The organism is Bradyrhizobium sp. SZCCHNR1093, assembly GCF_032381175.1.
Classification (GTDB): domain Bacteria; phylum Pseudomonadota; class Alphaproteobacteria; order Rhizobiales; family Xanthobacteraceae; genus Bradyrhizobium.
In genome coordinates, this window is the sequence record NZ_JAUHJJ010000011.1 from 113,877 (window position 1) to 199,719 (window position 85,843).

At 66.4% G+C, this 85,843-nt stretch carries 87 protein-coding genes (1 of these 87 running past the window's edge); 41 read left to right on the top strand and 46 right to left on the bottom strand.

Annotation, left to right across the window (positions count from 1 at the left end; translation table 11 throughout):
• Both QX070_RS27425 and QX070_RS27430 read right to left on the bottom strand, forming a co-directional pair.
• Positions 1 to 879, bottom strand: the 5' portion of a protein-coding gene (locus tag QX070_RS27425) for a nitronate monooxygenase family protein (protein WP_315740277.1). 198 nt of this gene lie to the left of the window's left edge; only the first 879 of its 1,077 coding nucleotides appear in the window; the start codon lies at positions 877 to 879; the stop codon falls past the left edge of the window.
• Between the two features lie 9 nt (positions 880 to 888).
• On the bottom strand, positions 889 to 1,875 hold the full coding sequence (locus QX070_RS27430) for a nitronate monooxygenase (RefSeq protein WP_315740278.1): 987 nt from the start codon (positions 1,873 to 1,875) through the stop codon (positions 889 to 891).
• A 103-nt stretch (positions 1,876 to 1,978) separates the two neighbouring features.
• Here QX070_RS27430 and QX070_RS27435 point away from each other — a divergent pair, with 103 nt between their 5' ends.
• Both QX070_RS27435 and QX070_RS27440 read left to right on the top strand, forming a co-directional pair.
• On the top strand, positions 1,979 to 2,869 hold the full coding sequence (locus QX070_RS27435) for a LysR family transcriptional regulator (protein WP_315740279.1): 891 nt from the start codon (positions 1,979 to 1,981) through the stop codon (positions 2,867 to 2,869).
• Positions 2,870 to 3,097: 228 nt separating this feature from the next.
• Positions 3,098 to 4,045: a cyclase family protein gene (locus QX070_RS27440; protein WP_315740280.1), complete on the top strand. Its 948-nt coding sequence runs from the start codon at positions 3,098 to 3,100 to the stop codon at positions 4,043 to 4,045.
• A 174-nt stretch (positions 4,046 to 4,219) separates the two neighbouring features.
• Here the strand turns inward: QX070_RS27440 and QX070_RS27445 are convergent, their stop codons facing one another.
• Positions 4,220 to 4,819 carry a TetR/AcrR family transcriptional regulator gene (locus QX070_RS27445; RefSeq protein ID WP_315740281.1) on the bottom strand — a complete coding sequence of 200 codons (600 nt, stop codon included), beginning with the start codon at positions 4,817 to 4,819 and terminating at the stop codon, positions 4,220 to 4,222.
• Between the two features lie 49 nt (positions 4,820 to 4,868).
• Between QX070_RS27445 and QX070_RS27450 the strand changes: the two genes are divergently transcribed.
• From QX070_RS27450 to QX070_RS27460, 3 genes are all read left to right on the top strand, one after another.
• Positions 4,869 to 5,711 (top strand): oxidoreductase, encoded by an 843-nt coding sequence (locus QX070_RS27450; RefSeq protein WP_315740282.1) that lies wholly within the window; start codon positions 4,869 to 4,871, stop codon positions 5,709 to 5,711.
• A gap of 147 nt (positions 5,712 to 5,858) precedes the next feature.
• Positions 5,859 to 6,344 carry a Holliday junction resolvase RuvX gene (ruvX, locus tag QX070_RS27455; protein ID WP_315740283.1) on the top strand — a complete coding sequence of 162 codons (486 nt, stop codon included), beginning with the start codon at positions 5,859 to 5,861 and terminating at the stop codon, positions 6,342 to 6,344.
• 4 nt (positions 6,345 to 6,348) lie between these two features.
• On the top strand, positions 6,349 to 7,272 hold the full coding sequence (locus tag QX070_RS27460; RefSeq protein WP_315740284.1) for an AEC family transporter: 924 nt from the start codon (positions 6,349 to 6,351) through the stop codon (positions 7,270 to 7,272).
• A 10-nt stretch (positions 7,273 to 7,282) separates the two neighbouring features.
• Here QX070_RS27460 and QX070_RS27465 read toward each other — a convergent pair whose 3' ends face one another.
• From QX070_RS27465 to QX070_RS27475, 3 genes are read right to left on the bottom strand one after another with little or no spacing between them, the layout of a single operon-like run.
• Positions 7,283 to 8,089: a CPBP family intramembrane glutamic endopeptidase gene (locus QX070_RS27465; protein ID WP_315740285.1), complete on the bottom strand. Its 807-nt coding sequence runs from the start codon at positions 8,087 to 8,089 to the stop codon at positions 7,283 to 7,285.
• The gene (locus tag QX070_RS27470) at positions 8,086 to 9,729 is read right to left on the bottom strand and encodes an acyl-CoA dehydrogenase family protein (protein WP_315740286.1); all 1,644 of its coding nucleotides are present in this window, start codon (positions 9,727 to 9,729) and stop codon (positions 8,086 to 8,088) included. The genes QX070_RS27465 and QX070_RS27470 overlap by 4 nt, the downstream gene beginning before the upstream one ends.
• Positions 9,730 to 9,752: 23 nt before the next feature.
• Entirely contained in the window at positions 9,753 to 10,478 is a 726-nt protein-coding gene (locus tag QX070_RS27475) for a M15 family metallopeptidase (protein ID WP_315740359.1), read from the bottom strand.
• 151 nt (positions 10,479 to 10,629) lie between these two features.
• Here QX070_RS27475 and QX070_RS27480 point away from each other — a divergent pair, with 151 nt between their 5' ends.
• From QX070_RS27480 to dprA, 5 genes are all read left to right on the top strand, one after another.
• Positions 10,630 to 11,583, top strand: coding sequence for an aspartate carbamoyltransferase catalytic subunit (locus tag QX070_RS27480; protein WP_315740287.1), 954 nt, complete (start codon positions 10,630 to 10,632; stop codon positions 11,581 to 11,583).
• 23 nt (positions 11,584 to 11,606) lie between these two features.
• Positions 11,607 to 12,908, top strand: coding sequence for a dihydroorotase (locus tag QX070_RS27485; RefSeq protein WP_315740288.1), 1,302 nt, complete (start codon positions 11,607 to 11,609; stop codon positions 12,906 to 12,908).
• A 30-nt stretch (positions 12,909 to 12,938) separates the two neighbouring features.
• Positions 12,939 to 13,535, top strand: coding sequence for a glycerol-3-phosphate 1-O-acyltransferase PlsY (gene plsY / locus QX070_RS27490; protein ID WP_315740289.1), 597 nt, complete (start codon positions 12,939 to 12,941; stop codon positions 13,533 to 13,535).
• 136 nt (positions 13,536 to 13,671) lie between these two features.
• Complete coding sequence (locus tag QX070_RS27495; protein WP_315740290.1) at positions 13,672 to 15,072, top strand: patatin-like phospholipase family protein; 1,401 nt, start codon at positions 13,672 to 13,674, stop codon at positions 15,070 to 15,072.
• 62 nt (positions 15,073 to 15,134) lie between these two features.
• Complete coding sequence (gene dprA, locus QX070_RS27500; protein WP_315740291.1) at positions 15,135 to 16,253, top strand: DNA-processing protein DprA; 1,119 nt, start codon at positions 15,135 to 15,137, stop codon at positions 16,251 to 16,253.
• 3 nt (positions 16,254 to 16,256) lie between these two features.
• Here dprA and QX070_RS27505 read toward each other — a convergent pair whose 3' ends face one another.
• Positions 16,257 to 16,655, bottom strand: coding sequence for a helix-turn-helix domain-containing protein (locus QX070_RS27505; RefSeq protein ID WP_315740292.1), 399 nt, complete (start codon positions 16,653 to 16,655; stop codon positions 16,257 to 16,259).
• 97 nt (positions 16,656 to 16,752) lie between these two features.
• Here QX070_RS27505 and QX070_RS27510 point away from each other — a divergent pair, with 97 nt between their 5' ends.
• Positions 16,753 to 17,364: an FMN-dependent NADH-azoreductase gene (locus QX070_RS27510; RefSeq protein WP_315740293.1), complete on the top strand. Its 612-nt coding sequence runs from the start codon at positions 16,753 to 16,755 to the stop codon at positions 17,362 to 17,364.
• 75 nt (positions 17,365 to 17,439) lie between these two features.
• Here the strand turns inward: QX070_RS27510 and QX070_RS27515 are convergent, their stop codons facing one another.
• On the bottom strand, positions 17,440 to 18,213 hold the full coding sequence (locus QX070_RS27515; RefSeq protein ID WP_315740294.1) for a glucose 1-dehydrogenase: 774 nt from the start codon (positions 18,211 to 18,213) through the stop codon (positions 17,440 to 17,442).
• 145 nt (positions 18,214 to 18,358) lie between these two features.
• Between QX070_RS27515 and QX070_RS27520 the strand changes: the two genes are divergently transcribed.
• A complete protein-coding gene (locus QX070_RS27520; RefSeq protein WP_315740295.1) occupies positions 18,359 to 18,802 on the top strand; it encodes a helix-turn-helix domain-containing protein in 444 nt (147 codons plus the stop codon).
• 13 nt (positions 18,803 to 18,815) lie between these two features.
• Here the strand turns inward: QX070_RS27520 and QX070_RS27525 are convergent, their stop codons facing one another.
• Complete coding sequence (locus tag QX070_RS27525; protein ID WP_315740362.1) at positions 18,816 to 19,025, bottom strand: hypothetical protein; 210 nt, start codon at positions 19,023 to 19,025, stop codon at positions 18,816 to 18,818.
• Between the two features lie 225 nt (positions 19,026 to 19,250).
• Here QX070_RS27525 and topA point away from each other — a divergent pair, with 225 nt between their 5' ends.
• From topA to QX070_RS27545, 4 genes are read left to right on the top strand one after another with little or no spacing between them, the layout of a single operon-like run.
• Positions 19,251 to 22,004, top strand: coding sequence for a type I DNA topoisomerase (topA, locus tag QX070_RS27530; RefSeq protein WP_315740296.1), 2,754 nt, complete (start codon positions 19,251 to 19,253; stop codon positions 22,002 to 22,004).
• Between the two features lie 4 nt (positions 22,005 to 22,008).
• Positions 22,009 to 24,384 carry a ribonuclease R gene (rnr, locus tag QX070_RS27535; protein ID WP_315740297.1) on the top strand — a complete coding sequence of 792 codons (2,376 nt, stop codon included), beginning with the start codon at positions 22,009 to 22,011 and terminating at the stop codon, positions 24,382 to 24,384.
• A complete protein-coding gene (locus tag QX070_RS27540) occupies positions 24,381 to 24,824 on the top strand; it encodes a DUF983 domain-containing protein (protein ID WP_315740298.1) in 444 nt (147 codons plus the stop codon). Before rnr ends, QX070_RS27540 begins: the two co-directional genes overlap by 4 nt.
• A gap of 41 nt (positions 24,825 to 24,865) precedes the next feature.
• On the top strand, positions 24,866 to 25,624 hold the full coding sequence (locus QX070_RS27545; protein WP_315740299.1) for an NUDIX domain-containing protein: 759 nt from the start codon (positions 24,866 to 24,868) through the stop codon (positions 25,622 to 25,624).
• Positions 25,625 to 25,646: 22 nt separating this feature from the next.
• On the opposite strand, the gene QX070_RS27550 is transcribed toward QX070_RS27545, so the two are convergent.
• Positions 25,647 to 26,036: a RidA family protein gene (locus tag QX070_RS27550; protein ID WP_315740300.1), complete on the bottom strand. Its 390-nt coding sequence runs from the start codon at positions 26,034 to 26,036 to the stop codon at positions 25,647 to 25,649.
• Positions 26,037 to 26,426: 390 nt separating this feature from the next.
• On the opposite strand from QX070_RS27550, the gene QX070_RS27555 reads away from it, so the two are divergent.
• The 3 genes from QX070_RS27555 (at position 26,427) to QX070_RS27565 (ending at position 29,623) form a co-directional block, all read left to right on the top strand.
• Complete coding sequence (locus QX070_RS27555) at positions 26,427 to 27,752, top strand: LLM class flavin-dependent oxidoreductase (protein ID WP_315740301.1); 1,326 nt, start codon at positions 26,427 to 26,429, stop codon at positions 27,750 to 27,752.
• Between the two features lie 120 nt (positions 27,753 to 27,872).
• Positions 27,873 to 28,040: a 50S ribosomal protein L33 gene (gene rpmG, locus QX070_RS27560; RefSeq protein WP_015666342.1), complete on the top strand. Its 168-nt coding sequence runs from the start codon at positions 27,873 to 27,875 to the stop codon at positions 28,038 to 28,040.
• Positions 28,041 to 28,270: 230 nt separating this feature from the next.
• Positions 28,271 to 29,623: a globin-coupled sensor protein gene (locus QX070_RS27565; protein ID WP_315740302.1), complete on the top strand. Its 1,353-nt coding sequence runs from the start codon at positions 28,271 to 28,273 to the stop codon at positions 29,621 to 29,623.
• 110 nt (positions 29,624 to 29,733) lie between these two features.
• Here QX070_RS27565 and QX070_RS27570 read toward each other — a convergent pair whose 3' ends face one another.
• From QX070_RS27570 to QX070_RS27595, 6 genes are all read right to left on the bottom strand, one after another.
• On the bottom strand, positions 29,734 to 29,958 hold the full coding sequence (locus QX070_RS27570; RefSeq protein ID WP_315740303.1) for a hypothetical protein: 225 nt from the start codon (positions 29,956 to 29,958) through the stop codon (positions 29,734 to 29,736).
• 102 nt (positions 29,959 to 30,060) lie between these two features.
• Positions 30,061 to 30,759: an aspartate/glutamate racemase family protein gene (locus tag QX070_RS27575; protein ID WP_315740304.1), complete on the bottom strand. Its 699-nt coding sequence runs from the start codon at positions 30,757 to 30,759 to the stop codon at positions 30,061 to 30,063.
• A gap of 264 nt (positions 30,760 to 31,023) precedes the next feature.
• On the bottom strand, positions 31,024 to 31,431 hold the full coding sequence (locus QX070_RS27580) for a DUF1127 domain-containing protein (RefSeq protein ID WP_315740305.1): 408 nt from the start codon (positions 31,429 to 31,431) through the stop codon (positions 31,024 to 31,026).
• Between the two features lie 477 nt (positions 31,432 to 31,908).
• Positions 31,909 to 32,079: a hypothetical protein gene (locus QX070_RS27585; RefSeq protein ID WP_315740306.1), complete on the bottom strand. Its 171-nt coding sequence runs from the start codon at positions 32,077 to 32,079 to the stop codon at positions 31,909 to 31,911.
• A 988-nt stretch (positions 32,080 to 33,067) separates the two neighbouring features.
• A complete protein-coding gene (locus tag QX070_RS27590) occupies positions 33,068 to 34,489 on the bottom strand; it encodes a PleD family two-component system response regulator (protein WP_315740307.1) in 1,422 nt (473 codons plus the stop codon).
• Positions 34,490 to 34,501: 12 nt separating this feature from the next.
• Positions 34,502 to 34,867, bottom strand: coding sequence for a response regulator (locus tag QX070_RS27595; RefSeq protein WP_008964019.1), 366 nt, complete (start codon positions 34,865 to 34,867; stop codon positions 34,502 to 34,504).
• Positions 34,868 to 35,084: 217 nt separating this feature from the next.
• Between QX070_RS27595 and QX070_RS27600 the strand changes: the two genes are divergently transcribed.
• Together QX070_RS27600 and QX070_RS27605 are read left to right on the top strand one after the other, a co-directional pair.
• On the top strand, positions 35,085 to 35,384 hold the full coding sequence (locus QX070_RS27600) for a DUF3572 domain-containing protein (RefSeq protein WP_315740308.1): 300 nt from the start codon (positions 35,085 to 35,087) through the stop codon (positions 35,382 to 35,384).
• Complete coding sequence (locus tag QX070_RS27605) at positions 35,381 to 36,688, top strand: DNA polymerase IV (RefSeq protein WP_315740309.1); 1,308 nt, start codon at positions 35,381 to 35,383, stop codon at positions 36,686 to 36,688. Before QX070_RS27600 ends, QX070_RS27605 begins: the two co-directional genes overlap by 4 nt.
• Before the next feature lie 8 nt (positions 36,689 to 36,696).
• Here QX070_RS27605 and QX070_RS27610 read toward each other — a convergent pair whose 3' ends face one another.
• Positions 36,697 to 37,554 (bottom strand): cell envelope integrity EipB family protein, encoded by an 858-nt coding sequence (locus tag QX070_RS27610; protein ID WP_315740310.1) that lies wholly within the window; start codon positions 37,552 to 37,554, stop codon positions 36,697 to 36,699.
• A 205-nt stretch (positions 37,555 to 37,759) separates the two neighbouring features.
• Between QX070_RS27610 and QX070_RS27615 the strand changes: the two genes are divergently transcribed.
• The 4 genes from QX070_RS27615 (at position 37,760) to QX070_RS27630 (ending at position 40,865) form a co-directional block, all read left to right on the top strand.
• The gene (locus tag QX070_RS27615; protein ID WP_315740311.1) at positions 37,760 to 38,227 is read left to right on the top strand and encodes a RidA family protein; all 468 of its coding nucleotides are present in this window, start codon (positions 37,760 to 37,762) and stop codon (positions 38,225 to 38,227) included.
• Positions 38,228 to 38,302: 75 nt separating this feature from the next.
• Entirely contained in the window at positions 38,303 to 39,055 is a 753-nt protein-coding gene (locus tag QX070_RS27620) for a glycerophosphodiester phosphodiesterase (protein ID WP_315740312.1), read from the top strand.
• 115 nt (positions 39,056 to 39,170) lie between these two features.
• Complete coding sequence (locus tag QX070_RS27625; protein WP_315740313.1) at positions 39,171 to 40,379, top strand: GNAT family N-acetyltransferase; 1,209 nt, start codon at positions 39,171 to 39,173, stop codon at positions 40,377 to 40,379.
• 60 nt (positions 40,380 to 40,439) lie between these two features.
• On the top strand, positions 40,440 to 40,865 hold the full coding sequence (locus QX070_RS27630; protein ID WP_315740314.1) for an HIT family protein: 426 nt from the start codon (positions 40,440 to 40,442) through the stop codon (positions 40,863 to 40,865).
• Here the strand turns inward: QX070_RS27630 and nadC are convergent, their stop codons facing one another.
• The 8 genes from nadC to QX070_RS27670 form a co-directional block, all read right to left on the bottom strand.
• Positions 40,866 to 41,714 carry a carboxylating nicotinate-nucleotide diphosphorylase gene (gene nadC, locus QX070_RS27635; RefSeq protein WP_315740315.1) on the bottom strand — a complete coding sequence of 283 codons (849 nt, stop codon included), beginning with the start codon at positions 41,712 to 41,714 and terminating at the stop codon, positions 40,866 to 40,868.
• Positions 41,711 to 43,264, bottom strand: a complete 1,554-nt coding sequence (locus tag QX070_RS27640) for an L-aspartate oxidase (protein WP_315740316.1) — start codon at positions 43,262 to 43,264, stop codon at positions 41,711 to 41,713. The genes nadC and QX070_RS27640 overlap by 4 nt, the downstream gene beginning before the upstream one ends.
• Positions 43,261 to 44,247 (bottom strand): quinolinate synthase NadA, encoded by a 987-nt coding sequence (gene nadA, locus QX070_RS27645; protein WP_315740317.1) that lies wholly within the window; start codon positions 44,245 to 44,247, stop codon positions 43,261 to 43,263. Before nadA ends, QX070_RS27640 begins: the two co-directional genes overlap by 4 nt.
• 68 nt (positions 44,248 to 44,315) lie before the next feature.
• Entirely contained in the window at positions 44,316 to 45,275 is a 960-nt protein-coding gene (locus tag QX070_RS27650) for an NrtR DNA-binding winged helix domain-containing protein (RefSeq protein ID WP_315740318.1), read from the bottom strand.
• 15 nt (positions 45,276 to 45,290) lie between these two features.
• Positions 45,291 to 45,773 carry a tRNA (N6-threonylcarbamoyladenosine(37)-N6)-methyltransferase TrmO gene (gene tsaA / locus QX070_RS27655; protein WP_315740319.1) on the bottom strand — a complete coding sequence of 161 codons (483 nt, stop codon included), beginning with the start codon at positions 45,771 to 45,773 and terminating at the stop codon, positions 45,291 to 45,293.
• A 78-nt stretch (positions 45,774 to 45,851) separates the two neighbouring features.
• The gene (locus tag QX070_RS27660; RefSeq protein WP_315740320.1) at positions 45,852 to 46,196 is read right to left on the bottom strand and encodes an AzlD domain-containing protein; all 345 of its coding nucleotides are present in this window, start codon (positions 46,194 to 46,196) and stop codon (positions 45,852 to 45,854) included.
• Positions 46,193 to 46,939, bottom strand: a complete 747-nt coding sequence (locus tag QX070_RS27665; protein WP_315740321.1) for an AzlC family ABC transporter permease — start codon at positions 46,937 to 46,939, stop codon at positions 46,193 to 46,195. Before QX070_RS27665 ends, QX070_RS27660 begins: the two co-directional genes overlap by 4 nt.
• Positions 46,940 to 47,060: 121 nt before the next feature.
• Entirely contained in the window at positions 47,061 to 48,080 is a 1,020-nt protein-coding gene (locus QX070_RS27670; protein ID WP_409998903.1) for a transglycosylase SLT domain-containing protein, read from the bottom strand.
• A gap of 142 nt (positions 48,081 to 48,222) precedes the next feature.
• On the opposite strand from QX070_RS27670, the gene QX070_RS27675 reads away from it, so the two are divergent.
• Together QX070_RS27675 and QX070_RS27680 are read left to right on the top strand one after the other, a co-directional pair.
• Positions 48,223 to 49,158, top strand: coding sequence for a glycine reductase (locus QX070_RS27675; protein WP_315740323.1), 936 nt, complete (start codon positions 48,223 to 48,225; stop codon positions 49,156 to 49,158).
• A gap of 114 nt (positions 49,159 to 49,272) precedes the next feature.
• A complete protein-coding gene (locus QX070_RS27680) occupies positions 49,273 to 49,734 on the top strand; it encodes a PEGA domain-containing protein (protein ID WP_315740324.1) in 462 nt (153 codons plus the stop codon).
• Positions 49,735 to 49,749: 15 nt separating this feature from the next.
• On the opposite strand, the gene QX070_RS27685 is transcribed toward QX070_RS27680, so the two are convergent.
• The gene (locus tag QX070_RS27685; RefSeq protein WP_315740325.1) at positions 49,750 to 50,766 is read right to left on the bottom strand and encodes a carbon-nitrogen hydrolase family protein; all 1,017 of its coding nucleotides are present in this window, start codon (positions 50,764 to 50,766) and stop codon (positions 49,750 to 49,752) included.
• 194 nt (positions 50,767 to 50,960) lie between these two features.
• Here QX070_RS27685 and QX070_RS27690 point away from each other — a divergent pair, with 194 nt between their 5' ends.
• Entirely contained in the window at positions 50,961 to 51,917 is a 957-nt protein-coding gene (locus QX070_RS27690) for a helix-turn-helix domain-containing protein (protein WP_315740326.1), read from the top strand.
• Positions 51,918 to 51,994: 77 nt separating this feature from the next.
• On the opposite strand, the gene QX070_RS27695 is transcribed toward QX070_RS27690, so the two are convergent.
• Positions 51,995 to 52,879 carry a LysR family transcriptional regulator gene (locus tag QX070_RS27695; protein ID WP_315740360.1) on the bottom strand — a complete coding sequence of 295 codons (885 nt, stop codon included), beginning with the start codon at positions 52,877 to 52,879 and terminating at the stop codon, positions 51,995 to 51,997.
• Between the two features lie 94 nt (positions 52,880 to 52,973).
• Between QX070_RS27695 and bla the strand changes: the two genes are divergently transcribed.
• The 5 genes from bla (at position 52,974) to QX070_RS27720 (ending at position 56,838) form a co-directional block, all read left to right on the top strand.
• Positions 52,974 to 53,873, top strand: coding sequence for a class A beta-lactamase (bla, locus tag QX070_RS27700; RefSeq protein WP_409998906.1), 900 nt, complete (start codon positions 52,974 to 52,976; stop codon positions 53,871 to 53,873).
• A gap of 141 nt (positions 53,874 to 54,014) precedes the next feature.
• Entirely contained in the window at positions 54,015 to 54,176 is a 162-nt protein-coding gene (locus QX070_RS27705; protein ID WP_315718376.1) for a hypothetical protein, read from the top strand.
• Positions 54,177 to 54,217: 41 nt separating this feature from the next.
• Positions 54,218 to 54,544 (top strand): cytochrome c, encoded by a 327-nt coding sequence (locus QX070_RS27710; protein ID WP_315740328.1) that lies wholly within the window; start codon positions 54,218 to 54,220, stop codon positions 54,542 to 54,544.
• Positions 54,545 to 54,640: 96 nt separating this feature from the next.
• Positions 54,641 to 56,068 (top strand): MFS transporter, encoded by a 1,428-nt coding sequence (locus QX070_RS27715; RefSeq protein WP_315740329.1) that lies wholly within the window; start codon positions 54,641 to 54,643, stop codon positions 56,066 to 56,068.
• 8 nt (positions 56,069 to 56,076) lie between these two features.
• Positions 56,077 to 56,838 (top strand): sulfite exporter TauE/SafE family protein, encoded by a 762-nt coding sequence (locus QX070_RS27720; RefSeq protein ID WP_315740330.1) that lies wholly within the window; start codon positions 56,077 to 56,079, stop codon positions 56,836 to 56,838.
• 86 nt (positions 56,839 to 56,924) lie between these two features.
• Here QX070_RS27720 and clpA read toward each other — a convergent pair whose 3' ends face one another.
• Both clpA and clpS read right to left on the bottom strand, forming a co-directional pair.
• Entirely contained in the window at positions 56,925 to 59,312 is a 2,388-nt protein-coding gene (gene clpA / locus QX070_RS27725) for an ATP-dependent Clp protease ATP-binding subunit ClpA (RefSeq protein WP_315740331.1), read from the bottom strand.
• Positions 59,313 to 59,729: 417 nt separating this feature from the next.
• Positions 59,730 to 60,062 (bottom strand): ATP-dependent Clp protease adapter ClpS, encoded by a 333-nt coding sequence (gene clpS, locus QX070_RS27730; protein WP_006611275.1) that lies wholly within the window; start codon positions 60,060 to 60,062, stop codon positions 59,730 to 59,732.
• Between the two features lie 503 nt (positions 60,063 to 60,565).
• Between clpS and QX070_RS27735 the strand changes: the two genes are divergently transcribed.
• Complete coding sequence (locus QX070_RS27735; protein ID WP_315740332.1) at positions 60,566 to 62,341, top strand: pilus assembly protein; 1,776 nt, start codon at positions 60,566 to 60,568, stop codon at positions 62,339 to 62,341.
• A gap of 92 nt (positions 62,342 to 62,433) precedes the next feature.
• Here QX070_RS27735 and QX070_RS27740 read toward each other — a convergent pair whose 3' ends face one another.
• Positions 62,434 to 62,775, bottom strand: coding sequence for a phasin family protein (locus QX070_RS27740; protein WP_315718372.1), 342 nt, complete (start codon positions 62,773 to 62,775; stop codon positions 62,434 to 62,436).
• A 429-nt stretch (positions 62,776 to 63,204) separates the two neighbouring features.
• Here QX070_RS27740 and QX070_RS27745 point away from each other — a divergent pair, with 429 nt between their 5' ends.
• Entirely contained in the window at positions 63,205 to 64,953 is a 1,749-nt protein-coding gene (locus QX070_RS27745) for a D-alanyl-D-alanine carboxypeptidase (RefSeq protein ID WP_315740333.1), read from the top strand.
• Between the two features lie 236 nt (positions 64,954 to 65,189).
• On the opposite strand, the gene QX070_RS27750 is transcribed toward QX070_RS27745, so the two are convergent.
• The 4 genes from QX070_RS27750 to QX070_RS27765 form a co-directional block, all read right to left on the bottom strand.
• A complete protein-coding gene (locus QX070_RS27750) occupies positions 65,190 to 65,906 on the bottom strand; it encodes a DnaJ domain-containing protein (RefSeq protein ID WP_315740361.1) in 717 nt (238 codons plus the stop codon).
• Positions 65,907 to 66,016: 110 nt separating this feature from the next.
• On the bottom strand, positions 66,017 to 66,775 hold the full coding sequence (locus tag QX070_RS27755; RefSeq protein WP_409998060.1) for a VWA domain-containing protein: 759 nt from the start codon (positions 66,773 to 66,775) through the stop codon (positions 66,017 to 66,019).
• 153 nt (positions 66,776 to 66,928) lie between these two features.
• Positions 66,929 to 67,816, bottom strand: a complete 888-nt coding sequence (locus tag QX070_RS27760) for an alpha/beta fold hydrolase (RefSeq protein WP_315740335.1) — start codon at positions 67,814 to 67,816, stop codon at positions 66,929 to 66,931.
• 404 nt (positions 67,817 to 68,220) lie between these two features.
• On the bottom strand, positions 68,221 to 69,144 hold the full coding sequence (locus tag QX070_RS27765) for a division plane positioning ATPase MipZ (RefSeq protein WP_315740336.1): 924 nt from the start codon (positions 69,142 to 69,144) through the stop codon (positions 68,221 to 68,223).
• A 262-nt stretch (positions 69,145 to 69,406) separates the two neighbouring features.
• On the opposite strand from QX070_RS27765, the gene panC reads away from it, so the two are divergent.
• Positions 69,407 to 70,258, top strand: a complete 852-nt coding sequence (panC, locus tag QX070_RS27770) for a pantoate--beta-alanine ligase (RefSeq protein ID WP_315740337.1) — start codon at positions 69,407 to 69,409, stop codon at positions 70,256 to 70,258.
• Between the two features lie 168 nt (positions 70,259 to 70,426).
• On the opposite strand, the gene QX070_RS27775 is transcribed toward panC, so the two are convergent.
• The 8 genes from QX070_RS27775 to mgtE form a co-directional block, all read right to left on the bottom strand.
• Positions 70,427 to 70,867, bottom strand: a complete 441-nt coding sequence (locus QX070_RS27775; RefSeq protein ID WP_315740338.1) for a DUF1489 domain-containing protein — start codon at positions 70,865 to 70,867, stop codon at positions 70,427 to 70,429.
• Between the two features lie 23 nt (positions 70,868 to 70,890).
• Entirely contained in the window at positions 70,891 to 71,886 is a 996-nt protein-coding gene (locus QX070_RS27780; protein WP_315740339.1) for a hypothetical protein, read from the bottom strand.
• Positions 71,887 to 72,184: 298 nt separating this feature from the next.
• Entirely contained in the window at positions 72,185 to 72,376 is a 192-nt protein-coding gene (locus QX070_RS27785; RefSeq protein ID WP_315740340.1) for a hypothetical protein, read from the bottom strand.
• Positions 72,377 to 72,615: 239 nt separating this feature from the next.
• The gene (locus QX070_RS27790) at positions 72,616 to 73,275 is read right to left on the bottom strand and encodes a glutathione S-transferase family protein (RefSeq protein WP_315740341.1); all 660 of its coding nucleotides are present in this window, start codon (positions 73,273 to 73,275) and stop codon (positions 72,616 to 72,618) included.
• A 143-nt stretch (positions 73,276 to 73,418) separates the two neighbouring features.
• A complete protein-coding gene (locus QX070_RS27795) occupies positions 73,419 to 74,291 on the bottom strand; it encodes a hypothetical protein (protein ID WP_315740342.1) in 873 nt (290 codons plus the stop codon).
• A 161-nt stretch (positions 74,292 to 74,452) separates the two neighbouring features.
• Complete coding sequence (locus QX070_RS27800; RefSeq protein WP_315740343.1) at positions 74,453 to 75,271, bottom strand: aldo/keto reductase; 819 nt, start codon at positions 75,269 to 75,271, stop codon at positions 74,453 to 74,455.
• A gap of 76 nt (positions 75,272 to 75,347) precedes the next feature.
• Positions 75,348 to 75,623: a helix-turn-helix domain-containing protein gene (locus QX070_RS27805; RefSeq protein WP_315740344.1), complete on the bottom strand. Its 276-nt coding sequence runs from the start codon at positions 75,621 to 75,623 to the stop codon at positions 75,348 to 75,350.
• A gap of 81 nt (positions 75,624 to 75,704) precedes the next feature.
• The gene (gene mgtE / locus QX070_RS27810) at positions 75,705 to 77,123 is read right to left on the bottom strand and encodes a magnesium transporter (protein ID WP_315740345.1); all 1,419 of its coding nucleotides are present in this window, start codon (positions 77,121 to 77,123) and stop codon (positions 75,705 to 75,707) included.
• A 110-nt stretch (positions 77,124 to 77,233) separates the two neighbouring features.
• Between mgtE and QX070_RS27815 the strand changes: the two genes are divergently transcribed.
• Together QX070_RS27815 and QX070_RS27820 are read left to right on the top strand one after the other, a co-directional pair.
• Complete coding sequence (locus QX070_RS27815) at positions 77,234 to 78,070, top strand: polysaccharide deacetylase family protein (RefSeq protein WP_315740346.1); 837 nt, start codon at positions 77,234 to 77,236, stop codon at positions 78,068 to 78,070.
• Positions 78,071 to 78,310: 240 nt separating this feature from the next.
• Positions 78,311 to 79,504: a polysaccharide deacetylase family protein gene (locus QX070_RS27820; RefSeq protein ID WP_315740347.1), complete on the top strand. Its 1,194-nt coding sequence runs from the start codon at positions 78,311 to 78,313 to the stop codon at positions 79,502 to 79,504.
• 116 nt (positions 79,505 to 79,620) lie between these two features.
• On the opposite strand, the gene QX070_RS27825 is transcribed toward QX070_RS27820, so the two are convergent.
• From QX070_RS27825 to QX070_RS27840, 4 genes are all read right to left on the bottom strand, one after another.
• Positions 79,621 to 79,995: a hypothetical protein gene (locus QX070_RS27825; RefSeq protein ID WP_315740348.1), complete on the bottom strand. Its 375-nt coding sequence runs from the start codon at positions 79,993 to 79,995 to the stop codon at positions 79,621 to 79,623.
• A 223-nt stretch (positions 79,996 to 80,218) separates the two neighbouring features.
• Positions 80,219 to 81,457, bottom strand: coding sequence for an FAD-binding oxidoreductase (locus tag QX070_RS27830; protein ID WP_315740349.1), 1,239 nt, complete (start codon positions 81,455 to 81,457; stop codon positions 80,219 to 80,221).
• A gap of 16 nt (positions 81,458 to 81,473) precedes the next feature.
• Positions 81,474 to 81,824 carry a RidA family protein gene (locus tag QX070_RS27835; protein WP_315740350.1) on the bottom strand — a complete coding sequence of 117 codons (351 nt, stop codon included), beginning with the start codon at positions 81,822 to 81,824 and terminating at the stop codon, positions 81,474 to 81,476.
• A gap of 40 nt (positions 81,825 to 81,864) precedes the next feature.
• Positions 81,865 to 83,361, bottom strand: a complete 1,497-nt coding sequence (locus QX070_RS27840; RefSeq protein WP_315740351.1) for an amidase — start codon at positions 83,359 to 83,361, stop codon at positions 81,865 to 81,867.
• A gap of 205 nt (positions 83,362 to 83,566) precedes the next feature.
• Here QX070_RS27840 and QX070_RS27845 point away from each other — a divergent pair, with 205 nt between their 5' ends.
• From QX070_RS27845 to QX070_RS27855, 3 genes are all read left to right on the top strand, one after another.
• Positions 83,567 to 84,232 carry an XRE family transcriptional regulator gene (locus tag QX070_RS27845; protein ID WP_315740352.1) on the top strand — a complete coding sequence of 222 codons (666 nt, stop codon included), beginning with the start codon at positions 83,567 to 83,569 and terminating at the stop codon, positions 84,230 to 84,232.
• Between the two features lie 86 nt (positions 84,233 to 84,318).
• Positions 84,319 to 84,675, top strand: coding sequence for a hypothetical protein (locus QX070_RS27850; protein ID WP_315740353.1), 357 nt, complete (start codon positions 84,319 to 84,321; stop codon positions 84,673 to 84,675).
• A 60-nt stretch (positions 84,676 to 84,735) separates the two neighbouring features.
• Positions 84,736 to 85,257 carry a DNA-binding protein gene (locus QX070_RS27855; RefSeq protein WP_315740354.1) on the top strand — a complete coding sequence of 174 codons (522 nt, stop codon included), beginning with the start codon at positions 84,736 to 84,738 and terminating at the stop codon, positions 85,255 to 85,257.
• The last annotated feature ends 586 nt before the right edge of the window (positions 85,258 to 85,843 follow it).

The following is an 85,843-nucleotide window of genomic DNA, read 5'->3' on the forward strand; positions in this document are numbered from 1 at the left end:
CGAGATCGGCCCGACCTCGCGCATCACCCGGTTGGCGACGCCGCGGGCGAGCCGACCGGTCATCACGTTGGTGATGACGGTCGATTCGTCGCTGGCGGCGGCCAGCACCGCGCGCGCCGGCACGCTGACCTTGGATTCGGGACTGCGCAGAAAAGCGCTGCCGATCTGCACGCCGGAGGCGCCGAGTGCGAACGCAGCGGCAATGCCGCGCGCATCGGCGATGCCGCCGGCCGCGATCACCGGCAGCTTCACGGCGTCCACGATCTGCGGCACGAGAGCAAACGTGCCGACCTGCTCGGCGAGCTTGTCTGTCAAGAACATGCCGCGATGGCCGCCCGCCTCGGCACCTTGCGCGATGATGATGTCGGCGCCGTTCCGCTCCAGCCAGACCGCCTCGCGCACGACGGTCGCCGACGCCAGCACGACCGCGCCGGTCGCCTTCACGCGCGCGAGCAGCCCGGGCTCAGGCAGGCCGAAATGGAAGCTGACGATCTCCGGCTTCAGCTCCTCGACGGCAAGGCACATCGCTTCATCGAACGGCGCGCGATTGGCCGCCTGGACCTCCGCATCGGGATCGATGCCGTACTCGCGGTAGTAGGAGGCCAGCCGCCGCCTCCAGCCGGCCTCGCTGATCGCATCGGCCTCGACCGCGGTGTGGCAGAAGAAATTCACATTGATCGGCGCGGCAATGCGCTGGCGGAAGATGTTGACCTGCTCGCGCATCTTGTCGGCAGAGATCATCGCACACGCCAGCGACCCCAACCCGCCGCCTTCGGCCACAGCGATCGCAAGCTCAGCGTCGGCCACGCCCGCCATCGGGGCGAGCACGATCGGATGGTCGGTCTTGACGAGATCAGCGAAACGGCGATCGGGCCACATGGTCTGCTCCTATTGCTCGGCTGAGACGGCGGATGAATTGCGCCGTCCCTGAAGAATGTGCTCGGCCTCGCTGACGATGCGCGCGACGATCTCGCCGGCCGGTGGGATATCATGGATCAGACCGACCGCCTCGCCGGCGATGACCGCTGCAATGTCGAAATTGCCGTTGGCGCGTGCCTTCATATAGTCGGCCGAGACGGTCTCGACCTGCTGCAGCAGATCGACCTCGCGTCCCATCCAGCGGCGCGCATGATCGTTGACCAGGCAGCGGCCGGTGAACGGCGCTGGCCAGACATTGTTGCGCGACAGATCAAAGATGATGCCGCGCACGGTCTCGCCGGATTTTGCCGCGCAGATCCGCCGCTTGGCCTCGTCGGCGCCGGCAGCCTCCCGGCTGGCATAAAAGCGCGTGCCGAGCAGCACGCCCTCCGCCCCCAGCATCAGCATCGCCGCAAGGCCGCGGCCATCGGCGAGACCGCCCGCAGCCACCACAGGCAAGCGGCCGGCCGCGAGGTCGACGATCGCCGGCACGAGATCGAGCGTGGTCCGCGACGCGCCATGACCACCCGCCTCGGTTCCTTGCGCGATCAGGATGTCAGCCCCGGCCGCAATCGCCTGCTCCGCCATCACCTCACTCTGCACCTGGCAGATCAGCAGCGCACCGGCACACTTGATATCAGGCGCAAAGCGCGCGGGATCGCCGAACGACAGCATGATCGCCGCAGGCCGCGCGGCGAGCGCGATGTCGAGCAGATCGGGCTGCTTGGCCAGCGACCAGGTGATGAAGCCGATGCCGAACGGCGCGCGCAGGCCTTCGAGCTCCGCAATTTCATGCGCGAGCCACGTCCGATTGCCGTAGCCGCCGCCCAGAATGCCAAAGCCGCCGGCGCCGCTGACCGAGCGCACCAGCCGCGCATCGGCAATCCCATCCATCGGCGCCAGCAGGATCGGATGGCTGATGCCGAGCCCTTCTGTCAGCGCCGTCCGTAGCGGCATCACAGTCTCCTCATCTCTGGACGCGAGTTTAGGCGCGGCTAACATTCTCTCAAAATGAATACTTGAGAACTCAGCCATCGCAGATTCAAAACGGAGATTGGCCGTGGAGCTGAGCGACCTCCAGACTTTCGCGGCTGTTGCGCGCACCGGCGGTATCACGCGCGCGGCGGAAGCCCTCAACACGGTGCAGTCCAACGTGACCCAGCGGATCAAGGCGCTGGAGGCCGAGGTCGGCACCGCATTGTTCGAGCGGCACAGCCGCGGCATGACCCTGACCAATGCCGGACTGCGCCTGCTGCCTTATGCCGACCGGATCGCGGCGCTGTCGCGCGAAGCGCTGCTCGCGGCGCGCGACGACGGCGATCCCAAGGGACCGCTGATGATCGGCTCGATGGAAACGACCGCCGCCGTGCGGCTGCCGACGCTGCTCGCGGATTTTCATCGACGCTTCCCGGCGGTCGCCCTCGGCCTGCGCACGGCGCCAACTGCCGAGCTGGTGGCCGCAGTGCTCGACGGGACGCTCGAGGGTGCCTTCGTGGCCGGCCCGATCGACCATCCCGATCTCTCGGGCATCATCGCCTTCGAGGAAGAGCTGGTGCTGGTGACGGCCCGGCGCTTCGAAAGCCTGCCGGCACTGCGTGCGGCGACAACGGCGTCCGGTCCGACGGCGCTGGTGTTCAGGGCCGGCTGCACCTACCGGCAGCGGCTGGAGCAGGTCTTCAACGATTTCGGCTGGCCCGCGGCAGCGCGCATCGAGCTCGGCACGCTCGACGGCATGATCGGCTGCGTCACCGCCGGCATGGGCGTCGCGCTGTTGCCACGCGCCGTATTGACGCGCAACGAGATGATCGGCAGCGTCAGCCTGCACACGCTCGATGCAGTTCATGCAAAGGTCGAAACACTGTTCATCCATCGCCGCGCGGCGCATCGCAGCAGCGCGCTCTCGGCCTTCATGGCCGGCCTCGCCGGCCGGGATCACGACATCGCGGCTTGAGCGGATTCACCCGGAGATTGTACTGAACGTTGCCGGCGAGCGTCACATTCCATTGCGCGAAATGACGTTCTCGACCATGAAACGCGGCCATTTCGACCGATGCGACTTTCGGGCGCTGTGCAGCGCACGCGCGCGAAAATAATTTTGTCGCGCCATCCTCTACTACGTTAGGATGTGGCGCTGGCCAGCGCGAAACACAACAAACGTCAACATGTCGGAGGAAATGCGATGCGCAACGCGTTCGTGTTGTGCTGCTCGATTGCCATGATGGGTGCGATCGGGACGGCCAATGCCCAGGACAAGACCCCGGATTGGACGAAATCGAAATGGGGCCCACAGGACGAGATCGGCGCGGCCAACTACATCACGCCGGAGCTCGTGGTCAAAGCCGCCTCGCTGGTGAAGACCGGCAAGACCTACCCACTCGGCATGATCGTCGATTCCAAGACGCCGGCCTATCCGCCGCGTTCGTTCAAGATCACCGTGGTGCAGCCGGGCCAGGCCGGAATTCCCGGCCTCGGCCCGAACAAGGCGACCTACAATGACGACATCGTCGAAGGCTGGGTCGGCGTCGGCAGCCAGATCGACGGGCTCGGCCATCTCGGCATCGAGCACGTCTACTACAACGGCAACAAGCTGCTCGACTTCGCCGATCCGACCGGCCTGAAGAAGCTCGGCATCGAGAAGGTGCCGCCATTGGTGGCGCGCGGCGTGCTGCTCGACATGGCCGCCTATTACAACACCGACGTGGTCAAGGAAGGCACGGCGTTCAACGTCAAGGAGATCGAGGAAGCTGCCAAGAAGCAGGGCGTCGAGATCCGCCAGGGCGATATCGTGATCTTCCACACCGGCTGGCTTGGTTTGATCGGCAAGGACGATAAGCGTTACGGCGCCGGCGAACCCGGTCTCGGCGTCGAAGGCGCCAAATACCTGACATCGAAGGGTGTGGTCGCAGTCGGCGCCGACAACTGGGCGGTGGAGGCGATCCCGTTCGAGTCGTCGAACCTGTTCGAGGTGCACCAGATCCTGCTCGCCATGAACGGGACCTACATCCTGGAGAACATGGACACGGCGGAACTGGCCAAGGACAAGGGCTACGAGTTCCTGTTCGTGCTCGGCCAGCCACGCTGGCGCGGCGGCGTCCAGGGCATGATCAACCCGATCGCGATCCGTTAAGCTCCGCCGATCTCCTCGTGAGGGCATCCCGGGAGCGCCGCGTCCTCACGAGGAGTCGGGAATCGTCCTGCGAAAGCAAGCCTTGGACAAGGAGCCCGCCGCAGGCGCGCCTGAAGCTGGCCGACAGAGACCTGGGATCGGTGGATCAGTCGATCAAGCCGCCCCTATCGGACGTCAATGGACGTAGGCGAGCAACAAGGCGCTCGCCATGTCTCGCGCACGCGGGGCGAGCGCCGCATCCGACAATTCGCCCGCAGTCCAGAAGGACAACACGCCGCGGAAACTGAAGGCGAGTTGCTCTGGAAGGCAGCGCAGGGCTTGTTCTCGCCGGCCGGCCCTCAGTCCCTCTCCCTTCCCCAAGGCCAGTGCCCAGAAGGCAGTGGATCGGGACAGCGTCTGACCGGGCGAAGCCTGGGCGGCACCCAGCCATCCCATCACGGTCCGGTTCACGTCTGGATTCTCCAACATCACTGCCACCGCCGTATCAATAGCCAATAGCACGCGGGTATTCGCATCTCTCGATGGTGGCGCGGCGGCGTACCGCACCTCCATGGTGTCGATCCGACGTATGGAGAGAGCCTGCATGATCGCGGCCTTGTTGCCGAACTGATTGAACGGCGTCGCGAAGCTGACCCCCGCCTCAGCGGCAAGGTCCCGCATCGAGAAATCGGCCCTGCCCTGACGAAGAAGCCGCTCTGCGGCATCGAGGACGTGCCGACGAAGCGGCTCGCCTCTCATGCCACTGGATGAATGTTCGGTCTTGCCACGTGCCATGCAGTATCTATATCATGATATAGATAACCTTGTCATGCGGAGTTGTACGATGGCGGCTGCCGATTCGAAGATTTTCCTCATCACTGGCGTCAGCTCGGGCTTGGGCCGAGCGTTCGCAAAGGGCGCGCTTGCCGCCGGCCATCGGGTGATCGGGACCGTGCGAAGGGTCGGCGATGCCGAGGCTTTTGCCGCGCTTGCAGCGGGCAAGGCTCATCCTCTCGTGATCGACGTTACGGATTTCGATGCAATCCCGGCTGCTGTGGCAGAGGCCGAGAAGCAGATTGGCGCGATCGACGTACTGGTGAACAATGCCGGCTACGGTCACGAGGGCACGCTGGAGGAGTCCTCGCTCGACGATCTGCAGCGGCAGTTCGCCGCCAACGTGTTCGGCCCTGTCGCGATGATGAAGGCCGTGTTGCCGGGGATGCGCGCGAGGCGGCGCGGCCATATCGTCAATGTGACCTCCATGGGCGGCTTCATCACCATGCCCGGGATCAGCTTCTATTGCGGCAGCAAGTTCGCGCTGGAGGGCATCTCGGAGGCGCTCGGCAAGGAAGTGGCCGCCTTCGGCATCCGCGTCATTGCGCTCGCGCCCGGTCAGTTTCGGACCGATTGGGCGGGACGGTCCATGGATCGCACGCCACGCAGCATTTCCGACTACGACGCCGTCATGGATCCGATTCGCGCCGCCCGATTGGCCAAGAGCGGAAACCAACCCGGCGATCCCGCGAAGGCCGCACAGGCATTGCTTGCCCTCGTGGAAGCCGAAAAACCGCCTGTACGGCTGTTCCTCGGTGAGGACGCGCTGGCCCTGGTCGAGCAGAAGATCGAGGGCATGAAAGCCGAAGTGAGTGCCTGGAACAAGCTCTCGCGCTCCACCAGCTTCGCTTGATGATCCGAAGCCGGCGCATCCGGGAAAGACTGCAACGCTCGACATCTGGGCCGGTCGACTCGCGTGCGCGAGCTTCATCGGGGCGGCGAAGCGATGCACGCCCTCACCTGCTGGCTCGCCACGCGCCTGCGTGTTAAGCGCATTGCCATGCCCGCCCCCATTCTCCCCCTTGTCGAAGCCGCCGGCCGCTGGCCCGAGCGCGGCGCGCTCGTCGGCCTCGATCTCGGCACCAAGACCATCGGCGTCGCCGTGTCCGATCCCGATCGCCGGCTCGCCACCGGCGTCGAGACGATCCAGCGCAAGGCCTTCAAGGCCGATGCCATCAGGCTGCTTGCCATTTGCGCCGAGCGCAAGGTGGTCGGCTTCGTGCTCGGCCTTCCCATCAACATGGATGGCAGCGAGGGGCCGCGGGCGCAATCGACCCGGGCGTTCGCGCGCAATCTCGCCGGCCTTACCGACTTGCCGATCGGCCTGTGGGACGAGCGGCTGTCGACGGCGGCGGTCGAGCGCGAGTTGATCGGCATGGATGTCAGCCGCGCCAAACGCGCCGAGGTGATCGATACGCATGCGGCGATCTTCATCCTGCAGGGCGCGCTCGACCGGCTGACGACGCTGCGCCGCTCGGGTCAGTAGTCGCATGGGCCCCGTCATCGCGGCGCTGGCGCCGGTGTTCCTGCTGATCGTGGTCGGCTTTGGCCTGCGGCGCAGTCTGATGCGGCTCGATACCCAGTGGCACGGGCTGGAGCGATTGACCTACTACGTGCTGTTCCCCGTCCTGCTGCTGCAGAGCCTCGTCAAGGCGGATCTCAGCAAGGTGCCGGTGGCCGGCATCGGCGGTGCGCTGTTCCTGGCGATGCTGGCGATGTCCGCGCTCTGCCTCGCCCTGCGGCCGCTGCTCGCGCGCGCCGGCGTCGACGGACCGGCCTTCACCTCGATCTTCCAGGGCGCGACGCGCTGGCAGACCTACGTCGCGCTCAGCGTATCGGGCAGCCTGTTCGGCCCCACCGGCCTTGCGGTGGCGTCGGTCGCGATGATCGCGATCATCCCGATGGTCAACGTGTTCAGCGTCGCGGTGCTCGCCCATTATGCCTCGCCGAACCGCCGCCCGCTCCGCGAGATTCTCGCCACCATCGTGCGCAATCCGCTGATCTGGGCCTGCGTCCTCGGCCTCGCGCTCAACGTCGCGCGGGTGCCACTGCCTAAACTCTGGCATGATGCCGCCGACGCGCTCGGCCAGGCGTCGCTGCCGATCGGCCTCCTGGTGACCGGCGCCGGCCTGCACTTCGAAGGCTTGCGTCGCGCCGGCCCGGCCGCCGCGCTCGGCGTCGTGCTCAAGCTGGTCTTGATGCCCCTCCTCGCGATCGGGCTCGCCGGATGGTTCGGCGTCACCGGCCCGAGCCTCGTGGTGGTCGCGATCTGCGCGGCGGTGCCGACCTCGCCGAGCGCCTATGTGCTGGCCAAGCAGATGGGCGGCGACGCGCCGCTGCTGGCGCAGATCATCTCACTGCAGACCGTGCTGGCGGCGCTGACCATGCCGCTCGCGATCGCCTGGGCCGGCTGAACACCGCCGCTCAGGAGTGGCCGCTGGCGAGCCACATGGTCTGCACGGTGGCGGCGAGGTTGTTGAGGCCATGCAGCACGACGGTCAGCCAGGTCGAATGGCTGACCGAGCGCAGATAGCCGAACCACAGGCCGAGCGCGAGCACCTCGAGGAAGAAGTACCAGTCGTACTGCAGATGCATCGCGGTCCAGACCAGCGACGACAGGACGATCGCGCCCGGCACCCGCAGAAACGAATCCGACCAGCCGCGATAGAGGAAGCCGCGCGCGAACAATTCCTCGGACAGCGGCGCCGCGACGCAGAAGGCGAGCACCATCAGCCAGACCGTGCCGTCGCCCTTGGCCGTCTTCAGGACGTCCAACATGAAGCCCGGCGAGACCTCGCGCCCCGTCGCCCGTGACATCAGGTCCCAGGCGACGACGATCACCACCATGCCCACGATGCCGATGCCGACATACTTCCACGACGTCCAGCGCAGGCCGAGATATTCGGCGAAGGGCGTGCGGGTATGACGGACGGCGAAAGAGACCGCCAGCAGCACGGCCGGCAGGCCCATGATCACCGACAGCGACAAGGTCAGCCCGCGGCTGGCGATGTGAACCAGCGCAGCGGCGTCGGTCGGCCCGTCCCGCATCAGCAGAAAATAGCCGACCACCGCAGCCTGGCCGGCGAACAGCGCGATGAAGATCACGAAGCCCCACAGCGCGGTCCACCAGAAGCCGAGCGTGCGCGGCTGGTGTTTCGCAGGCGCGACCTGTTGCGGTGGATTGGCCGGATCGAGCGAGTCCGCGACGGCGGCTTCAGGAGAATCGGTCAAGGCAGGGCGCGCTCCAGCAAGGCACGGATATCGGCGGGATCGAGATCGACCGCGCCATACATGCTCGGATGCACGGCGGCGAGCCGCGTGGCGGCGAACAGTTCGGCATGGCGAGGCATGACCACGTTGAGCGCGGCGCAGGCGGCGAGCAGCGCCAGCTTCTCGACCGCAAGCCGGGCAACGCGCTCGGAATCCGGCCGGCGGAAGCCGGTCTCGATGAAAGCGAGCGCCTCCGCCGCGCCGGGAAGCCCGCTGGTCTCTGCCTTCAGTTGCATCAGCACGTGCGCGGCCGCCTCCGCCTCGCGCGTCAGCGCCCGCAGCACGTCGAGGCACATCACGTTGCCCGAGCCCTCCCAGATCGCATTGACCGGCGACTCCCGGAAATGGCGCGCGAGAATGCCGTCCTCGACATAGCCGTTGCCGCCGAGGCATTCCATCGCCTCATACAGGAACGGCGGCGCGCTCTTGCACACCCAGTATTTGATCGCGGGCGTCAGCAGCCGCATGTAGGCGGCCTCCGTCGCATCATCATGCGCGCGATCGAACGCACGGCACAGCCGCATCACCAGCGCCACCGTCGCCTCGACATGGACGGCCATGTCGGCGAGCACCGCCTGCATCAGCGGCTGGTCGGCGAGATGCTTCTGGAACACGCTGCGGTGGCGCGCGTGATGCAGCGCGTGCGCGAGCCCCGAGCGCATCAGGCCGGCCGACGAGATCGCGCAATCCTGCCGCGTCAATTGCACCATCTGGATGATGGTGCTGATGCCCCTGCCCTCGTCGCCGACCCGCTCCGCATAGGCGCCGACGAACTCCACCTCCGACGAGGCATTGGAGCGGTTGCCGAGCTTGTCCTTCAAGCGTTGAAACTGGATCGCGTTCACCGAGCCATCCGGCTTGAAGCGCGGCATGAAGAAGCAGGTCAGGCCGGCATCGGCCTGCGCCAGCACCAGGAAGGCGTCGCACATCGGCGCCGACATGAACCATTTGTGCCCCGTGATGCGATAGCCATCGGCCGTGCGCTCAGCGCGCGTCATGTTGGCGCGCACGTCGGTCCCGCCCTGCTTCTCGGTCATGCCCATGCCGAGCGTCATGCCGCGCTTTTGCCACCACGGCGCAAACGCCGGATCGTAGTCATCGGTCGCGATGACCGGCATCGCTCTTGCCAGCAGATCAGGTTGGGCGGCCAGCGCCGCCACCGAGGCCCGCGTCATGGTGATCGGACAGAGGTGGCCGCTCTCGACCTGCGAGGCGATGTAGAACTTCGCGGCGCGCACCACCTCCGAGCAGCCGCCGACGGGCCGGCCTTCTGCCGTCCATGTCGAATTGTGCAGGCCGGCCGCGGCCGAGCGCGACATCATCGCATGGTAGGCCGGATGAAATTCGACGACGTCTCGCCGAAAGCCCTTGGCGTCGAAGCTGCGCAGCTTCGGCGTGTTCTCGTTGGCGAGCCGGCCCTGCTCGGCCATCTCGGCCGAGCCCCACAGCGCACCGAACGCAGACAGCTCCTGCTCGGCGCCAGCACCGCCATTGGTCTTCACCGCGTCGACCAGCGGCTGGTCTGCCGTGAACAGGTTGACGTCCTCGAATGGCGGCGACTGGTTGAAGACCTCATGGGTCGCGAAGGAAGACTGCGTCATGGCCGTGCCCTGCTACAGATCGATCATCGGCGCGGCCGAATGGGAAAAACATAAGTGGTCGCGCCAGCGCCCGGCAGCGAAAAGTGCCACCACTCCTTGGCATAGTTCACAAAACCTTGCCGCGCCATGGCCGAGAGCAGCTCATTGCGCCAGCGCCGCTGCTCGGGCGCCAATCCTTGCGCGGCGGTATGCGCCTTGGGATCTAGACAGTCGTAGCCGGTTCCCATGTCGACGCTGCCCTCGGGCGCGCGTAGCGCTGCGGGCGCGGTGCAGTCCGGATAGTCCTTGGCCGGATCGAACACCGCAGAATTGTCCGCAGCCAGCTCGACCAGCGTGAGATCGAGCGCGGCACCGGTCGAATGGCTCGAACGCACGGCGATATAGCCGAGACGGAACAGGTCCTGCTTGGCAATGCGCGGAGTGTAACGGCGACCGGCCGTGGTCTCGACGCCGTCCTGCGACCAAGCCAGCATCTCCGCCACGGCACGCACCGGCCGGTAGCAGTCGAGCATCTTCAGCGACAGGCCGCGCGGCCGCAGCTCGGCTTGGATGGCCTGCAGCCGCCGCGCCACGTCACGCGTCACGACGCATTCGGCCGCCTCGTAGCCCGGCAAAGGGCGGCCGACGAAATTGTTGCTGCCGGCATAACGGATGTCCTGGAGGATCGTCGGGTCGATGTCGCGGAGATAGACGAAATCGAACGGCAACGCGGCCGCACAGGCCGGCACGATCGCTGCCAGCAGGATCAGGGCATATCGGAGCGGACCTCGTCTGGCGATGGCTCGCCAGCCGCCGGTTTGGAGCGCCCTGAGAGGCTCGAAAGACGGAACGGGGGATAACTCGGAACCCCGGCTTTCGGCCTTGCCCCCTGCGGAAACCGCGCCTATAGCTCTGGCTTTAATGGCAACCTCTCCGAAATCGACTTTCGTCCTCGGGCACCGGCATTTGCTGGGAATCGAGGGCCTTTCCGCCCACGACATCACCGGTCTCCTCGATCTGTCCGAGGAGTATGTCGAACTGAATCGTCAGGTCGACAAGAAGCGCACCGTGCTGCGCGGCCGGACCCAGGTCAACCTGTTCTTCGAGGCGTCGACGCGGACGCAGTCCTCGTTCGAGATCGCGGGCAAGCGGCTCGGCGCCGACGTCATGAACATGTCGGTGTCGTCCTCGTCCATGCGCAAGGGCGAGACCCTGATGGACACCGCGGTCACGCTCAACGCGATGCATCCGGACATCCTGGTGGTCCGTCACCACGCCTCCGGCGCGGTCGAGCTGCTCGCGCGCAAGGTTGACGGCTCCGTGATCAATGCAGGTGACGGCGCGCATGAGCATCCGACCCAGGCGCTGCTCGACGCGCTCACGATCCGCCGCAACAAGGGCCGCATCGAGGGGCTGGTGATCGCGATCTGCGGCGACGTGCTGCATTCGCGCGTCGCGCGCTCCAACATCCTGCTGCTGAATACGATGGGCGCCCGCGTCCGCATCGTCGCGCCCTCCACGCTGCTGCCGCCCGGCATCGAGCGGATGGGCGTCGAGGTCGCGCGCGACATGCGCGAGGGCCTCAACGGCGCCGACATCGTGATGATGCTGCGCCTGCAGCGCGAGCGCATGAACGGCTCGTTCGTGCCGTCGTCGTCGGAATATTTCCAGTATTTCGGGCTCGATCAGAAGAAGCTCGCTTACGCCAAGCCAGACGCGCTGGTCATGCATCCGGGACCGATGAACCGCGGCGTCGAGATCGAGTCCATCGTTGCCGATGGCGCACAATCGCTGATCCGGGAACAGGTCGAAATGGGGGTTGCTGTGCGCATGGCCGTGCTCGAAGCACTGGCCCGCAACCTGCCCAACGCGTGATACAGAAGTCGGGACAAAACGCCATGCTGACCGACCGCCGTCCGATCCTGCTCGCCAATGCGCGCGTGATCGATCCCTCCCGCGACTTCGACGGCCCCGGCGACGTGCTGATCGCCGACGGCGTCATCCGCGACCTCAAGCGCGGCATCGGCGCGGCCGGCGTGCCCGAGGGCACCGACGTCATCAACTGCGCCGGCAAGATCGTCGCCCCCGGCCTGATCGACATGTGCGCCTTCGTCGGCGAGCCGGGTCTGGGCCATCGCGAGACCTTCGCCAGCGCCAGCCAGGCCGCCGCGACCGGCGGCATCACCACCATCATCTGCCAGCCCGGCACCGAGCCGGTCATCGACAACTCGGCGACCGTCGACTTCGTGCTGCGCCGCGCGCGCGACACCGCCATCGTCAACATCCAGCCGATGGCGGCATTGACCAAGGGCCTGCGCGGCGAGGAGATGACCGAGATCGGGCTGCTGCGCGCTGCCGGCGCGGTCGCCTTCTCCAATGGCCATACCAGCGTGATGAACGCGCAGGTGATGCGCCGCACGCTGACCTACGCGCGGGATTTCGACGCCCTGATCGTGCACCACACCGAGGATCCCAATCTCGTCGGCGAAGGCGTCATGAACGAAGGCGAGTTCGCCTCGCGGCTCGGCCTCTACGGCATTCCGCCCGCAGCGGAAGCCGTCGTGCTCGAACGCGACATGCGCCTGGTGGCGCTCAGCAAGGGACGCTATCACGCGGCCGCGCTGAGCTCGATCGACTCGCTCGACATCCTCAGGCGCGCCCGCGAGGCAGGCCTCACGGTGAGCGCGTCGGTCTCGATCAACCACGTCACCCTGAACGAGAACGACATCGGCCCCTACCGCACCTTCCTGAAACTGACGCCGCCGCTGCGCACCGAGGTCGACCGCCGCGCGCTGGTCGAGGCGCTGGCCTCGGGCCTGATCGACGTCATCATGTCGGACCACACGCCGCAGGACGTCGAGGTCAAGCGGCTGCCGTTCGCGGAAGCCGCGAGCGGCGCGGTCGGCCTTGAGACCATGCTGCCGGCGGCGCTGCGGCTCGTACACAATGGCGAGCTGAGCTGGACGACCCTGATCCGCGCGATGTCGACCCGGCCCGCCGAGCTGCTCGGCCTGCCCGGCGGCACCCTGCGAGCGGGCGCGCCGGCCGACATCATCGTGATCGATCCCGACGTGCCCTGGATCCTCGATCCGGCCGACCTCAAATCGCTGTGCAAGAACACGCCGTTCGACGAAGCCCGCTTCACCGGTCGCGTGGTCCGCACCATCGTCGGCGGCCGCACCGTGTTCGAACATGTCTGACGCAAGGCCAAGCTCGGAAGGAGTGGTGTGATGGGTTCCGAAGCCTTCCTGCCCCTCGCTCTCATCATCGGCTATCTCCTGGGGTCCATCCCGTTCGGCCTGATCCTGACCAAGCTGGCCGGCACGCAGGATCTGCGCAGCATCGGCTCCGGCAATATCGGCGCCACCAACGTGCTGCGCACCGGACGCAAGGGGCTCGCGGCAGCAACCCTGCTCGGCGACGCGCTGAAGGGCACGGCCGCGGTCATCATCTCCGGCTATCTCGGCGGCCCGAATGCCGCGATGATCGCGGGCCTCGGCGCCTTCCTCGGCCACTTGTTCCCGGTGTGGCTGAAGTTCCACGGCGGCAAGGGCGTGGCGGTCTACATCGGTATTCTGATTGGCCTGTTCTGGCCCGGCGCCATCTTCTTCTGCCTGGTGTGGCTCACCACCGCGTTCGCGCTCCGCTACTCATCGCTCGCGGCACTCGTCGCCAGCGTGCTGACGCCGATCGTGCTGTGGGCTTTCGGTCACACCGCGCTGGCCGCCTTGTTCACCTTGCTCACACTGTTGCTCGTTTACATGCATCGCGAAAACATCAAGCGATTGCAGTCGGGCACCGAGAGCAAGATCGGGACGAAGAAGTAATCACTCCGGACAAATACGGAAAACCTGTGTTACGCCCTGATTTCACAGCGGCTGCACAGCAACACCGGCGATTCATCAGCTAATAAGTTAACGCGGGACTCTGGCGTGAATCATGATTGCCTGTCATGATTCCTGCATGTGGTTACGCAAGACCAATTCCAGCGGTTCGTCGGCCACGCACGATGACCGTACTGATCAGGCTCCGGCGCAGCAGAAGGCGGCCCCGGCCCGATCGAACGCCAGCCTGCTGCTCTCGGCCGCCGAGATCTGGTCGACCGGCATCACGGCCGCTACAGACCCGGCGCCCACGCCTGAGGCGATCGCGCCCGCTGCGCCGGTCATGCCGAACGTGGCACCATCCACCGAAGCATCCGAACCGCACCCTGCGCCGGAACGAGCCGATGTCGCGCCGGCCGTTACCGAGATGATCATGACGGCCACGAGCGCGCCCGTGATCAGCGACACCAAAGCTGCAGAGACGCCCGAGCGAACGCTTGCGGAGACGATCGCAACGGTCACGCTGCCGCCACCACCCCGGACGTGGCCGCCGCGCAAGCTGTCGCTGGCCCTGCAGGGCGGCGGAACGTTCTCGGCCTTCACCTGGGGCGTGCTGGATCGTCTGCTCGAGGAACCCGGTTGCGATTTCGACACCATAAGTGGCGCCAGCGCCGGCGCGGTCAACGCCTCGCTGCTCGCGAGCGGGCTCGCCAAGGGCGGCCGCGACGAAGCCCGCAACCGGCTCGCTTTGTTCTGGACCCGGCTGATGGAGGAGGCGTCGTTCCGATCGCTGTTGGTGATCGGCGCGTACTCGCCGGCGAGCAGCTCGGTGTCGTTCGGCGCGGGGCTGCGCGGCGGACGCGCCGACCCGCTCGATCTCGACCCGCTCCGCGACATCCTCCTCGAGACGATCGACTTCGACGCCGTGCAGGGCCCGGCCGCGCCCCGCCTGCTGATCGCGGCGACCCGGGCCCGTGACGGCCTGCCGCAGATCTTCCGCAATGCCGGCATCACGCCGGATGCACTGCTTGCCTCCACCTGTCCCGCGCAACTGCACGCCGCTGTCGACATCGAGGGCGAGGCGTATTGGGACGGCGGCTACGTCACCAATCCGCCGCTGATCCAGATCGCGCATGAGTCCAGCGCCGCCGACCTGCTGGTCGTTCAGGTCACGCCCGCGCGCGACGGCAATGTCCCGATGACCTCGGCCGCGATCGATCGCCGTCTCGACCAGATCGCCGGCAATGCGGTCCTGAACGCCGAGCTCGCCGCGCTCGAATGGGCGCGCAGCGACGGCCTGCATCCGCCGCGCGTTCATCGGCTTGCCGCCGAGGACGAGATCGAGGCCCTGGCTCAGCGCGATGCGACCGATCTCGGCAGCAGCTTCATCGAGCTGCTGTACCAGCGCGGACGCGACGCCGCCGAGCGCTGGCTGCGCGAGGCTCCGGTCGGCACCACGCCGGCCATCCAGGGCGATCAGCCGGCGCTGTCGTCTCCGATATCCGCGTCCGAGGATGTGCGCGACGTCGCGCCGGCGTAGCGCGCCCTCTTCCCTGCGTCCTCGGGTTGCTCCATTCTAGTCCCCGGTAAAGGGGGCTTTGCGTGGATGCCATCAACACGACGATCGAGCTGAGCGACACCGAGCGGCGCGACCGGCTGCGCCTGATCCGGTCCGACAATGTCGGCCCGCGCACCTTCCGCTCGCTGCTCGACCATTTCGGCACCGCGCGCGTAGCGCTCGACCGGCTGCCCGGTCTGGCACGCCGCGGCGGCGCGGCCGGAGCCGGCCGGATCTGCACGGTCGGCGAAGCCGAGGCCGAACTCGAAACCTGCAAACGGCAAGGCGTCGAACTGCGGGCGCCGAACGAGGACGGCTATCCGCCCCGCCTCGCCACCTGCGAGGATGCGCCTCCGCTGCTCGCAGTGCGCGGCGCCCGCGAGACGTTGATGCGCCCGATGATCGCCATCGTCGGCTCGCGCAACGCTTCCGCCGCCGGACTCAAATTCGCCGGCCAGATCACCCATGAGCTCGGTCAGGCCGGCTTCGTCATCATCTCCGGCCTCGCCCGTGGCATCGATCAGGCCGCCCATCGCGCGAGCCTCGGCAGCGGCACGGTCGCGGTGCTCGCCGGCGGCCACGACCGGATCTATCCGCCGGAGCACGTCGACCTGCTCGGCGCCATCATCAGTGGCAGCGGCGCCGCAATCTCCGAGATGCCGCTCGGCCACGAGCCGCGCGCCCGCGACTTTCCCCGCCGCAACCGGCTGATCTCCGGCGCCTCGCTCGGCGTCGTCGTCGTCGAGGCCGCGCATCGCTCGGGCTCGCTGATCACGGCGCGCATGGCCGGCGAACAGGGCCGCGAGGTCTTCGCCGTCCCGGGCTCGCCGCTCGATCCCCGCTGCGCGGGCACCAACGATCTCATCAAGCAGGGCGCCGCGCTCGTCACCGAAGCCACCGACATCATCCAGGCCGTCGGCCCGATCATGGAGCGGCCGCTGCCCTTTTCGCTGCGCGAGCCGGACGAGGAGTTGTTCGCCCCCGATCCCGAAAGCCACGACCGCGCGCAGATCACAGCCCTGCTCGGCCCGACGCCCGTCTCGATCGACGACCTGATCCGGATCAGCGGTCTGTCACCCGCCGTGCTGCGCATGGTGCTGCTCGAGCTCGAGCTGGCCGGCCGCCTGGAGCGCCACGGCGGCGGGATGGTGTCGCTCACCTAGCGCTCAGTCGGCATCCTTGCGTGCGTCGAAGTGCGTGCGTGCCCGCTCGATCTGCTCCTGGTGCTGGATGGCCCAGTGCCCGAGCGCCTGCACGGGCTGCGACAGGCCGCGGCCGAGATCGGTCAATTCATAGTCGACCCGCGGCGGGATGGTCGGAAACACCGTGCGCGTCACCAGCCCGTCGCGTTCGAGGCCGCGCAGGGTCAGGGTCAGCATGCGCTGGGAAATGCCGCCCACGAGGCGCTTGAGCTCGTTGAAGCGCTTCGGCCCGTCCTGCAGCATCATGATGACGAACACGCTCCATTTGTCGCCGACGCGCGCCAGGATCGAGGCGACGCCCCGGCAATCATTGTGCTCCGGCTCCGCCGGCAGGTCAGGATCAGGGCTGTTCGCAGGTGTCATGGCTGTGCCCGAGTTTCAAAAATGTGCGTTCTTGTGGAGTTACAGCACAGTCACTCATAGTGCGCCAGTTACAAACCAATACCAAGGTGACTGACCGATGACCCAACTCCTTCATGTCGACTCCAGCGTGCTCGGCCCCCACTCCGTCAGCCGTCAGGTGTCCGCCGCAATCGTCGCGCGGCTCCGCCAGCTGACGCCGGACCTCGAGGTCACCTATCGGGATGTCGCCGCAGAACCGCTGTTGCATCTGTCTGGCGCGCATGTCGCGACCATGCGCGGAGGAGCGGCAGCGGATCCAGCCATCGAGGCGGACATCACGTCCGGTCAGGCTGTCCTGGACGAATTTCTCCGCGCCGATACCGTCGTGATCGGGGCTCCGATGTACAATTTCTCCATCCCGAGCCAGCTCAAGGCATGGATCGACCGCATCGCGGTCGCGGGCAAGACCTTCAAATATGGCCCGAACGGCCCGGAAGGGCTCGCCGGCGACAAGCGCGTGATCATCGCAATCTCGCGCGGCGGCCGTTATGGCGCGGATACGCCGATGGCCGCCTTCGAACATCTGGAGACCTATTTGCGCGGGGTCTTCAGCTTCATCGGCGTCAAGGATCTCACATTCATCGCGGCCGATGGTGTCCAGATCGGGCCGGAGCAGCGCGAGCAGGCGCTCGCGACGGCGCTTCAGACGGCCGGCGATCTCGCTGCCTGATCGAGACGGTGGCTGCCGCCGGCAGCCACCGTCTCTCACCGTGACGAGGCCTCGCCACAGGCTGCTCTCTGGCGCCTATCCCCGATAGATCGGCGCACCGGCCGGTGAGCTCGTGGCGCCGCCATCGACGAACAGCTCCTGCCCCTGGATGTGCGCGGCATCGTCCGACGCCAGGAACAGCACGGTGCTGGCGATATTCTCCGGCTCGCCGATATGGCCGAGCGGCGTGGTCGCCGCGATCCTTGCCTCGAACGTCTTCTCAGCCTCGGGCGTCGCGACCGCGGCGCCCCAGATCGGCGTCCGGATCGCGCCCGGCGCAACCACGTTGACGCGGATGCCGCGCGGCGACAGCTCCGACGCCAGCACCCGGGCCATCGCGCGCACCCCAGCCTTGCTCGCAGCGTAGGCCGAATAGCCGGGATTGCCCAGCACCGAGATCACGGAGCCATTGAGGATGATCGAGGCGCCGTCCTTGAGATGAGGCAGCGCCGCCTGAACGGTGAAGAACACGCCCGTCAGATTGGTGCGGATCACCTGCTCGAACACCTCGGGCCTGGTTGCTCCGGCCGGGGTCGCGCCGGGGATGCCGGCATTGGCGAACAGGATGTCGAGCTTGCCGAAGCGCTCTGCGGCGCGGGCGGCCGCGGCCTCGGTCGCGGCGATGTCGGTGGCATCGGCCACCAGCGCCAGCGCGTTCGGCCCGAGCTCGCGCGCCGCAGCCTCCAGCCGCCCGGCATCTCGCCCAGTGATCGCTATCCTGGCGCCTTCCGCGACGAAGCGCCGGGCGGTCGCAAGCCCGATGCCGCTACTGCCGCCGGTAATCAGTGCCGTCTTGTTTGCAAGCCTCACGCCCGCCTCCATATGGTTGCATAATTAAACCAATAGACGACATAGGCCGGTCGGTTTTATAATGCAACCACACAAGGGCGTGACCTGACGCGGGCGCGCCGGGGTACCAGCCGCGCCCCGCGGGTGACAGGACAAGGATGACGTGATGGTCAAGCGCACCAGTCTGGAAGGCGACGCCTGCCCGATCGCGCGGTCGCTGGATGCGATCGGCGACTGGTGGTCGCTGCTGATCATCCGCGATGCCTTTCTCGGCGTGCGCCGCTTCAGCGCATTTCAGCGCAGCCTCGGCATGGCGAAGAACATCCTTACGGTGCGACTGCGGGCGCTGGTCGATCGTGGCATCCTGACCACCGAGCCGGCCGCGGATGGCAGCTCCTATCGCGACTACGTGCTGACGCCGAAAGGCCGCGGCCTGTTTCCGATCCTGGTCGCACTGCGACAGTGGAGCGAGGAATTCGACGAGCACCCGGACGAGATCGCCACCGCGCTCGTCGACCGCGCGAACCGCAGGCCGGTTCGCAAGCTGCTGCTGACTGCGGAGGACGGCCGGACGCTGGCGCCGGAGGAAACCGCTCTCGCCCCGCGCTGAGCGCGGCCGGCCGTCAGCAGAGCCTGTGGCGGCTGCGCAGCCTGAGATGCTCCTCGGCCTCCAGGTTCGCCATGCGCAGCAGGTAGTCGAGCATGTCGAGGTGATGGCGCTGCGCCAGATGCGACAGGCTGGCCGTCACCTCGGCGATCAGCGCCGCCGCGGCGTCGGGATCCTCCACCGTCACCTCGACGTCCGGGTCGCTTTTGTCCACTGCCTTGGCCAACAACCGTCACCCAGCATAAGGAATTTGACGAAAAACAACCTCAAAAGAGCACGATTCTCATCGTGCTCCGTACAACCTGATAGGTACTTCGCCGGTCGAACGCAATCGCCTTTCAACATCCCTCGATTTGACAGGAACCCCCTCACCACCCATGTTCGGGTCAACGCAGCCGGCGCGAATCCCGCGAAGCCAGCTTCAATCCTTCCACTAAGCCATTGGAAATACATGAATATCGTCATCGTGGAGTCGCCTGCCAAGGCCAAGACGATCAATAAGTATCTGGGCTCATCCTACGAGGTTCTGGCCTCTTTCGGTCATGTCCGCGACCTTCCGGCCAAGAACGGTTCCGTCGATCCGGACGAGAATTTCCGCATGATCTGGGAGATCGATCCCAAGGCGGCCGGCCGACTCAACGATATCGCCAAATCGCTGAAGGGCGCTGACCGGCTGATTCTCGCCACCGACCCTGATCGCGAGGGCGAAGCGATTTCCTGGCATGTGCTGGAGGTGTTGAAGGAGAAGCGTGCGCTCAAGGATCAGAAGATCGAGCGCGTCGTCTTCAACGCCATCACCAAGCAGGCCGTCTCGGAGGCGATGAAGCATCCGCGCCAGATCGACGGCGCGCTGGTCGACGCCTACATGGCGCGCCGCGCACTCGATTACCTCGTGGGCTTCACTCTCTCTCCCGTGCTGTGGCGCAAGCTGCCGGGCGCCCGCTCGGCCGGGCGCGTGCAGTCGGTCGCGCTGCGCCTCGTCTGCGATCGCGAGCTCGAGATCGAGAAGTTCGTCCCGCGCGAATACTGGTCGCTGATCGCGACCTTGGCGACGCCGCGCGGTGACACCTTCGAGGCGCGCCTCGTCGGCGCCGACGGCAAGAAGATCCAGCGGCTCGACATCGGCACCGGCGCCGAAGCCGAGGATTTCAAGACCGCGCTCAACGCGGCGAGCTACACGGTCGCGACCGTCGACGCCAAGCCCGCGCGGCGCAACCCTCAGGCCCCCTTCACCACCTCGACGCTGCAGCAGGAGGCGAGCCGCAAGCTCGGCTTCGCGCCGGCGCACACGATGCGCATCGCGCAGCGTCTCTATGAAGGCATCGACATCGGCGGCGAGACCACCGGTCTCATCACCTATATGCGAACCGACGGCGTGCAGATCGACGGTTCGGCGATCACCCAGGCCCGCAAGGTGATCGGCGAGATCTACGGCAACAAATATGTGCCGGAGAGCCCGCGCCAGTACCAGGCCAAGGCCAAGAACGCCCAGGAAGCGCATGAAGCGATCCGCCCGACCGACCTGTCGCGCAAGCCGGCCGATCTACGCAAGCGGCTCGATGACGACCAGGCCAAGCTCTATGAGCTGATCTGGACCCGTACGATCGCGAGCCAGATGGAATCCGCCGAGCTGGAGCGCACCACCGTCGACATCATCGCCAAGGCGGGCGCCCGCACCCTGGAGCTGCGCGCGACGGGCCAGGTCATCAAGTTCGACGGCTTCCTCGCCCTCTATCAGGAAGGCCGCGACGACGAGGAGGACGAGGACGGCCGCCGCCTGCCGCAGATGAGCCCAGGCGAGCCGCTGAAGCGGCAGAATCTCGCGGTCACCCAGCATTTCACCGAGCCGCCGCCGCGCTTCTCCGAAGCCTCGCTGGTCAAGCGCATGGAAGAGCTCGGCATCGGCCGACCCTCGACCTATGCCTCGATCCTGCAGGTGCTGAAGGACCGCGGCTATGTGAAGCTCGAGAAGAAGCGGCTGCACGGCGAGGACAAGGGCCGCGTCGTCGTCGCGTTCCTGGAGAACTTCTTCCGCCGCTACGTCGAGTATGATTTCACGGCGGATCTCGAGGAGCAGCTCGACCGCATCTCCAACAACGAGATCGCCTGGCAGCAGGTCCTGAAGGATTTCTGGACCGGCTTCATCGGCGCCGTCGACGACATCAAGGACCTGCGCGTGGCGCAGGTGCTCGACGCGCTCGACGAGATGCTCGGGCCCCACATCTATCCGCCGCGCGACGACGGTGGCGATGTCCGGCAGTGCCCGACCTGCGGCACCGGACGGCTCAACCTCAAGGCCGGCAAGTTCGGCGCCTTCGTCGGCTGCTCGAACTATCCGGAATGCCGCTACACCCGCCCGCTCGCCGCCGACAGCGAGGCGACGGCCGATCGCGTGCTCGGCCAGGATCCGGACACCGGCCTAGACGTCGTCGTCAAGGCCGGCCGCTTCGGCCCCTACATCCAGCTCGGCGAGCAGAAGGATTACGCCGAGGGCGAGAAGCCGAAGCGCGCGGGCATCCCGAAAGGGACGTCGCCCGCAAGCCTCGAGCTCGACTATGCGCTGAAGCTGCTGTCGCTGCCACGTGAGGTGGGCATCCATCCGGAGACGGGTCTGCCGATCATCGCCAATCTCGGCCGCTTCGGGCCGTTCGTGAAGCACGACAAGACCTATGCGAGCTTGGAGGCGGGCGACGAGGTGTTCGACATCGGCCTCAACCGCGCCGTCACGCTGATCGCCGAGAAGATCGCCAAGGGACCGAGCAAGCGGTTCGGCGCCGATCCCGGCAAGGCGCTCGGCGACCATCCGTCGCTCGGCCCCGTCGCCGTCAAGGCCGGTCGCTACGGCGCCTATGTCACCGCAGGCGGCGTCAACGCCACCATCCCCGGCGACAAGGAGAAGGACACGATCACGCTCGCGGAGGCGATTGCGCTGCTCGACGAGCGCGCCGCCAAGGGCGGCGGCAAGAAGGCCAAGGGCAAGGCTGCGAAGCCGGCCAAGGCTGCCGGCAAGGCCAAGCCGAAGACCGGCGGTGACGACGACACGCCGAAGCCGGCGAAAAAGGCCGTGGCGAAGAAGGCGGCCGCCAAACCGAAATCAGACTCCACCAGCAAGGCGCGTGCGCCCGTCGCCAAGGCCGCCAAGACCTCGGCCAAGCCTGCGACCAAGGCGACGCCCAAGAAAAGCGCCGGCAAGGCCCGCGGATGAGAAAATGACCCAAAAGCGCGACATCGGCTTCCCTTCGCGGGAGGCCATCGTCGCCTTCATCCGCGCCAATCCGGGCAAGGTTGGCACCAAGGACATCGCCCGCGCATTCGGCCTGAAGAACGCCGATCGCGTCGCGCTCAAGCAGTTGCTGCGCGAGCTCGTCGCCGACGGCACGGTGAAGAAGAGCGGCCGCAAGAAGGTCGTCGAGACCGCGACACTGCCGGCCACGCTGGTCGCCGACATCACCGGGCGCGACAGCGACGGCGAATTGATCGCCAAGCCGGCCGAATGGGACGAGGCCGAACAGTCCGAGCCGCCGCGCATCCGCATCCACACGCCGCGTCATGCCGGGCCGGGCTCGGCCGCCGGCGTCGGTGACCGCGCGCTGCTGCGGGTCGAGCCGATCAAGGATGCCGAAGGCGTGGCCTATCGCGGCCGCGTACTCAAGGTGCTCGATCAGGCGCGGCCGCGCGTGCTCGGCATTTTCCGCAGCAATCCCGGCGGCGGCGGCCGCCTCATTCCGGTCGACAAGAAGCAGGCCGGCCGCGAGCTCTCCATCGCGCCCGCCGACACCAAGGACGCCAAGGACGGCGATCTCATCAGCGTCGACCTTCTGCGTGGCCGTGGCTATGGCCTGCCCGCAGGACGCGTGAAGGAGCGCTACGGCTCGGTCGCCACCGAGAAGGCGATCAGCCTGATCGCGATCCATGCCCACGAGATCCCGATGGACTTCTCGGCCGCGGCGGTGGCCGAAGCCGAAGCCGCGCTGCCCGCGACCTTGAAGGGCCGGGAGGACTGGCGCGAGCTGCCGCTGGTCACGATCGATCCGCCCGATGCCAAGGACCACGACGACGCCGTTCATGCCGCGCCCGACCCCGATCCGAACAATGTCGGCGGCTTCATTGTCCACGTCGCCATCGCCGACGTTGCCTACTACGTGCGGCCGGGCTCGGCGCTCGATCGCGACGCGCTGATCCGCGGCAACTCGGTCTACTTCCCCGACCGCGTGGTGCCCATGCTGCCGGAGCGCATCTCCAACAATCTGTGCTCGCTGGTGCCGGGCGAGGCGCGCGGCGCGCTCGCCGTGCGCATGGTGATCGGCGCCGACGGCCGCAAGCGGTCGCACTCGTTCCACCGCGTGCTGATGCGCTCGGCCGCGAAGCTTTCCTATGCGCAGGCGCAGGCCGCGATCGATGGCAAGCCGGACGACGTCACCGGTCCCCTGCTCGAGCCGATCCTCACGCCGCTTTATGCGGCCTATGAGGTCGCCAAGCGCGGCCGCGACGCGCGCGATCCGCTCGACCTCGACATCCCCGAGCGCAAGATCCTGCTCAAGACCGACGGCACCGTCGATCGCGTCGTCGTGCCGGAGCGCCTCGACGCCCACAGGCTGATCGAGGAGTTCATGATCTCGGCCAACGTCGCCGCGGCCGAACTGCTGGAGAAGAAGGCGCTGCCCCTGATCTACCGCGTGCATGACGAGCCGACGGTGGAGAAGATCCATGCGCTGCAGGAGTTCCTGAAGACCCTCGACGTGCCCTTCGCCAAGAGCGGCGCGCTCAGGCCGTCGCTGTTTAACCGCGTGCTGACCCTGGTCGCCGGCCAGGACTACGAGCATCTCGTCAACGAGGTCGTGCTGCGCTCGCAGGCGCAGGCGGAATATTCGACCGACAATTACGGGCATTTCGGGCTGAACCTGCGCCGCTACGCCCACTTCACCTCGCCCATTCGCCGCTATGCCGACCTCGTCGTGCATCGCGGCCTGCTGCGCGCGCTGGGCCTCGGCGACGGCGCCCTGCCCGACAGCGAGACGCCGGATCATCTCGCCGAGGTCGCGGCGCAGATCTCGGTCACCGAGCGGCGCGCGATGAAGGCCGAGCGCGAGACCGCCGACCGGCTGATCGCCCATCACTTGGCCGACCGCATCGGCGCTACCTTCCAGGGCCGCATCTCCGGCGTCACCCGCGCGGGCCTGTTCATCAAGCTCGACGAGACCGGCGCCGACGGCCTGGTTCCGATCAGGACCCTCGGCACGGAATATTTCGACTATGACGAGACGCGGCACGCGCTGATCGGCCAGCGCAGCGGTGCCATGCACCGGCTGGGTGACGTCGTCGACGTGCGTCTGGTAGAAGCTCAGCCGGTGGCCGGCGCGCTGCGCTTCGAGCTCCTGACCCAGGCGGATGTCCTCGTTTCGCGGCATGGCCGCCGCGACCGGTCGAAGAGCAAGACGACCGTCAAGGCGAAGAGCAAGGCGACCAAGCGGGCCAAATCCGAGGCTCGTCCGAAGCACGAAGAAAAAAGCCGCAAGAAAAGCCAAAAGGCAGGGGCAAAACGCAAGCCCGGCACATCGAAGAAAGGCAGATCATGGACGCCATGAGTTCAACGCCCCACGCAATGCCGCAAACCTGGACACGTGACACCGGCCTCGCCGAGAAGCGCGACGTCTGGACCGCGATGAAGCGCGGCCTGCGCTGCCGCTGCCCGCGCTGCGGTGAGGGCAAGCTGTTCCGCGCCTTCCTGAAAGTCGCCGACAACTGCGACCGCTGCGGCCAGGATTTTTCCGGCCATCGCGCCGACGATCTTCCCGCCTATCTCGTGATCGTCATCGTCGGCCACATCATCGTGCCGCTGGTGCTCTCGATCGAGACCAACTACGCGCCGCCAGTGGCGCTGCAACTCGCGATCTATCTGCCGGTGACCTTGGTCGCCGCGCTCGCCTTGATTCAGCCGGTCAAGGGCGCCGTCGTCGGGCTGCAATGGGCCTTCCGCATGCACGGCTTCGACGACAATCCGGTGGAGGGCATTCCACCGGTGTGAGCATTCGACCGATCGACGAGCAAGAAAAAGGCGGGGAGGACATGAGCGAGACGGCACAGGCGACCGGCGCGCCGGCGGGCAAGCCCGCCGAGAAGGAAGCGGACCACCATCCCTACACCAAGCCAAGGGATGCGGCGACGCTGATCCTGGTCGATCGCAGCAGCGCTGTGCCGAAGGTGCTGGTCGGCAAGCGCCACGACAAGGTCGTGTTCATGCCGGGCAAGTTCGTCTTCCCCGGCGGCCGCGTCGACAAGACGGATCACCGCATCCCGGTCGCAGCGCCCATGCCGGCCGAGCTCGAAGCCAATCTGTTCAAGGGCAAGCCACAGACGACGGCGTCGCGCGCGAAGTCGCTGGCCGTCGCCGCGATCCGCGAGGCCTGCGAGGAAACCGGTCTCTGCCTGGGACGCAGGGTCGACGGCCCCGCACTGAAGCTTGAAGGTCCTTGGGCGCCATTCGCGCAGGCCGGCCTCCTGCCCGATCCCTCCGGCCTGTTCCTGATCGCCCGCGCCATCACCCCGCCCGGCCGCATCAAACGCTTCGACACCCGCTTCTTCACCGCCGATGCCTCCGCCATCACCCACCGCGTCGACGGCGTGATCCACGCCGATGCCGAGCTGGTCGAGCTGGTCTGGGTCGAGCTCGGCTCCAAGCCGCTCGCCGACCTGCACCCGATGACCAGGAACGTTCTCCACGAGCTCGACCGCCGCCTCGCCACCGGCCCGCTCCGCCACGACGCGCCGGTGCCGTTCTTCCATTTCTACGGCGGCAAGATGCAGAAGGACGTGCTGGGCGGTTGAGGCAATCCCCGGTATAGCGCCGCTACGATGCTCGGTCGTGAATGATCGCGGTCACCTCGATCTCGACGCGCGCCGTCGCAGGCGTGAGGCCTGCGACCTTCACGAGCGTGCTTGCAGGCCGAATCGTCCCGAAGGCTTCGCTATGCGCAAGGGCCACCGCATCGGTATCCGCCATGTCGGTCAAGTACACGACCGTACGCACCACGTGACGGAGCTCCGCTCCCGCCTTCTGCAGCGCTTCGGCGATAAGGCCGATTACGCTTTGCGCCTGCGCGTAGACGTCGCGATCCAAATCAGGACCGCGCGCAGTCGTTCCGGAGACGAAGATTTGCTCGCCAACGCGGACCGCGCGCGCATAGCCATAGACGTCCTCGAACGGATAGCCTGAGGAGATGTTCAGCCGGTCTGACACGCCGATGGCTCCCTTGTGAATGAGTGCGAAAGGCACTGTTGCCGTTCGTCCCTGCCAGAGGAGCAGGATACTCGGTGGATGCTGGTCGCGGCGAGTGGGCGGTCCACCCCCACAACAAAGTGTCGTCCCAGCGAACGCCGGGACCCATACCGCGGAATCTTTCGATCGGCCCGGATGGTCGAGACTGTGCCTCACATTCCCTTCACGGAGTATGGATCCCGGCGTTCGCCGGGATGACACCGTTGTTTGGATCGCTTGCTCGGCACGTCATTGGAATGAGCGTGCTACGTCCGCCACCAAAAACGAAATCGTGTTCTGCCGCCGATTGCTGACACGCATGGGCCGAGTTCCTATCTGCCCAAGACAGCAACCATCCGCGGACGACCCTTCATGGCCCCACGTCAACTCAAGCTCGGCGCTTTCATGCGCCCGGTCTCCATCCACACCGGCGCGTGGCGCTATCCCGGCGCCTGGCCGGACGCCAATTTCAACTTCGCGCATCTGAAGCAGCTGATCCGGAAATTGGAGGCCGGCAAGTTCGACGCCTTCTTCATGGCCGACCACCTGGCCGTGCTGAACATGCCGATCAATGCTCTGAAGCGCAGCCACACCGTGACCTCGTTCGAGCCGTTCACGCTGCTCTCGGCGCTGTCGGCGGTCACCGAGCACATCGGGCTGATCGCGACGGGATCCACCACCTTCGACGAGCCCTATCACGTCGCCCGCCGCTTCGCCTCGCTCGATCACATCTCCGGCGGCCGCGCCGGATGGAATATCGTCACGACGTCGAATCCGGACGCCGCGCTGAATTTCGGCCTCGACGATCACATGGAGCACGCCGAGCGCTACAAGCGCGCCCGCGAGTTCTACGACGTCGTCACCGGCCTCTGGGACTCGTTCGCCGACGATGCCTTCGTGCGCGACGTCGAGCAGGGTCTGTTCTTCGATCCCGACAAGATGCATGTGCTCGATCACAAGGGCAAATATCTGAAAGTCCGCGGCCCGCTGAACATCGCCCGTCCCGTGCAGGGCTGGCCCGTCATCGTGCAGGCGGGCGCCTCGGAGGATGGCAAGCAGCTCGCGGCCGAGACGGCGGAGGCCGTGTTCACCGGCGGCGGCAGCCTCGCCGACGGGCAAAAGCTCTATGCCGACATCAAGGGCCGCATGGAAAAGGTCGGCCGGGATCCGGAGCATCTGAAGATCCTGCCCGGCGCCTTCGTCGTGGTCGGCGACAGCGTCGACGAGGCCAGGGAGAAGCGCGCTCTGCTCGACAGCAAGGTGCATTACGACAGCGCCATCGCCTCGCTCTCGGTCATCCTCGGCACCGACGCCTCCGGCTTCGATCCCGACGGCCCGCTGCCTGATATCCCCGAGACCAACGCCTCCAAGAGCGGCCGCCAGCGCCTGGTCGATGTCGCCGCGCGCGACAAGCTCACGGTGCGGCAACTGGCGCAGCGGGTCGGCGGCTATGGCGGTCTGTCCTTCGTCGGCACCGCGAGGACGATCGCCGACCAGATGCAGGAGTGGCTGGAAAGCCGTGGGTCGGACGGTTTCAACATCATGTTCCCGTTCCTGCCGGCCGGGCTCGACGACTTCGTCGACAAGGTGATTCCCGAGCTGCAGCGCCGCGGGATCTTCCGGACGGCGTATGAGGGGCCGACCTTGCGGGACAATCTCGGCCTGCCCAGACCGAAAAACCGCTTCTTCGCGGCCTAGGGCCCCCAGAATCTGGCCCTCAAACCTTGACTTTGGGGGCTGGCTGGGTAGGTTGCCGGCCAACGGCGCCCCCTCTTTGGCCGGTGCCCACCCCCGATCCCGATTCCAGAGGTTCAAGACATGGCCAAAGCGGTCACCATCAAGGTCAAGCTCGTGTCGACGGCCGACACCGGCTTCTATTACGTTGCCAAGAAGAACTCGCGCACCATGACCGACAAGATGGTCAAGAAGAAGTATGACCCGGTTGCGCGCAAGCACGTCGAATTCCGCGAAGCCAAGATCAAGTAAGATCGCGGTCTGCTGCGACTTCAACGGGGCCGTTTCGGCCCCGTTTTTTATTGCGCGCGCCGCAGCCACTGGATGCGGCCGGGGCCGTCCCGCATCGGATCGGTCCCCTCGCCGCGGTCGAATCCGGCTCCCGACTTAAGGAGCCATCAACCAAACCCGTGCGATTTTGGCTGGCGACGCACCTGCGAGTTCCGCAGCGTCCCCCTCCTTATCTTACCGGTAGACCAGCGATGACCGATCTCCAGACTCTGCAATCCCGTCTCGATTTTATCGGCATCGACAATTCGACCCGAGAGGCGCTGCGGGAGCTGCGGCCGATGATCGGCAAGGTGCTGCCTGGGCTGCTGGAGCAGTTCTACGCCCATGTCGGCAAGTACCCGCATCTCGCCAAGATGTTTTCCACCCCGGCCGCCATGGGGCACGCCAAGCAGGCCCAGCACGATCATTGGATGTCGCTGGCGACCGCGAAGTTCGACGATGCCTATGTGAAGTCGGTGACCCGGATCGGGATGGCCCACAACCGAATGGGGCTGGAGCCGCGCTGGTACATCGCCGGCTATTCGCTGATCGTCACCGGGCTGCAGAAGGCGATCGAGACGGAGATCGCGGACCGCTGGTTCGGGGGCCAGTCGGCGCGCGAGAAGAAGGCCGCACTGCAGGCTGCGATCACCAAGGCGGCGATGATCGACATGGATCTCGCCATCTCGGTCTATCTCGATGCGGCCAAGACGGAGCAGCACGTCGCGATGCAGCGCATGGCCGATGAGTTCGAAGCCACCGTCGGCCAGATCATCAACAAGGTTCATGCCGACGCCCGCACGCTCGAGGTCTCGGCCAACACGCTGACCAAGACCGCCGAGCAGACCCAGCAGCTGTCGTCCAGCGCCGCGTCCGCCTCGGGCCAGGTCTCGACCAACGTGCAATCGGTCGCCTCGGCCGCGGAGGAAATGACCTCCTCGGTCCATGAGATCGGCCGCCAGGTCAGGGAATCGACCACCATCGCCAAGGAGGCCGTGCGCCAGATCGAGCAGACCGATGTCGGCATCAGCGAGCTGTCGCGCACCGCCGAGCGTATCGGCGACGTGCTGAAGCTGATCACCTCGATTGCCGCCCAGACCAACCTGCTGGCGCTGAACGCGACCATCGAGGCGGCGCGCGCCGGCGACGCCGGCCGCGGCTTCGCGGTGGTTGCCTCCGAGGTCAAGGCGCTGGCGTCGCAGACCGCCAAGGCCACCGAGGAGATCGGTCAGCAGATCGAAGGCATCCAGAACGCGACGCAGTCCTCGGTCGCCTCGATCAAGCAGATCGGCGGCACCATCCAGCAGATCTCGGAGATCGCCGCCGGCATCGCCGCCGCCGTCGAGCAGCAGGGCGCGGCGACGGGGCAGATCTCGCGCAACGTCCAGGAGGTCGCCGGCGGCACCGCGCGCGTCGCCGGCAACATCGACGACGTCAGCAAGGGGGCCAGCGCCACCGGCACCGCCTCGTCCCAGGTGCTATCCTCCGCGCACTCGCTGTCGCGGGAGAGCGATCACCTCAAGGACGAGCTGGACAAGTTCCTGCGCAAGGTGCGCGCGGCGTAGCCGTGTTCAGCTGAAGCGTCGAGCGCATCAGCGCGAGCGTCATAGCCACTCTTCCGCGCCGTAAGATCGGCGGATCACGCTGGGCTGATCCGCCGGACGCACCAGGCGTGCTACATCCCGTGGCTCTGGAACACCGCCGCGCAGCGCTTGCTCAGCTTGGCCCGGTTCTGCGTCAGACAATTCTGGACCCCGAAGTCGTCGCCGAGCTGAGTGCGGCAGAAGCGCTTGGCGTCGGGTGCGCACGCCTTCTGCTCCTGCGGCGTGCCCATATGGGCCAGCGCGAATGACGGCAGAACGGACAGCGACACGGCAACCGCAAACATCAGCTTCTTCATCGGGGCTCCTCCTTGGGGCCCAGACAAACGCCTGCGGCGGCGGGCGGTTCCGACGACGTTCGATGCAGAACGGCCGCGCATCGCCCTGCGCAGGTCCGCTCCTCAGACCGCAACCGGACACGCGCGCGACAGCGCGGCGCGGGCGAGCAGCCGCGTCGAGTCCAACGTCGGCAAGGACGAGTTGGTGTCATCGATGATGAGCGGAATTTCGGTACAGCCGAGCACGACCGCGTCGCAGCCCCGCGCCTTCAGCCGCACGATGATCGCCTGAAACGCGGCGATGGATGACGGCTCGAAGCGGCCGCAGACGAGCTCATCCATGATGATGCGGTTCGCCGTGATACGGTCGGCCTCGTCCGGGCGCTCGAAGGCGAGGCCGTTCGCGGCCAGGCTGTCGGGATAGACATTGCTGTCGACGAGCCATTTCGTGCCGGTGATGCCGACACGCCGATAGCCTCTCCTCGCCGCCTCCTTGGCGACCTCATCGGCGATGTGCAGCCACGGCAGCGGCGAGTGCGGCAGCACGAGCGGCAGCGCCTGGTGGATGGTGTTGTCCGGGCAGATCAGGAAATCCGCGCCGGCCGCCGCGAGCTTGCGGGCCGAGGCCAGCATCAGCTCGGCCACGCCTGCGAGATCGCCGCGATCGAGACATGTCACGTAGTCGGCGAGCGACGGCGTGTGCATCGACACCTCGGGATGCGCATGCGGCCCGAGGACGCCGGCCCCCTCCTTGCAGATGGTGCGATAGCAAAGCGCGGCGCCCTCGGCGGAGCAGCCGACGATCCCGATATGTTGCGTCATCTGACATGGCCTCCTCTCGCGATTCTCCGCGGATGATGGTCGAGAGACGCGCGATCTCTCCTCCCTCATTGCGAACGCAGCAATCCAGGCTCGTCCCGCAGACGGACTCTGGATTGCGTCGCTGCGCGCGCAAGGACGTTGTGGCAACGGCTCGCTGAGCAGGCAAGCCCGCGCTTTGGAACAAGCCATGGCATCGCGAGGGCGGATCACGCAGATCCGCCCTTCCGACGACCACCGTAACGTCGAGCGCCGGCTCGCGCGCAGCTACATCACGCCGCGGGACATCATCAGATGCGCCGTGCTCCGCTTGAACCGTTCGAGAGCGCGGTGCGCGGCGATGTGGTCGATGTCGCCTCGGGTCAGGCCGATATCAATCAGTTGCGCCTCGCTCAGGTCACGCAGATCGACTCTCATCCGCCTGAGCCGGCGGCCCTCCTGAAACACCAGCCAATAGCGCGCCAGCCGGCCGAGCAATCCCGGCGCTGCTGCGCCCGGCGGCCCGGCGGCGTCCTTTTCCGACACCGCGTCACGCAGCACCGTGATGGACGCGGACGGTCGCGGCGCGGCTTGCACGCCACGCACAGCGTTCGTCGCTGCGGCCATGGGACGATCGAGACCGGGAGCGGCGCCATCGCGCGCGATCTCGGCAGTGAGGTTGGTCTGGGGCGGCATCGGATGCTCCTGCTGTGTGGTGCCGGCAGGGAGCGTGGCCAAACAAAAGGCCCCGTCCGATGCCGGCGGGGCCTGGTGAAACGATCGCAACGTCCAAGTCCTAGCGCGCGACTCCTTCCACGGCCCAGCCGAAGCGGGTCATGTGATAGAAGTTGACGATGCGGACCGATTTGCTCATGTCGCGTAAGGTATCATGGCACGCACGCAACATCAAGGGATATTTTGGCGCCCCACATCCTGGCGGCGAGTTGTTGTAGATTGACCGCGCGAGCACGGCGGGCGGATTGGCGTCAGCTCAATCTGCCGATTTACGGCGAACGTGAAGCGGCGGATCACGCTGCGCTGATCCGCCCTACGGAGTGCGGACTACCAGCTGAAATGTCCACATCGGGACGCTCCACAAACATCAGACGCTCTCTCCGTCCGAGATACATCCGAATGAGCCTACAACCATCCAGCCTTGCGCGCTGACCAGCGCTACGTACCGCGCCCCGCCATGAACCGATCCAAGATGTCAGCCAGCGAGCCCGAAACGCCTCCCAAGACCATGAAAACCAAAAGGTTGGTCTGCACACCGAGCGCTTCGAGGACCAAGACTCCACACAACATCAGCACGCCGGCCAAAACACCCATGCGAAGCGGCTTCATGCCTTTCCCCCAACTAGAGAGCAACGCCGCAACCAGGCTAGCATGAGACACCCGAAGTACGTAGGTCCGATCAACATCGGCTTGATCTTCAGGGATCCGTCTAAGGCATTGCGATGAGGAAGCGATCTCCCCATCCGAGCGCCCCGAGACCGTCCTGCGCCAAAAGACTAACTTCTCGAACGCTTTCAACGATGTCGCTCTCGCCGGCTATTCAGAGCGCAATTTTTACTTTCTCTTTTCCAGAAATCATGCTATCTCTCCATCCATCCCACCTCGCCACGAGGGGCGCATCGCGATCGTCACGAGCGTGAGGTGGGCTGCGGTGGGCGTGTCGGGTTGCAGCGTGGCTTGTCCGCGCCGACGAACGATCCGGTTTGCACGGTCAAGCCGTGTGGTCCTGGCCTCCCGATGCTGAGGCCAAGCGGGCGCTGCGACGAAGCGCGCTCGCGACGGGGGCAAGAACGCCGGTCCCCGGGGAGAGCGCGGAGTAAGCCGTAAAGCCATCGCGCAGGGAGGGCCGGATGTCCGGCTCGTACCTGTGGTTCTGCCGCGTGCTTTTTTCTGCACGCGGACCATGGGTGCGACCAGCACCCGGCCTTCCCTGCGCCCTCTGTTCTCGACGAGGGCTTTGAATGGCAAAGCTCGGGCGCGGATGCGTGGCGAGGACGACATGTCATGTACGGAAGCCTGCCGTCCGACCCCGCCGTTACTTTGGCGCAACGACGTCGTACGCACGCCCGATAACCTGCAGCGCGCGTGGCCGTCCTTCGAGACGCAGGCCTGCGGCGTGCTCCTCAGGACGAGGTCCGTGGTCTTGGCGCGGTCTTTGAGAGATCTTGGCGAAGCTCTCAACCCTCATGCTGAGGAGCGCCGCTTGCGGCGCGTCTCGAAGCACGAGGCCCGGAGCGACTCGATGGCAGATGGAGGCCGTTGGACAGATGCGCCGCAGCTTCAGCCGAGGACAGAAAGATCGGAGCCGCCCTGCCCCTCAGCGGCCGCGGCCGGCGGCTTGCGGCAGGAACGGCGCCGGTTGATGCACCGGGGCGATCGCCACCGCGCGGTTGCGGCCCTCGTTCTTGGCGCGGTAGAGCGCATTGTCGGCGCGCTTCATGACGTCGGCGATCGGCTCGCCCTTCTGCTCCAGGGTCGACAGCCCGATCGAGGTCGTGACCTCGATGCGCTTCTCGCCCTTGTGCACCGAGAACGGCTCGTTGGCGACCGAGCGCCGCAGCCGCTCGGCGACCATGCCGGCGACGTGCAGATCGGTCTCGGGCATCACGATCACGAACTCCTCGCCGCCATAGCGGCAGGCGAGATCGATGCCACGGATCGACTTGCGCACCCGCATCGCGAACTCGCGCAGCACGTCGTCGCCGGCATCGTGGCCGTAATTGTCGTTGATCGACTTGAAGTAGTCGATATCGAGCATCATCAGCGCCAGCGGTTTGCCGCGGCTCGCCGCCTGGTCGGCCAAGGTCGCCAGATGCGTCTCCATGTAGCGGCGATTATGCAGGCCGGTCAGCGCGTCGGTGATCGCCATCTCGATCGAGTTCTGCACGTTGTCGCGCAGGTGGTCGGTGTAACGGCGCTTGCGGATCTGGGTGCGCGCCCGCGCCATCAGCTCGTTCTTGTCGACCGGGCGCAAGAGATAGTCATTGACCCCGATTTCCAAGCCGCGCAGCAACCGCGAATTGTTCTCCGCCTCGGCGATGGCGAGGATCGGCACGTGCCGGGTGCGCTCCAGCGAGCGCAGCTGGCTGCACAGTCGCAGGCCGTCGTAGTCGTTCAGATCGAGCGAGACGATGACGAGGTCGTAATTGCCTTCGGCGGCGTTGAACACGGCCTCGGCGGGATTGGTCTCGACATCGACGGCATGCTCGGTCGCCAGCATCGGCCCGAGCCGCTCGTAGGACGACGGCCGGTCGTCGACCAGCAGCACCTTGCCGCCCCTGCCGCCGTCGGCGACAGCGTTGCGCTCGGGCGCCTGCACGCCGATCTCGAGCGAGGTCAGCGCGCGCATGCGCAGCTCGTCGGTCATCATCTTCAGCCGGGTCAGCGAGCGCACGCGCGCGATCAGCACGACGTCGGAGACGGGCTTGGTCAGGAAGTCGTCGGCGCCGGCCTCCAGGCCGCGCACGCGGTCGGACGGGCTGTCGAGCGCCGTCACCATGACCACCGGAATGAAATGCGTGGCCGGATTCGACTTCAGCCGGCGGCAGACCTCGAAGCCGTCCATGTCCGGCATCATGACGTCGAGCAGGATGATGTCGCATTCGGCGCGCTGGCAGATCTGCAGCGCCTCGGCGCCGTTCGCGGCGGTCAGCACGTCGAAATACTCGGCCGACAGCCGCGCCTCCAACAGCTTGACGTTGGCCGGGACGTCGTCGACCACAAGGATACGCGCGGACACTGCAGAAACTCCTTAGCCGATAAAGCGGCGTACCGTTTCAATGAATTTTCCGACCGAGATCGGCTTGGAAAGATAGGCTTCGCAGCCACCCTCGCGGATGCGCTCCTCGTCGCCCTTCATGGCAAAGGCCGTCACTGCCACCACCGGGATGGCACGCAAATCCGGATCGTCCTTGATCCATTTCGTCACTTCCAGGCCCGAGACCTGCGGCAGCTGGATGTCCATCAGGATCAGATCGGGGCGGGTCCGGCGCACGATGTCGAGCGCCTCCACGCCGCTGGACGTCCCGGACGTCTGGTACCCGTGGGCTTCCAACAGATCGCGGAAGAGCTTCATGTTGAGCTCGTTGTCCTCCACGATCAGGACGGTCTTGCCCATCCGCCCCTCCGAATCACTGACACCGGCATGCCCTCTGGCGGACGCCTGTCCACCGCTACTCATCTAATTCAAACTAGCCCCAGATTCGTTCTAACCCGTTAAGTCGGTATTCGATCTTTCCCCGAGATGGTTTCCACTTGCTTGAACCCATTCCGAAGACTCGGGCATGATGGGCGCAAAGTAGAGCCGACAAGTTAACGGAAAGGCAAATCCGCCGTTGAAAAAGCCCGTTCGAAATCCGCGCGAAGTCGCTGAAATCGTTGCAGTTCAGGCCCTCGGCTTCCTGGCCGGCGAACCGGAGCGGCTGGGCCGGTTCCTGGCCGAGACCGGGATTGGGCCGGAGACGCTGCGATCCTCGGCCGCCGACCCCAATTTCCTGGTCAGCGTGCTCGATTTCGTGCTGCGCGACGACGAGACGGTAAAGGCTTTTGCCGCCAGCTCCAAGTTACATCCGACCAATATCATGGCGGCGCGGCAGGTATTGGGCGACCGGCAGTGGGAGCGCGACGTGCCGTGACCGCTTCCGCGCCAGAAGGAGCGTCGCGCGCGGTCAGCGGGCCGACCTGCTTCTGCCGCGACTGCCTGACGGATCTGGATGACAGCGCGCGCCGCTGCACGGCCTGCGGCTCGCCGCGCCTCGTCCGCCATCGCGCCCTGCCCGCGCTGACGCTGGCCCATATCGATTGCGACGCGTTCTATGCGACCGTCGAGAAACGCGACAATCCCGAGGTCGCCGACCGGCCCGTCATCGTCGGCGGCGGCAAGCGCGGAGTGGTGTCGGCGGCCTGCTACATCGCCCGCACCTATGGCGTGCGCTCGGCGATGCCGATGTTCAAGGCGCTGGAGCTGTGTCCCTCGGCGGTCGTCATTCCTCCGGACATGGCGAAATACGTCCGGGTCGGCCGCGAGGTCCGCCAGGCGATGCAGGCGCTGACGCCGCTGGTCGAACCGCTCTCGATCGACGAGGCGTTCCTCGACCTCTCCGGAACCGAGCGCGTCCACGGCATGGTCCCCGCAAAGGTGCTGGCGCGCTTCGCCCGTGAGGTCGAGCAGACCATCGGCATCACCGTCTCGGTCGGCCTGTCCTGCAACAAGTTCCTCGCCAAGATCGCCTCCGACCTCGACAAGCCCCGCGGCTTCGCCGCACTCGACCAGGAGGAAGCGCGCAACATGCTGGCCGACAAGCCGGTCGGCTTCATCTTCGGCGTCGGTCCCGCCACGCAGCAACGGCTGGCGAACCAGGGCTTCCGCACCATCGCCGACCTGCAGCGTGCCGACGAGATCGAGCTGATGAAGCAGTTCGGCGGTGACGGCCGCAGGCTGTGGCGGCTGGCGCGCGGCATCGACGACCGCAAGGTCGTGGCCGATCGCGGCGCCAAGACGATCTCCAGCGAGACCACCTTCGACACCGACATCCGCGACTACGCGACCCTGGAAAAGACCCTGTGGCGGCTGTCGGAGAAGGTGTCGGCACGGCTGAAGGCGAGCCAGCTCGCCGGGTCGACCATAACGCTGAAGCTGAAGACCGCGGACTTCCGCCAACGAACGCGCTCGCAATCGATCGCGGCGCCGACGCAGCTCGCCGGCAAGATCTTCGCAATCTGCAAGGAGATGCTGGCGCGCGAGACCGACGGCACGGCGTTCCGGCTGATGGGCGCCGGCGTCAGCGCGCTGCGCCCGGGCTCGGAGGCCTCCGACACCGACATGCTCGATCGCCGTTCGGCCTCGGCCGAGCGCGCGATCGATGCGCTACGCAAGAAGTTCGGCCAGGCCGCGGTGATCCGCGGCATCGCCTATGACGGCCCGGAGCAGACGGAATGATGCCCCGATCAATTGCCGCAGGGTTTGCCGTCCTTCGCGTCCTTGACGTCGAACTTGCCGAGCGCGCCGGCGATGACGAAATCATTGTAGTCGAGCACGAGCGCGCGCGAGACGCCGTTCTCGTAGAGCTCGAACGACATCGCGTAGACCGGCGTCTGCTCGCCCTCGGCCCGCTTGGCGTCGCGGTCATAATAGCTGACCGTTACCGGCCAGCGCGTCATCTTCTTCATCTCGTCGTTGTCGGTCGAGGCATCGGGCTTGGCGGCCGCCTTGTCGGCCGACACGGCTGCTCCGATCACGGTCAGCGTGTTGTAGACCTTCTCGCCATTGTCCGAGCCGTCGTAGACCGTCAGCTCAAGCAGCGACTTGCCCTCGCGCGCGGCGGCGATGATGCGATGGATCTGCTCGGTCGGAAACACGGTCGAGCCGTCGAGCGTGAAGGTCTTCGCCTCCGGCTGCTTGAGCTTGACGGTGATGTGATCGCCGGTGCGCTCGGCGATGCCGTCGACCGGGCTGGAGGCCTGATCGTTCATGCGCGAGTCGATCTTGAAGCGATAGCTCTTGCCGGCGCCGTCCTCCCAGGCAGTCGAGCGCAGGTCGCTCAGGGTCACCTTGCCCTCGCCGAGATCGAGCTCCGAGACCTGGCGGAATTCCGAGGTGTAGCCGTTGCAGGCGTTGCCGGAGAAATTGTAGAGGATGCGGCCGCGCGCGCTGTTGACGGGGCTCGATCCGCGCGACTTGACCAGGCTCAGGTCATAGAGCGCCTGATGCGGCAGGAACGGCACGGCCGCCCCGGCCGGCGCCGGACCGAATGTGATCGCCGCGACGGCGAGCGCTCCCATCGACAGTCGAAACGAATGAGCCATGAGTTTTCCTCGGAGGACGTATCGCTAAACCGTCACATTAAAGACCGCTGCATTACGTCGCAACTGCGGCTGGCTCACGGAAACGTGCGGTCAAAGCGGCGGATTGGCGTCGGCGCTGGCTGCTTGCATGTCAGTAGCAACTGCGCCAAACAGGGCCGCGGTCCGGCACGGGATCGGCTTTCAGGCGACAGAACGGGGATTTCAGATGGCGGGTACGGTTGAACAGAATCTGACGGCACAGGGCATCACGTTGCCGGCACCAAAGGCGCCGGTGGCCAACTACGTCCCGTTCGTGCGCACCGGCAACCTGCTGTTCGTGTCGGGCCAGGTCTGCCTCGGCGCCGACGGCAAGATGATCGCCTCCGGCAAGCTCGGCGGCGGCGTGTCGATCGAGGACGGCTATGCGGCCGCGAAGGGCTGCGGCGTCAACCTGCTGGCGCAGGTTAAGGCGGCGATCGGCGACCTCGACAAGGTCGTGCGCGTCGTCCGTCTCGGCGGCTTCGTCAATTCGGCGCCGGACTTCCTCGACGGGCCGAAGGTCCTCAACGGCGCCTCCGACCTGATGGTCGCCGCTTTCGGCGACAAGGGCCGCCACGCCCGCACCACCGTCGGCGTCTCGGCCCTGCCGTCCGATGCGGCGGTGGAAGTCGAAGGCGTGTTCGAGGTTGAGTGAGAGAGAGCGCATGATCCGGAAAAGTGCGAAACGGTTTTCCGACGAGATCATGCGCCAGCAAAATGGACGGGGCGAATGCGCGCACCTGACTGGCTGACGGCCCGCCCCGTCGCCCATCGCGGCCTGCATGATGCTGTCAGCGGCATCATCGAGAACATGCCGGCCGCCGCGCGCGGCGCGGTGGCCGGCAACTTCGCCATCGAATGCGACATCCAGCTGTCGGCCGATGGCGAGGCCATGGTGCATCACGACTATGATCTCGGACGCCTCACCGAGGGCACCGGCCCGCTGATCGAAAAGACCGCGGCTGAGCTGAAAGCGATCAAGTTCAAGCAGACCGACGAGCGGATGATGACGCTCGGCGACCTCTGCAACCTGATCGCCGGGCGCGTGCCGCTGGTCGTCGAGGTCAAGAGCACGTTCCAGGGCGATCACCGGCTGGTCCGGCGCATGGCCGAGGTGCTGGCGTCCTATTCCGGGCCGGTGGTCGGCATGTCGTTCGATCCGGACCAGGTGCTGGCGCTGCGCGAGACCATGCCGAACCTGACGCGCGGCATCGTCGCCCAGCGCAGCTACGAGGACGGCTACTGGGCCAAGCTGACCCAGGCGCAACGCGACAGCATGCTGCATCTCAAGCATGGCTTCAGCAGCCAGCCGCATTTCGTCGCCTATTGGGTCGAGCAGCTGCCTGCGCCTGCCCCCTGGATCGCGCGCAACGTGTTCGGCTGCCCGCTGCTGACCTGGACCGTCCGCACCCCCGAGCAGCGCGCCGCCGCAGCCCGCTATGCGGATCAGATGATCTTCGAAGGGTTTACGCCGGAGACGTGACGCCGGCCTTGAACTCGCTGCTGCGATGCACGATCTTGAGGGACCGGCCATTCGAGTGTCGCCGCCAGGACGCCGCTCGTTAGGTTCTCTTAAGGACTCGACTTTCAAGGACTCGATGGCATCACCTGAGATCACGCTCGAAGCCGTCCCCGGGGTCAGCGAAATCCCGCCTGCAGCATGGGACGCCTGTGCCAATCCGGACGGTCGCGTGAGTCCCGGCTCATCTCCCGCCTGCGGTCGCGGCTACAATCCGTTCATCTCACACGCATTTTTCTCGGCACTCGAAGCCTCCGGCTCGGCCACCCTGCGCACCGGCTGGGCGCCGCGCCATCTGGTGGCGAAGATGGGCGACGAGGTCCTTGGCGTCGTGCCGTGCTACCTCAAGTCCCACTCGCAGGGCGAATATGTCTTCGACCGCGGCTGGGCCGATGCCTATGAGCGGGCCGGCGGGCGCTACTATCCGAAGCTGCAGGTCTCGGTGCCGTTCACGCCGGCCACAGGGCCGCGGCTGCTGATCCGCGCCGACCAGGACCAGGAGTTGATAGGCAACGCCCTCGCCCAGGGCCTGAAGGCGTTGTGCGGGATCAGCGAGGCGTCGTCGGTGCACGTCACCTTCGCCCGGGAATCCGAATGGCAGCTGCTCGCAGCGCAGGGTTTCCTGCAGCGCACCGACCAGCAGTTCCACTGGCACAACCAGGGTTTTTCCAGCTTCGACGATTTCCTGGCGACGATGAATTCGCGCCACCGCAAGGCGATCAAGCGCGAGCGCCGCGATGCGCTGAGCTCCGGCATCAGCATCCATTGGCTGACCGGCAAGGACATCACCGAGGATGCCTGGGACGCCTTCTTCGATTTCTACATGGAGACCGGCTCACGCAAATGGGGCCGGCCGTATCTGACCCGCAAGTTCTTCGCGCTGATCGGCGAGACCATGGCCGAAGACGTGCTGCTGGTCATGGCCAAGCGCGACGGACGCTGGATCGCCGGCGCCATCAACTTCATCGGCTCGGACACCTTGTTCGGCCGCAACTGGGGCGCCATCGAACATCACCCGTTCCTGCATTTCGAGGTCTGCTACTACCAGGCGATCGATTTCGCGATCCAGCACAAGCTGGGGGTGGTCGAGGCCGGCGCCCAGGGCGAGCACAAGATCGCGCGCGGCTACCTGCCGCAGACCACCTACTCCGCGCACTACATCGCCGACCGCGGCCTGCGCCGGGCCATCGACGACTATCTCAAGCGCGAACGCGCCTATGTCGAACAGGCCGGCCGCGAGCTCGCCGAATCCGGACCGTTCCGGAAAGGGATGGACGAGCCGTCTTGACCGGCGACACGTGCCGGTGAGAGTAAGGCGCACCAAGAGGAACTGCTTAAGGGACTGCCCATGACCGCCTACGATCCCAACAATCCGTTCGCGAAGATCCTGCGCGGCGAATTCCCCTGCACCAAGGTCTATGAGAACGGCCACGTGCTGGCGTTCCTCGACATCATGCCGCGCGTGCCCGGCCACACCCTGGTGATCCCGAAGGCCGCTGCACGCAACATCCTCGACATCACCGAGGAGGACTATCTCCACGTCGGCCGTGCCGTGCGCACCATCGCCCGCGCCGCCAAGACCGCGTTCGCCGCCGACGGCATCACCGTGCAGCAGTTCAACGAGCATGCCGGCGGCCAGATGGTGTTCCACCTGCACGTCCACATCATGCCCCGCCACAACGGCGATTCCCTGCTGCCGCCCGCGAGCCGTAAGGAAGATCCGAAGGTGCTGGAGGAGAACGCCGCGAAGCTGATTGCGGCGCTGAAGGGCTGATCACGCCTCGTCGAGCCCGATGTCCAGCGCGGCCGACGAATGCGTGATCCAGCCGACCGAGATCAGGTCGACGCCGGCCGCGGCGATCGCGGGTGCGGTCTCCACGGTGATCCGGCCCGAGGCTTCCGCGATGGCTTTGCCGCTGATCATGCCGACGGCGGCTTCGAGCTCCGCCGGCGTCATGTTGTCGAGCAGCACCGCATCGACGCCCAGCGTCAGCGCCTGCTCGAGCTGCGCCAGAGTATCGACCTCGACCTCGATCTTGACGAGATGGCCGGCATGGGCCTTTGCGCGCGTGATGGCAGCCTTGATGCCGCCGGCGATGGCGATGTGGTTGTCCTTGATCAGCACCGCGTCATCGAGCCCGAAGCGGTGATTGCCGCCGCCACCCGCGCGCACCGCATATTTCTCCAGCGCGCGCAGGCCCGGCGTGGTCTTCCTGGTGCAGACGATCTGCGCCTTGGTCCCTTTCACCGCGGCGACCAGGGACGCCGTCGCGCTGGCGACCCCGCTCAAACGGCAGAGGAAGTTGAGCGCGACGCGCTCGCCGGTCAGGAGCGCCCGTGCCGGGCCGCTGATGGTCGCGATCGCGTCTCCCGGCGTCACGACGCTGCCGTCCGGTCGCACGATCTCCATGCGCACGTCCGGCGAGACGGTCTGGAAGGCGCAGCGCGCCACATCGAGACCTGCGATCACCCCGTGCTGGCGCGCCCGCAGCTTCAGCGAGGCGCGCTGCTCGGCGGGGACGATGGCATCGGTGGTGATGTCGCCGGCGCGGCCGAGATCCTCGAGCAGAGCCATGCGCACCAGCGGCTCGTAGAGCAAGGGCGAGAGAGGATTGAGAGTCATGGCACTGCGCTCCTGAACGGCGTCTGCTCCGCCTCGACAATGTCGCGTGCAACGGCGACCGCCTCGGACAGAGTGAAGCTGGACGGCTGCGCGACGCGCAGCGTGTCCGGACGATCGCTGCGGAAATGCGCGCCGCGGCTCTCCTCACGGGCATGGGCCGCGACCGCAAGCATCAGGCCGACCAGCGCCGGATCAGCCATGGGCCCGGCCTGCTCTGCCAGCGGAAGCAGGCTGCTGACGGCATCCGCGATCGTGCGACGCTCGCGCATCACGCCGAGCGCGTGCGACAGCAGCGGCCGTACGGCCGAGGGATCGGACGCCGGCGGAATTGCCGCCACCTCGCACGGCTTGCCTGCACGCTGCGGCGCGCCGGCCACGCTTTCGGCCACCCATTGCGCGCAGACGATCGCCTCCATCAGCGAGTTGCTGGCGAGCCGGTTGGCGCCGTGCAGGCCGGTGCGGCTGGCTTCGCCACAGGCCCACAAGCCCTCGACCGAGCTGCGTCCCATCGCGTCAACAGCGATGCCGCCCATATGATAGTGCACGGCCGGCCGCACCGGGATCGGATCGCGCGCGGGATCGATGCCCGCCATGCGGCAGAACGCGCTGATCACGGGATAGCGGGCGGCGAAATCCTTGCCCGGCTTCTCGCGCGCATCGAGGAACACGCGGTGGCCTTGCGCACGGCGGCGCCATACCGCCCGCGCCACCACGTCGCGCGGCGCCAGCTCAGCGCCAGGCTCGTCGGCCATGAAGCGCGTGCCGGTGTCGTCGATCAGGACGGCGCCATCGCCGCGGATCGCCTCGGTGAGCAGCGGCAGCGGCCGCGACGGCCCGTCGAACGCCGTCGGGTGAAACTGCACGAATTCGAGGTCGGACAGCACCGCACCAGCCCGCGCCGCGAGCGCGAGGCCCTGGCCGAAACAGCCGGCCGGATTGGTGCTGTCGAGGAACAGGCCGCCGATGCCGCCGGTTGCGATCACGACGCGTGTCGTGGCGAGGATCAGAGCCTCATCGCCGCGCGCCGCAGCCACGCCCTGGATCGCGCTGTCATTGACGATCAGCCGGCGCGCCTCGACGCCTTCGAACAAGGTCACCGAAGCACAACGCCTGACAGCCGCGATCAGCGTGCGCATGATCTCGCGTCCCGTGCCGTCGCCCGTCGCATGCACGATCCGGTTGCGGCTGTGTGCGGCCTCCAGGCCCAGACGCCAACGTCCATCCGCACCTCGGTCGAACGCAACGCCAAGCTGCGCGAGGCGCTCGACCGCGGCCGGCGCCGCATCGATGATGCGGCGCGCGGCGGGCTCGTCGCACAATCCGGCTCCGGCGGCGAGCGTGTCCTTCAGATGCAGCCCCGGATCATCGTCATCGCCAACCGCCGCGGCGAGGCCACCCTGCGCCCACATGCTCGACGCCTCCGCGCCGAGCGGCGACTTCGACAACAGCACGACCGGCTCGGGCGCAAGCTGCAGCGCCGTCATCAGACCCGCGGCACCGCCGCCGATGATCACGGGACGGCCGATCAACTTCGAAACATCGATGCTCATGATGCCAGCATCCTTTCCACTGCGCGCCGCGCGCGCTCGGCCATCGCGGGATCGATCGTGACCTCGTGCGTGTTGGTCTCGAGCGCGTGGCGGATGTTCTTCAGGGTGATCCGCTTCATGTGCGGGCACAGATTGCAGGGGCGGATGAACTCGATGTCGGGATGGAGCACGGCGACATTGTCGCTCATCGAACATTCCGTCAGCAGCACCACGCGGGCCGGCCTCCTTGCTCCGACGAAGTCCGACATCGCCGCGGTCGAGCCGGCGAAGTCCGCCTCCGCCACGACCTCGGGCGGACACTCCGGATGCGCGAGCACGGTGACACCAGGATGGTTGTCGCGCAGCGTGCGGACGTCATCGGCGCTGAAGCGCTCATGCACCTCGCAATGCCCCTTCCAGGCCGTGATCCTGACCTTTGTCTGTGCGGCGACGTTCCGCGCGAGATATTCATCCGGCAGCATGATGACGTGATCGACGCCGAGCGACTCGACGACCGCGCGTGCGTTGCCGGACGTGCAGCAGACGTCGGACTCGGCCTTCACCGCCACCGACGTGTTGACATAGGCGACCACCGGCACGCCCGGGTGGCGCGCGCGCATCAGCCGCACGTCGTCGGCGGTGATCGATTCCGCCAATGAGCAGCCCGCCTTTACGTCGGGGATCAACACCGTCTTGTCAGGATTGAGCAGCTTGGCGGTCTCGGCCATGAAGTGGACGCCGGCGAGCACGATCACCTCGGCATCGACCTTGGTCGCTTCGCGCGCCAGCAGCAGGCTGTCGCCGACGATGTCGGCGACGCCGTGATAGATCTCGGGCGTCTGATAGTTGTGCGCCAGCACCACGGCATTGCGCTGGCGCTTCAGCGCCAGAATGGCTTCGACGTCGTCCTCGAAGACGGCCCATTCCGGCGGCGGGATCACCCGCCTCAGACGCTCAGCAAGCGGTGTATTCGGCGCGACGGCAGGCAGGACAAGCTCGGCCATTTATACTCTCCGTGAGCATAAGATGCCTTATACTTATCCTGAGCATAAGCCTTGTCAAGAGCGGGAGATCAAGACCGCGAGAGCGGCAGCTTGGTTCCGACCACCGCCCGCTCGGCCAGAACGCCCTGCCTGAAGCGAAACAGCTTGGCCGGCCGACCGATCGTGTCGGCAGCAATTGCGCCTGTCTCTTCAACCAGTTCCTGCTGCTCGATGAGGCGGCGGAAGTTCTGCTTGTGCACGAGCCGGCCGGCCAGTGCCTCGACGCTGCGCTGCAATTGCAGCAGTGTAAATTCTTCCGGCATCAACTCGAACACGACCGGCCGGTATTTGATCTTGGCGCGCAGACGGGCAATGCCGGTAGCGAGAATCCGACGGTGATCACCGATCATGGCGCGGCCGGGCACCTCCGCCTGGCGGGCCTCCTTCTCGCGCGTACTCTCGGGAATCAGCGCAGCCTCGTACAGCAGCTCATAGCGCTGCAGCGCCAATTCCTCGTTCCACTCGCGGCCATCGAGACCGAAAGTGATCGCGGCGCGCTGCCACCTTGTCTTCTGCAGCGCCGGCTGGTCGGCGGCTCGCGCCCAGGCCTTCAGCTTCGGCGCGATGATCTTGGCCAGGATCGTCGGCGGTCCGTCGCGATGATCCTCCCACGGGAAGTAGTCGTACCATGACGACCATTGCGCATCCGCGCCCTCGCGCCCCTCTTCCTCGCGTGTCAGGCCGAGATAGCTGATGGAGATACGATGCGGCGCGTCGGGATCGCCGCCGCGACCGCGGTCGGCGAAGGTGTAGAGCTGCTCGACATAGCCGAGCGGATGGCCGGTCTGCGCCTTGACCCAGGCGCGCAGGCCCATCTGCAGCGAGCGGTGCGCGAACTGAAACGGTCCGCTCGGCAGCGCCGCAGCGTGCTCGATCGTCATGATCTTCGGATGGCCGTCGGTCACCGCCACCAGCACGGCGACGAGGTCCGCCGTGATCGCATCCTGAGCTGTCACCGTCTTCTGCGGCCGCTTGTTCACCTTCGACATCCGGATCCGTCGGTCCTATTTGTCATCCTCACCAGCCGCCGCCGGCGTGAACGCGCAATGATCCGGCTTCAGGTCGATCAGCGGCGTCTCGTCGAGGCAGTCGAGGCCGCGTACCAGCACGGTGTTGCCTTCCAACGCGACGAAGCGGACGGTCGACACGCCGATCGGATTGGGACGCACCGGCGAGCGCAGCGCGAAGGTGCCCCGGGTCTCGCCGTCATGATGGCGCGGGCTCTGCTTGACGAGATCCCGGCGCGCCCGGTTGAGCCAGTACAGCACCTGGAGATGGCTGAAACGATCGATGCCCTGCAGCGCCGGCACCCAGGGCTCGAAGATCTCGAGCCGGCACACCGGCCCCTCGAAGCTACCCTGCCGCGGCGTCTCGAGCCGCGAGGTCCAGGGCGTGCGGATGCGGCCGATGAAATACAGCGTGGCGTCGCGCGGCTGGGGCGCGTCGACGGCGACTTCTCCCGGGCGGAGATCGGTATCAGTGGTCATTGCGGAGTCCTTGGGTCTTCCCGGCAATCTATCCGAACCTCGGCTCACCGCAATTGCGGTTGCGCAAGATCGCGTAACTCAGCCGAGCCACCATTTGCCGGCCAGCATGACGGCCTCGCCGCAGACGACACCAGCAAAGATCGAGCGGCGGCTCGCCATGAAGGCCGCAAGGCCGGCAACGACCGCACCGTAGCGCAGGCCCCATGGCACGCTGGCGAGCGCGCCCGGCGGCTGCACCAGGATCTGGGCGATGACCCCCGCCAAGATGGCGGTCGCGACCGCCTTGACCCACATCAGCAGGTCCGAGCCCTCGTCGAGCCCGCTGCCGAACCACAGCCCGAGCAGGCGCCAGATCTGGTTGGGGATCACGCCCGCCACCAGCAGCACCACGAGCGCATGCCAATCGCCGATGAAGTCGCTCATGCCGGCCCCTGCCGCTCGCGCCATTTGTGCGCGCCGAACGCGAGCGTTCCGGCGACGACGCCGCTGACCAGGATGTCGACGCCGCTGTTGAGCTGGGCGGCCAGGGGATACAGCACGAGGCCAAGGCCGAGCGCGAGCACGTCGGCCAGCTCCCTGGCGTTGCGCAGGGTCGAGAACAGAAACGCCAGCGGCGTCAGCAAGAGCACCGCGGCGCCGAAGGTCTGCGACAGGTTGGCGGCGAGAAGATAGCCGATGATGGTCGCGATCAGCGCAATCCCCATCAGGCCGGTACCGAGCCCATGCACGAAGGCGATGCGGCGCTCGCGCGGCACATGCGGCAGGAAACGATAGCATTCGACCCACAGGGTCACCGCGGTGAAATGCGCGATCAGCACCAGGTGCCGCCGCTTGGTCTGGGGGGAGCGGATCAGCGGCAGCACCGCCACCACCATCGGAAACAGCCGGATCGCGCTCATCGTGACCGCGATCGCCGACTGCAGAATGGTCTGGCCGGAGCCGAGCGTGGAGACCAGGATGATCTGCGCCGGCCCGGCCCACACCAGCACCGTGCTCAGGATCGCCCAGAGCATGCTGAAACGGGTATCGTGGGCGAGCGCGCCGATGCCGATGAAGGTGACGAACAGCACCAGTGACAGGATGGTCGCTGACGTCGCGCGCAGCCCCCAGCCGAAGGCGCGCAGTGAACCATGCCATTGCGGCGAATCGAGCGGAGGAAGTGTCACGGGCGGCCCAGCGGAACGAACCGCGATAAGGCTGGCGAAAGCCGCTCGCGTCAACCGCCATCAGGCGCGCGCGGGTCTGCGTCCGGCGCAGCCATTCCCCACACGCCGCGCTGCGGCAGCTCTATCCGGAGCGATTGCGCAGCACGAAGCAGGCGCCACCGGCTCCGCGGATCCGGCTGCAGAGCGCGTCGGCCTCGGCCCGTGTCTCGGCGCCGATCCGCACCTGGTAGAAGGCGTGGTTGCCGCGCGAGCGCATCACCGACGACAGCAGGCTCGGGTCGCGGTCGCCGATGACCGGGCCAAGCCCCTTGATCGCCCGCGAATACATCGCGAGCGCCTTGTTGCGGTCGAAGCCTGCAGCCAGTTGGACGCCCCATGGTTTCGCGGCCGACAGCGCCACATGCTGCTCGAGCTCCGTGACGAACGGATTCGGCGCGCGCTTCAACATCGCCATCAGCTGACGACACGAGGTCGGCGGCGGGCTCGGCGGCGTCTTGCCGCCGCTGCCGGCGGCGGCCGCCCACTCATCGATCGTGGCGCCCGTGATGGCCGAAACGTAGTTGCGGGTCTCCCAGGGCAACTGCCCCTTGCCGGTGAGCCAGTCCTGCACCCGGCGCGGCCCCGCATTGTAGGCCGCCGCCGCGAGCCCGAGATTGCCGAACTGGTCGCGCAGCTCGGCCAGGAACTGCGCCGACTTCGGCAGCGCCTGAACCGGATCGAACGGATCGAGCAACTGGCGCTGGTTCGCCGTGCCCGGCATGAACTGCGCAATTCCCTGCGCGCGCTGGCCGTTGCGCGTGACCGGCCCGACTGCGTCGCTCTGAAAGCGGCTTTCCTGCCAGATCACGCGGGCGAAGAATTCGAGCGGCAGATCATTCGCCTTGGCTGCGGATTCGATCATCAGGCAGATCGCCTCGCGGGTGCCGCTCTCCTTGGACTCCTCGGCCTTGATCTCCGAGCCCTCTGCCGCAGGCTCTGCAGGCTTCGCAGTCTCGTGCGGCGCGTCCTGCTGCGCGCCGCCCTTCGGATCAGCCGGCACGGCAACGTCACGGTCTGAGCCCTGCTCCGCCGCCACGCCGGACAAGGGCATGGTCAGCATCAAGGCAAGGCCGAGACAGGCAATGCGAGCAATCGAAACCATGGAAAGCATCGTGAGCGCGGTGCAATGGTTGGAATTCTGTCGACAGACAAAGCCCAGGACCATGCGGGGTTCCACCGCGCGGCGCCTTGACACAGCGAATGAGCCGGCTAGCAATCCGAAAATCCTGCAGGGAGCGCGACGGATGACCGCACCGACCGACGACAGACTCGGCCTCGCGCCCGAAAGCGATGCGCCCTTGTCCTACATGGCGCGCACGCGCGACTATTATCTCGCGATCGGCTATGACACGCCCTATCGCTGGGCTCACTACACGTCGGCGCCGTTCCATCCCTTGCGCAAGCCGCTCGCGCAGTCGCGCGTCACCGTTGTCACCACGGCCGCGCCGTTCGATCCCGCCAAAGGCGATCAAGGCCCCGGCGCGCCCTACAATGGCGGCGCCAAGTTCTACTCCGTCTATGACGGCGACACGTCGGCGCAGCACGACCTGCGCATTTCCCACATTGCCTATGATCGCGCGCACACCTCGGCCGAGGATTCCGGCACCTGGTTTCCGCTACCACAGCTCATCAGGCTGGCGCGTGAGGGCCGCATCGGCGCGGTCGGACCGCGCTTTTTCGGCGCGCCGACCAATCGCAGCCAGCGCGTGACGATCGAGACCGATGCGCCGGAGATTCTTGCGCGCTGCCGCGCCGACGAGATCGACGCCGTCGTGCTGGTGCCGAACTGTCCGGTGTGCCACCAGACCGTGAGCCTGGTGGCCCGGCATCTCGAAGCGAACGGCATCGCGACCGTCGTCATGGGCTGCGCCAAGGACATCGTCGAGCACGCCGCAGCACCGCGCTTCCTGTTCTCGGATTTTCCGCTCGGCAATTCCGTCGGCAAGCCGCACGACGCGGCCTCACAGGCCTTCACGCTCGAGCTCGCCTTGCGTGTCCTCGAGAGTTCACCAGCCGCACGGACGACCGTGCAATCGCCTTTGCAGTGGAGCGACGATCACGGCTGGAAGCGCGACTACAGCAATCCGGCCATGCTCGCGCCGGAAGAGCTGGCGCGGCGGCGCGCCGAATTCGATGCGCAGAAGGCGATCGCGCGGCAGGTTCGTGGAAAGCAGGTGTGAAAGCCACACTCGCGTGAAACTCGCCCGGGAATTTCTTCGGATAATGCTGATTGCGCTTGCCGTCCCGCTCCAGTTGCGCTTGAGTTCCCTTGGGTTTCAAGGGGGCAGTACCAAATGAGAGTTGTAGCGTTCGTAGCACTGTGCGCCGCGCTGGGAGGTTGCGCGTCCGTAACGCGGGGTACAACCGAGACGATCAGTGTCGCGTCGACGCCGTCCGGGGCCGAGGCCACGATCGCCGGTCTCGAAGCGCCGATGACCTGCACGACGCCCTGCTCGTTCGTCGCCAAGCGCAATGCCGACATCTCCGTCACCATCGAAAAGCCGGGCTACGAGACCCAGATCATCCCGTTGACCAAGGACATCCCGGCGACCGGCGCGGCCGGCTTCGCCGGCAACATCTTAGCGGGCGGCCTGATCGGCATGGGTGTGGACGCCGCGACTGGCGCGGCGACCGACCACAAGCCAAACCCGGTGATCGTCACCTTGCAGCCGCGCATGGCGGCGCCGGCAGGCCGTGCGCAGCGGCCGCCGCGGCGGTCGGCCCCGCCGCCGGCACAACCGGAGGCCGGGACCTAGCGCTCGCCAAGCCTGTCAGCCAGCCGCCGATTGCGCCTCGCCGGGCGTGACCGCGTCGACCGGCAGCGCGAAGGCCTCGACCCGGTTGAGCGGCTTCTTGTTGAGCAGCAGCCGGGTCACGTCGGGGCGAGAATAGTGTCCCGCCGGATCGGCGGCGTTCTTGGCGATGCCGATCATGCCGAGATCGATCTCGGCGATCAGCAACCCCTCCTGCTCCGGCGGCAGCTTCTCCGCAAGCGAAGAGCCGTCTGGACCGAAGATCGCGGCGTGGCCGCCGCCGACATGCAGCAGCGCGTGCTTGTCGGGCCGGTCACACAGCTCGTCGATCATCGCCTGCGAGACGGTGGCGCACGGCGCCAGCACGAAGCACGAGCCCTCGACGGCATAGACGCGCGAGGCGGCGTTGTTGACCTCGGCGCCGAGCGCCGGCGCGAACGGATCGTACAGCGAGAAGCTCGGCCACGCCGCGACATGCACCTGCTCGTTCTGGGCATACATCGCGTATTTCGACAGCGGCTGCAGATGCTCCCAGCAGCACAGCGCACCGATCCGGCCAATGTCAGGCCGGTCGTGCACGGCGAGATCGCTGCCGTCGCCCTCGCCATAGACGGTGCGCTCGGCATGGGTCGGCCGCAGCTTGCGGCGCCGGGCGATGGTCTCGCCGTCCGGGCCGATCAGCCATTGCGCGATGTAGAGGCTGCCGCCGTCGCGCTCGGACAGTCCCAGCACGGCCGTGAGCCTGGCCTTGCGCACGGCGGCGCGCAGCGCCTCGGCCTGCGGGCTGTCATAGGCCAGCGAATTGTCGAAATAGCGCTGCACGAAGCCACGGCCGATGCACCAGGCCGGCGAGTCCATCCAGATGTGCCAGGGATAGCCGGGGATGAAGACCTCCGGAAACGCGATCAGCTTGGCACCTTTGTCGGCCGCCTCCTCGATCAGGCCGATAGTCTTCTTGATCGAGGCGTCCAGGTCGAGCCAGGCCGGCGCCGCCTGCACCACCGCCACCTTGTATTTCGGATGTGCCAGTCCCATCCCGCGTCTCCCCTCTTCCGGATCGGCGGCGCCGCGCGCCGCATTCGCTGGGGAGTATTGACCTCGGCGATCATTCGCGCTCGTCTTGGAGGGAACGAAAACTCGACTGCGGCCGCCAGGGAGAGACCAGCCGGCCCAGAACTTGCTGCATTTCCGACGATCCACGCGACACAGAGGCGGAGGGAGACGGAGCGATGCCGGTCCTGTTCACCACGGAAGGAAGCCCGGGCCACCGCCGGCTGGCGCTGTGGCAGGACATCGTCTGCGACGTCTATGTCGGGCTCGACTGCACGTCTGATCTCGGCAGCGCGTTTCGGGGCTCGGTGACCCACACCGCGTTGGGACGGGCCGTCTGCTCCGAGGTCGCCTCGGACCGGCAGCGCGTGCACCGGACCTCGCAGCGCATCTCCCGGGCGGATGCCGACTTCGTCCTCGTCGCACTCGGGCGAGAGGGAATCGGCGGCGTCGTTCAGGATGGCCGCGACACCGTGATCCGGCCCGGCGAGTTCGCGATCTACGACACGACCCGCCCCTACGAGCTGCAGTTCGACGCCGCGTTCAAGCAGATCGTGTTCAAGCTCCCGCGCGAGATGCTGCAGCGCCGGATCGGCCCGACGGAGACCGTGACGGCGATCAGCTTCGGCCCCGATAGCCCGCTCCAGCCGCTCGCCCATGATTTCATCGTCAGGCTCTGCGAACGCGCCGAGCACATCGGCCCCGAGCATGCCGAACCTCTGGCCGACCAGGCTGCCGACCTGCTCGCCATGACCTTGGCCGAGCGGCTGCGCACACAGCCCCTGCCCGCCTCGAGCCATCGCGCAGCGCTGCTTTATCGCATCAAGGCGCACATCCGCACCCGGCTGCCCGACGCCGACCTCTCACTGCCGGAGATCGCACGCGAGCTCGGGCTATCGGCGCGCTACGTCAACGATCTGTTCTCGGACGAGGAGACGTCGTTCCAGCGCTTCGTGCTGGCCGAGCGGCTCAAGCAGTGCCGGCGCGATCTCGGCTCGCCGATGCTGGCGCATCGTCAGATCAGCGAAATCGCCTTGTCCTGGGGCTTCAACGATCTCTCGCATTTCGGCCGCGTGTTCCGCGAGCAGTTCGGCCTGTCGCCGCGCGAGTGGCGGCGCAGCGCCGTAAAGCGCTGAGCTGGCCGCAACGCGCCCGCCTCACGCGCTCGTGGCGCTGTTCGCGCCCTCGGCTTGTGCGCGGTGGCGACCGGCCGTCAGCGCGGCGGATCAGCGCGCAAGGCATCAACCAGCCAGTCACGAAAGGCACGCATCCCGAACGTCGGTTCTTTCGACTTCAACCAGGTCAGCCAATAAGAACCGGCGGCGACCTCAGCCGCAAACGGCCGGACCAGCCGCCCCGTCTCGAGCTCGCAGTTGAACATGGCGATCGGAACCAGGCCAACGCCGACGCCGCGCGCGGCCGCTTCGGCCATCGCGACGGAGCTGTCGAAGATCGGCCCCTGGATCATCGGGCATGGAGCGCCCGCGACTGCAAACCATAATGGCCATTCCTCGGCGCGATACGACCGCAGGAGATTTTCGCCCGCGAGGTCCGACGGCGCGCGCAGACGACTCGCCACATCGGGATGACAGACGGGCGACAGCGGGGCAGACATCAGATGGATGGCCTCAGTGCCGTGCCAGGAGCCGTCGCCGAAGCGAAGCGCGATGTCGAGCCCGTCTCCGGCGATATCGATGCGGTTGTTGTTGGTGAGGAGGCGCAGGTCGATATGGGGGTGCGTATCTCGAAAGCCGTCGAGGCGTTGCAACAGCCATCCCGTTGCAAAGGTGCCGACACAGCCGACGGTCACGACCTCGCGGGTTCCCTTCGCTTCGATGCGATCGATCGCGCCGCTGATGCGACTGAACGCATCGTTGAGGACGGGAAACAGAGCCAGGGCTTCGTCGGTCAACGTGAGGCCACGCGGCAGGCGCCGGAACAGGTGAGCGCCCAACATCTGCTCGAGCTGTTTCACCTGGTGACTGATCGCGGTCTGCGTGACCCTGAGCTCCAAGCCTGCCTTGGTGAAGCTCAGATGCCGGGCGGATGCTTCGAAGGCCCGCAAGGCGTTCAAAGGGAGATGGCTGCGGATGGGCATGATGACCAAGTTCTGCTCATGGCTCGACGAATAAATGATCGTTTGTCAGTCGTCACCTCGTTCGGCAGGTTCGCGCAGTCACTGGAGAATGAACATGCTGACGAGACGGCATCTGGGTCTTGGAATCCTCGGGATAGCGGCTGCGGCGAGCGGGCTGCCATCACCTGCGGCGAAGGCGGCGGCCGACCGAAGGGCGCATCTGGAAGGGGAACTCGCCCGCATCGAGCGCGAGAGCCTCGGACGGCTCGGCATCGCCGTCCTCGACTCCGAAAGCGGGTTCGAGGCGGGCCTGCGCTCGGCCGAGCGCTTTCCGATGTGCAGCACGTTCAAGTGTCTGGCTTCCGCGGCTGTCCTGAAGCGCGTCGACGCCGGCGAACTGCATCTCGACACGCGCGTCCCGTTCGAGGCGAAGGATCTCGTAACATATTCGCCGGTGACCAAGGAGCACGTCGGCCGCGGCATGACACTCGCCGAGCTCTGCGAAGCCGCGCTCACCCAGAGCGACAACACCGCGGGAAATCTCCTGTTGCGGCAGATCGGCGGTCCTGCGGGTCTGACGCGTTTTGCCCGATCGATCGGCGACGAGATCAGCCGCCTGGACCGCTGGGAAGTTGAGCTCAACGAGGCGCTGGCCGACGACCCTCGCGACACGACCAGTCCGGCCGCCATGCTACAGAACCTGCGCCGCGTGCTCCTTGGCGAGGTCTTGTCGACGAATATGCGCCAGCGATTGACGGACTGGATGATCGCCAACAAGACCGGCGACACTCGGCTTCGCGCCGGTGTGCCGCGTGACTGGCGCGTCGCCGACAAAACGGGCGCTGGGGACCGCGGCACGACCAACGACGTCGGCATTCTCTGGCCCCCGGGCCGCAAACCGGTTCTGGTCACGGCCTATCTGACTGGTTCACAGGCGTCTCCCGAGGATCGCAACGCAACGATCGCGAAAGTCGCGCGGGCGGTTGCAGACGTCGTGATGGGACAGGCTGGGTAGTTCGAGCATCCGGCTTCCGATCCCCTCCGGAAGCCGGACATCAGACCCAAGATGTTCGCCATGGCGGCGCAACGATTGGGCAGGCTAAGCTGCGGCCGGCCCACGTCATCGGAATGTGCGGCCGCTGCCGGGATCGATCCGATGCGCCGCTTTGCCATGAAGGCCCTGTTCTCCCTGCTGACCTTGCAGCGGGACGACGAGACACAGCTGCGCTGGGACCGGATCGTCCTGATCGGCTCGACCCTGGTGACGATCGGGCTGATCGCCCTATATGCCTATAGCAAGGCCGAGGGCCGCTGGTAGCCGGGCGCAAGACACGCGAGAACGAGTTCATGAGACGACGAATGGGGTCCGCCTGCCTGCTGCTGGCGTTCGCGTCGACCGCCAGCCATGCGCTGGACAGCGAGCAGAAGCGTGGAAAAGCGCTCTTGCAAAGCCTTTGCAGCCGATGCCATGCGGTAGGTCTCACAGGCGCCAGCCGGCACCCCGACGCGCCCCCGTTCAGGACCTTCGGTGACAGCAAGCTCTACGACGAGGATTTTGCCCAGCGGCTGCAGACCGGCCTGTCGACCATTCACAAGGACATGCCGAGCTTCCAGTTCGAGCGGCCCGAGGCGGAAGCCGCGGTCAATTATCTCAGGACCATTCAGGCCCGCCCCAAACGGCGGTGACGCGGCGGCGCGGTCCGCCGGCGTGGAACGGGGCTTGTGCGGCGCGGTTGCCCGTTCCCGTCCATTGCCCGCGGCCCGGCTGCGGCCGGAGCCCGCATGAAGACGCCGACGACCACGGGTCTGCACGCCGACGGACTGCCGCTGCCGCAGCGCACCTGGGCGATCGTGACGATCGCCCTCGGCATCGTGCTGGCCGTGATCGACGGCGCGATCGCCAATGTGGCGCTGCCGACGATCGCCCGCGACCTCAATGCGAGCCCTGCTTTTTCGATCTGGATCGTCAACGGCTATCAGCTCGCGGTCACGATCTCGCTGCTGCCGCTGGCCTCGCTCGGCGAGATCATCGGCTATCGGCGGGTCTATCTCGCCGGCCTCGTGCTGTTCACGGCTGCCTCCGCCTTCTGTGCGCTGGCCGACAGCCTGCTGCTGCTGACGCTCGCGCGCATCCTGCAGGGCTTTGGCGCCGCCGGCATCCTCAGCGTCAACTCGGCGCTGGTGCGTTTCACCTATCCGCACGCTCTGCTCGGCCGCGGCATCGGCATCAATGCGATGGTGGTCGCGGTCTCCGCCGCGCTCGGTCCGACCATCGCCGCCGGCATCCTCGCCGTCGGCAACTGGCCGTGGCTGTTCGCGATCAACGTGCCGCTCGGCATCGTCACCTTCGTCTTCGGCTTCCGCTTCCTGCCGCATACGCCGCGCGCGCCGCACATGTTCGATTGGCAGAGCGCGGCCTTGAGCGCGGTCGCCTTCGGCTTCCTGATCGCCGCCGTGGACAGCCTCGGCCATGGCGAGGCGCTGGTGACCTGCGCGATCGAGTTCGTCGTCGCCATCACGGCCGGCGTGTGGCTGGTCTGGCGCCAGACCCACATGGCCTCGCCGCTGCTGCCGCTCGACCTGCTGCGCATTCCAGTGTTCGCGCTGTCGATCGCGACCTCGATCTCGTCGTTCTGCGGACAGATGCTCGCCTTCGTCGCGATCCCCTTCTATCTCGAAAGCCATTTCGGCTATTCGCCGGTGCAGATGGGCCTGCTGATCACGCCGTGGCCGATCGCGGTCGGCCTGACCGCGCCGATTGCGGGGCGGCTGGTCGAGCGCGTACCAGCCGGGCTGCTCGGCGGCATCGGTCTCGTGATCTTCGCGTGCGGGCTCGGTGCGCTCGGCCTGCTGCCGCGCGAGCCGTCGGCATGGGATGTCGTCTGGCGCATGGCGCTGGCCGGCTGCGGCTTCGGCCTGTTCCAGACGCCGAACAACCGTACCATGATCGCCGCCGCGCCACGCGAGCGCGCCGGCGGCGCCAGCGGCATGCTCGGCACGGCGCGCCTGCTCGGCCAGACCACGGGTGCGGCGCTGGTCGCGATGTTTCTCGCGATCGATTCGACCGACGGCACGCGGCTGTCGCTCTTGACCGGCGTCGGTTTCGCGCTGGTCGGCGCGTTCCTGAGCATGCTCAGGCTGTCGCCGGCCGGCGCCCGCGGCGCCGAGCGCGTCCGCGTCCAAGACGGCCAGCGGCTGAAGGGCGAGTAGTGACAGCGATGACGGACTGGACGATGCTGGCCCTGCTCGCCCTCGCCGCCTTCGGCTCGGGCATCGTCAATGCGCTGGCCGGCGGCGGCGCGTTCCTGACCTTCCCGACCTTGCTCGCCGCCGGCATTCCCGCGATTGACGCCAACGCCTCCAGCACCGTCGCGCTCTGCCCCGGCCAGTTCGTCAGCGCTTGGGCCTCCCGTGAGATCTTGAACGACGCAAAGGCGCCCTGGCGCCACGACCTCGTGCGGCTGTCGATCATCAGCCTGATCGGCGGCACGCTCGGCGCCGTGCTGCTCCTGGTCACACCGTCGGCCGCCTTCAGCCGGCTGGTCCCCTGGCTATTGCTGTTCGCCACGAGCGTGTTCGCATTCGGCATGCGCTTCACGCCGAAGGATGGCGCGCGCTGGTTCGGGCCGCTGACCATCCAGGCGGTGCAGTTCGTGATCGCGATCTATGGCGGCTATTTCGGCGGCGGCATCGGCATCCTGATGCTGGCGGCCCTGGTGTTCTACGGCATGCGCGACATCCGCGCCATGAACGGCATGAAGGTGCTGCTCGCTGCGCTCATGAATATGACGGCCTCCGCCATCTTTGCGTTCTCAGGCCGCGTGCATTGGCTGGAGACGCTGACGATGATGGGGGCTGCCATGGTCGGCGGCTTCGTCGGCGCGCGGCTTGGCCAGATCATCCCGCCGGCCCATGTGCGCCGCTTCATCATCGCCGTCGGCTGCGGCCTGACGGTGTATTTCTTCGTCAAGCCGGCCTGAGCCGGACGTCGCATCAAAGAACCTCGCGTCAACGAAAAAGGCCGGCGCGATGGCCGGCCTTTCGTAGTCATCTCGTAGCGTCAGGCTTACGCCTTGACCAGCGGTCCCTTCGGCGCCGGCCCCTTCGAGCCGCCGCCGGACTTCGGCTTACGCTTGCGCGCGGCCGGCACTTCGGACTTCGGCGTGACGGGGCCCTCGACGAACTCGAAGCCGATCTTCTCCTCGACGCCGGATTCGTCCTTGACGAGGACGACACGGACATGCCCGCCGCCCTTCAGCTTGCCGAACAGCACCTCGTCGGCCAGCGGCTTCTTGATGTGCTCCTGGATCACGCGGCCCATCGGCCGTGCGCCCATCTGCTCGTCATAGCCGTGCTGGATCAACCAGCTCTTGGCCGGCTCCGACAGCTCGATCGTGACGTCGCGGTCGGCGAGCTGGGCCTCGAGCTGCAGCACGAACTTCTCGACCACCATGCCGATCACCTCGACGTTGAGGTGCGCGAACGAGACGATGGAGTCGAGCCGGTTGCGGAATTCCGGCGCGAACTGCCGGTTGATCGCCTCGTGGTCGTCACCTTCCCGCTTCGAGCGATGGAAGCCGAACGCCTGCTTGGCCATGTCGGCCGCGCCTGCATTCGTGGTCATGATCAGGATCACGTTGCGGAAGTTGACCTGCTTGCCATTGTGGTCGGTGAGCCGGCCGTGATCCATGATCTGCAGCAGCACATTGTAGAGATCCGGATGCGCCTTCTCGATCTCGTCCAGCAGCACCACGCAATGCGGATGCTGGTCGACGCCGTCGGTCAAGAGGCCGCCCTGGTCGAAGCCGACATAGCCGGGAGGCGCGCCGATCAGGCGCGACACCGTGTGCCGCTCCATGTACTCCGACATGTCGAAGCGCAGCAGCTCGACGCCCAGGGTCGAGGCGAGCTGCTTGGCGACCTCGGTCTTGCCGACGCCGGTCGGACCCGAGAACAGATAGCAGCCGATCGGCTTCTCCGGCTCGCGCAGGCCGGCACGGGCCAGCTTGATCGAGGCCGACAGCGAATCGATCGCCTTGTCCTGGCCGAACACCACGCGCTTCAGGGTCTGCTCGAGATGCTTGAGCACCTCGGCATCGTCCTTCGACACGCTCTTCGGCGGGATCCGCGCCATCGTGGCGATCGTGGTCTCGATCTCCTTGATGCCGATCGTCTTCTTGCGCTTGTTCTCGGCCAGCAGCATCTGCGCCGCGCCGGATTCGTCGATCACGTCGATCGCCTTGTCCGGCAGCTTGCGGTCATGGATGTAGCGCGACGACAGCTGCACCGCGGCCTCGATGGCCTCGTTGGTGTATTTCAGCCGGTGATAGTCCTCGAAATACGGCTTCAGGCCTTTCAGGATCGCGATCGCATCTTCGACCGACGGCTCGTTGACGTCGATCTTCTGGAACCGGCGCACCAGCGCGCGGTCCTTCTCGAAGTGCTGGCGATACTCCTTGTAGGTCGTCGAGCCCATGCAGCGGATCGAGCCCGAGGCCAGCGCCGGCTTGAGCAGGTTGGACGCATCCATGGCGCCGCCCGACGTCGCACCCGCACCGATCACGGTGTGGATCTCGTCGATGAACAGGATCGCATTCGGATGCGCCTCAAGCTCCTTGAGGACCTGCTTCAGGCGCTCCTCGAAGTCGCCGCGATAGCGCGTGCCCGCGAGCAACGTGCCCATGTCGAGCGAGAACACGGTCGCCGCCGCCAGCACCTCGGGCACTTCGCTGTCGACGATGCGCTTGGCCAACCCTTCGGCGATCGCGGTCTTGCCGACGCCGGCTTCGCCGACGAACAGCGGGTTGTTCTTCTGGCGCCGGCACAGCACCTGGATGGCACGGTTGATCTCGGAGTTACGGCCGATCACCGGATCGATCTTGCCGTCCCGCGCCTTCTTGTTGAGATTGACGCAATAGGTTTCCAGCGCCTCGCCCTTTTTCTTGGAGTCCTCACTGCCCTTGGTCTCGGTCTCTTCGTCGACGCCGCGAACCGGGCGCGCTTCGGAGACACCAGGACGCTTGGCGATGCCGTGGCTGATGTAGTTCACGGCATCGTAGCGCGTCATGTCCTGCTCCTGCAGGAAATACGCGGCGTGGCTCTCACGCTCGGCGAAGATCGCGATCAGCACGTTGGCGCCGGTCACCTCTTCGCGGCCCGACGACTGAACGTGGATCACGGCGCGCTGGATCACGCGCTGGAAACCTGCGGTCGGCTTGGCGTCGTCGCTGCCGTCCGTGACCAGATTTTCGAACTCGGTTTCGAGGTAGTTCACGAGACTGCCGCGCAGCTTGTCGAGGTCGACGCTGCATGCGCGCATCACGGCCGCTGCATCGGAGTCATCGATCAAGGACAGAAGGAGGTGTTCCAGTGTCGCGTATTGATGATGACGCTCGTTGGCGATCGCCAGCGCACGATGCAGGGATTGTTCAAGGCTTTGAGAAAAAGTCGGCATGCGCGTCCTCTGTGGCCCCTTGCCATCATGATCGCCGCCGCCCGGTCAGGCAACAACAACCTTCGTCAAATATAGTTATAACCGAGTGCGACAAAAGACCGGCCGAGCCGCTCGATTACGGGTTCACCGGATCGTCAATGCAAAACCCGTTCCGATTGCGGCAAATCGGGCTTGCGACAACCGAACGGCGCAGGCGGCCCAGCGCGGAGAGATAGGGACCGGAGCGGCCGTAATTCTTCGGGCGAAACGTGAAACCTGCCCGGATTGCGCCGACCTCGTCTGCAGCAATTTGCATCTGCGGCGACTTGCGATTCCGATTCGCCACCGCCACTTCTCCGGTGCGCCCGAGCAGCCGGAGCCCCCGGCCTCTGGCTCGCTATTGCACGCGTCGGCGGCTCTCTTCGCCGAGGGAGCCGGCTATTTCTTCTCCATCACACACTGCAACGGATGCTGGTGCTTGCGGGCGAAGTCCATCACCTGCGTCACCTTGGTCTCGGCGATCTCGTAGGTGAAGACGCCGCACTCCCCGATGCCGTGGTGGTGCACGTGGAGCATGATCTTGGTCGCGGCCTCGACGTCCTTGTTGAAGAACTTCTCCAGGACGTGAACGACGAACTCCATCGGCGTGTAATCGTCGTTCAGGATCAGGACGCGGTAGAGGTTGGGGCGCTTGGTCTTCGGCTTGACCTTGGTGATCACGGACGTTGCCGGGCCACCGGTGCCACCGGACTTGTTGTCGTTATTGCTCATCCTGGGCGCGGATCGGTTCAATCTGGAAGTTGGCTGCGACATCTTGCACGCGTTAGATATGGCTGCGAGGCCCCCAATAAAGAGTTTCCCTTGGAGGGTCGCTCAACTTGGAGGGTTGCTCAATAAGGGTTGCCCCGACCTGTCCCCTGCCGGGCCGCTTTCCGCCACCCGGTCCTGCTTTCCAGATCGCCTGTCCCAGCCGACCGGTCCGGTCGGACCGACGCCAGGAATATGGGTCAGCGACCGGTTTGCCGCAAGCGCAGGCCCAGGACGGACCGACGCTCCGGCAGGACCGATTCCCTGCCCCGGCGATGAGGTGCAAGGTTAATCAAACCGGCCGCATTTTACAAAGCCCATTCAGCGGGCATTGACAGGGAACCAGCTCGGTTGCGGGCGCGGCGCCACGCTGCGGGCATTGGCCCGGTGTTTCGCGGTTTCGATTTACCCGTCCTTGACGAAGCCGAACCGAAAACACCTGCAGAAAACCATAATTGGTGAGCGACATGACCGATGTCTCCTTCATTCGACTCTGCCGCCGCGCCGCCCGACGGTTCGCCTGCGACCGCGGTGGCAACATCTCCGTGCTGTTCGCCATCTCGCTCGTCCCTATCCTGGCCTTCGTCGGCGCAGGCGTCGACTACAGCCGGCTGAACGCCGCGCGGTCGTCGATGCAGGCCGCGCTCGACTCCACCTCGCTGATGCTGTCGCGCGACCTGGCGCAGGGCACCATCAGCGCAGCCGACGTCGGAACCAAGGCAAGCGCCTATTTCAAGGCGCTCTACACCAGCACGGACGCGCAGAACGTCACCGTGACGGCCAGCTATACCTCCTCGACCAGCTCATCGGCCTCCAACATCCAATTGTCGGCCTCCGGTCAGATCGTCACCCAGTTCATGAAGATCGCCGGCTTTCCGACCATGGACTTCGGCGTCAAAACGACATCGACCTGGGGCGACGTGAAGATGCGGGTGGCGCTCGCGCTCGACAATACCGGCTCGATGGCATCCAGCGGCAAGATGTCCGCGCTGCAGAACGCCGTGGCCGGCAGCGGCGGGCTGATCGACCAGCTCAGCGCCCTCGCCAAGACCCCGGGCGACGTCTACATCTCGGTCGTTCCATTCGCCAAGGTCGTGAACGTCGGCGCCAGCAATTACGCCAAGGACTGGATCGACTGGACCGACTGGCAGAATCCGCCCACGATCCAGCCCGCCAATGGCTCCTATCAGGCCGCAATCCCGAACGGCAGTTTCACGCAGTCCCAATGGGACATGGTGGGACCGGGATCTTCCTGTCCGTTCAAGTCCGGCAACGGCTTCCCCTACTTCTCCTGCACCAGCGGCCCGGCGACCGGCAGCTCCAGCGCCTCCAAGATCCCGTCGAGCGGGACCTACAACGGGTATATCTGCCCGGGCTACGACTCCGCCTCGCATAGCTACTACAACGGCTGCTGGGACAGCGTGCAGACCAGCACGCGGGTGAACTGGTGCACCGGCAGCTACTGCAGCTGCCCGACCAGCGGCAGCAATCTTCCGAACAACACGTGCAGTTGCACGGGAAGCGGATCCAGCACGGTGTGCAAGGTCAACACCTTCACGCACACCTGGATCGCCAACACCAAGAGCACCTGGACCGGCTGCGTCGCCGACCGCACCCAGCCCAATGACGCGAATGCCGTGTCGCCCGCGACCTCCGACGTGACGACGCTGTTCCCGGCCAACCAGCACATGGAGAACAGCACCCAGTACTGCAGCAGCACGGCCTCGACCAAGCTCGCGGAGATCGTGCCGCTCAGCTACAATTGGAGCTCGCTGAAGAGCGCCGTCAACGCCATGCAGCCCACCGGCGGCACCAATCAGGCGATCGGACTTGCCTGGGCCGTACAGTCGCTGATTCCGAACGGCGTGCTGGCCGCGCCGGCGGAGGACGTCAACACCACCTATAATCGCGTCATCATCCTGCTGTCGGACGGCCTGAACACCGAGGACCGCTGGCCCGAATACGGCAACGGCTCGTCGCAAGCCTCGGGCAACCCGATCGACGCGCGCCAGGCCCTGCTCTGCTCGAACCTGAAGAACACCAAGGATTCGAAGGGCAACGCGATGTACACGATCTACACGATCCAGGTGAACACGAGCTCGCCCGCCGATCCGACCTCGGCCGTGCTGCAGAACTGCGCCAGCAGTCCCGACAAGTTCTACATGCTGACGAGTTCGAGCCAGATCGTGACCACGTTCAACTCGATCGGCACCGCATTGTCGAAGCTGCGGGTTGCCAAATAACAGAAGCGCCGGGCACCGACAGCGCTCCGCCTTCAGCCAACAAAAAAGCCCGGCGCAAGCCGGGCTTTGTGCTCCCTACAGGGCGCGAACGGTCAGTGCGCGGCCGGCGGGGTGAACTTGGCGGCGATGCCTTCCAGCGGCTTGAACGCCTGCTTGGCGAGATCCGAATACAGCCCGGCGATCTTCTGCGAATCGGCGACGAAGGTCTCGTAGGCCGACTTGGCGAACTCGGTCTGCACCTCGAGCACCTTGTCGAGCGACTTCACGCCCTGGAGCTTCTCGACGAACGACTTGGTGTCCTCGAACGACTTCTTGGTGTAGTCGCCATACGCGGTGGCGATGGCTTGGAGCCCGTTCTGCACGGTGGTCGCAGAGTTCACGACGGTCTCGAACTGCTCTTTGCCGTAGTTCTGAAAGTCTTCAACCTTAAACATGTGGCATTCCTTTCCCTGATTTTGAGCGCCCTCAGGGAAGCCCCGGCTCCCTGACGCATCCATAATATAGTGCAGCGCACAAAAAAATCAAGAATCTTGTGCAATGCACCATCACGGGCATTGCGGTCTCGATGCACCGTCAGGCGCCCCAACCCGGGCCAGTTCGGCGGAAATACCGACCGTCGGCGCAAGGTTTCTTTAATCCTTTGGCAACTCGACCGTCCTAACCTCTCCGGTGGTCCCGGCCAGCGTCGGCCGAACCGTAAAGCTGTTCTAAAACAGCGTCTTAACAAAACCTCAGTTCGAGCCCTTCGATGCTTGGCAGCGTCATGGCGCGATCGGGAGGTCCGACAGGCACGGTTACGGGGGCGTTCGGCACAATTTCGCCTTACGAGCCGGTGATCACGTCAGAAATTGGACGGGGATTTCATGCTTCGCAAACAAATGGCTTCCTCGCGCCTGTTGCGAGTCGGCGTCTACGGACTGATCACCCTTGCGACGGCAGCAGTGGTCACGGTCGACAGCGCGGAGGCGCGTCGGCGCCATCGGCAGCATCACGCGCGGCACTCGCCGCATAATGACGAGGGCAGCTACAGCCCGGCGTTCGCGTCGATCGTCGTCGACGGCAATTCCGGCGCGACGCTGACGGCGACCAATCCCGACGCCTCGCGGCACCCCGCCTCGCTCACCAAGATCATGACGCTCTATTTGCTGTTCGAGCGGCTCGATTCCGGCAAGATGAAGCTCGATACCGAGATGCCGGTGTCCGAGCACGCCTCCGAGCAGTCGCCGACCAAGCTCGGCCTGCGCCCCGGTCAGACGATCCGCGTCGAGGACGCGATCAAGGGCCTGGTGACGCGGTCGGCCAACGACGCCGCCGTGGTCATCGCGGAGGCGATCGGCGGCGACGAGGACGAGTTCGCCAAGATGATGACGCGCAAGGCGCGCTCGCTCGGCATGAGCCGCACCACCTATGTGAACGCCTCCGGCCTCCCCGCCGACGCGCAGATCACGACGGCGCGCGACCAGTCGATCCTGGGCCGCGCGATCCAGGACCGCTTCCCGCGCTACTATCGCTATTTCTCGACGGTGGTGTTCAATTATCGCGGCCAGTCGATCCGCAACCACAATCATCTTCTCGGCAATGTCGAGGGCATCGACGGCATCAAGACCGGCTATACCCGCGCCTCCGGCTTCAACATCGTGACCTCGCTGCGCCGCGGCAACCGCCACCTGGTCGGTGTCGTGCTCGGCGGCCGCAGCGGCGGCTCGCGCGACGCCATCATGCGCAACCTGCTTGCCGAAAACCTCGAGAAGGGCGCGACCCGGCGCACGGTGGCGGCGATCGGCGAGCGCGGCGGCTCCGACGGCGGCGATCCGAACCAGGGCACGGTGCAGCTCGCCTCCGCGGCGCCGGAGACGCCGGCCCCGAGCCGCGCCTCCAAGATCATCTCGACCCTCTCGGAAGCCACCGCGGCCCTGCCGCCGGCGGCACCGCGAGAGGCCAAGGTCGAGCCGGCGCCGATGACCTCCGGTGTGATCCAGAGCCAGCCGATGTCGATCGTTCCCGGCTCGACCGAGCCGATGAAGCCGGTCAAGGTCCGGACGGTCCAGGTCAAGGCCGGCGCGGTCAAGCTCGCGACCGCCGCACCGCAGCCGGCCGCCCCTGCTCCCGCCCCCTTCGCTCAGCGCGTCGAGGCCATCGAGCCGGCGCCGCCGATCACCCGCGCCGAGGCCCCCCGTCCCGACATGCCGCCGCAGCCGCCGGGCCATGGCACCGGCAACGGCATTCTCGGCGTGCTGCCTGCCTCCAGCCTGCCGGCAGGCTCGTCGCAGGCCATGGCCTATGCGGCGCCTCCGGCCCAGCCGGCACCGACGCAGATCGCCTCCGCGAGCGCCGCGGCGGAGCTTCCGAGCAAGCCTTCCGTGACGCGGAGCGGCTGGATCATCCAGGTCGGTGCGCTGGACAACGAGGCCGAGGCCCAGAAGCGGATCGAGGCGGCCCGCAGCTCGGCGCAAGGCCTCCTCAGCAAGGCCGATCCCTTCACCGAGACGGTCGCGAAGGGTGACAAGACCCTCATCCGCGCCCGCTTCGCAGGACTCGATCGTGATCAGGCCGAGGCCGTCTGCAAGAAGCTGAAGCGCGCCGACATCTCCTGCATGACCGTGCACAACTAACGCCGGCACCGATCCTGTTCCGATGAGGCCCGCGCGACACAGCGCGGGCCTTTTCGTTTGCGGACCATGCGATCGATGATCGGGACGCACGGCCGCAAACCACTCGTCAAGGATTTGCCGCTAGAACTTTTTCACCATGACGAACGATCGTGCCTGGCAAGGGCGAGAGCCGCAGGCGTCGACAAGGTTGCGTTGAAAGCGGGTTCGGTGTTGTGGCGTTGGTGGCGTTGCCGGAGTTAGCCGTGATGCGTACGAAGCAGAGTATCCTTGGCCTCGTTCACCCGGGTGGCGAGGTACGTCGACCCCCCTTGGTCGGGATGCAGTTTCTTCATGAGCGCACGGTGGGCCCGACCGATCTCGTCTCGCCCCGCGCCCGGCTGCAGGCCAAGGATCTGATAGGCCTCCTCTTCCGTCATTTTGGAGCTCGACGCCGCGCGTCCCTGCCGCCCTGCCGCATCGCGCTCCGCGTGCTGACGCCAAGCGGGAAACCGGCGGTCCAGATAAGTTTCAAGTAGAGCGACGCTGTCGACATCGAGGCTCGGCGTCATCGCGGCGAGCTGCGGCAGATCGAACTCGTCCAGCGACCGGCCGGCATGGACACCGGCGACGAAACGGCCCTGCATCTGCCCGCTGTCGTGATCGAGCACCATCTCGATGAATTGCGAGCGCACCCGCGAGTTCTGACCGGACGAGCGCTGCCCGCCCAGCCCGAACATGCTGCCGACATTGCCGAGCCCACCCGGTGACCAGCCGAGCAATCCCGCCCCGAACAGCCCGATCGGGATCGCCACCACCAGCTCGCCGCGGAGGCCGGTGAAGGCTGCCACCGCAAGGCAGCCGATGCCGCCGGCAAACTTGAGCGCGCGCGCCAGCGCCGCCGGATTCGCGTTCCGGAACAGCTGCAGCAACAGATAAAGGGTGATGACGGCGACGGCGCCAGCGATCAGTGTCATGATCCGAATATAGGGCGTGTCGAGACAAAAAGCATGATCGGCTGCGTACGCGACCGGCAGGCTCGAGCCGGTGCGCCGGGCTTGATATTGGCGGCGGCCGAGATCGATCTCTACTTCATCTGCCCGATCAGGCGTGCCGCGCCCGCTTCGGAGCCGGCGAGCCGGAGCAGCGCCGCGCGACCACCGGCAGCATAGGCCGCCGCGGCGCGCAGAAGATCGCGCAACTGCGCGGATGCGCCCGGATCGAAGCGGCACCATGCTCCCCCCGACAGCCGCGCCATCTCGCGAAAAGCCTGCTCGGCCGCGGGCTCATTGCCCTCCTGGAACATGAACAGCGGGACCTTCAACAGCCCGAGCTCGCCGGCCTTTGCGCAGAGCACGTCGACATTCTCCTCCATCGCGTCGCCAACGAACACGACGGCGCGGATTCCAGACGCTGTCGCATGGCGTCGCGCCTCGGCAAGAACCTTGCCGATCTGAGTCTGGCCGCCGCGGCAATCGATCTTGCCCATCAGTCGGGCGAGCTCAGCGCTGTCGGAGATCCAGCCAGTGGCGCGGCATTCATCGAAACCCCGATAGTACACCAAGCGGATATCAAGGCTGCCGAGGGCGGCTGCCTCGCGAAACATGTCGGCCTGCAGGGCACAGGCCATGTCCCAGGTCGGCTGGCGGCTCAGGGTCGCATCAAGCGCAAAGACGAGACGACCTCTGGTTCCCTGAGCTGCAGGAGCCATGGCCTTGGCCTGCGCGACGAACGCCGCAACGGCGTCTGCCGTGGAGCGCGCATCGTCCGGCAACCGTTGCTGGCGCGAGCCATCGTCGGCCGAGGTCATCGGCGCAGAACCTGGCTTCGTACGACGATCGACCATACGCGCACCTTGCTCGGACGCGCATCATGTGGGCAGCCGGACGAACAGCGTCAATGACGGCAGCGGCCCATCTGCCGCATACGCCGTTCATTCCGCCCGTCGTGGTGGGCGGCAAGGGTCAGGCGAGGCTGGCGTGCACTCCGGCTTGCGCGCTCAATGCGTCAGTGGCTTGGCCGGCGTCGCGGTCTTGCCGACCGGCGCATAAGGCGCGACGGGCCCCGGATCGAGCAATGGTGTCTTGGTCTTGACCGGCCCGATGTCGCTGCTGCTGTCGCTGTCGGCGAGGAACTTGTCCAGCATGGCCTGGATCGACGACTTGGCGTCGTCGGGTCCGGTGTCGCGCATGTCGTTGTGCTGGAAGTCCGTGTTGACGACCGTGATGCCTTCCTTCTCGCAGATGTCGTCGCTCGGGATCACGCCGGGATCGGTCTTGAATTGCGGGTCCTTCGAACGGAACGACAGGATCTTGAACTTGCCGTCGGTGACGAACGGGACGCGGAGGTTGTCGAGCGTGACGACCTTCCGGACGTCTTCGGGATACTGCTTGGCGAAATACATCGAGATGTCGCCGCCCATCGAATGACCAACCATCGTCAGATGATCATAGTCGGCGTTCGGCTGCACTTGGTGCATCTGCTCGACGGCGAACCGGATGTTGGCGACGCCGCGCTGGATCTGCGGCAGGCGGCCGACATAGGGCTCGCCGACCTTCGTCACCATCGGCGCATCGGTCGGCAGGTCGTGCTGGATGCTGACCGCCATGTAGCCGCGCGCAGCAAATACGTTGGCCAGGAACGAGTACTCGGTGAACTTGACGGTGTTGCCGTGATTGAGGATCGCGACCGGCAGCTTGACCATGCCGGCTTCGGCCTGCATCTCCTTGTCGCGGCGGACGGCCACGGCGACTTCGACCAGACGGTTGTCGCGCGAGGCGTCATAGAACCTGATGGTCTCGTGCCGGATCGCCCACTTGCTCGCGGTGAAGTAGCCGACGGCCGCCAGCACGCTGACAGACACAAGAACGGTTATTCCACGCTTCATGTTCGTCCCTCGGGAGCACAATCAAAGGTAGTTTTGAACCTGTAAGACTCTCGCGACCCGTTCTGTTTAATATATGTAACGGCGCTGTGACAGGAAGACCAAATGTTGTGTATCGGTCGCCCGTTCGTTGTGCGCCGCACCTAGTTGCTGTGCAGCATAGCGGGTTCCGTCGCCCGTCTCTGTAACTTGAGCCCTGAACGTCAGGTTCAAATCAGTCATGAATTTGACGGTAATCTAGCGAAGTTGGCGGCCGCGGCGTTGACCTGAGACAAATCTTCCTCGTCCGCCCCAAGCAGGCTGAACGCGCCGTCCCCCCCTGTCACGCGGATTGTTAACCAAGCGGCGGGCGCACGTTCAACGCGCACAATGTCTCAGGCGCGGCTTCGCCGGACTGCGGACGGTATTCAGGCGCTGATGATGTCGTGCAGGTCGAGCGGCTTGTCGACCTGGGCGAACCATTCGGCGCGGTTCGCGGCGCGGCGGCGGCCGCGCTCGTCCAGCGGCAGCTTGAGCTGCCGCAGCAGGCTGGTGACCTCCTCCCGGGCCGTGACGTGGCCGAGATTGGGGCGGGTGCCCAGGGTCGCTTCGTCGATGTCGTCGAGCGCGGTCAGTCCGCGCGGGAAGAACTCGCGATAGACGACGCGTTCGGCAAAGCCGTCGATGGCGCGAAAGCCGAGCCGCAGCGACAGGTCCTTGAGGCCGTCGGCGACCAGTTGCTTGTTGCGGGAGCCGAGCATCGACAGCCGGTTGCGGACCACGATCCAGTCGGTCATCGCACCGTCCACCTGGCGGCGCTTGCGCCGGACGTCACGCACCATCTCCGCATAGTGGCTCTCGCCGGTCACGGCATAGGTCGCCGGATCGACCGTTCCCAGCACGTCGAAGTCGAGGAAGCTGTCGTTGATCGGCGTGACCAGCGTATCCGCCATCGAATGCGCCAAGCGCATCAGGTAGCTGTCGTTGCCGGGCGTATCGATGACGATGAAATCGAACGAGCGTTCGACGGCGCTCACGGCCTCCATGAACTGCTGGAACTCGGCGTTCTCGTTCTCGTCGATCTGCAGCGTCCGGCCGAGCTGGATGCAGTAGTGCGTGGGCAGCTCGAGGCGCAGGCCGGTGCGGCGCGCCCAGGCGCTGCGGTTGTTGATGTAGTGGGTGAAGCTCTGCTGGCGACAGTCGAGATCGATCGTGGCGACGCGCTGGCCGGCCTTCAGGAGTGCCACGGCGATGTGCAGGGCGGTGGTCGACTTGCCCGACCCGCCCTTCTCGTTTCCAAGCACAACCACGTGGGCCGAGCCCGATTGTCCTTGGCTAGTCTGCACCAGCATGTTGTCGACCTCTTACGATCATCTTCGAGTCACGGTCGTCTGCGGTCAAGTGAAATGCATCGTCATCGTGAATCCCACGGGGGACGCATCCTCCGCTACTACTTGACGCGCGCGTTTACCAACTCCGCATCGGACGCGGAGACGTGCTAACAGGCGTATTCAAGTATGCTGAGCGGCGTGTCGCGTCCTTGTTAAGGGCGGTCGCCCGAGCGTCAAGACCGAACAGAGCAACCGCAATTTTTCGCTGTGAGATCGAGCAAAAATGTCACGAAGCCCTCGCATCGCCCGCACCGTTTCCGCCCTCCGCCGCGAGCTCGACAGCTTGCGCGCGAGAAAGGCCAGCATCGCGCTCGTGCCGACCATGGGCGCGCTGCATGAAGGCCACATCTCGCTGGTCAGGCTGGCGAAGCGTCGCGCCGACAAAGTGGTCGTCTCGATCTTCGTCAACCCGACTCAGTTCGCGCCGACGGAGGATTTCGGTTCCTACCCCCGGACCTGGAAGGAGGATGTTGCGAAACTTGCGGCCGAGCGCGTCGATCTGATCTGGCATCCCGACGCGAAGGCGATGTATCCGGACGGCTTCGCGACGCGGGTCGTGCCGGAAGGCGCGGCATTGGCCGGGCTGGAGGATCGCTTCCGTCCGCATTTCTTCGGCGGGGTCGCGACCGTGGTCGCCAAGCTGTTCACGCAATGCCGGCCGGACGTCGCGATCTTCGGCGAGAAGGACTATCAGCAGCTCCGCGTCGTCGCCCAGATGGCGCGCGACCTCGATCTCGGCGTCCGCGTCGTCGGATCGCGTACGGTGCGCGAACGCGACGGGCTCGCGATGTCGTCGCGCAATGTCTACCTCACTGCAGACGAGCGGCGGGCGGCGCCGACGCTGCACCGTGTCCTGAAGGAGCTGGCGGCCCGGCTGCGCGCCGGCGACGACATGCAGGCGGCGCTTGGGGACGGCGCCGCCGCGATCACCCAAGCCGGCTTCGCCTTGGACTATCTCGAGGTCCGCCACGCCGAGACGCTGGCCCCCATCGCCCCGAACGAGTCAGGACCGATACGCATCCTGGTCGCGGCCAAGATCGGAACCACGCGACTGATCGACAATATCGCCGGCTGAGCCGCCGGGAAATCAGCGGCTCGCCAAGACCGCGAGTGCTCCCTCGCCCGCAAGGCCAGAGTCAGCGGCAACTGACGCCGGGGAGCGTCGCTCTGCCCTTGCGATCGAGTCTGAACTTCCGCCCCGGCGTGAGATGCTCACGCGCAACACCGGCAACTCATCGAGCGGCTACAGCAGGCCGAGATCGCGCAGCTCGCGGCGCAGCGGCTCGGGCATGGCTTCGACGCCCGCCGCACTGGACTTGCCGAGATCGGCCGGCGCATCCTCGGTCGTCAGATAGCGCCACCCCTGGAACGGACGCATCGGCCGCGGCGACACCGCGATCACCTTCGGCTGCATGATGATGCGGCACCGCCCGATGCCGTCGCCGTCGCGGAACGGCTCGATGCCGACGATCTTCTCGCGCGCGGCGACCTCACCGCGGATCACCCAGTACAGCGAGCCGCCGGCGAGGATGTCCTCGACCCGTTTCGGCGTCATCCGCGTGACATGGACGTGCTGCTGCGGCAGGCCCTTCTTCTTGGCCGCGAGCATGCGCTCGGCGATCCACTCCTTCAGCTCTTTCACGGACTCGCAGCCGACGGCGAGCTTGATCAGGTGCAGAGGCATGATGGCGGTTCGACCAGCGGGATCTATTCGTTGTTGGCGGCCGGCTCGGCGGCGTCAGGCGCCGCCTGAGGCGCCGCGGCAGCCGGCTTCGGCTTCGGTGCGGCCTTCTTGGCCGCCGGCGGCGCCTGGGCGTGGCTGGCAGCCACGGTCGGCGGCGCTGCCGGCGACGGCGCAAGCTGCGTCGGCGGCTTCGGCGCAGCGGCTGCCGGTGCGACCGAACGCGTCGAGGCCGTCGGCTCGGGATTCATGATGCTGACCGGCGGGGTATTGGCCGAGCTGGGAAATTCCGCGGTCGTCGGCTTGCCGCTCGGCGCCGACGGCGCCTGCCCTGGAGGCGCCAGTCCCGCAAAGGTTCCAGCGACGGGCTGGCCCGGGGCCGCATTCCACTGCGAGGCGTAGCGCGTCACCAGCCCCTCATAGGTCCGCCCTTCCATGTTGTTCATCAGTTGCTGGCGATCGCCCACGGCACGGAACATCACGCAATCGCTCGGCGTGCAGCGGTCGCGCGTCAGCAGCACATAGGCCATCAGGCCATAACGATCGCGCTCCACGGCGCGGCGCAGCGCCAGCAGCTCGGCGGTCATCACCTTGTTGGCGCTGGCGACGTCGCCCGCCTGGGACAGCCGGCTCAGCATGCCCGCCGCATAACTGACGGCCGCGGCCGTCATCTCGGCCGATCCGAACAGGCTCTTCTCGCAATTCGCGAGCACCAGGTCGCCGGCGAGATCATCCACGCAGGCCAGAGCGGGCGGCGAGAAGCTGACGGAGGCGGTCGCCGCAGGATCGCCATTGGCGCCGCGCGGGCTCGCATCCTGGCTCCGCATCATCGACGCCACCGCAATCCCGACCGCCAGCAGCGTGATCACCGTCAGCGCGCCGTTGGCGACCGATTTCTCGGCCCTGAGCAGGGTCATCAGGACGATCAGTGCAAAGAAACCCGCCGCGGCAACGGTGAGCCACATCGGGAACGCCGGTGAGTTCAAGAGCTGATCCAACGAGGAAGGCCAGGTCGAGTTCATGCGCGCTTGTTCCTGACGTGGGCCAGCGAGAGCGGGCCCGATGGCGTCCCTACATGGGACGGCCGTGAAACGATCATCAAATTCAAATGATCACCCGATCGATTGCGGCCCCACCACGACAATAGGACGATTCCATGCGCCTGCGGGCGCCGGATGGTGTGGAGCTACCCGCTATCCCCAAAGGGATCGCGCAGCAATCGTCAGCGTCTCGCGCCACGGCTCCCGAACGCGTGGCAACTCCCCCTCTCGCTTCGGCTACGTCTCCGGCGGCCGCCTCCGCCGACGCGGCACGTCATCCTCAAGACAAGGCCAATTGGCTCTCTCTGGCAACCCGCTCAAAGGCTTCCGTCGAGCTTTTGATCCGATACTGGCAGTCGTCGTCTTCCGTCGGAAGCTGGCGGATGATCTCGTAGGTGCCGGTGGCGGCCGGACGCGAGACGTTGCTCGCGGTAAAATAGACGGTCGATCCAATGGGGAACTTGTGTTTCAACGCCCTCTCCTGCTCGCGTGCCGGCAAGAGCCCCTTGTCCCGCTGCCCGGGCCGGCGTGTCTTTATAAATATCGCGCTTATATCACGCCGCCGCCCGCCCTGACCAGCGACCTCACGACATGGCAAACACGGAGATTGCGAGAGTCTTCAACGGGATGACGCCGTAGGCGGTATTCCTGGACGAGCGCGTCGGGGCTCGCTCGTCCACCGCAGACCATATCGTGAACAGGCGACGCCGTTCAGACTTTCTCGACCCGGTCGATGATCCAGCTCTCCGCAAGTCCGTCCTTCACCCACGCCGCGAACTCCGGCATCGCCATCATCGTGTCCATGTAGGCGCGGGTCTCGGCGGCGACCGGAATGGCGAAGCTGTGGAAGCGCGTGACCACCGGCGCGAACATGGCATCGGCCGCGCCGAAGCGGCCGAACAGGAACGGCCCGCCATTGCCGTAGCGGGCACGGCAGTCGCGCCAGATGTCCTCGATCCGGGCGATATTGGCCTTGGCATCGGCGGACAGCTCCACCGGCCGCACCGGCCGGTGCAGGTTCATCGGGCATTCGTTGCGCAAGGCCGGGAAGCCGGAGTGCATCTCCGCGCAGACCGATCGCGCGTGGGCGCGGGCAGCGGCATCGGCGGGCCACAGCCCCGCTTGCGGGAAACGCTCTGCGAGATATTCGATGATCGCGAGCGAATCCCACACGCTGATCGCGCCATCGATCAGGATCGGCACCTTGCCGGCCGGGGAATGCTTAAGGATGCGCGCCTTGTCGGCGGGATCGTCGGTGTAGAGCGGGATCACGATCTCCTCGAAGGCGATGTCGCAGCCGCGCAGCGCCAGCCACGGCCGCATCGACCATGAGGAATAGTTCTTGTTGCCGATCACCAGCTTCAGCGTCATGTCCAGCCGTCTCCGTGTTCAGGCGTGCATGGGCCGCGCCGTGTCGGCCATGGGAGCCTTGCCTTCCAGGACGCATACAGGATCGGCGGCGGCCGCGTCGACAGCGACTTGCTCCGATTTGCGTCCCCTTGCGCGCAACACGATCAGCGCGTGAAGTCCTGCGGCGTGAACGACATCTCGATCACCTTCCACTCGTCATAGCGATCCCGCGGCAGCATCGAATAAGGCTGGCAGGCGTTCAATGCCTCGACGGCGCTTTCCTTCAGCTGCGCAGCCTTCAGCGGTGCGATCACCTCCCTCACCTCCGGCTCCGTCGCCAGCCGCCCGTCGGGCGTCATTGCGAAGCGCAGCCTGACCATGACCCGGTCGGACGGTGACATCGAAGCCGAAAGACGGGCGCAGCTCCTGACCCGCTGACGCAGCGCCGTCTCCAGATTGGCCGCGAGGTTGGTCGTCGCGGCCGGCCCGGCGTCCTTGGCATCGTCCGGGCCGATTGCCGGCGGCAGCGGCGAAAGCGGCTCCGGCAGGCCCAGCATGACGCCGTATTTCACCGTGATGTCGGGCTCGGGCGGTACATAGCTCGGCGCCGGAGCCGGCACAGGCGGCGGCAAAGGCTTGGCGGCCGACTTCGCCTCCGCCTTGGCGGCCGTCTTCACGGCCTTGGACGGCGGCATCGGCGAAGGCTGCGGCAGCGCCGGTGAGGGAGACGGCGGCTTCGGCATCTCCTTCGCCTCCTGCACCGGTGGCTGCGCCGGCTCAGGCGCCGGAGGCGGCGCGGCGGCCGCCGGCGACGGGCTCGGCGCCGGCTGCGGCAGCGTCAGCTCGGGCGATGGCGACGGCACCGGCTCCGGCGTCTTCTGCGGGTCGTCGGCATCGACGATGTCGACGGCAACCTCGTCAGTCCTGGCAATCTCGTAGGGACGTACCGTGGTCGAGACCACGACCCCACCGGCGATCAGGAGATGCGCGAGCACCGATGCGGCGATGCCCCAACGGATGAACTGCCAACGTTCCATGCTGCTTCACTTGCGCCCGCGCCTGACCGAACGCCGGACCGATTGCCTGGGCTGCGCGCGGTCTCGCCGATCATTGGCAGGGATTGCAGCGCCAGCCGCCATCCGGCCCGCCGGCCGCGCCTGCCATGTCGGTGTCTAGCATAGCGGCGCGGGCGCCGCCCTCAATCCCATTTCGGCGCAAAGGCGAAGTTGGTCATCCGTCCTTCGGGACTGCCCATCGCGAAGATGTCGGCCATGTCCTGCTCGGACAGCTCGAAATCGAACACGTCGAGGTTCTCGGACAGCCGTTCGATCTTCGAGGTGCGCGGAATCGCCACCACGTTCTGCTGCACCAGCCAGCGCAGGCAGATCTGCGCCGGGCTCTTGCCATGGGCGCGGCCGATCCGCGTCAAGGTCGGATCGTTCTTGATCTTGCCCTTGGCGATCGGGCTGTAGGCGACAAGCGCGATGCCATGGCGCGCGCAGGCATCGCGGACCTTGGTCTGATCGAGATAGGGATGATACTCGACCTGGTTGCACACCAGCGGCTCGGGCGATGCCGCCACCGCCTCGTCGAGCAAGGCAACCGTGAAATTGGAGACGCCGACGTGGCGTGCGAGCCCGAGCGTCTTGGCATGCGCCAGCGCGCCGAGCGTCTCGGCCAGCGGCACGTGCGGGTTGGGCCAGTGCAGCAGCAACAGGTCGACCTCGGAGACGCGCAGCCGGACCAGGCTCTCCTTGGCCGAGCGCTCGAGGTCGTGCGGCGCGAAATGCGTGGTCCACACCTTGGTTGTCAGGAACACCTCGCTGCGCCGGACGCGGGACGCACGCAGGCCCTCGCCGACCTCGTGCTCGTTCTCATAGACCTGCGCGGTGTCGATGTGCCGGTAGCCGAGCGTGAGCGCCTGCTCGACGATACGGCTGCAGGCGCGCCCGCGCAGCTCCCAGGTTCCGAGACCCAAAGCGGGAATTCCGGCACCATTGGCCTCGATCATCAGCATGGCCGTGCACTCCAGAGCGCGTGCAACATTATGTAGGCACACGCTGGGCGTTGCCAACGCACGACCCGTGTTTGGCTTAAGTCTTGGCTAAGGCGGCAAACACCGTCTCGGGCGCGTGCGCGATGACGGTGAGCAGCGCGCGCGCCGGGCCGCGCGGCATGCGCTTGCCTTGCTCCCAGTTGCGGATGGTCTCGACGGGCACGCCGAGCTTGGCGGCGAATTCCTGCTGGGTCAGCTGCACCCGCCGCCTGAGGTCGCGCACTTCGAGCGGAGCCGCGGGCGCCAGCGGAATCTCCTCGCCGTCACGCAGCTCCACGATCCGTCCATCTGCCTTCAGCCGCAAGCGTTGCATCGTCCGACTCCGTCTCGAGCGACAGTCTCGCCGAACCGCGTTAAGGCCGGATTAACGATATAAGTCGTTCAGGGATTGCGCTTATTTCAAGCCGAACCACAGCGTGGCGATGCCGAGAAACGAGAAGAAACCGACGACGTCGGTCACCGTCGTGACGAAGGTTCCCGAGGCGACGGCCGGGTCGGCGCGGACGCGTTCGAGCACCATCGGAATCAGGATGCCGCCGAGCGCACCCGCGACGAGATTCGAGATCATCGCAAGCCCGATCACGATGCCGAGCCCGGGCATCTTGAACCACGCCACGGCGGCGATGCCGGTGACGAGCGCGAAGGCCAGACCATTGACGAGCCCGACCAGCCCCTCGCGGATCACGACCCGCATCGCATTGTTCGGCCCGAGCTCGCGCGTCGCCAGCGCGCGCACCGCGACCGTCATGGTCTGGGTCGCGGCATTGCCGCCCTGGCTGGCGACGATCGGCGCGAGCACGGCGAGCGCCACCATCTGCTGCAACTGGCCCTCGAACAGGCCGAGCACCGATGACGCCAGGAACGCGGTGGCGAGATTGATCAGCAGCCAGTTGAAGCGACCCTTTGCGATGGTCCAGACGCTGTCGGACAATTCCTCGTCGCCCGACACGCCGCCGAGCGCCTTGAAATCCTCGTCGGCCTCCTCCTCGATGACGTCGACCACGTCGTCGATGGTGATGACGCCGGCCAGCCGGTTATCGGCATCGACCACGGGGGCCGCGACCAGATTGTACTTGCCGAACAGCCGCGCCACTTCGGCGAGATCGTCGGTGACGGTGACGCGACGGCGGTCCTCGTCGATCAGATCGGCCAGCGGAACCGGACGGCGGGCGCGCAGCAGCGCATCGAGCGACACCGCGCCCTGCCAATGCCGTGCGTCGTCGACCGCATAGATCTCGTAGAACCGCTCGGGCAGATCCGGCGTCTCGCGCATGTAGTCGATGGCCTCGCCGACCGTCCAGCCCAGTGGAACCGCGATGAACTCGCTCTGCATGCGGCGGCCGGCCGAGCCCTCGGGATAGTCGAGGCTGCGCGCCAGCGCGTCGCGCTCCGACGGCGGCAGGCGTTCGAGGATCTCCTCCTTGTCCTCCTCGTCGAGGCTTTCCAACAGCTCGACGGCGTCGTCGGATTCGAGCTCGCGCACGCCCTCGGCGACGGTCGCAGGCTCGAGCTCCTCGAGGATCTCCTCGCGGACCGCGTCGTCGACCTCGTTCAGCGCGGAGAAGTCGAAATCGGTGCCGGTCAGCTCGACCAGCCGGACACGGTCGTCCGGCGCGAGCGCCGCGATCAGGTCGCCGAGATCGGCCTCGTGCAGCTCGGCGACCTCGGCGCGCAGAAACGCCTCGTCCTCGGCGGCGATCGCCGCCGTGATGGCCGCGATGAATTCGGCGCGAATCTCGCCGGATTCGGTGCGCATCGGCGCGCGATCGCGTAGAGTAGCATCAGCATGGGCAACGTCCGATGTCTCGTTCATGACGTGCCTCACGCGCTTGATTTCAGAGCAAATGGTCTGATTTGTGCTTTCACGCATTACATAATCGGCAACAGCGAGCGCAACGGGAAAAGATGCGGCTTTGGCGACCGATGACGGGATGGGTAAACGCGGCCTGCGTCGTGGCGGCGCTGCTTGCGGCTGACGTCGCCGCAGCCGCGCCCGCCGCATGCCCGCGCGAAGGTACGCTCGGCACGTCGCGCATTCTCACCGTCGATCCCGCGACACATCCGCGCGTCGGCCTGAAGAGCTTCCCGGACACGCTGCCGCTGCACGACGGCGAGGTGGTGCTGACCTTCGACGACGGTCCGTCGCCGCCGATGACCGACAAGGTGCTCGCCGCACTCGCCAGGGAATGTGTGCGCGCGACCTTCTTCCTGGTCGGCGAGCCTGCGTCGCGCCGCGCCGCGCTGGTGCGGAAGATCGCGGCCGAAGGCCACACCATAGGCCATCACACCTTCACGCATGCGAATCTCGCGCACATCACGCCGGGACAGGCCGTCGATGAGATCGATCGCGGCATCGGCGCCGACGAGAAGGCGCTCAACGGCGCGGAGACGACCACGCCGTCGACGCCATTCTTCCGCTTTCCCTATTTCGAATCGACACCGGCGACGCTCGACCTGCTGCAGTCGCGCGGCATCGTCGTGTTCGGCGCCGATCTCTGGGCCAGCGACTGGAACCCGATGTCGCCGCAGCAGACGCTGAAGCTGCTGACCACCCGGCTGAGCCAGGCGCGCAAGGGCATCATCCTGCTGCACGATCCGCAGCCGCGCACGGTCGCCATGCTGCCCGCGTTCCTGCGCTACCTGAAGAACCACGGCTATCGCGTGGTCCATGTGGTTCCGAAGCAGCCGGCAGATGTGCATCACGAGCAGCATAGCGAGCGCCCTTCACCCGCGCCGACGACGCCGAACGACGGTGGTTAATCCGTCGTTCAGGACCCCTGTCTACGCTCGACTGCCGTGATCACGGCGATTTCCGCCGCTTGCAATCCGGCAACAGCCGCGTGCAAACCGGAACCCGGAACGATGTCATCTCGCGACAGCCGAACATCCCTGCTATGTCTTGGCGGTCGCTTGCCCGTCCCGCGCGGCTGCGACACATCATCGAGCGTCGAAGACCCTGGCCGAAGGGGCCGGGACGGTGAAGGGAATGTGAGCAGCGTGATGCGTGATCGTCGGTGGGCTTGCGTCGGACGGCCAACATGGTTCGCAGTGCTGTTGGGCACCGTCGCCTGCGTCGCCTCCAGTGTCGGATCGTCAGCCGCATCGGCGGCCGATTGTCCCGGACACCCGAACGCGCTCGGCACGTCGCGCGTCCTGGTGGTCGATCCGCACGAGCATCCGCGCCTGGGCGCGATGCAGTACAAGGCGACGCTGCCGCTCAAGGATCACGAGGTCGTCATCACCTTCGACGACGGGCCGCTGCCGAAATACAGCAATCGGGTGCTGCAGATTCTCGCCGACCAATGCGTCAAGGCGACGTTCTTCACCATCGGCCGCCAGGCCAAGGCCGATCCCGAGGGCGTGAGGAAGCTCGCGGCCGCCGGCCACACCATCGGCACCCACAGCCAGAACCATCCGCTGAGCTTCAACAAGATGACGCTCGAACAGGTCCAGCCGGAGGTCGATCAGGGCGTCGCCTGGACGAAGGCCGCGCTCACCGATCCCTCCGCGCTGTCGCCGTTCTTCCGCGTGCCCGGCCTGCTGCGCGGCGACGCCGTGGAGAGCTACGCCGCCTCGCTCGGCCTGCAGGTCTGGAGCGCCGATTTCCTGGCCGACGACTGGCGAAGCATTTCCGGCGCCAAGGTCTACGAGCTCGCGATGAAGCGGCTGGAGGCGCGCGGCAAGGGCATCCTGCTGCTGCACGACATCCAGGCCCGCACCGTCACGGCGCTGCCGAAGATCCTCGCCGAACTCAAGGCCAAGAACTACAAGATCGTGCACGTCGTGGCGGCAACGCCGGACCGGCCGGCGACGCCGACCGAGCCCGAGGATTGGCTGGTGCATCGTCCGTCGGACGAGACCCCGGTGGCGCATTGGCCCAGGATCGCGCCCGTCGATCTCGCCGGCGCCGAAACACGCGCCCGCGCCAGGCTAGACGATTTCGGCATTCTCGACGTGCCCGCGGCCGTCACGCACGGCGCCCAGAAGCCGGCATGGCCGCGTCCGCCGCTCGCGCCGCGCCTTGCAGCGCCGGCCTTGGCAGCGCCGGCGCCCAATCTGTTCGCATGGCCGCCTGTCGCGCCGCTGTCGGCGCAGCGGCATCAGCTCGCCCGGCTCGAGAGCCCGGCCCCGAAGGCGGCGACTGCCAAGCCGGCGCCGCGTCCGCTGCGCCTCGCGAGCCTCAGGCGGCGCTGAACATTCGCAGATGTTGCACGCGGGGATGCGGCACGATTCGCTCGCCCTCGCCTTCGGCTGCTCGAGCTCGATATCGCGGCGATCGGCCTGATGCACACCGCTCGCGGTGCGACCGGTCAGTTCGAGACCAGCTTGCTGACGCAGAGGATGACGGCGGCGGCCAGGAAGAACAGGTCGATGTAGGATTTCTTCTCGCCGTCCTTGCGCAGCGATCCGACGTCGGACACCACCTGCCTGCTGACCACCTGCCCCACCGGCCCGTCGCCGAGCATGCCGGCCAGCCGGCGGACGTCCGATTCCATCTTCTCGATCCGTCCGAAGAAATGGAAGGTGCGCACCACCGTGACGGCGCGCATGCCGGCATAGATCAGCACCACGAGCGCCAGGACGGCGCGGTTCTGGTACTTCTCGATGTAGTTCAGGCTGAGATAGACGGCCGCGAGAAATACGAAATTCGAGATGAAACGGTACACGAGGCCCGTGAAGTTCATCTGCTCCCCCACATGATGTTCGGATCACTGGCCGACGACAGAACTCACGAAACGCGTTTCGTCCCCGCGTCCTGGTTCAACCGGCGTCACCCTAGGAGAGCGGGCTTGCGAATTCGTGAAGTGGAAATTTTGCAGCGCCAGAACAGGCCCGCTTGGTAAACAAGGGACTGCCCGGAGAGCGCCGCTGCAGCCTACAATTGCAGGGCTGCAGCAGCTCTCGCAGCTATGCGCCGAATCGCGCCGGCGCGCAGGCGGCGACGTCGACGCTCGGCGCTTCGCCGCTCATCAGCTCGGCGAGGATGCGTCCCGTCGCGGGCCCCAGCGTGAAGCCCTGGTGGCCGTGGCCGAAATGCAGCCACAGGCCCTTGTGACGCGCCGCCTGGCCGACGACCGGCAGCATGTCGGGCATGCACGGCCGCGTGCCGATCCACGGCTCGGGCTCGACCGGCTTGCCGAGATCGATGAGCTGGCGCGCGGCAGCCTCGGCCTTGCCGAGCTGAACCGGGGTCGCCTTCGCATTCGGCGATGACAGCTCGGCGCCGGTGGTGATACGCACGCCGAGCGCCATCGGGTTCATCAGATAGCCGCGCGCCGCATCGCGCAACGGCAGATCGAGCGGGGCGCCGCCGGTGTAGTGACGGTGATAGCCGCGCTTGCGCACCATCGGGATGTCGTAGCCGAACCGCTTCAGGAACTCCGGCGACCACGGTCCAAGCGCGACCACCACGGCCTCGGCCTCGATGCGTCCCTCCGCCGTAGTGACGGCCCAGCCGCTGCCCGCCTGTGCGAGCGTGGTCGCATCGCCGCGCAGCAGCTTGCCGCCGCGCCGCGTGAACAGCTCGGCATAGGAGCCGACGAGGCTGCCGGGGTCGGACACGGTCCACGGCTCCTGCCAGTGCAGGCCGCCGATGCCGCTGTCGATCAGTCCGGGCTCGGCCTGCTTGAGCTGCTGTGCGCTGAGCAGCTTGAACTTGACGCCGAACGCCTTGCCGACCGCCTCGGCCTCCCTGGCCTCCTTGTCGAACTGCGCCTGCGTCCGGTGCAGCACGCGAAAGCCGTCACGGCGCACGAGATTGCCGGCCCCGGCCGCGAGAATCAGCGGCTCGTGCTCAGGCGCGGCGCGCGCAATCAGTTGCGCATAGGTCCGCGTCAGCACCTCGTGCCGGGCGGGGAACGAATTCCACCAGTATTGCAGCAGCGGGCGCACGTGATAGGGCAACGCCGCGAGGCTGTAGTGCACGTCGTTGGTGCGCGCGAGCGCAATGTCGAGCACGCCGGCGAGATCATAGGGCATCGCGTAGGGCCTGACGGCCTCGCTCTGGATGATGCCGGCATTGCCGTAGCTGGTCTCACGGCCCGGCTCCCTGCGGTCGACCAGCGCCACTGACCAGCCGCGGCTCTGCAGGTGCAGCGCCGTGCCGACGCCGACCATACCGCCACCGAGAACGATCGCGCTTTGCATCGTCATCACTCCTATCTCAGGTCCGCGCCGCTGCGACGACGGTGACCTCGATCTTCACATCCGCCATCATCTGCGCCTGCACCGTGGTGCGCACCGGCAGCGGGTCCTTGAAGTGCCTGCGATAGGCCTCGTTGTAGGCGGCGAAGTCCGCCTTGTCGGCGAGGTGGACCATGCAGGACACGACGTCATCGAGCGTCAGGCCTTCGCCGGCAAGCGTCTCCGAGATGTGCTTGAAGACGAGATCGGTCTGCGCCGCGATGCCTTCGGGAATGCTGCCGTCATCGGCAACCGGGATTTCGCCGGACAGGAACACCAGGCCGCCGGCGCGGCGCACCAGCGAAAACGGCCATGAGGGGGCGTCGGACATCGTTAGTCGCTCCAGGATGTATTGATCATGATGGCCGGCCTCAATCCCACGCCATGAAGCCCGGCGTCTGCGCCAGCGGCGGCAGCGACGCGAGCCTGGCGAGGTCCGGCCGGGGACGGCGCAGCTCGGCGTCATCGGCAAAGGCGGCCTCCAGCGCCGCGGCGACGCCGAGCACCAGCGCATCGCCGCCGCGGGGACCTACGATCTGCAGACCGAACGGCAGGCCGTTGTCGTCGAGGCCGAGCGGCAGGCTGAGCGCGGGATGGCCGGCGAGCGTCACCGCATAAGCGAGCGCCAGCCAGTGGAAGTAGGAGCGTGTCGGCACGCCGTCGATCTCGGCCGGATACAGCTCGACCCACGGCCGCGGGCTCAAGGTGATGGTCGGACTGATCAGCACGTCGTGACTTGCGAAGAAGCCCTGATAGGCGCGGTAGATGCGGGTCTGGTTGGCGCTCGCGCGCGAAAAATCGTCGAGGCTGTAGCCGAGCCCCTCCTCGACATTGGCGCGCACGTTCGGCCCCAGCATGTCGGGCCGCTCGCGAAAATTCTTGCCGTGCTGGGTCAGGAACAGCGAGGCGCGCAGCACCGCGAAGGTCTCGTCGGCACCGCTGCAATCGGGCGACGCCTCTTTGCTGTCGGCAAACAGCGGCGCGATGCGCGACACGCGCGCGCGGAAGGCGCGGCGGATCAGCGCTTCCGTCGGCGCAAAGCCGAAATCCTCGGTGAAGGCGAGCCTGAGCGTCTTGAGTTCGACCACCGGCGGCACCGCCCAGCGCGATGGCGCGCCGCGCACGGCTTCGCCCGGCAAGGTGTAGGCGAGCGGATCGCGCGCATCGTCGCTCGCCATCACCGACAGCATCAGCGCGGTATCGGCGACATCGCGCGCCATCGGCCCATCGGTCGACAGGCACGACCAGCCATGGGCGCGCTTCTCGCTGGCGACGAGGCCGTAGGACGGCCGCATGCCGACGATGCCGGAGAAGCCGGCCGGATTGCGAAGGGAGCCGCCGGTGTCCGAGCCGGAGGCCAGCGGGGCCATGCCGCAAGCGAGCGCGACCGCCGAGCCGCCGGAGGAGCCGGCGGCCGAGCGCATCGGGTCGAACGGGTTGCCGGTGGCGCCGAACACCGGATTGCGGGTGTTGCCGCCCGCCGCCCATTCCGGCGTGTTGGTCTTGCCGAAGATGATCGCGCCCGCGGCGCGCAGCCGGCCCACCGAGGCCTGGTCGGCCACGGGCACATTGTCGGCCAGGATCGGGCTGCCATAGGTGGAGCGCATCCCGGCGGTGTCCTGGGTGTCCTTGATCAGCACCGGCAGACCGTGCAGCGCCCCCCGGTCCTCGCCCCTCACGATCTCGGCCTCGGCGGCCTTGGCCGCCGCGCGGGCAGCCGGCTCGTCCAGGGTCACCACCGCGTTGACGGCCGGATTCACCGCCGCAATCCGGTCCAGACACGATTCGAGCAGCGCAACCGGCGAGATCGCCTTTGTTTTCAGGAGGTTGACCAGCTCGACGGCGGTCTCGTCGCAAATCGATTCCACGGGCTTCTCTTTTCCGTTTCGGAAAACTATTTAGCATATAGGAAATCGAATGCACGACCCGAAAACGCATTGTTCCACCGCTGTCCACGCATGACCTTCGGACATTGGGGCACCCAATTGAATATGTTGTTCTTTGGGGCGAGATTGTCGGCCTGCCCCGGCCATCGGCACGCCTGATCCGCTAACGGATTTTCCGGAGATCGCTTTGACAGACACTGCCATCAGCGCGTCGACCGAAGGCCCCCACTCCCAGCTCGGCCAGTGCCTGAAGGCGGCCCGGCAGGCGCGCGGGCTGACCCTGAAGCAGGTCGCCGAAAAGACCGGCATGGCGCTGTCGACGCTGTCCAAGGTCGAGAACGGCCTGATGTCGCTGACCTATGACAAGCTGCTGCAGCTCACCTCGGGCCTGCAGATGGACATTGCCGAGCTGTTCAGCCCTGCTTCGCCGCGTCCCGAGGCGGGTCGCCCGGTGACCGCCCGCCGCAGCGTCAGCCGCGCCGGCCAGGGCCAGATCGTCAACACCAGGTTCTACACCTACACCTATCAATGCACCGACCTGATCGGAAAGCGCATGGTGCCGATGATCGCCGAGGTGCGCGCCCGCACGCTCGAGGAGTTCGGCCCCCTGCTCCGCCACAGCGGCGAGGAATACTTCCTGGTGACCCGCGGCACCATCGCCGTGCACACCGAGTTCTACGCGCCCGAGACCCTGCACGAAGGCGACGGCATGTATCTCGACAGCACCATGGGCCACGCTTACCTCAACGCCGGCGAGACGGACTCCGCGCAGGGCGTGTGTCTGTGCACGAGTGAGCAAGCCGATCTGTTCGAGCAGCTGCACCGGATCGCGAAGAAGGATGCGGTGGAGTGAGGGGCGCGTCGGCGGCACGTTGAAGCAGAGGCGAGACGCGCTATGTTGAACAAAGAAGGTTTTTGTCCAACAGAACCCGGATCATCATGGCCAAGGCACCTGCCGGCAAATCCCCCTCCCGCCGGGGCAAGCAAACCGCTCACGGCATGTCGCGTCGGCCTCGTGATGAGGCGACGATTGGACGCGTCGTCCCGAGCGAGACGCGCGTCCAGGCAGTCATGCGGGCAGCCGAACGGTCCGGACTCCTCAAGGACAAGGCGGGACGGATTGGCGGACGCGTGAGCTCCGCGCTGGTCCGGCAGGCCAAACGGCAAACGGGAATCGAAACGGATACCGACCTTATCGAGTTTGCTCTCGCGACCATCGCGCTCGAGGATAATTTCGCGCAAGTCTTCAAGGAATCGCGCGGGACGGTCGATCCGAAACTGAAGCTCGGCTATTGACGTGGCGGCATTCGACTTCGAGAGCGCGCGGCGCTGGGCGCGTTTCGATCCACGGGGAACGTGGCACGGCGGAGCGATGACGAGCTGCCATTTGTCGGACCCGGCCTGATTGCCGGACAAGGACTTTTGCTCGACACTTGTGTCTATATGGACCAGATGCAGAGCTGCTCGCCTCCCATTCTGGACGAAGTCATCGCGCGTCGTCAGGTCAACCACTCGATCATTGCGGTGCAGGAGTTGATGCACACGGTTGGCGCCTTGAACCCAGCCGACTCGCGCACTGCGTCCGTCATCGCGGTGGTTGGACGACAGATCAAGGCAACGCCCTCGCATTGCGTCTTCATCCCAGACGCCGAAATTCTTGGACGCGCAGCACTCCTGTCAGGCATCCTTTGCCGAACCCAGGGTTATGACAAAGATGGCAAGTTCCGCGCTCTCCAGGATTGCGCGCTGTTCCTTCAGGCGCAGAAGCTCGGCTTGGTGGTCCTGACGGCAAATGTCACCGACTACGACATATTGCTTCAGCTCATACCGAAGGGACGAGCACTCTTCTATCGAGGAGCCGAACCTGATCAGGCTTAGAGCTGTGCACTAAGCCAGTCTCGGTCGCCGCGCTGAGGCTTCGTGTCCGCACAACCGTCTTGGCTTCTTCATGTCGGACGTTGCGCCATGGCTGCAACGACGTCTCCTCGCTCTCATGGTTCAACGCCGTCCCGAGCAGCGCGGGAGAAAACCCGGTTGCGCCAAAACTCTGTTTTCGTCTGCCCCCTCAACCACATCACCCCTGTCCAGTCGTTCCGTGAAAAATATTCCTCTTTCGCTTTTCCGAAAATCATGATTTTCTACCACCGTCCCGCCCCGGCACGAGGGGCGTATCGCGATCGTCACGGCACGCGGGGTGGGATGCGGTGGGCGCAGCGGTTCGCAGCATGACGAAGGTCATGCGGACGAACGATTCCGATGCGCCGGCGAAATCGTAGGGTCCTGGCCTCCCGGTGCTGAGGCCAAGCTCGTGACAACGCGTTCGCGTTGCGCGGGTGACGGGGGCAAGACAGCCGGTCCCCGGGGAGAGGACGTATAAGCCGTCAAAGCCATCGCGCGGGGAATGCCGGGATGTCTCGGCTGAACCTTGTATGGGGAGTAAGTTGTCAAGAGGGGCGTCGTTTGT

Excerpts from the sequence above, each read along its gene's own strand:
- QX070_RS27430 (WP_315740278.1), bottom strand. The coding sequence starts at position 1,875 with ATGCCGCTACGGACGGCGCTGACAGAAGGGCTCGGCATCAGCCATCCG.
- QX070_RS27440 (WP_315740280.1), top strand. The coding sequence starts at position 3,098 with ATGCGCAACGCGTTCGTGTTGTGCTGCTCGATTGCCATGATGGGTGCG.
- QX070_RS27445 (WP_315740281.1), bottom strand. The coding sequence starts at position 4,819 with ATGGCACGTGGCAAGACCGAACATTCATCCAGTGGCATGAGAGGCGAG.
- QX070_RS27450 (WP_315740282.1), top strand. The coding sequence starts at position 4,869 with ATGGCGGCTGCCGATTCGAAGATTTTCCTCATCACTGGCGTCAGCTCG.
- ruvX (WP_315740283.1), top strand. The coding sequence starts at position 5,859 with ATGCCCGCCCCCATTCTCCCCCTTGTCGAAGCCGCCGGCCGCTGGCCC.
- QX070_RS27460 (WP_315740284.1), top strand. The coding sequence starts at position 6,349 with ATGGGCCCCGTCATCGCGGCGCTGGCGCCGGTGTTCCTGCTGATCGTG.
- QX070_RS27470 (WP_315740286.1), bottom strand. The coding sequence starts at position 9,729 with ATGACGCAGTCTTCCTTCGCGACCCATGAGGTCTTCAACCAGTCGCCG.
- QX070_RS27480 (WP_315740287.1), top strand. The coding sequence starts at position 10,630 with ATGGCAACCTCTCCGAAATCGACTTTCGTCCTCGGGCACCGGCATTTG.
- QX070_RS27485 (WP_315740288.1), top strand. The coding sequence starts at position 11,607 with ATGCTGACCGACCGCCGTCCGATCCTGCTCGCCAATGCGCGCGTGATC.
- plsY (WP_315740289.1), top strand. The coding sequence starts at position 12,939 with ATGGGTTCCGAAGCCTTCCTGCCCCTCGCTCTCATCATCGGCTATCTC.
- QX070_RS27495 (WP_315740290.1), top strand. The coding sequence starts at position 13,672 with ATGTGGTTACGCAAGACCAATTCCAGCGGTTCGTCGGCCACGCACGAT.
- QX070_RS27505 (WP_315740292.1), bottom strand. The coding sequence starts at position 16,655 with ATGACACCTGCGAACAGCCCTGATCCTGACCTGCCGGCGGAGCCGGAG.
- QX070_RS27510 (WP_315740293.1), top strand. The coding sequence starts at position 16,753 with ATGACCCAACTCCTTCATGTCGACTCCAGCGTGCTCGGCCCCCACTCC.
- QX070_RS27520 (WP_315740295.1), top strand. The coding sequence starts at position 18,359 with ATGGTCAAGCGCACCAGTCTGGAAGGCGACGCCTGCCCGATCGCGCGG.
- topA (WP_315740296.1), top strand. The coding sequence starts at position 19,251 with ATGAATATCGTCATCGTGGAGTCGCCTGCCAAGGCCAAGACGATCAAT.
- rnr (WP_315740297.1), top strand. The coding sequence starts at position 22,009 with ATGACCCAAAAGCGCGACATCGGCTTCCCTTCGCGGGAGGCCATCGTC.
- QX070_RS27540 (WP_315740298.1), top strand. The coding sequence starts at position 24,381 with ATGAGTTCAACGCCCCACGCAATGCCGCAAACCTGGACACGTGACACC.
- QX070_RS27545 (WP_315740299.1), top strand. The coding sequence starts at position 24,866 with ATGAGCGAGACGGCACAGGCGACCGGCGCGCCGGCGGGCAAGCCCGCC.
- QX070_RS27555 (WP_315740301.1), top strand. The coding sequence starts at position 26,427 with ATGGCCCCACGTCAACTCAAGCTCGGCGCTTTCATGCGCCCGGTCTCC.
- rpmG (WP_015666342.1), top strand. The coding sequence starts at position 27,873 with ATGGCCAAAGCGGTCACCATCAAGGTCAAGCTCGTGTCGACGGCCGAC.
- QX070_RS27565 (WP_315740302.1), top strand. The coding sequence starts at position 28,271 with ATGACCGATCTCCAGACTCTGCAATCCCGTCTCGATTTTATCGGCATC.
- QX070_RS27570 (WP_315740303.1), bottom strand. The coding sequence starts at position 29,958 with ATGAAGAAGCTGATGTTTGCGGTTGCCGTGTCGCTGTCCGTTCTGCCG.
- QX070_RS27575 (WP_315740304.1), bottom strand. The coding sequence starts at position 30,759 with ATGACGCAACATATCGGGATCGTCGGCTGCTCCGCCGAGGGCGCCGCG.
- QX070_RS27580 (WP_315740305.1), bottom strand. The coding sequence starts at position 31,431 with ATGCCGCCCCAGACCAACCTCACTGCCGAGATCGCGCGCGATGGCGCC.
- QX070_RS27585 (WP_315740306.1), bottom strand. The coding sequence starts at position 32,079 with ATGAAGCCGCTTCGCATGGGTGTTTTGGCCGGCGTGCTGATGTTGTGT.
- QX070_RS27595 (WP_008964019.1), bottom strand. The coding sequence starts at position 34,867 with ATGGGCAAGACCGTCCTGATCGTGGAGGACAACGAGCTCAACATGAAG.
- QX070_RS27610 (WP_315740310.1), bottom strand. The coding sequence starts at position 37,554 with ATGGCTCATTCGTTTCGACTGTCGATGGGAGCGCTCGCCGTCGCGGCG.
- QX070_RS27615 (WP_315740311.1), top strand. The coding sequence starts at position 37,760 with ATGGCGGGTACGGTTGAACAGAATCTGACGGCACAGGGCATCACGTTG.
- QX070_RS27620 (WP_315740312.1), top strand. The coding sequence starts at position 38,303 with ATGCGCGCACCTGACTGGCTGACGGCCCGCCCCGTCGCCCATCGCGGC.
- QX070_RS27625 (WP_315740313.1), top strand. The coding sequence starts at position 39,171 with ATGGCATCACCTGAGATCACGCTCGAAGCCGTCCCCGGGGTCAGCGAA.
- QX070_RS27630 (WP_315740314.1), top strand. The coding sequence starts at position 40,440 with ATGACCGCCTACGATCCCAACAATCCGTTCGCGAAGATCCTGCGCGGC.
- nadC (WP_315740315.1), bottom strand. The coding sequence starts at position 41,714 with ATGACTCTCAATCCTCTCTCGCCCTTGCTCTACGAGCCGCTGGTGCGC.
- QX070_RS27640 (WP_315740316.1), bottom strand. The coding sequence starts at position 43,264 with ATGAGCATCGATGTTTCGAAGTTGATCGGCCGTCCCGTGATCATCGGC.
- nadA (WP_315740317.1), bottom strand. The coding sequence starts at position 44,247 with ATGGCCGAGCTTGTCCTGCCTGCCGTCGCGCCGAATACACCGCTTGCT.
- QX070_RS27650 (WP_315740318.1), bottom strand. The coding sequence starts at position 45,275 with ATGTCGAAGGTGAACAAGCGGCCGCAGAAGACGGTGACAGCTCAGGAT.
- tsaA (WP_315740319.1), bottom strand. The coding sequence starts at position 45,773 with ATGACCACTGATACCGATCTCCGCCCGGGAGAAGTCGCCGTCGACGCG.
- QX070_RS27660 (WP_315740320.1), bottom strand. The coding sequence starts at position 46,196 with ATGAGCGACTTCATCGGCGATTGGCATGCGCTCGTGGTGCTGCTGGTG.
- QX070_RS27670 (WP_409998903.1), bottom strand. The coding sequence starts at position 48,080 with ATGGTTTCGATTGCTCGCATTGCCTGTCTCGGCCTTGCCTTGATGCTG.
- QX070_RS27675 (WP_315740323.1), top strand. The coding sequence starts at position 48,223 with ATGACCGCACCGACCGACGACAGACTCGGCCTCGCGCCCGAAAGCGAT.
- QX070_RS27680 (WP_315740324.1), top strand. The coding sequence starts at position 49,273 with ATGAGAGTTGTAGCGTTCGTAGCACTGTGCGCCGCGCTGGGAGGTTGC.
- QX070_RS27685 (WP_315740325.1), bottom strand. The coding sequence starts at position 50,766 with ATGGGACTGGCACATCCGAAATACAAGGTGGCGGTGGTGCAGGCGGCG.
- QX070_RS27690 (WP_315740326.1), top strand. The coding sequence starts at position 50,961 with ATGCCGGTCCTGTTCACCACGGAAGGAAGCCCGGGCCACCGCCGGCTG.
- QX070_RS27695 (WP_315740360.1), bottom strand. The coding sequence starts at position 52,879 with ATGCCCATCCGCAGCCATCTCCCTTTGAACGCCTTGCGGGCCTTCGAA.
- bla (WP_409998906.1), top strand. The coding sequence starts at position 52,974 with ATGCTGACGAGACGGCATCTGGGTCTTGGAATCCTCGGGATAGCGGCT.
- QX070_RS27705 (WP_315718376.1), top strand. The coding sequence starts at position 54,015 with ATGCGCCGCTTTGCCATGAAGGCCCTGTTCTCCCTGCTGACCTTGCAG.
- QX070_RS27710 (WP_315740328.1), top strand. The coding sequence starts at position 54,218 with ATGGGGTCCGCCTGCCTGCTGCTGGCGTTCGCGTCGACCGCCAGCCAT.
- QX070_RS27715 (WP_315740329.1), top strand. The coding sequence starts at position 54,641 with ATGAAGACGCCGACGACCACGGGTCTGCACGCCGACGGACTGCCGCTG.
- QX070_RS27720 (WP_315740330.1), top strand. The coding sequence starts at position 56,077 with ATGACGGACTGGACGATGCTGGCCCTGCTCGCCCTCGCCGCCTTCGGC.
- clpA (WP_315740331.1), bottom strand. The coding sequence starts at position 59,312 with ATGCCGACTTTTTCTCAAAGCCTTGAACAATCCCTGCATCGTGCGCTG.
- clpS (WP_006611275.1), bottom strand. The coding sequence starts at position 60,062 with ATGAGCAATAACGACAACAAGTCCGGTGGCACCGGTGGCCCGGCAACG.
- QX070_RS27735 (WP_315740332.1), top strand. The coding sequence starts at position 60,566 with ATGACCGATGTCTCCTTCATTCGACTCTGCCGCCGCGCCGCCCGACGG.
- QX070_RS27740 (WP_315718372.1), bottom strand. The coding sequence starts at position 62,775 with ATGTTTAAGGTTGAAGACTTTCAGAACTACGGCAAAGAGCAGTTCGAG.
- QX070_RS27745 (WP_315740333.1), top strand. The coding sequence starts at position 63,205 with ATGCTTCGCAAACAAATGGCTTCCTCGCGCCTGTTGCGAGTCGGCGTC.
- QX070_RS27750 (WP_315740361.1), bottom strand. The coding sequence starts at position 65,906 with ATGACACTGATCGCTGGCGCCGTCGCCGTCATCACCCTTTATCTGTTG.
- QX070_RS27755 (WP_409998060.1), bottom strand. The coding sequence starts at position 66,775 with ATGGTCGATCGTCGTACGAAGCCAGGTTCTGCGCCGATGACCTCGGCC.
- QX070_RS27760 (WP_315740335.1), bottom strand. The coding sequence starts at position 67,816 with ATGAAGCGTGGAATAACCGTTCTTGTGTCTGTCAGCGTGCTGGCGGCC.
- QX070_RS27765 (WP_315740336.1), bottom strand. The coding sequence starts at position 69,144 with ATGCTGGTGCAGACTAGCCAAGGACAATCGGGCTCGGCCCACGTGGTT.
- panC (WP_315740337.1), top strand. The coding sequence starts at position 69,407 with ATGTCACGAAGCCCTCGCATCGCCCGCACCGTTTCCGCCCTCCGCCGC.
- QX070_RS27775 (WP_315740338.1), bottom strand. The coding sequence starts at position 70,867 with ATGCCTCTGCACCTGATCAAGCTCGCCGTCGGCTGCGAGTCCGTGAAA.
- QX070_RS27780 (WP_315740339.1), bottom strand. The coding sequence starts at position 71,886 with ATGAACTCGACCTGGCCTTCCTCGTTGGATCAGCTCTTGAACTCACCG.
- QX070_RS27790 (WP_315740341.1), bottom strand. The coding sequence starts at position 73,275 with ATGACGCTGAAGCTGGTGATCGGCAACAAGAACTATTCCTCATGGTCG.
- QX070_RS27795 (WP_315740342.1), bottom strand. The coding sequence starts at position 74,291 with ATGGAACGTTGGCAGTTCATCCGTTGGGGCATCGCCGCATCGGTGCTC.
- QX070_RS27800 (WP_315740343.1), bottom strand. The coding sequence starts at position 75,271 with ATGCTGATGATCGAGGCCAATGGTGCCGGAATTCCCGCTTTGGGTCTC.
- QX070_RS27805 (WP_315740344.1), bottom strand. The coding sequence starts at position 75,623 with ATGCAACGCTTGCGGCTGAAGGCAGATGGACGGATCGTGGAGCTGCGT.
- mgtE (WP_315740345.1), bottom strand. The coding sequence starts at position 77,123 with ATGAACGAGACATCGGACGTTGCCCATGCTGATGCTACTCTACGCGAT.
- QX070_RS27815 (WP_315740346.1), top strand. The coding sequence starts at position 77,234 with ATGACGGGATGGGTAAACGCGGCCTGCGTCGTGGCGGCGCTGCTTGCG.
- QX070_RS27820 (WP_315740347.1), top strand. The coding sequence starts at position 78,311 with ATGCGTGATCGTCGGTGGGCTTGCGTCGGACGGCCAACATGGTTCGCA.
- QX070_RS27825 (WP_315740348.1), bottom strand. The coding sequence starts at position 79,995 with ATGAACTTCACGGGCCTCGTGTACCGTTTCATCTCGAATTTCGTATTT.
- QX070_RS27830 (WP_315740349.1), bottom strand. The coding sequence starts at position 81,457 with ATGCAAAGCGCGATCGTTCTCGGTGGCGGTATGGTCGGCGTCGGCACG.
- QX070_RS27835 (WP_315740350.1), bottom strand. The coding sequence starts at position 81,824 with ATGTCCGACGCCCCCTCATGGCCGTTTTCGCTGGTGCGCCGCGCCGGC.
- QX070_RS27850 (WP_315740353.1), top strand. The coding sequence starts at position 84,319 with ATGGCCAAGGCACCTGCCGGCAAATCCCCCTCCCGCCGGGGCAAGCAA.